At 60.7% G+C, this 111860-nt stretch carries 112 protein-coding genes and 1 pseudogene (2 of these 113 only partly in view); 76 read left to right on the top strand and 37 right to left on the bottom strand.

The annotated features are described in order from the left end of the window. The 14 genes from ndk to coaBC all read left to right on the top strand — a co-directional run. A protein-coding gene (gene ndk, locus GMET_RS13475) for a nucleoside-diphosphate kinase (protein ID WP_004511774.1) crosses the window boundary here: on the top strand, window positions 1-185 show its final stretch. Its footprint begins 229 nt before the window's first position; the window shows 185 of its 414 coding nt (coding positions 230-414); its start codon lies beyond the left edge, outside the window; its stop codon occupies window positions 183-185. Between the two features lie 63 nt (window positions 186-248). Further along, on the top strand, window positions 249-1289 hold the full coding sequence (gene rlmN, locus GMET_RS13470; protein ID WP_004511775.1) for a 23S rRNA (adenine(2503)-C(2))-methyltransferase RlmN: 1041 nt from the start codon (window positions 249-251) through the stop codon (window positions 1287-1289). Window positions 1290-1315: 26 nt separating this feature from the next. Beyond that, entirely contained in the window at window positions 1316-2179 is an 864-nt protein-coding gene (mtnP, locus tag GMET_RS13465; RefSeq protein ID WP_004511776.1) for an S-methyl-5'-thioadenosine phosphorylase, read from the top strand. A 30-nt stretch (window positions 2180-2209) separates the two neighbouring features. Then, on the top strand, window positions 2210-3127 hold the full coding sequence (locus GMET_RS13460) for a carbohydrate kinase family protein (protein ID WP_011366082.1): 918 nt from the start codon (window positions 2210-2212) through the stop codon (window positions 3125-3127). Window positions 3128-3259: 132 nt separating this feature from the next. Beyond that, a complete protein-coding gene (locus GMET_RS13455; protein WP_004511778.1) occupies window positions 3260-4003 on the top strand; it encodes a tetratricopeptide repeat protein in 744 nt (247 codons plus the stop codon). Window positions 4004-4012: 9 nt separating this feature from the next. Beyond that, a complete protein-coding gene (locus tag GMET_RS13450) occupies window positions 4013-4855 on the top strand; it encodes a helix-turn-helix domain-containing protein (protein WP_004511779.1) in 843 nt (280 codons plus the stop codon). Between the two features lie 87 nt (window positions 4856-4942). Continuing rightward, the gene (locus GMET_RS13445) at window positions 4943-5644 is read left to right on the top strand and encodes a GAF domain-containing protein (RefSeq protein ID WP_238378933.1); all 702 of its coding nucleotides are present in this window, start codon (window positions 4943-4945) and stop codon (window positions 5642-5644) included. A 63-nt stretch (window positions 5645-5707) separates the two neighbouring features. After that, on the top strand, window positions 5708-6097 hold the full coding sequence (locus GMET_RS13440) for a response regulator (RefSeq protein ID WP_011366081.1): 390 nt from the start codon (window positions 5708-5710) through the stop codon (window positions 6095-6097). Between the two features lie 40 nt (window positions 6098-6137). Next, window positions 6138-6587, top strand: a complete 450-nt coding sequence (locus GMET_RS13435) for a universal stress protein (RefSeq protein WP_004511783.1) — start codon at window positions 6138-6140, stop codon at window positions 6585-6587. Between the two features lie 89 nt (window positions 6588-6676). Then, window positions 6677-7864, top strand: coding sequence for a hybrid sensor histidine kinase/response regulator (locus GMET_RS13430; protein WP_004511784.1), 1188 nt, complete (start codon window positions 6677-6679; stop codon window positions 7862-7864). Window positions 7865-7948: 84 nt separating this feature from the next. Beyond that, window positions 7949-9550, top strand: coding sequence for an NAD(P)/FAD-dependent oxidoreductase (locus tag GMET_RS13425; protein WP_004511785.1), 1602 nt, complete (start codon window positions 7949-7951; stop codon window positions 9548-9550). After that, window positions 9547-10701 carry a 3'-5' exoribonuclease YhaM family protein gene (locus GMET_RS13420; RefSeq protein ID WP_004511786.1) on the top strand — a complete coding sequence of 385 codons (1155 nt, stop codon included), beginning with the start codon at window positions 9547-9549 and terminating at the stop codon, window positions 10699-10701. The genes GMET_RS13425 and GMET_RS13420 overlap by 4 nt, the downstream gene beginning before the upstream one ends. Before the next feature lie 192 nt (window positions 10702-10893). Continuing rightward, window positions 10894-11523 (top strand): MBL fold metallo-hydrolase, encoded by a 630-nt coding sequence (locus GMET_RS13415; protein WP_004511787.1) that lies wholly within the window; start codon window positions 10894-10896, stop codon window positions 11521-11523. A 10-nt stretch (window positions 11524-11533) separates the two neighbouring features. Beyond that, window positions 11534-12745 (top strand): bifunctional phosphopantothenoylcysteine decarboxylase/phosphopantothenate--cysteine ligase CoaBC, encoded by a 1212-nt coding sequence (gene coaBC, locus GMET_RS13410; protein ID WP_004511788.1) that lies wholly within the window; start codon window positions 11534-11536, stop codon window positions 12743-12745. Window positions 12746-12865: 120 nt separating this feature from the next. On the opposite strand, the gene GMET_RS13405 is transcribed toward coaBC, so the two are convergent. Beyond that, complete coding sequence (locus tag GMET_RS13405; protein ID WP_004511789.1) at window positions 12866-13783, bottom strand: zinc dependent phospholipase C family protein; 918 nt, start codon at window positions 13781-13783, stop codon at window positions 12866-12868. Window positions 13784-13823: 40 nt separating this feature from the next. On the opposite strand from GMET_RS13405, the gene GMET_RS13400 reads away from it, so the two are divergent. From GMET_RS13400 to GMET_RS13390, 3 genes are read left to right on the top strand one after another with little or no spacing between them, the layout of a single operon-like run. Continuing rightward, the gene (locus GMET_RS13400) at window positions 13824-14585 is read left to right on the top strand and encodes a uracil-DNA glycosylase (protein ID WP_004511790.1); all 762 of its coding nucleotides are present in this window, start codon (window positions 13824-13826) and stop codon (window positions 14583-14585) included. Between the two features lie 11 nt (window positions 14586-14596). Then, complete coding sequence (locus GMET_RS13395; RefSeq protein ID WP_004511791.1) at window positions 14597-14974, top strand: hypothetical protein; 378 nt, start codon at window positions 14597-14599, stop codon at window positions 14972-14974. Window positions 14975-14999: 25 nt separating this feature from the next. Continuing rightward, on the top strand, window positions 15000-15443 hold the full coding sequence (locus tag GMET_RS13390; protein WP_004511792.1) for a PaaI family thioesterase: 444 nt from the start codon (window positions 15000-15002) through the stop codon (window positions 15441-15443). Between the two features lie 58 nt (window positions 15444-15501). On the opposite strand, the gene GMET_RS13385 is transcribed toward GMET_RS13390, so the two are convergent. Beyond that, the gene (locus GMET_RS13385) at window positions 15502-15717 is read right to left on the bottom strand and encodes a hypothetical protein (protein ID WP_004511793.1); all 216 of its coding nucleotides are present in this window, start codon (window positions 15715-15717) and stop codon (window positions 15502-15504) included. 41 nt (window positions 15718-15758) lie between these two features. Continuing rightward, a complete protein-coding gene (locus GMET_RS13380; RefSeq protein ID WP_004511794.1) occupies window positions 15759-17195 on the bottom strand; it encodes an ATP-binding protein in 1437 nt (478 codons plus the stop codon). Window positions 17196-17365: 170 nt separating this feature from the next. Between GMET_RS13380 and GMET_RS13375 the strand changes: the two genes are divergently transcribed. From GMET_RS13375 to GMET_RS13295, 17 genes are all read left to right on the top strand, one after another. Continuing rightward, the gene (locus tag GMET_RS13375; protein WP_004511795.1) at window positions 17366-17662 is read left to right on the top strand and encodes a hypothetical protein; all 297 of its coding nucleotides are present in this window, start codon (window positions 17366-17368) and stop codon (window positions 17660-17662) included. Window positions 17663-17792: 130 nt separating this feature from the next. Further along, entirely contained in the window at window positions 17793-18260 is a 468-nt protein-coding gene (locus tag GMET_RS13370; RefSeq protein WP_011366080.1) for a BPTI/Kunitz domain-containing protein, read from the top strand. Window positions 18261-18272: 12 nt separating this feature from the next. Then, window positions 18273-19424 (top strand): radical SAM/SPASM domain-containing protein, encoded by a 1152-nt coding sequence (locus tag GMET_RS13365; protein WP_004511797.1) that lies wholly within the window; start codon window positions 18273-18275, stop codon window positions 19422-19424. A gap of 3 nt (window positions 19425-19427) precedes the next feature. Further along, the gene (locus GMET_RS13360) at window positions 19428-20669 is read left to right on the top strand and encodes a class I SAM-dependent methyltransferase (RefSeq protein ID WP_004511798.1); all 1242 of its coding nucleotides are present in this window, start codon (window positions 19428-19430) and stop codon (window positions 20667-20669) included. Further along, window positions 20666-22936: an ankyrin repeat domain-containing protein gene (locus GMET_RS13355; protein ID WP_004511799.1), complete on the top strand. Its 2271-nt coding sequence runs from the start codon at window positions 20666-20668 to the stop codon at window positions 22934-22936. The genes GMET_RS13360 and GMET_RS13355 overlap by 4 nt, the downstream gene beginning before the upstream one ends. A 36-nt stretch (window positions 22937-22972) precedes the next feature. Further along, window positions 22973-23836 carry an ankyrin repeat domain-containing protein gene (locus GMET_RS13350; RefSeq protein WP_004511800.1) on the top strand — a complete coding sequence of 288 codons (864 nt, stop codon included), beginning with the start codon at window positions 22973-22975 and terminating at the stop codon, window positions 23834-23836. Beyond that, window positions 23833-24642, top strand: coding sequence for a hypothetical protein (locus GMET_RS13345; protein ID WP_004511801.1), 810 nt, complete (start codon window positions 23833-23835; stop codon window positions 24640-24642). The genes GMET_RS13350 and GMET_RS13345 overlap by 4 nt, the downstream gene beginning before the upstream one ends. Then, window positions 24617-26002 carry a hypothetical protein gene (locus tag GMET_RS13340; protein ID WP_004511802.1) on the top strand — a complete coding sequence of 462 codons (1386 nt, stop codon included), beginning with the start codon at window positions 24617-24619 and terminating at the stop codon, window positions 26000-26002. The genes GMET_RS13345 and GMET_RS13340 overlap by 26 nt, the downstream gene beginning before the upstream one ends. Then, window positions 25999-28992, top strand: a complete 2994-nt coding sequence (locus GMET_RS13335) for an ankyrin repeat domain-containing protein (RefSeq protein ID WP_004511803.1) — start codon at window positions 25999-26001, stop codon at window positions 28990-28992. The genes GMET_RS13340 and GMET_RS13335 overlap by 4 nt, the downstream gene beginning before the upstream one ends. Window positions 28993-29043: 51 nt before the next feature. Further along, window positions 29044-29388 (top strand): hypothetical protein, encoded by a 345-nt coding sequence (locus GMET_RS13330; protein WP_004511804.1) that lies wholly within the window; start codon window positions 29044-29046, stop codon window positions 29386-29388. Window positions 29389-29407: 19 nt separating this feature from the next. After that, complete coding sequence (locus GMET_RS13325; RefSeq protein WP_004511805.1) at window positions 29408-29674, top strand: hypothetical protein; 267 nt, start codon at window positions 29408-29410, stop codon at window positions 29672-29674. Window positions 29675-29685: 11 nt separating this feature from the next. Then, complete coding sequence (locus GMET_RS13320; RefSeq protein WP_004511806.1) at window positions 29686-30747, top strand: hypothetical protein; 1062 nt, start codon at window positions 29686-29688, stop codon at window positions 30745-30747. Then, window positions 30744-31856 (top strand): thioredoxin domain-containing protein, encoded by a 1113-nt coding sequence (locus GMET_RS13315; protein ID WP_004511807.1) that lies wholly within the window; start codon window positions 30744-30746, stop codon window positions 31854-31856. The genes GMET_RS13320 and GMET_RS13315 overlap by 4 nt, the downstream gene beginning before the upstream one ends. 12 nt (window positions 31857-31868) lie before the next feature. Further along, on the top strand, window positions 31869-32996 hold the full coding sequence (locus tag GMET_RS13310) for a hypothetical protein (protein ID WP_004511808.1): 1128 nt from the start codon (window positions 31869-31871) through the stop codon (window positions 32994-32996). A gap of 43 nt (window positions 32997-33039) precedes the next feature. Beyond that, window positions 33040-34080 carry a thioredoxin domain-containing protein gene (locus tag GMET_RS13305; protein ID WP_004511809.1) on the top strand — a complete coding sequence of 347 codons (1041 nt, stop codon included), beginning with the start codon at window positions 33040-33042 and terminating at the stop codon, window positions 34078-34080. Between the two features lie 20 nt (window positions 34081-34100). After that, complete coding sequence (locus GMET_RS13300) at window positions 34101-34313, top strand: hypothetical protein (RefSeq protein ID WP_004511810.1); 213 nt, start codon at window positions 34101-34103, stop codon at window positions 34311-34313. 26 nt (window positions 34314-34339) lie between these two features. Further along, entirely contained in the window at window positions 34340-35212 is an 873-nt protein-coding gene (locus GMET_RS13295) for a metallophosphoesterase (protein WP_004511811.1), read from the top strand. Between the two features lie 206 nt (window positions 35213-35418). Here the strand turns inward: GMET_RS13295 and GMET_RS13290 are convergent, their stop codons facing one another. From GMET_RS13290 to GMET_RS13265, 6 genes are all read right to left on the bottom strand, one after another. After that, window positions 35419-35790, bottom strand: a complete 372-nt coding sequence (locus GMET_RS13290) for a pyridoxamine 5'-phosphate oxidase family protein (protein ID WP_004511812.1) — start codon at window positions 35788-35790, stop codon at window positions 35419-35421. Window positions 35791-35816: 26 nt separating this feature from the next. Next, on the bottom strand, window positions 35817-36197 hold the full coding sequence (locus tag GMET_RS13285) for a VOC family protein (RefSeq protein WP_004511813.1): 381 nt from the start codon (window positions 36195-36197) through the stop codon (window positions 35817-35819). A 58-nt stretch (window positions 36198-36255) separates the two neighbouring features. After that, window positions 36256-36516 (bottom strand): cupin domain-containing protein, encoded by a 261-nt coding sequence (locus tag GMET_RS13280; RefSeq protein WP_004511814.1) that lies wholly within the window; start codon window positions 36514-36516, stop codon window positions 36256-36258. Between the two features lie 215 nt (window positions 36517-36731). Then, window positions 36732-37361, bottom strand: coding sequence for a flavodoxin family protein (locus tag GMET_RS13275; protein WP_004511815.1), 630 nt, complete (start codon window positions 37359-37361; stop codon window positions 36732-36734). A gap of 112 nt (window positions 37362-37473) precedes the next feature. Continuing rightward, window positions 37474-38004, bottom strand: coding sequence for a carboxymuconolactone decarboxylase family protein (locus GMET_RS13270; protein WP_004511816.1), 531 nt, complete (start codon window positions 38002-38004; stop codon window positions 37474-37476). An 85-nt stretch (window positions 38005-38089) separates the two neighbouring features. Then, complete coding sequence (locus tag GMET_RS13265; protein ID WP_004511817.1) at window positions 38090-38674, bottom strand: TetR/AcrR family transcriptional regulator; 585 nt, start codon at window positions 38672-38674, stop codon at window positions 38090-38092. 644 nt (window positions 38675-39318) lie between these two features. Between GMET_RS13265 and GMET_RS13260 the strand changes: the two genes are divergently transcribed. The 5 genes from GMET_RS13260 to GMET_RS13240 all read left to right on the top strand — a co-directional run bounded on the left by GMET_RS13260 (window position 39319) and on the right by GMET_RS13240 (window position 46747). Then, the gene (locus GMET_RS13260) at window positions 39319-40227 is read left to right on the top strand and encodes a putative 2-dehydropantoate 2-reductase (protein ID WP_004511818.1); all 909 of its coding nucleotides are present in this window, start codon (window positions 39319-39321) and stop codon (window positions 40225-40227) included. A 174-nt stretch (window positions 40228-40401) separates the two neighbouring features. Further along, window positions 40402-44052 carry a response regulator gene (locus GMET_RS13255; RefSeq protein WP_004511819.1) on the top strand — a complete coding sequence of 1217 codons (3651 nt, stop codon included), beginning with the start codon at window positions 40402-40404 and terminating at the stop codon, window positions 44050-44052. Window positions 44053-44054: 2 nt separating this feature from the next. After that, the gene (locus GMET_RS13250; protein WP_004511820.1) at window positions 44055-44897 is read left to right on the top strand and encodes a CheR family methyltransferase; all 843 of its coding nucleotides are present in this window, start codon (window positions 44055-44057) and stop codon (window positions 44895-44897) included. Continuing rightward, complete coding sequence (locus GMET_RS13245) at window positions 44875-45459, top strand: chemotaxis protein CheB (RefSeq protein WP_004511821.1); 585 nt, start codon at window positions 44875-44877, stop codon at window positions 45457-45459. The genes GMET_RS13250 and GMET_RS13245 overlap by 23 nt, the downstream gene beginning before the upstream one ends. Before the next feature lie 97 nt (window positions 45460-45556). Then, on the top strand, window positions 45557-46747 hold the full coding sequence (locus tag GMET_RS13240; protein WP_004511822.1) for a response regulator: 1191 nt from the start codon (window positions 45557-45559) through the stop codon (window positions 46745-46747). Window positions 46748-46831: 84 nt separating this feature from the next. Here the strand turns inward: GMET_RS13240 and GMET_RS13235 are convergent, their stop codons facing one another. The 4 genes from GMET_RS13235 to GMET_RS13220 all read right to left on the bottom strand — a co-directional run bounded on the left by GMET_RS13235 (window position 46832) and on the right by GMET_RS13220 (window position 50294). Continuing rightward, complete coding sequence (locus GMET_RS13235) at window positions 46832-48685, bottom strand: phosphoenolpyruvate carboxykinase (GTP) (protein WP_004511823.1); 1854 nt, start codon at window positions 48683-48685, stop codon at window positions 46832-46834. Between the two features lie 134 nt (window positions 48686-48819). Next, window positions 48820-49299, bottom strand: a complete 480-nt coding sequence (locus GMET_RS13230) for a DUF2127 domain-containing protein (RefSeq protein WP_004511824.1) — start codon at window positions 49297-49299, stop codon at window positions 48820-48822. 7 nt (window positions 49300-49306) lie between these two features. Further along, entirely contained in the window at window positions 49307-49744 is a 438-nt protein-coding gene (locus GMET_RS13225; RefSeq protein ID WP_004511825.1) for a DMT family transporter, read from the bottom strand. A gap of 130 nt (window positions 49745-49874) precedes the next feature. Further along, complete coding sequence (locus tag GMET_RS13220) at window positions 49875-50294, bottom strand: Hsp20/alpha crystallin family protein (protein ID WP_238378931.1); 420 nt, start codon at window positions 50292-50294, stop codon at window positions 49875-49877. Between the two features lie 299 nt (window positions 50295-50593). Between GMET_RS13220 and cydD the strand changes: the two genes are divergently transcribed. The 3 genes from cydD to GMET_RS13205 are packed head-to-tail and all read left to right on the top strand — an operon-like array spanning window position 50594 to window position 54404. Continuing rightward, window positions 50594-52312, top strand: a complete 1719-nt coding sequence (cydD, locus tag GMET_RS13215) for a thiol reductant ABC exporter subunit CydD (RefSeq protein WP_004511827.1) — start codon at window positions 50594-50596, stop codon at window positions 52310-52312. Next, window positions 52309-53952 (top strand): thiol reductant ABC exporter subunit CydC, encoded by a 1644-nt coding sequence (gene cydC / locus GMET_RS13210; protein WP_004511828.1) that lies wholly within the window; start codon window positions 52309-52311, stop codon window positions 53950-53952. Before cydD ends, cydC begins: the two co-directional genes overlap by 4 nt. A gap of 23 nt (window positions 53953-53975) precedes the next feature. Then, window positions 53976-54404, top strand: a complete 429-nt coding sequence (locus GMET_RS13205) for a DUF2141 domain-containing protein (protein ID WP_004511829.1) — start codon at window positions 53976-53978, stop codon at window positions 54402-54404. Between the two features lie 36 nt (window positions 54405-54440). Here the strand turns inward: GMET_RS13205 and GMET_RS13200 are convergent, their stop codons facing one another. Continuing rightward, window positions 54441-54845 carry an RNA recognition motif domain-containing protein gene (locus tag GMET_RS13200; RefSeq protein ID WP_004511830.1) on the bottom strand — a complete coding sequence of 135 codons (405 nt, stop codon included), beginning with the start codon at window positions 54843-54845 and terminating at the stop codon, window positions 54441-54443. 192 nt (window positions 54846-55037) lie between these two features. On the opposite strand from GMET_RS13200, the gene GMET_RS13195 reads away from it, so the two are divergent. Continuing rightward, complete coding sequence (locus GMET_RS13195; RefSeq protein WP_011366077.1) at window positions 55038-56675, top strand: ABC-F family ATP-binding cassette domain-containing protein; 1638 nt, start codon at window positions 55038-55040, stop codon at window positions 56673-56675. Between the two features lie 271 nt (window positions 56676-56946). Further along, window positions 56947-59412, top strand: coding sequence for a putative bifunctional diguanylate cyclase/phosphodiesterase (locus tag GMET_RS13190; RefSeq protein WP_004511832.1), 2466 nt, complete (start codon window positions 56947-56949; stop codon window positions 59410-59412). 44 nt (window positions 59413-59456) lie between these two features. Here GMET_RS13190 and GMET_RS13185 read toward each other — a convergent pair whose 3' ends face one another. From GMET_RS13185 to GMET_RS13175, 3 genes are read right to left on the bottom strand one after another with little or no spacing between them, the layout of a single operon-like run. Beyond that, a complete protein-coding gene (locus GMET_RS13185) occupies window positions 59457-61727 on the bottom strand; it encodes a phospholipase D-like domain-containing protein (RefSeq protein ID WP_004511833.1) in 2271 nt (756 codons plus the stop codon). 25 nt (window positions 61728-61752) lie between these two features. Further along, on the bottom strand, window positions 61753-63045 hold the full coding sequence (locus GMET_RS13180) for a hypothetical protein (RefSeq protein WP_004511834.1): 1293 nt from the start codon (window positions 63043-63045) through the stop codon (window positions 61753-61755). Between the two features lie 51 nt (window positions 63046-63096). After that, complete coding sequence (locus GMET_RS13175; protein ID WP_004511835.1) at window positions 63097-63588, bottom strand: cytochrome P460 family protein; 492 nt, start codon at window positions 63586-63588, stop codon at window positions 63097-63099. Between the two features lie 582 nt (window positions 63589-64170). Here GMET_RS13175 and GMET_RS13170 point away from each other — a divergent pair. Next, the gene (locus GMET_RS13170) at window positions 64171-65469 is read left to right on the top strand and encodes a hypothetical protein (protein WP_238378930.1); all 1299 of its coding nucleotides are present in this window, start codon (window positions 64171-64173) and stop codon (window positions 65467-65469) included. Between the two features lie 84 nt (window positions 65470-65553). On the opposite strand, the gene GMET_RS13165 is transcribed toward GMET_RS13170, so the two are convergent. Continuing rightward, window positions 65554-66006 (bottom strand): VOC family protein, encoded by a 453-nt coding sequence (locus tag GMET_RS13165; protein WP_238378929.1) that lies wholly within the window; start codon window positions 66004-66006, stop codon window positions 65554-65556. A 540-nt stretch (window positions 66007-66546) separates the two neighbouring features. On the opposite strand from GMET_RS13165, the gene GMET_RS13160 reads away from it, so the two are divergent. Genes GMET_RS13160 through pgl form a run of 5 tightly spaced genes read left to right on the top strand, consistent with a single transcriptional unit; the run spans window position 66547 to window position 70927 of the window. Further along, a complete protein-coding gene (locus GMET_RS13160; RefSeq protein ID WP_011366075.1) occupies window positions 66547-67119 on the top strand; it encodes a thioredoxin fold domain-containing protein in 573 nt (190 codons plus the stop codon). A 49-nt stretch (window positions 67120-67168) separates the two neighbouring features. Next, a complete protein-coding gene (locus GMET_RS13155) occupies window positions 67169-67621 on the top strand; it encodes an RpiB/LacA/LacB family sugar-phosphate isomerase (protein ID WP_004511840.1) in 453 nt (150 codons plus the stop codon). A gap of 3 nt (window positions 67622-67624) precedes the next feature. Then, the gene (gene gnd, locus GMET_RS13150) at window positions 67625-68635 is read left to right on the top strand and encodes a phosphogluconate dehydrogenase (NAD(+)-dependent, decarboxylating) (RefSeq protein WP_004511841.1); all 1011 of its coding nucleotides are present in this window, start codon (window positions 67625-67627) and stop codon (window positions 68633-68635) included. 55 nt (window positions 68636-68690) lie between these two features. Beyond that, window positions 68691-70205 carry a glucose-6-phosphate dehydrogenase gene (gene zwf / locus GMET_RS13145; protein ID WP_238378928.1) on the top strand — a complete coding sequence of 505 codons (1515 nt, stop codon included), beginning with the start codon at window positions 68691-68693 and terminating at the stop codon, window positions 70203-70205. After that, a complete protein-coding gene (gene pgl / locus GMET_RS13140) occupies window positions 70202-70927 on the top strand; it encodes a 6-phosphogluconolactonase (protein ID WP_004511843.1) in 726 nt (241 codons plus the stop codon). The genes zwf and pgl overlap by 4 nt, the downstream gene beginning before the upstream one ends. A gap of 10 nt (window positions 70928-70937) precedes the next feature. Here pgl and GMET_RS13135 read toward each other — a convergent pair whose 3' ends face one another. Together GMET_RS13135 and GMET_RS13130 are read right to left on the bottom strand one after the other, a co-directional pair. Next, window positions 70938-71225: a barstar family protein gene (locus GMET_RS13135; protein ID WP_004511844.1), complete on the bottom strand. Its 288-nt coding sequence runs from the start codon at window positions 71223-71225 to the stop codon at window positions 70938-70940. After that, window positions 71216-71746: a ribonuclease domain-containing protein gene (locus GMET_RS13130; protein WP_004511845.1), complete on the bottom strand. Its 531-nt coding sequence runs from the start codon at window positions 71744-71746 to the stop codon at window positions 71216-71218. The genes GMET_RS13135 and GMET_RS13130 overlap by 10 nt, the downstream gene beginning before the upstream one ends. 303 nt (window positions 71747-72049) lie before the next feature. Between GMET_RS13130 and GMET_RS13125 the strand changes: the two genes are divergently transcribed. Beyond that, the gene (locus GMET_RS13125) at window positions 72050-72328 is read left to right on the top strand and encodes a hypothetical protein (protein WP_004511846.1); all 279 of its coding nucleotides are present in this window, start codon (window positions 72050-72052) and stop codon (window positions 72326-72328) included. 9 nt (window positions 72329-72337) lie between these two features. Here GMET_RS13125 and GMET_RS13120 read toward each other — a convergent pair whose 3' ends face one another. Continuing rightward, the gene (locus tag GMET_RS13120) at window positions 72338-73129 is read right to left on the bottom strand and encodes a GAF domain-containing protein (protein WP_004511847.1); all 792 of its coding nucleotides are present in this window, start codon (window positions 73127-73129) and stop codon (window positions 72338-72340) included. Window positions 73130-73181: 52 nt separating this feature from the next. Continuing rightward, entirely contained in the window at window positions 73182-73667 is a 486-nt protein-coding gene (locus tag GMET_RS13115) for a class II SORL domain-containing protein (RefSeq protein WP_004511848.1), read from the bottom strand. Window positions 73668-73802: 135 nt separating this feature from the next. Between GMET_RS13115 and GMET_RS13110 the strand changes: the two genes are divergently transcribed. Genes GMET_RS13110 through GMET_RS13100 form a run of 3 tightly spaced genes read left to right on the top strand, consistent with a single transcriptional unit; the run spans window position 73803 to window position 75218 of the window. Then, entirely contained in the window at window positions 73803-74363 is a 561-nt protein-coding gene (locus tag GMET_RS13110; RefSeq protein ID WP_004511849.1) for an RNA polymerase sigma factor, read from the top strand. Beyond that, entirely contained in the window at window positions 74360-74719 is a 360-nt protein-coding gene (locus GMET_RS13105) for a hypothetical protein (protein ID WP_004511850.1), read from the top strand. The genes GMET_RS13110 and GMET_RS13105 overlap by 4 nt, the downstream gene beginning before the upstream one ends. A gap of 10 nt (window positions 74720-74729) precedes the next feature. Continuing rightward, window positions 74730-75218, top strand: a complete 489-nt coding sequence (locus tag GMET_RS13100; RefSeq protein ID WP_004511851.1) for a DUF3106 domain-containing protein — start codon at window positions 74730-74732, stop codon at window positions 75216-75218. A 50-nt stretch (window positions 75219-75268) separates the two neighbouring features. Here GMET_RS13100 and GMET_RS13095 read toward each other — a convergent pair whose 3' ends face one another. Beyond that, window positions 75269-75976: a YkgJ family cysteine cluster protein gene (locus GMET_RS13095; protein ID WP_004511852.1), complete on the bottom strand. Its 708-nt coding sequence runs from the start codon at window positions 75974-75976 to the stop codon at window positions 75269-75271. Between the two features lie 259 nt (window positions 75977-76235). On the opposite strand from GMET_RS13095, the gene GMET_RS13090 reads away from it, so the two are divergent. Next, on the top strand, window positions 76236-76952 hold the full coding sequence (locus GMET_RS13090) for a DNRLRE domain-containing protein (RefSeq protein WP_004511853.1): 717 nt from the start codon (window positions 76236-76238) through the stop codon (window positions 76950-76952). A 200-nt stretch (window positions 76953-77152) separates the two neighbouring features. Then, window positions 77153-77980, top strand: coding sequence for a UDP-3-O-acyl-N-acetylglucosamine deacetylase (gene lpxC, locus GMET_RS13085; protein WP_004511854.1), 828 nt, complete (start codon window positions 77153-77155; stop codon window positions 77978-77980). A gap of 71 nt (window positions 77981-78051) precedes the next feature. Here the strand turns inward: lpxC and rnk are convergent, their stop codons facing one another. Beyond that, complete coding sequence (rnk, locus tag GMET_RS13080; protein ID WP_004511855.1) at window positions 78052-78480, bottom strand: nucleoside diphosphate kinase regulator; 429 nt, start codon at window positions 78478-78480, stop codon at window positions 78052-78054. A 375-nt stretch (window positions 78481-78855) separates the two neighbouring features. Here rnk and GMET_RS13075 point away from each other — a divergent pair, with 375 nt between their 5' ends. Further along, on the top strand, window positions 78856-79125 hold the full coding sequence (locus GMET_RS13075) for a hypothetical protein (protein WP_004511856.1): 270 nt from the start codon (window positions 78856-78858) through the stop codon (window positions 79123-79125). Between the two features lie 102 nt (window positions 79126-79227). On the opposite strand, the gene GMET_RS13070 is transcribed toward GMET_RS13075, so the two are convergent. Genes GMET_RS13070 through GMET_RS13060 form a run of 3 tightly spaced genes read right to left on the bottom strand, consistent with a single transcriptional unit; the run spans window position 79228 to window position 80514 of the window. Beyond that, complete coding sequence (locus tag GMET_RS13070; protein ID WP_004511857.1) at window positions 79228-79914, bottom strand: PTS sugar transporter subunit IIA; 687 nt, start codon at window positions 79912-79914, stop codon at window positions 79228-79230. 5 nt (window positions 79915-79919) lie between these two features. Continuing rightward, window positions 79920-80285: a type II toxin-antitoxin system PemK/MazF family toxin gene (locus GMET_RS13065; RefSeq protein WP_004511858.1), complete on the bottom strand. Its 366-nt coding sequence runs from the start codon at window positions 80283-80285 to the stop codon at window positions 79920-79922. Further along, the gene (locus GMET_RS13060; protein WP_004511859.1) at window positions 80278-80514 is read right to left on the bottom strand and encodes a hypothetical protein; all 237 of its coding nucleotides are present in this window, start codon (window positions 80512-80514) and stop codon (window positions 80278-80280) included. Before GMET_RS13060 ends, GMET_RS13065 begins: the two co-directional genes overlap by 8 nt. Before the next feature lie 269 nt (window positions 80515-80783). Here GMET_RS13060 and GMET_RS13055 point away from each other — a divergent pair, with 269 nt between their 5' ends. Genes GMET_RS13055 through nuoB form a run of 6 tightly spaced genes read left to right on the top strand, consistent with a single transcriptional unit; the run spans window position 80784 to window position 87999 of the window. Continuing rightward, window positions 80784-82691, top strand: a complete 1908-nt coding sequence (locus GMET_RS13055) for a proton-conducting transporter membrane subunit (protein WP_238378927.1) — start codon at window positions 80784-80786, stop codon at window positions 82689-82691. 43 nt (window positions 82692-82734) lie between these two features. Continuing rightward, window positions 82735-83643 carry a respiratory chain complex I subunit 1 family protein gene (locus GMET_RS13050; RefSeq protein ID WP_004511861.1) on the top strand — a complete coding sequence of 303 codons (909 nt, stop codon included), beginning with the start codon at window positions 82735-82737 and terminating at the stop codon, window positions 83641-83643. A 4-nt stretch (window positions 83644-83647) separates the two neighbouring features. Next, window positions 83648-84289 (top strand): hypothetical protein, encoded by a 642-nt coding sequence (locus GMET_RS13045; RefSeq protein ID WP_004511862.1) that lies wholly within the window; start codon window positions 83648-83650, stop codon window positions 84287-84289. 6 nt (window positions 84290-84295) lie between these two features. Continuing rightward, the gene (locus GMET_RS13040) at window positions 84296-85732 is read left to right on the top strand and encodes a proton-conducting transporter membrane subunit (protein ID WP_004511863.1); all 1437 of its coding nucleotides are present in this window, start codon (window positions 84296-84298) and stop codon (window positions 85730-85732) included. Then, a complete protein-coding gene (locus GMET_RS13035; protein WP_004511864.1) occupies window positions 85729-87249 on the top strand; it encodes an NADH-quinone oxidoreductase subunit C in 1521 nt (506 codons plus the stop codon). The genes GMET_RS13040 and GMET_RS13035 overlap by 4 nt, the downstream gene beginning before the upstream one ends. A gap of 15 nt (window positions 87250-87264) precedes the next feature. Next, window positions 87265-87999: an NADH-quinone oxidoreductase subunit NuoB gene (gene nuoB, locus GMET_RS13030; protein WP_004511865.1), complete on the top strand. Its 735-nt coding sequence runs from the start codon at window positions 87265-87267 to the stop codon at window positions 87997-87999. On the opposite strand, the gene GMET_RS13025 is transcribed toward nuoB, so the two are convergent. After that, complete coding sequence (locus tag GMET_RS13025) at window positions 88000-88512, bottom strand: hypothetical protein (protein ID WP_011366073.1); 513 nt, start codon at window positions 88510-88512, stop codon at window positions 88000-88002. A 196-nt stretch (window positions 88513-88708) separates the two neighbouring features. Continuing rightward, on the bottom strand, window positions 88709-89671 hold the full coding sequence (locus GMET_RS13020) for an SGNH/GDSL hydrolase family protein (RefSeq protein ID WP_004511867.1): 963 nt from the start codon (window positions 89669-89671) through the stop codon (window positions 88709-88711). Window positions 89672-89819: 148 nt separating this feature from the next. On the opposite strand from GMET_RS13020, the gene GMET_RS13015 reads away from it, so the two are divergent. The 3 genes from GMET_RS13015 (at window position 89820) to GMET_RS13005 (ending at window position 91816) form a co-directional block, all read left to right on the top strand. After that, window positions 89820-90989 carry an IS481-like element ISGme9 family transposase gene (locus GMET_RS13015; RefSeq protein ID WP_011365616.1) on the top strand — a complete coding sequence of 390 codons (1170 nt, stop codon included), beginning with the start codon at window positions 89820-89822 and terminating at the stop codon, window positions 90987-90989. Window positions 90990-91226: 237 nt separating this feature from the next. Then, window positions 91227-91481 carry a type II toxin-antitoxin system HicA family toxin gene (locus GMET_RS13010; protein ID WP_081431817.1) on the top strand — a complete coding sequence of 85 codons (255 nt, stop codon included), beginning with the start codon at window positions 91227-91229 and terminating at the stop codon, window positions 91479-91481. Then, a complete protein-coding gene (locus GMET_RS13005) occupies window positions 91478-91816 on the top strand; it encodes a type II toxin-antitoxin system HicB family antitoxin (RefSeq protein WP_004514790.1) in 339 nt (112 codons plus the stop codon). Before GMET_RS13010 ends, GMET_RS13005 begins: the two co-directional genes overlap by 4 nt. Window positions 91817-91962: 146 nt before the next feature. On the opposite strand, the gene GMET_RS18440 is transcribed toward GMET_RS13005, so the two are convergent. From GMET_RS18440 to GMET_RS12980, 6 genes are all read right to left on the bottom strand, one after another. Beyond that, a complete protein-coding gene (locus tag GMET_RS18440; protein WP_004514791.1) occupies window positions 91963-92487 on the bottom strand; it encodes a DUF4410 domain-containing protein in 525 nt (174 codons plus the stop codon). A gap of 99 nt (window positions 92488-92586) precedes the next feature. Next, window positions 92587-93135, bottom strand: coding sequence for an STM3941 family protein (locus GMET_RS13000; RefSeq protein WP_004514792.1), 549 nt, complete (start codon window positions 93133-93135; stop codon window positions 92587-92589). Window positions 93136-93431: 296 nt separating this feature from the next. Continuing rightward, window positions 93432-93920: a pentapeptide repeat-containing protein gene (locus tag GMET_RS12995; protein WP_049756810.1), complete on the bottom strand. Its 489-nt coding sequence runs from the start codon at window positions 93918-93920 to the stop codon at window positions 93432-93434. A gap of 44 nt (window positions 93921-93964) precedes the next feature. After that, window positions 93965-94759: an IS21-like element ISGme4 family helper ATPase IstB gene (istB, locus tag GMET_RS12990; protein WP_004514800.1), complete on the bottom strand. Its 795-nt coding sequence runs from the start codon at window positions 94757-94759 to the stop codon at window positions 93965-93967. Continuing rightward, the gene (gene istA / locus GMET_RS12985) at window positions 94756-95781 is read right to left on the bottom strand and encodes an IS21-like element ISGme4 family transposase (protein ID WP_004514801.1); all 1026 of its coding nucleotides are present in this window, start codon (window positions 95779-95781) and stop codon (window positions 94756-94758) included. The genes istB and istA overlap by 4 nt, the downstream gene beginning before the upstream one ends. A 70-nt stretch (window positions 95782-95851) precedes the next feature. Next, window positions 95852-96124, bottom strand: a complete 273-nt coding sequence (locus GMET_RS12980; protein WP_049756809.1) for a pentapeptide repeat-containing protein — start codon at window positions 96122-96124, stop codon at window positions 95852-95854. A gap of 493 nt (window positions 96125-96617) precedes the next feature. Between GMET_RS12980 and GMET_RS12975 the strand changes: the two genes are divergently transcribed. The 8 genes and pseudogenes from GMET_RS12975 (at window position 96618) to GMET_RS12940 (ending at window position 108877) form a co-directional block, all read left to right on the top strand. After that, window positions 96618-97535, top strand: a complete 918-nt coding sequence (locus GMET_RS12975; RefSeq protein ID WP_004513450.1) for a PEP-CTERM sorting domain-containing protein — start codon at window positions 96618-96620, stop codon at window positions 97533-97535. Between the two features lie 51 nt (window positions 97536-97586). Next, on the top strand, window positions 97587-99791 hold the full coding sequence (locus tag GMET_RS12970) for a multicopper oxidase family protein (RefSeq protein ID WP_004513451.1): 2205 nt from the start codon (window positions 97587-97589) through the stop codon (window positions 99789-99791). 45 nt (window positions 99792-99836) lie between these two features. Further along, window positions 99837-100082 (top strand): annotated as a pseudogene (locus GMET_RS12965) (hypothetical protein); the annotation flags it as partial. A gap of 156 nt (window positions 100083-100238) precedes the next feature. After that, window positions 100239-101135, top strand: coding sequence for a mechanosensitive ion channel family protein (locus tag GMET_RS12960; protein ID WP_004513452.1), 897 nt, complete (start codon window positions 100239-100241; stop codon window positions 101133-101135). An 81-nt stretch (window positions 101136-101216) separates the two neighbouring features. Continuing rightward, the gene (uvrA, locus tag GMET_RS19250) at window positions 101217-106895 is read left to right on the top strand and encodes an excinuclease ABC subunit UvrA (RefSeq protein ID WP_011366071.1); all 5679 of its coding nucleotides are present in this window, start codon (window positions 101217-101219) and stop codon (window positions 106893-106895) included. Between the two features lie 74 nt (window positions 106896-106969). Next, window positions 106970-107344 carry a hypothetical protein gene (locus tag GMET_RS12950; protein ID WP_004513455.1) on the top strand — a complete coding sequence of 125 codons (375 nt, stop codon included), beginning with the start codon at window positions 106970-106972 and terminating at the stop codon, window positions 107342-107344. Window positions 107345-107366: 22 nt separating this feature from the next. After that, window positions 107367-107726, top strand: a complete 360-nt coding sequence (locus tag GMET_RS12945) for a DUF2784 domain-containing protein (protein WP_004513456.1) — start codon at window positions 107367-107369, stop codon at window positions 107724-107726. Window positions 107727-107809: 83 nt separating this feature from the next. Continuing rightward, a complete protein-coding gene (locus GMET_RS12940; RefSeq protein ID WP_004513457.1) occupies window positions 107810-108877 on the top strand; it encodes an NADH:flavin oxidoreductase/NADH oxidase in 1068 nt (355 codons plus the stop codon). A gap of 9 nt (window positions 108878-108886) precedes the next feature. Here the strand turns inward: GMET_RS12940 and GMET_RS12935 are convergent, their stop codons facing one another. After that, on the bottom strand, window positions 108887-109375 hold the full coding sequence (locus tag GMET_RS12935) for an FmdB family zinc ribbon protein (RefSeq protein ID WP_004513458.1): 489 nt from the start codon (window positions 109373-109375) through the stop codon (window positions 108887-108889). A gap of 135 nt (window positions 109376-109510) precedes the next feature. On the opposite strand from GMET_RS12935, the gene GMET_RS12930 reads away from it, so the two are divergent. Continuing rightward, entirely contained in the window at window positions 109511-109693 is a 183-nt protein-coding gene (locus GMET_RS12930; protein WP_004513459.1) for a helix-turn-helix domain-containing protein, read from the top strand. Between the two features lie 55 nt (window positions 109694-109748). Here the strand turns inward: GMET_RS12930 and GMET_RS12925 are convergent, their stop codons facing one another. Further along, window positions 109749-110489 (bottom strand): hypothetical protein, encoded by a 741-nt coding sequence (locus GMET_RS12925; protein ID WP_004513460.1) that lies wholly within the window; start codon window positions 110487-110489, stop codon window positions 109749-109751. A 233-nt stretch (window positions 110490-110722) separates the two neighbouring features. On the opposite strand from GMET_RS12925, the gene GMET_RS12920 reads away from it, so the two are divergent. Continuing rightward, on the top strand, window positions 110723-111860 hold the 5' portion of the coding sequence (locus tag GMET_RS12920; protein ID WP_004513461.1) for a DEAD/DEAH box helicase. 218 nt of this gene lie beyond the right edge of the window; only the first 1138 of its 1356 coding nucleotides appear in the window; its start codon is at window positions 110723-110725; its stop codon lies off the right edge, out of view.

Genomic DNA, 111860 nt, shown 5'->3' with positions numbered 1-111860 from the left:
GTGAGAACGCCATTGCCAAGTGGCGTGAAGTTATGGGCGCCACCAATCCGGCCAACGCCGATGCCGGCACGATTCGCAAGGAATTCGGTCTCAGCATCGAGGAGAACACGGTTCACGGTTCCGATTCACCCGAGTCGGCTGCCTTCGAGATCCCTTACTTTTTCAGCCAGCTTGAACTCCTCTAGGTCATCCCAAGATTGCGAGGAAAAAGCCCTTCCCTTGAAGGGCTTTTTTATATTCAATAAACCATGATGAACGGCAAAATTGATATTAAGAACCTGACCCTTGACGATCTCATTGCATTTCTTGCCGGTAAGGGGAAGGAGCGCTATCGGGCGCGGCAGATATTTAAGTGGCTCTATCAGAAGGACGCCCGGAGTTTTGCCGAGATGACCGATCTGGCCAAGGATCTTCGGCGGGATCTGGAGGAAACAGCGGTCATCAGCGATCTTGAGCCCGAGGCGATGGAAGTATCCCGGGATGGTACGCGGAAGTATCTGTTTCGCCTCGAGGACGGTAACACCGTCGAGTCAGTCCTCATCCCCGAAGAAGACCGCACTACCCTCTGTATTTCGAGCCAGGTCGGTTGTGCCATGGCCTGCGAATTCTGTCTCACCGGCACGTTCCGGCTCACCCGGAACCTGACCGCAGGCGAGATCGTTAACCAGATATGTGCGGTGCGAAGGGACGTACCGGTTCGCAATATCGTCTTCATGGGGATGGGAGAGCCGCTGGCCAACCTTGATAATGTCGTGAAGGCACTCAAGATCATTCTTCACGATGACGGGCTCCAGTTCTCGACCCGACGGGTCACGGTTTCCACATCGGGGCTTGTTCCGGAGATGGAGCGTTTGGGGCGCGAGGTAACGGTCAATCTGGCTGTCTCCCTGAACGCTACCACCGACGAGGTGCGGGACCGGATCATGCCCGTGAACCGGCGTTATCCTCTCCGGTTGCTCCTGGACGCCTGTCGAAGCTATCCCCTGCCGGGGCGCCGGAAGATTACCATCGAGTACGTGATGATCAAGGGGCTCAACGATTCTCTGGAGGATGCCAAGCGGCTGGTGAAGCTCTTGAGCGACATCTCCTCCAAGATAAATCTCATTCCCTTCAACGAGCACGACGGTTGCTCCTTCAAGTCTCCCGATCAGGGAGCAATCGATGTGTTTCACAGCTATCTCTTGAGCAAGCATTTTACGGTCATCACCCGATCAAGCCGCGGCTCCGATATTTCCGCGGCGTGCGGCCAGCTCAAGGGTAAGCTGGACAAGAACGTTTCGGGCATCTAATTTCTGCAGCCTGGGAGGACTATGGCATGAGTGAGCAGGTTATCGGCGTCATTGGAGGAAGCGGTCTCTACGAGATGGAAGGGCTGAGCGATGTCCGGAGCGTGGTTGTGGAAACCCCCTTCGGGGCCCCGTCGGACGAGTTCATGACCGGTGTTCTTGACGGGGTGCAGATGGTGTTCCTTCCCCGCCACGGTAAGGGACACCGCCTCCTGCCGTCGGAGGTGAACTACCGGGCTAACATCTACGGGATGAAGAAGCTTGGTGTAACGCGGATCATCTCCGTCTCTGCCGTCGGGAGCATGAAGGAGGAGATCGCGCCGGGGCACATCGTTATCCCCGACCAGTTCATCGACCGCACCAACGCAACCCGGGCCAACACGTTCTTCGGCAACGGCGTGGTGGCCCACGTGCAGTTCGCCGACCCGGTCTGCGCCGATCTCTCCGGCTGGCTGTACGAGGCGGCCTTGGCCGCCGGAGCAACCGTTCACCGGGGAGGGACCTATATCTGCATGGAGGGGCCGGCATTCTCAACCCGGGCCGAGTCGAACCTCTACCGCTCCTTCGGCGTCTCGGTCATCGGCATGACGAACATCCCCGAGGCGAAACTGGCCCGGGAGGCCGAGATCTGCTACGGGGTCATCGCCCTCTCCACCGATTACGACTGCTGGCACGAGTCCCACGACGATGTCTCGGTGGATGCTATCCTGGCAATCATTCGGCAGAACGTCGCCATGTCAAAGTCCATCATCGGCCACGCCGTGAAGCGGATCTCCGCCGAGCGGGCGTGCCCCTGCGCCTCGGCCCTCACCTACGCCATCATCACCGACCGCAGCGCCATTCCCGCCGAGGCCAGGGAGCGGCTCGACCTGATCATCGGCAAGTACCTCTAACAAGAGACTCTAGAGAGCAAGGAGATTCCCGTGGGCATACTCGTCGTCGGTTCCGTGGCATTTGATTCAGTGGAGACCCCCTTTGGCAGAGTGGAGAACGTTCTTGGCGGCTCGGCCACCTATTTCTCGACGTCGGCGAGCTTTTTCACCGATGTGAGCCTTGTGGCGGTGGTGGGAGAGGACTTCCCCCAGGAGCACGTGGAGTTCCTCAATTCCCGCAATATCGATCTGCGCGGTCTTGCCCGGGAAGGGGGAAAGACCTTCCACTGGAAGGGGAAGTACGGCTACGACCTGAATGAGGCCCAGACCCTGGAAACCCACCTGAACGTGTTCGAGAGCTTCAGACCGCAGATTCCGGCCGCGTACCGTGATGCCGAATTCCTCTTCCTAGCCAACATCGATCCGGAACTCCAGATGGAGGTTCTCAGCCAGGTGGAGAAGCCGCGGGTCATCGCCTGCGACACCATGAACTTCTGGATCTCCTCCAAGCCCGAGGCCCTCAAGGCGGTCATCGCCAAGGTGGATATCTTCATCATTAACGAAGGTGAGGCCCGGCAGTTTACCCAGGAAGCCAACCTCACCAAGGCGGCCCGGAAGATTCTCGCCATGGGGGTAAAAACCCTGGTCATCAAGCGGGGCGAGTACGGCGTCCTCATGTTCACCGATCATTCGGTCTTTGCCGCTCCGGCCTTTCCCCTTGAGGACGTGTTTGATCCGACCGGGGCCGGCGACACCTTTGCCGGCGGTTTTATGGGGTATCTGGCCAATACGGGTGACACCTCCGAGACGGGAATCCGTCAGGCCATCATCTTCGGGAGTGTCATGGCGTCGTTCAATGTGGAGGATTTCAGCCTCAATCGCCTGAAGCGGCTCGAGTATCGGGAGATCGAGGACCGCTACCGCAGTTTCAAGGCCCTGACCCACTTCGAAGGGCTTGCTGGAGGGTAGGGAGCGCGGCGCCCTGCGTTGACAACACAAGGCAAATCTGTTACGGTTCACGGGGCGTGAACAGGCTTTCTGAGCCGGTTTTCGCTCCTCACAGACAGCTCTGCTTTCAATTTCCCGGCTTGAGGTGATAACGTGAAACGTCTACTTGTGCTGATCGTCATGGCGCTCTTTTCCCTCACAGCCTGTGCCGTAACCGACGCCTCCCGGAAGCAAGCATCCTATCACTTTCAAATGGGTCTTTCCTATCTAGGGGAAAACGATGCGACCCGTGCCCTTATCGAACTCGCTGAAGCGGAGAAGCTAACCCCCGATGATCCCGCCCTCCTGAACAGCCTCGGCCTCGCCTATTTCTACAAAAAACGGTACGATCTCGCCGAACTCAAGTATCGTAGGGCTATCGAGCTGAAGCCCGATTATTCCGAGGCCAGGAACAACCTGGGGGTGAACTACCTGGAGATGCAGCGGTGGGATGATGCCGTGGCCCAGTTCACGTTGGTTCTGGCCGATCTGTTCTTCATCAACCATGAGGACGCCCGGATTAACCTCGGTCTCGCCTATCTGGGCAAGGGCGATTATCCGAAGTCACTCGACATTCTGCGTCAGGCGGTTGCAACCTCTCCCCAGAACATTGTCGCCCGGGTTGGCCTCGGCCGGGTATACTTTGCCATGGACCGCAACGATCTGGCGATTCAGGAATTCACCAAGGCCGTTGAGCTTAACAAGAATTATCAGAACGGATACTACTATCTTGCCCTTGCCCATCTGAAGGGTAAAGACTATGTGTCTGCAGCCGATGCGTTCCGCGAGGCGATCCGGATAGCACCCGATTCGGAGAAGGGGCGTCTTTCCCGGGAATATCTGGAATCAATGCGCTGAGAGGTTCACTTGTCTGACGCGCTCACCCCCGGGAAAGGGGGAACATCCATTGGTATCCTGCTGCGAGAGACCCGCGAGTCCCGTGGGGAGTCGCGGGAGGACGCCGCCCGCGTCACCCGCATCGGCAAGAATTATCTTGCCGCCCTCGAAGAGGAATCCTTTGACAAGCTTCCGAGTCCCGCCTATGTAAAGGGGTTTCTGCGGGTGTACGGAAAGCACCTGGGACTCTCTCCGGATGACTTGGTCGCCAGGTACGAGGAGCAACTGGTTCCTGCACCTGCCACGGAGCAGGAGGAGGACGAGGGAGGGGCGCCGCCTGTTGCCCGCGTAGCGATCCCCCCAATCCGCAACCGCTGGATGATTCCCCTGGTTCTCCTTGCCCTGGTGCTCGTCACCGCTACGATTATTCCTCAGAGAGAGCCCGCACCGGTGCGGCCTGTGCCCGAGCCGGTTCCCGCCAGGGTGCTTCTTGCCCCGCCACCTGTTCAGTCACCCTTATCCTCGGTTGCAGCGGCTCCGCTGTCAAAGCTGCAGGAGGCACCGGCGGAATCCGCTGAGGCAGCTTCCCCGGAAGCGGCCGCTCCTTCAACCAAGCCGGGTGGGATGGTTCTCAAGCTCAAGGTGAACCAGGATTGCTGGCTGGATATAACCATCGACGGCGCCGTCTCCCAGCAGTACGACCTGAAGGCCGGCGATCTGATCGAATGGAAAGGAGAGCGGGTTTTTTCGCTCGATCTCGGCAATGCCGGCGGGGTGGAGGCCGAATTCAACGGCAAGGTGCTTCCATCGTTCGGAGAGGCAGGCAAAACCGCCCATGTGACACTTCCGGCAGAATATACTGCGGAGCAGTAGTCTCGGCAAAACTACGGCACACTGGAGATTATTTCAAGGAGAGGGTTTTTCATGCATATGGTACGCTGCAGAAAGTGCGGAAGAGTAATGAAGAGTGAACGGATCGATCCCTACAGGGTGAAGCTGTCCTGTGTCTGCGGCTTTTCCGATTTCCGGGCCGTTCCCGACAAGGCCAAAACGGTGAATCCCTTCTACCAGAAGGCGAGTTTGACCCCCTTTGTCGAGAGTGAAAAGGGGAAGATGGTTCTGACCATGCAGCGGGCCAACCGGGAACATCTGGAGATTATCTCCCTGGAAGAGATCAGCATGCTGGTCTCCTCCGACTTCAACCTGCCGGAAGTTCTCCAACACGTGACGAAAAAGGTGGCCGGGCAGCTTAAGGTGAGCGTCTGCAGCATCTACCTCCGGGAGGGGGACGACCTCGTACTGGCCGCTACCCATGGCTTCGACCCCGCCTTCATTGGCAAGATCCGGCTCAGGATCGGCGAGGGGATCACCGGCACCGTCGCGAAGGAGGGGAGCCATATATCCCTTACCCATGCCTCTCGCGATTCACGTTACAAGCATTTCTCCGAGCTCCAGGAAGAAAAATACAACTCCATGCTCTCCTTTCCCATCAGCGACAAGAAGGAGGTGTATGGAGTCATCAATCTCAATACCACCTCCATCAAGTCGTTCCAGGAGGATGAGATCTACTTTGTCTCCATTATTGCCAACCTGATCCTCACAGCCATTAAGCTTCGGCAGCAGGTGGCCACGGGCAAAAAAGCGCTGCAACCGTCTGCTTGACAGGGGGGGACACCATGCTAGACTCAGATTCATCGTACCACGCGCCAGAAGCGGAGTTTATCATTGGCAGAGCAGGCAAAAAAACGGATACTGGTTGTTGACGACGAAGAGAATGCCCGGATAGGTCTGTCGAAACTTCTCGAACGGGAGGGATTCGAAGTCGAAAGCGTTTCGAATGGCTATGAAGCCCTTAACTATCTGAACCAGCGGCAGGTGAACGTTATTGTCACCGATATCAATATGCCGGAGATGAACGGCATCACCTTCCTCAAGGAACTCAACAAGAATTTCCCCGCGAGCAACGTCATCATGATTACTGCCTATGGCGGTGTTGAGTCGTATATCGAGGCCATGAACCTGGGGGCCTTTGAGTATATCAACAAGCCCATCAAGATCGACGAGCTGAAGTCGATCCTGAAGAAGATTTTCAAGGAGAAGGAACACCGCCACTGATCTTGTCCACTCAAGCCAGATTCCTCCAGGGGGTAGAGCAATGAAAACCTTTTCCACCATTGTCTTTCCGACCGACTTTTCCGAAAACTCGGAGTACGCCTTTGACCATGCCCTGACCCTCGCCCGGCAATTCAACGCGCGGCTTGTCGTCGTGCATGTCATCAACGAACCAGTGGATCTGCGTGGTTTCTACGTCCCCCATGTCTCCTTTGAGAAGCTCGAAGAAGAGATCGTTGCGGCGGCCGAGAAGATGATGGAAAAGTTCTGCAGGACCAAGCTCAAGGACTACGCCAACTTCACCAGCAGCATCGTGTCGGGCATCCCCTACGACGAGATTCTCAAGAAGGCTGATGAGGAGAATGCCTCCCTTGTCGTGATGGGAACCCACGGCCGCCGGGGGATTGACCACTTCCTTTTCGGGAGCACGGCAGAACGGGTGGTAAGAAACGCCAAGTGTCCGGTGATGACGGTCCGCCCCCCCGAAGAGTAGTAATGTGGGCTCTGTTTCATGCAGGGCGGACAAAGGGCAGCTTTGGCTGCCCTTTGTTTTTATTCTGACAGGAAGAGATTTGCCACTCCATGACTACGGTAACTAACGCCTCTAAGGGTACCATTCTCATCATCGACGATGAGAAGGTAATCCTTGACCTCACCTCCATAGTCCTCAGTAACCGTGGTTACACGGTCTACACCGCTCCGGACGCCATGGTCGGCCTGGAAGAGTTGGAGGAGCATCATCCAAGCCTGGTGCTCCTCGACTACATGATGCCGGTCATGGACGGTTTTACGGCCCTCAAGCAGATCCGGCAGAGATTCCCCGATACCTATGTCATCATGTTCACCGGCAAGGGAAACGAGGAGATCGCCGTTGAACTCATGAAGGCCGGCGCCTCCGATTACATCCTCAAGCCCTTCAATAACCAGGATCTGGTGGAACGGATCGAGAGCGTCCTGCGGATCAGGGCGGTGGAGCTCAGGAACCGCGAGCTGATGGCGGAGCGGGATAAGCTTCTGGCCGAGATTGCAGAGTGGAACCGGGAGTTGGAGGAACGGGTGCGGGAGAAGACCGAGGCTCTCCAGAAAGCCCAGGCGGAAATCGTCCAGTCGGAGAAGCTCGCTTCGCTGGGGTATCTTTCGGCCGGCATGGCCCATGAGATCAGAAATCCCCTCAACTCCATCAATCTCTTTGCCCAGCTCCTGAAAAGCGGCTGCGAAGAACCGGAGAAGCTTGACTATATCGATAAGATCCTCAAGGAGGTGGACCGGATCGACGACATCATGCGCAAGCTCCTCGATGCGTCCAAGCGCCCCCGCTTCCAGTTGAGCGAGGTGCGGCTCGACCGGGTCATCGATGCCACCCTGGAGGTGTTCAGACCCCAGACCACCCTCTACGGCATCGAGGTGGTGAGGGCCTTCCGTCGTGTCCCTCCCCCCTTTCAGGCAGACCCCTCCGAGATCGAGCAGATCTTCACCAACCTTTTCCTGAACGCCATCCACGAGATGCAGGAAGGCGGGACCCTTGCCGTCCTGCTCGACCATGACGACCGGGAGGTCATCATCCGGATCTCCGACACCGGCAGGGGAATGCCGCCGGATAATGTGAAGAAAATCTTTGATCCCTTCTTCACCACCAAGACCAGCGGTAGCGGCCTCGGCCTTGCGGTGGTGCTCCGCATCGTCAAGACCTATCAGGGGAAGATCACCGTGGAGAAGAGCGACGAAACCGGCACCACCTTTGCCATCAGGCTCCCCCTTCTCCCTTCCTGACCCTGCCCCCTTTCTCCTTTTCTTTTCCACCCCGATTTTGTATGATGGCGCCCTGTTTTTCAGGGCTTTTGACGAATTAATACGATGCCGATTCTGATACGAAACATTGTCCTCGCCCCCGGAGAGGGGGACGACGTTCTGGGTACGCGGGTTGCCGAGCGCTTCGGGGTGCCGGAGCGGGATATCCAGTCGTTGCATCTGGTCCGCAAGAGCATCGACGCCCGACGCAAACCCCGCGTAATCATCGTCTGCACCGTCCAGTGCCGGCTGCTCGATGAGGCGGGGTTCCTCGTGCGGCATGGCCATGATCCTGACGTGAAGGCCGTGAAAGAGGAGCCGCAGCCGGTCTTCCCGCGGCTTGCCGGGGGAGGGCGGATCGTCATCGTCGGCATGGGGCCGGCGGGGCTTTTTGCGGCCCTTCGGCTCGCCGAGTACGGCCTTGCCCCCACCATCCTGGAACGGGGACGGCCGGTGGAGGAGCGGACCCGGGACGTGCAGGCCTTCTGGAGCCTGGGCCAGCTGGACACGGAGAGCAACGTCCAGTTCGGCGAGGGGGGGGCCGGCACCTTCTCCGACGGGAAGCTTACCACCCGGGTGAACGACTCCCGGATCGGCTACGTCCTCCAAAAGTTCGTAGACTTCGGCGCGTCGCCGGAGATCCTGCATCTGGCCAAGCCCCACGTGGGGACCGATCAGCTGCGACGGGTGGTGGCGGGCATCAGGCAGGGGCTCCTGGCCGCCGGGTGTGACATCCGTTTCCGGAGCAGGGTGACCGACATCGTCTCCCGGGAAGGGCGGGTCGGCACGGTGATCGTGAACGGCACCGACGAGATTGCCGCCGATGCTCTCGTTCTCGCGCCTGGCCACAGTGCCCGCGATACTTACGAAATGCTTGCCCGCCGGGGAGTTCACCTCCAGGCGAAGCCCTTTGCCATGGGGGTGCGGGTGGAGCATCCCCAGGAGCTCATCAACGGGATCCAGTACGGCAAGGGGCATCACCCGGCCCTGCCCCCGGCGGACTATGCCCTGGCCCATAACGACCGGCGCACCGGCCGCTCGGCCTACTCATTCTGCATGTGCCCCGGCGGCGTGGTGGTGGCGGGAAGCTCCGAAGAGGGGGGCGTCGTCACCAACGGCATGAGCGCCCACCTGCGCAACACCCCCTTTGCCAACAGCGCTCTGGTGGTCACCGTGGGGCCCGACGACTTCGGCTCCTCCTCTCCCCTGGCAGGGGTGGAGTTCCAGCGGCACTGGGAGCGGAGGGCCTTTGAGGCCGGCGGCGGAGGATACCGGGCCCCGGCCCAGAATCTCCTCTCATTCCTTGGCATGAAGGGGGGGAAGGGGGTATCCTCCTCGTACCGCCCCCGGGTAACGGAAACCGACCTCTCCCGCGTCCTTCCCGCTGCCGTGACCGGGACCCTGCGGGAGGCACTGCCAACCTTCGACCGGAGGATGCGGGGCTTCGTCACCGCCGAGGCGACCCTTACCGGCGTTGAGACCCGGACCTCGGCGCCGGTGCGGATCGTGCGGGGAGAGGACTGCCAGTCGGTGAGCCTGCAAGGGCTCTATCCCACGGGTGAAGGAGCCGGCTACGCCGGGGGAATCATGAGCGCCGCCCTGGACGGTATCCGGGTGGCCGACATCATTGCAGGGAAGATGACCGCCGAGACAAGGAGCGCGATTTGAACAAAGTGTATGTGAGCAGCATCAAGGATCGGGACCAGCTGGAGTCGGTCTTTCTCGTAAAAGACAAGATCATGGCCATGGCCAAGAACGGCAAGCCGTACATGACGCTGAAGCTCATGGACAAGACCGGCGAGATCGAGGGGCGGGTCTGGGACAACGTGGACGAGCTCTCCGCCATCTTTGACCGGGACGACTTCGTTGCCATCCGTTGCAAGGCCAGCGTCTACCTGGGGAAGATGCAGCTCATCATCTCCGAACTGGTGCGGGTGCCGGACGATCGGGTGCAGCTGGCCGACTTTCTTCCCGAATCGGACCGCCCCGTGGGCGAGATGGAGCAGGAGCTTGCCGTGTTGCTGGCGAGCTTCACCGATCCGCACCTGAAGTCCCTCATGGATGCCTTTTTCGGTGATGCCGAGCTCATGGCCCTCTACCGGATCGCGCCGGCGGCCAAGGGGATGCACCACGTCTACCTGGGGGGGCTCCTGGAGCATTCCCTGGCGGTGGCACGCCTCGTGGACACCATCATCCCTCTCTACGGGGGGCTCAACCGCGACCTCCTCGTGGCCGGGGCGCTCCTCCACGACGTGGGGAAGGTGCGGGAGATGACCTACCAGCGCTCCTTCGACTACACCGACGAGGGGAAGCTCCTGGGGCACATCACCATCGGCGTAGAGATGGTGCAGGAGCGGATCGCCGCCATCCCCGGTTTCCCCACGGAGCTGGCCATGCTCCTCAAACACATGCTCCTCTCCCACCACGGCCAGTACGAGTACGGCTCACCCAAGCGCCCCAAGACCGTGGAGGCCACGATCCTCAACTACCTTGACGACCTGGACTCCAAGATCAACGGCATCCGGACCCACATCCGGAAGGAAGCCGAGAGCCAGAGCCGCTGGAGCTCCTACCACCGCCTCTACGACCGCTACTTCTACAAGGAGAATTACAGCTGCGGAGAAGAGTACGACGAGGCAGCCGAGGCTGAAGCCGAAGGAGCCGCCCCCGAGCCTCCGGCCCAACAACCGGCAACGGCGCCTGAGTCGCCGGCGGCACCGGCACCGCACCCCCGGGGGGAGGAGCAGAAGAAAAAAGGGTTCCACAACAACCCCTTCGAGCAGCTCCAGGGGAAGAATCTCGATCTATTCAACCAATAAACCTTGAAAAAGCATTTTGATAACACGGAGAGACGGAGAACACAGAGAAATCAAAAAGTTGAGTTGTTATTAATAACAACCGAACAGGCGATATCAGTCCGATAGTTCCTGTTCGACAATTACCTGATTTTACTCCGTGCTCTCCGTTTCTCCGTGTTATTCGGACTGTATTCTGTCTCGGGAGATACCGCTATGATCTTCGAAATCGTTGTTGTCGGCCCCATGGGGGTCAACTGCTTCATCCTCGGCTGTGAGGAAACCAAAGAGGGAGTGGTGGTGGACCCCGGCGCCGATGCGGGGCGCATCCTCGACCGGGTCCGGGCTCTTGGCCTCACCATCCGCACGGTCATCAACACCCACGGCCACTTCGACCATATAGGGGGGAACAAGGCGGTCCTGGAGGCAACCGGCGGCCGGCTCATGATCCATCGGGATGACGTCCACTTCCTGTCCCGGGCCGCGGACGTGGCGGCCAACTACGGCCTTTCCACCGCGAACTCCCCCCCGCCGGACGAGCTTCTTGAGGACGGGATGACGGTTACCTTCGGCAAATGCGCCATGAAGGTCTTCCACACGCCGGGTCACACGCCGGGGGGATGCTGTCTCTACCTGGAAGGGGAGGGTAAGGTCATCACCGGGGACACCCTCTTTGCCGAGTCGGTGGGACGGACCGATTTCCCCGGCTCCTCCCACGAGGCCCTTATAACCTCCATCCGCACGAAGCTCCTCCCCCTCCCCGACGAGACCCAGGTCTTCCCGGGACACGGCGAGGCGAGCTCCATCGGGCGGGAGAAGCTGTACAATCCGTACCTGAACGGGTAGGAGACCATCCATGCTCAACGGCAAGCAGATCGTCCTCGGCGTCACCGGCGGCATAGCCGTCTACAAGGCGGTGGAGCTCGTGCGGCTCCTGACCAAGGCGGGGGCCGACGTCCACGTCATCATGACCCGCTCGGCCACGGAATTCGTGGGGCCCCTCACCTTTCAGACCCTCACCGCGAATCCGGTCCACACGGAGATTTTCAACCTGATCGCCGAGCGGGAGATCGGCCACATTGCCCTGGCCGACCGGGCCGATCTCTTCATCATTGCCCCGGCCACGGCCAACGTCATCGGCAAGATCGCGGGCGGCATCGCCGATGACATGCTCACCACCACCGTCATGGCCACCAGGGCGTCGGTCCTCATTGCCCCGGCCATGAATGTGAACATGTGCACCAATCCCATCTACCGTGAAAACGAGGAGAAGCTCCGCCGCCACGGCTATCGCTTCGTGGCTCCGGTCAAGGGGATGCTCGCCTGCGGTTGGGAGGGGGAGGGGAAGCTCCAGGACCCGGCCATTATCATGGAGGAGGCGGTCTGCGCCCTCACGCGGCAGGACCTGGTTGGTGAGCGGGTTCTCGTGACCGCTGGCCCGACCCTGGAGGAGATCGACCCGGTCCGCTTCATCAGCAACCACTCGTCGGGAAAGATGGGATACTCCATTGCCCGGGCCGCCCGGCGCCGCGGGGCCGAGGTGGTTCTCGTGGCCGGACCCACCTGCCTCGACGACCCCTGGGGGATCGAGACGGTCCATGTCTGCTCCGCCGCCGAGATGCGCGACGCGGTCATGGAGCGGGTCGCGGCGAGCACCGTCATCGTCAAGGCGGCGGCCGTGGCCGACTACTGCCCAAAGAGTCGGGCTGCGGGGAAGATCAAGAAGTCAGCCGATGCCATGGTGCTGGAGCTGGAGAAAAACCCCGACATCCTGGCGGAAGTGGGGCGGGTGAAGGGGGATCGGGTTCTGGTGGGATTTGCCGCCGAAACCAGCGATTTGGTGGAGAATGCCCGGAAGAAGCTGACCGGCAAGAACCTGGACCTGGTGGTGGCCAACGACATCGGCCAGCCAGGGGCCGGTTTCAACGTGGATACCAACATCGCCAAGCTCCTCCACCGGGATGGGCGTGTCGAGGAACTCCCCCTCATGGGGAAGGATGAGATGGCGACGATTATCCTCGACCGGGCGGCCGGGCTGCGGAAGCAGGGAATGAGAGGAGAAGAGTAGGGGGTTCGGGAGTCAGGAGTCAGAATGCAGAAGTCGGAATGAAATTCGCGCAACAGCATTCTGAACTTGTGTTCGAGTGGACTTTCTCCTGAATTCTGACTCCTGAATTCTGTATTCTGATTATCCTTTTGACAGTATCTGGAGGAGCTTTTCCGGCTCCCAGATGGCCTCCCGGAGCCGGGCTCGCATGGCGTCCACCTGGGCGACGGCATCTTCCTTGGTGATCTTGCCGGCGTTGTAGAGGAGCCGGAGGTTTTTCCTGACCGCCTCGGCGGTGGCAAGTGCCCGCTCTCCCGTGGGGTCGGCCTGGAAGTAGCGGGATTCCTCCAGCCGGTTCAGGAAGTCGAACACCGCCTCCTCTGCCAGGTCCAGGTACTCGCTCCGGTCGTCCTCCTCCAGGGTGTACCGGGAGGTGTCGGAGAGGGTCTTGAGCACCTGCTGCCACTTCTCCAGGCGGCTCACCAGGAGGATCGAATTGAAGATCCGCTTGTTGGTGCCGAAGGAGAAGAGGGTGTCCGAGAGGACGTTCCGCAAAAGCGCGTCGTTGGCCTTGTAGTTTTCCGTGGCGACCTTCTTCCCCGTCTCCCATATCTCCTGGTCCACATAGGTCTCCAGACGCATCTCCCAGTAGGCGTGTTTGAGAGTGAGAGTGGAGAAACTCTCCATGGTCTTGGCGGGGACGTAGTAGTTGTGGGCCACGGTATCGGCGGCCAGGTGCGCGAGGTAGCCGTAGGCGCAGGCCTTCTGGGGCGGGTTCCAGGCGTACTCCAGGACCTTCATCCCGATCCGCCAGCGGTGGCAGTGCTGGAGGTAGTGGGTGAACTTCTTGCCCAGGGTGATGTCCGCCGCGATGCAGCCGTAGAGGAAATCGTGGGGGAAGGCGCCGACGACGGCCGCTACGGCGGGGCTCACGGCCTGGAGGTTGTTGATGACGGCAGTGCCGAGCTGGAGGTGGATGCCGGCACCCCAGGCAAAGGCATTGGCGGGTACGAAGAGGATGATGAGCAGAAATATCGGCAGGATAGGCATGGGAATCATGGTATGAAACCGTCGGAAAAATGTAAAGGAATTTGCCACCATGGGCGTTGACGGGGAGACGATCGCTTCCCTCAGGCGCTACCTGGAGGAGCTGAAGGAGACCGGCGTGGACGAGATTCCCCGGGCCGCGGCGTCGCGGGAAGAGCAACCGGTTCCGCCGCCGGAGGCTGTCGCTCCCGCTTCAGTTCCTGCTTCGTCAGCGCCCGTTGCCGAGCCGCAAGCGGCGACCGCCGGCGAGACCCTGGACGATATCCGCCGCGATCTCGGGGAGTGCGTCCGCTGCCAGTTGGGAAAACAGCGCACGAACCTCGTCTTCGGGGTCGGCAATCCCCGGGCCCGTCTCGTCTTCATCGGCGAGGCCCCGGGCAGGGACGAGGACCTCAAGGGGGAGCCCTTCGTGGGGGAGGCGGGGCAGCTCCTCACGAAGATCATCCAGGCAATGGGGTTTGCGCGGGACGAGGTCTACATCTGCAACGTGCTCAAGTGCCGCCCGCCGGGGAACCGTAACCCCCACCACGACGAGATCGTCCAGTGCGCCCCCTTCATGCTCCGGCAGGTGCGGGCCATCGGTCCCGAGGCCGTGGTGGCGCTGGGTACCTTTGCGGCCCAGACCCTCCTGGCCACCAAGGAGCCGATCTCCGCCCTCCGGGGGCGGTTCCACGACTACCACGGCATTCCCCTCATGCCCACGTTCCATCCGGCGTTCCTCGTGCGCTACCCCGAACGCAAGCGGGAGGTGTGGGATGACATGAAGCAGGTCATGGCGCTCTTGGGGAAGAAAATGCCGACCAAGAAGGGATAGGAACAGGAACGATGGCAAAAGGGTATCAGGCCAACAGGGAGCGGCAGGAGCAGATAGGCGCGCTGGGGAAGGCCCTGGCCAAGCGGGCAGGGTTTGCCTGCGAGTGGTGCGAGGGGAAGGAAGACCTTCGCCCCTGGGACTACCGCCCGGATGAAGAGCCGTCAGAGGAGACCCTGGCCCTTCTCTGCGGCCGCTGCCGCGAGATGGCCGACGGGCGCCGGGGAGACCTCCATGAGCTGCGTGAGATTCGCAATGCTCTCTGGAGTCCGGTCCCGGCCGTGGCCGAGGGGGTTGCCCGGGTGCTGGCAAAGAGCAAGGAAGCCTGGGTCCGGGAGGCCATCGAGGAGAGCTTCATCGACGAGGCCGTGAAGGTCCAACTGCTCAAGTAAGGCCCTAACGGAGAGAGGAAAGACCATGTACGAGCATCTCTACGACGAACCCATGGGAGAGGATGTGGCGCTCCCCTTCGAGCTTCCCGAGTGGATCGCCTGTGCCCCCTTCGAGGAATACCTGGGGATGACTATCGAGGAGGCCGAGGGGGGGAAGGCGCGCCTCACCATGCCGTTCCAGGTGAAACACGCCCAGGGAAAGGGGCTCATGCACGGCGGCGCCGTCACCGCCCTGGCCGATACGGCGGTGGCCATGGCCATCAAGAGCATGCTCCCCGAAGGGAGCCACTTCGTGACCACCGAACTCAATCTGAAATTCCATGCCCCCATCCACGGGGGAACGGTCACGGCCAGGGCCGAGGCCATCCGGGAAGACGAGCGGACCATCAGGGGGGTGGCGGAGGTCTTTGACGAAAAAGGGGTGAAGACCGCCACCTTTACCTCGGTTTTTCGGATCAGGCGGCGGTGAAGGGGTCATAATATGGGGAGTGTTTCTGATTGGTTTCCAGTCAGTTCGCCGACCGGCGTCAATTCCCGCCCGAAAGCGCAGCCAGTTCCGTCCGCCAGTGCTCCTGAAACACCAAGGCGCAGGCGACGGATGTTTTTGCATCATACTCCAGCTCCAGTTCTCCCACAGTCTTGACGTTTTCCCACCGAAACATTTCCGTACAGAGATCGAGGAGCTTCTCCTTGTAGTCGGTATCGTCGTTTTTCAGGTGGTATCCCTTGGTCTCGACGACCATCAGCCGCTGGCGGTCTTACGCACCCCTGTGTGGTTTCAATCTTATGGCACCGATAGCAGCTGGCGAAGCCTTACGACGCCGACCCCTTCGGCGGCAAGGGCCTGTTCCGCGTCGCTCTCAAGGTCGTCCATACAGAAAAGGACAAAATGCTCCCGCCGGTCGCCGGTGCGCCATGGGACAGCCTTGGCCTTTTCCTTTAGCCGCCGGGCATCGGCCACGCTGAACCTGCTGCCGCTCAACTTGCATTCGCCGAAGAAGATCGCTCCATCCTCCTCGTTGAGCGCCACGATGTCAATCTCCACATCCCCCCGCTTGGTCCAGAATCCGCCGATCCGGGTGAAGCCGAACGGAACCACCGTGCCGTCATTGCGCTTCAGGAGCATGGCGCGGATCAACTCCTCGAACGACCACCCCATGAAGGTCGAGAGATCTGCCTGGATCTTGCCCAGAAGCCCCTCTTCGTCGCCGATCTCGATCAGGCTCTGGTTGCGGTAGATGTACCGGAACCAGAAACGGAGCAACGGATCCTTCAGGTAGTAGCGGCCGGTTTTCTGCTCCTGCCGGGTCGCCGTCACCGGCAGCCGTCGCTCGATGACCTGGTAGTAGGAGGTCAGTTCGTCGAGGTATTTGCTGATGCTGTTGACGTTGATCCCCGACTTGTCGGCGATGCGGGCCATCTGGTTCTCGCCGCCGGCGATAACCTGAAGGATGGAGAAGTAGAGATGATAGTTCTTGCCGAACTCCTCCACCAGGAGGTCTTTCCCCTCGTTCTGTAAGAGGGCGTCGGTCTCGCAGAAGAATTTTCGGATGATCTCCGCCGGAGTTTTGCCGAAGAGCCGGTAGCGGTCGAGCAGGAAATAGTATTTGGGGATGCCGCCGAAGAGGGTGAAGAAGAAGGGGAGGTGCCTGACCGCATCAACCTGGTGGTCGGCAAGGATTGTGGCAACCACGTCGGGGATCAGGGGCTCCACGTAGAGCCGGGCGGTCACTCGACCGAAGAGCGGTTCCTTGGCGCCCTCGAAGATCTCGCGCATGAGGGTCTGCACCGACCCGATGCAGACGATGGTCCCCTTGATGGTGCCCTTGTTCCGGTCCCACAGATCCTGGAGCGTCGAAAAGACCGCCGGGTCCACCTGCTGGAAGTTCTGGAACTCGTCGAAGACGATAAACAGCGGGCGCTCTTTCGTGATTTCGAAAAGAGCGCGGAAGAAATCGTCAAAGCTCCCGAAGGATGCCGAGGCCAGCAGCGGCACCCGTGCGGCCAGGAGATCCCGGAATTCATCGAGCAGAACGCGAGGTTTTTTCTTCGACACGAAGAAATAGAGAAAGTCGTCCCGTCCTTCGGCGAACTTTCGGATCAGTTCGGTCTTGCCGACCCGGCGCCTGCCGGTGATGACCGCCAGGTGGGCCGACTCTTCCGAGAGGGTGGCTATTTCCATTAGGCGGGCAAGTTCTTTTTCCCTGTTATAAAAACGCATGGCAAATGTTTATCATACAAAATCGTATCATACAAGTATGTGCGCTTTTTGGGGGTGGAAGTGATCTGTATCCACTTGGTTGCCACGGCGGGATGATTTGACAAAGGTACCGTTTTTGCAAAGTCTTTGAAAATCCGATCAATCCATGGTTATCCGCAACGGGGGTGGATATGGTGAAGAAAGTTTTCAAGCTGGTATTGGCCGTTATCATATTGATGTTTCTGGTCGGTGTGGCAGACGGCTACCGGACCAAGAAAAAACTGGTCGGCTACTGCCGCGAAACGGCTGCCGGCACTTTGCTGGCTGTTGCGAAAGAGAAGGCGCTGCAAAGCGGTTTCCGGTTTTTTGACAGCACTTCCCCCACTAAGGCCCTGGTCACGGCCAGCGGCGTCATGGGGCGCTATGTGTGCGAAATCGAGCATGACGGGAAACAGGTCGTGAAAGCAACATTACTCTTCAAGGATTAGCGGCGTAAGCACTGACAGAGCGATAAAATCCGTATAATTCGGTCAAGAAAAGAATGCGCGAACCGATAGGGAATACAGGACCATATAACCTTGGCCGGCGAAAATTATGACAGAATCCGGGGGTGTGGAGATGAACAGGAAAATTGCTCGAATCGGGAAAAAGGCGGGTCTTGGAGAAGGCGAGATCAGGAGCTTCGTCAGGATCGGCATGTCGGGGCTTATGGCATTGATCATTTCCGCCTTTACTGGTTCGGCCCAGGCTGATGCCACGGTTCCTCTTCAAGATCACGTAAAACCCCAGGCCAAGGAGCCGCTGCCGGAGAAGTGCCGCCTCAAGCCGGACGGCGGTCCCTGCAAGGCCCTGTTCTGGAAATACTATTTTGACCCGAAGACCAATGAGTGCAAGGAGTTCGTCTACGGGGGCTGCGAAGGCGTGGTTCCCTTCGAAACCAGGGAGGAGTGCGCACAGGAGTGCCTCGCCCAGCAGGCGGAGCCGGTGATTCCCGATGACGACTGTGGCGGTCCCTTCCCCGGTTATCCCTGCGGCACCAAGTACTACACCGTGAGCGTCCGGGATTTCCGGCACCTCTCCCGCTGAGCGGGGTAGGTCGTGAACGGCGCCTATACCCTCGAATGCGCGGTTTGGGAGTTTACCCTGGCCTGCAACCTGAACTGCATCCACTGCGGGTCGAGCGCGGGGAGCAGGAGAACCGACGAGCTGACGACCGACGAGGCCGTGGCCCTGTGTCATGACCTGAAAGAGGCCGGCTGCCTCGGCGTTGCCCTCATGGGGGGCGAGCCGCTCCTGAGGAAGGATTTCTGGCAGATCGCCGGCCTCATCAGGAAGCTCGGCATGGAGCTCTCCGTCATCACCAACGGGACGATTCATGACCCCGAGATCTTCGCGCGGCTCAGGGAACTGGACCCCCGCGCCGTTGCCGTGAGCCTCGATGCCGCAACCCCCGCCATCCACGACCATATCCGGGGGCGGAGCGGCGCCTTCCGGGAAACCTGGGATTTCATCCGGGCGGCAGGGGAGGCGGGACTGCCGGTGAGCGTCATCACCACGGTCCACAGGATGAACCTGACGGAACTTACGGCTCTGCGGGAGCAGTTGCTGAGGAAAAACGTTGCGTGGCAGATCCAGGTGGCCGGGGCCGAGGGAAGGAGATTCCCCCGGGAGTTGCTCCTGGACGAGGAAGAGTTCTATTCCGTGGGGCTCTTCATCGCCTCCACCCGAAAAGCGTACCCGATTCACGCGATGCCGGTCATCGGCGCCCATGACATGGGCTACCACTCCCTGATGCTGGACAACATCTCGTTGACCGGTGAGTGGACGGGGTGCCAGGCCGGGGTGTCGGTCATCGGCATCCAGAGCAACGGCAACATCAAGGGGTGCCTCTCCATGGACGACAGCACCATTGCCGGCAATGTGCGGGAGACGTCGGTCCGCGATCTCTGGCGGAGCGCCGGGGCTTTCCCCTATTCGCGGGGCTTTACCGCCGACGACGCCGGGGAGAACTGCCGCGTATGCCCGCACTTGGCCACGTGCAAGGGGGGATGCAACGAGATGTCCCTCATGAAGACCGGGGAATTCCACAACGATCCCTACTGCTTCCACCGGATCGAGCAGCACATTTTCGAGAGAGAGCTGCGAAACCCCTGGTACCGGCTCCTGTTGAAGGCGCGCAGGAGGCTCGCGACCCTCGGCGCCCGGGGGAATGAAAAAAGGCTGAGGGACTCGTTTCTCGGCCACCGGTAGACCATGAAACTGAACATCGGCTGCGGCCATACCTACCTGAAAGGGCACCTGAACATCGACGTCAGCGGCGATTCTGTCGCCGACGCCATTATGGAGGCCCATGACCTGTGCCTGGACACAGCCTCCGTTGACGAGATCGTGGCGTCGCAGCTTATGGAACACCTCGGGTTTTTCAAGGGGAAGTACTTTCTGGCCGAGTGTTTCCGGGTGCTGCGGCCGAGTGGGACGCTCCGCCTTGAAACGCCACATCTGGAGCGCTCCTTCGAGATTTTCCTGGCCGGAGACCGGACAGCCCGGGAGGACGCCCTGACATGGCTCTACGGCGCCGAAACTGCCGGCATGCAGCACCGGTTCTGCTTCCCCCTGGAACTGCTGCGGGAGCTGGTTGCCGAGGCCGGGTTCGCCCTCATGCACCATGAATCCTTCCTCTATCAGGATAACCGGCCCTCCCTGCGGCTGATCCTGCGAAAGCCGGCCGACCGGAAACAGCACGAGTTCATGGCCGAACTGAGGAAGCGGCTCGTGATGCAGGAAATTCCCGCCTTCGAAGATGAACTCGTCATGGCCGGGCAGGAGGAGCTGCTGAAGCGCCTTGCCGATGCCCTGCAGCGGGACGCCGCCGAGACCATGGGGCTTGCCGTGTACAGCGCGGAAATCGTCCGTGAGTTTTTCACCCTCAAGGGGAAGAGTGATGCCAATGCCGGAAAATGCCGCGCCGTTGCCGCCCGTCTGGCAGAGAGCCGGTTCCAGGGGGCTCTCCTGGCCATGCTGAAGGCCCGGCCCGAGGGGGCCGGCCGGCAGGGGGACGCCTATCGGGAAATCCTCCGGGACGGCATTGCCATCATCTCGGCCGTGCTTGCCGGTAAAACCGTTGAGTTGCCGAGGGACGAGGGGAGGCCGGTGACGGTGTTCTCCGAACCGCTCCTGAAGTCCCTGGCGGACAAGGTGTTCGCCAGGGGGCTCAAGCAGTTCCATCTGGGGGAGTACCGGGAGGCCCTTGACAGCTTCGGGGAATCCTCCCGCATCTTCCGGGACAACCCCTTTGTCTACTGGAACAGTGCGCGGATCCACGGCCTGCACCGTAACGCCGATGCGGCGCGGCTCAATTACGAAATGGCTCTGGCGGCCCTCGACGCCTCCCCCAGCGAGGTGAAGCACGCGCACCGGCCGGCGCTGATGGCTGAAATGAACGGCATCCCTCCATGGGAACCTGTCTCTGTCATAGAAAAGGAAGGATCAGCATGACTATACGGATGAATGGCCCCCTTCTGCTCGCAACGCTGCTCTTGGCGGCCCCGGCCTTTGCCCTGACCATGCTGCCGCCGCCGGACATGGACCACACCCCCCTCCACGCGGCTGCCAAGGAATGCGATCTGGCAACGGCGCGCACATGGGCCGCCAATCCCGCGTATCGCGACCGGAAAGACCGCAACGACAGCACTCCCCTGTCGCTGGCCGCCGAAAACGGTTGTCTGGAGGTGGTCCGGCTGCTGGTGGAAAGCGGCGCGAAGGTTGACGCGAAAGGGGCGTTTGAGCAAACCCCCCTGCTCCATGCCGCCGAGCAGGGACACGCGAAGGTCGTCGCCTATCTCCTGGGAAAGGGGGCCGATGTCAACGCCTGGACGAAAAAGGGGGATACCCCCCTGATTCTTGCCATGAGGGGAGCGTTTTTCCACAGGGGGCCGGAAGGGGACCCGCGGGAAACCCTCGAAGCCCTTCTGAAGCACGGCGCCGAGGTGAATGCCGCGGGCGAATATGGCCGTACCGCGCTCATCTGGGCCGTGCGGCACGCGGATGCCAGGCTGGTCTGGCCGCTCCTCCGGAAGGGGGCCGATCCCTCCGCAAAGGATAAGGATGGCGACACCGCGATTACCCTGGCCCAGGAGTTGAAGCTCGACTACCTGTCGCAGCTTCTCAAGGATCCGAAGCGGCCCGACCTGGCCATTCTCGGGCCGAATACCCCCCTCTCCGACGCCGTCAAGAGAGGTAACGCGGCTGACGTAGTCGCGGTCCTCGACAAGGGTGCCGACGTCAACGGGCGCTTCGGCAACGGGAGCACGGCCCTCATGCAGGCCGCAAGCATGGGGCGGGCTGACATGGTTGAGCTTCTCCTGAAGAGGGGAGCGCAGATTGACGCCAAAAACGGCACCGATTTCACTCCCCTCATGTTTGCGGCCAGCACTGGCCACGACGAGGTCGTCAAGACCCTCCTGGCCAAGGGGGCCGACGTGAACGCCTCCAGTCTGGGACGGCCGGCCCTGGTTTTCGCGGCCATGAACAAGCATCTGGAGTCTGTTCGGCTCCTGCTGGAGAGGGGGGCCGACCCTGACATCATCATCGGCGGCACCCCGCTGCTGACCATGGCCATCAAGGACGGGCCGGCGGAGATCGCCGGGCTCCTCATTGCCAGAGGGGCACCGGTCAATGTCGTCGACGAAGGGGGGAAGACTCCCCTGATGCATGCCTGCGAGAAGGGGGATATGGCAACGGTCAAGGCCCTCCTTGCCAGGGGGGGCGATGTCAACATCCTGGGGAAGGATTCCGAGGGGGCGCTGACTATCGCCATTGCCGGAGGGCATGACGGGATCGTTCGCCTGCTCTTGGAGCGGGGCGCTACCGTGCGTACCGACGATTTGCAGGCGGCCATCAAGGCCCGTAACGTTTCCCTCGCCTCCCGGCTCATCGACAAGGGGGCCGATGTGAAGGATGCGCTCCTCACGGCCCTTCCCAAGGCCGATCTGGAGATGGTTAAGCTTCTGGTGAAGAAGGGGGCCGACCCGAACGCCCGGGATTACTACCAGAAGACCCCCCTTATCCTGGAGGCGGGGAACTGGTCCGACGCCAACCCCGAGGTGGTGCGCCATCTCCTGGAGCACGGTGCCGACATCAACGCCCAGGACGACAAGGGGATGAGCGCCCTGCTGATGGCGGCGGGGCAGGGAAACGCGGCCGTGGCCCAGGTCCTGCTGGCCAAGGGGGCCGACATCACCCTCACGAACAGGGACGGAAAAACCGCCTGGCTCCTGGCTGCGGAGCGGGGCGATCGGAAGATGCTGGAGCTTCTGGAAAAAGCGGGCGCGGGGCGGGACTATGCCGGCATGTCCTGGACAGGGTACGACGCCGCCATGAAGGAGCCGTTCATCACGGTGGTGGACGACCGCACCCAGTGGGAGGATCTCTGGAAGCGGGCCTTTGACAAGCCGGCGCCCATCGTCGATTTCGATAACTTCGCCGTGGCCTGCGTCTTTTTGGGGGCCGAGGCGGAGTGGCTCTACTCCATCCACTTCGATGAGCCCTCTGTGAAGGATGGGGTGATGCAGATCACCTATCGGCTGTTTATGAACAGGATTGCCATGGAAGCGGAGCGCGGTTTCGGCCGCCCCTCCTTCGGTGGCCAGTACCGCATGGAGGTCTACGCAAAGCAGAAGGGTGTCACCATGCGGATCGTGAAGGGGAAGGGGGAAGGCGATTATGAACCGCTGCCGCTTACGCCTCCTCCTTGGCGGGAGTGAGTTCCAGAGCGTAAGACCGAAAAGGAGGTGCTGGACATGACCATTGCAGCCACGATGCTCCGTGCAATCACAGTATTGATGGCTCTGCTGCTTCTGGTGGCGGCGGGTCCGGCGGCTGCCGCCGATGAAGGGGGCGACCTTCTGGAGCAGTTCCTCGGCAGGAAGTACGAGCCGGTCCTGAAGCCCCTGGAAATACCGGAGGGGACCCCCCCCTCGGAAGCGCTCTTCCTCTACCTCAACCAGGGATACGGCGATGCCGGTGTCATCGGGGATTTCCTTGCCAAGGGGGCCGATGCCAACTACGCGGACAAGGAGTACCGCATCACCCTCCTCCACAACGTGGCCCATTACGGCCATGCCGAGGCGACGCGGATTCTGCTCGCTGCCGGGGCCCGGGTGAATGCCGTCAATGGCGAGGGGAACACCCCCCTCTTTGCCGCCGTTCACGAGGGGCATGACGATGTTGCTCGGATTCTTCTCGACGCCGGAGCCGATGTGACCATCGCCAACAGCTACTGGTATACCCCCCTGCGGGAGGCCTGTCGGAGAGGCAACACCGGGATGGTCCGCCTGCTGCTGGAAAAGGGGGCCGATGTGAACATCACGGACAACAAGGGATTCACACCGCTCCATGCCGCCGTTTCCGCAGAGGCGCTGGAGGCCGCGACTCTCATCCTCGACAGCGGCGCGGACATCAATATCGCCGGCCGGTACGGCGACACGCCACTCCATTACGCCGTCGGCCTTGGCTATGAAGAATTCGTCAGACTGTTCCTTGCCCGGGGGGCCGACCCGACCATCAGGAACGACAGAGGGCTAACCCCCCGGCAACTGGCGGAGGAGCGCGGCTTCGCATCGATCGTGGAACTGTTCAGGAACTGGGGGAAAAACACGATATGAAGGCATCGACAGTTGTGACGAAAAGGTGCAATCCCCGGGCCCTGCTGCCGTGCTTGGTTTTGCTGGCGGCGCTGGCAGTGTGGGATGGGCCGGCACAGGCCGGCACTTCCCTTCCCTCTTCGGCATTGCCGCTAACGCATTCGGTTCCCCACGAGCTGATCCCGGGAATTCCCGACCCCGACGGGTTTGTGACCGTGGAGGTGGGAGACTACTTCTCCTGCGATATCCCGCCGGAGTGGTCACGGGTCGACAACTACGGATCCGGCCTCGGCTTGAGCAATGAGGAGAAAAAGACCTACGGTTTTCACCTGAAAGCCCCGGAGCCGGGCGAACCCTCCGTCGCTATCTCCATCTTCTACTACGCGGAAGGGAACCTGATGTACAAATCCGTGGACCACTACCTCAGGGTTTTCGCGCAGCCGGCTTTGGGGGTGTCCCTTGATGGGAGCAGTTACGGGGATGTCACGGCCGTGAAGGTTGCCGGCAGGGATGGAATGGTGTTCGAGCGTGTCAAGAAGGAGTACGCGCCGAGGGAAAGCGGGACGGGCGGACCCGTAAAGCCTGGTGTGTATATCCGGCCGGGCTTGAACGCCACAAGGATACCCATCAGGGAGCGGTTCGTGGTGCTCCCCGCGAAGCAGGGGTTTTTCGCCCTGCGCTACACCGCCCCAGAGGAAAAATTCCGGGAGTTCCTCCCTGTTTTCGAGAAGGTTACGCAGAGGTTCTTCCCGGGCGGCAGGTACACCTATGAATCGAGAGACACGGAGAGGGGGCCCTCCCATGACTATGGGCACGAGGTTTATTAAAGTTAAGACCCTCAGGGGGCGGGGGCTTCTGTTCCTGGCGGCCTGCCAGTTCTGCGCCGCTGCCGCGTTCACTGCGGAGGCGTCAGCCGGCGCCTTCGATCAGCTCCGGTCCATGACCGGCGGAGGGTCAGTGTATATCCCGCCGGTTAGCGGCCCGGAGTGTGTCAGCGGGTGCGGAGGCTCCGGCGGCGATGACGGCGGAAACAGCGGTTACGAACGCGGCCCGAGCCTGTTTGAGCGGATCAACCAGTGGCAGGAGGAGCGGGAGCAGGCACGGCAGCAGGAGGAGCGGCAGCGGAAGCAGGAAGCCTTCAACCTCAATGAGCAGGGGAACCGGGCCTATGAGAAGAGTGATTGGGCAAAGGCGGTGGAGCTTTATAAGAATGCCGTGGGCAAGTCCCCCAACGACAAGGTGATCCAGGAAAACCTGCGCCGCGCCGAGCAGGAGCTGAAACGACAGGAAGAGTTGCGGAAGGAGCGCTCAGAGTACCGCCAGCGGATGGGAAAGCTGGTTGCGCTCATGCCCGCTGCGAAACCCCTGAGCAAGACGGTCCAGGCCCCGCGGCCGGTGGTCCCACTCCCCGGCTTTTCCCCGCAGCAATGGCAGGAATATCTGGCGGCACAGGAAACGGTAGCCGTGCTCTACGCCAGGCTCAATAAGGATGGGGTGCTCTCCGACGCCGATGCGGAGGCCTTCTATGCGGCACTGCGCCGGCGCAACGAGCTGTGGGCCATGGCCGCCGGGCAGCCCCGTTCCGACGAAGAGCGGGACAGCCTCCGCCTGCCGCTTCCCCGGGTGGTGAGCAAGACCCTCCTGAACTCCGTCATGGGGATGTTCCAGCAGGACAGTTCGGCTGCCAATGCGGCGCGGACCATCAAATCTCCGGACCGCCGGCTCGCCTCTGCCGCGGATTCGAAGTCCCAGCCCGATGATCCCATCACTACGGCGTTTGCGGCTGATTTTTTCACCGACAAGATCACGAAGATTATCGAGTCGGAGACCGGCGACGCCATCGAAGAGGCCCGGGGCGAGAAATTCAAGGGGTACTACGAAAAGATGCTCGCTGTGGGGCGCATCGCGGTCAAAGCCGGGGAGGGGGGCGCTCCCGCGGCCGGCGCCGAGACGGCGGATCTGATTATTTCCAAGATACCCGAGCCGGTGGGGCCCCATGCGGAGTTTGCCGTGGAGGGGGGGCGGATGTATTCGAAGGTCGCCTACCAAGCCCTCAACCGGTTCATGGTGGATGCGACGGCCGCGACCGGCACCAGTTTCGATGCCGAGGGGTTCTGGAAGCGTTTCAACGATGAGCTGTCCGCATCACGGAAGGGGGTGAAGGCGTGGATCCAGTTCGGCGAATGATCAGGCGGAAAGCCGCGTTGCTGGCAACAGCGGTACAGATTTTAGCTCTGCTCCTGGGCATGCCGGGGCTGGCTGCCTCCAGGCCGCCCAAGCAGCAGGTGTCCAAACCGTCGCAGCAGGCACCCAAGCCGCCGACGCCTCAGGCACCCAAGCCGTCGGTGGAGCGGCAGCCCGCGCCCAGCCTCTTCACGGAGGCCACCTTCCTGTTCCTCAGGGGGGCTAAGGTTGCCCCCCGATGGGTGCTCCCCCCCACGGAAAAGACCAGAACCGACGCCATCTTCAGCGTCAGTGCCGCAGGTGCCCCCGTTGTGGCGTTCAGCGGTGATTCTGATACATACCACCTGCTCTACCCCGACAGAAACTTCATGGTGGCCGTGAAAGCCGCGATCTCAGGGATGACCCACCTCTCCAACGGCGTGTTCCTCCTGTCGGCCGGCAATGATCTGCTGCTCCTCGCCGAGCCCAGGGAGAAAACCCTGGACAAGAAGGGGGTACCCTATGCGGCGCTGCAGCCCGTGACGAAAGTACCCCTGCGCAAAATCGATGTCCTGACCAGCGTCGGCACAACCGTCTACTGTGCCGGCATCGACGCGCGAAGTGGTCGCCATGCTCTCTACCTGCTCCGCTCCCTCAAGGGGGGCGGCATCCTCGACATGGAGCTGGCCTATGAGTCGGGCGAGCCCATCACCGCCGTTACGGGCGATGCTGAAGCCCTCTACGTGGCCAAGGGGCGAACGGTCGCCCGCTATTCCGTGAAGGACGGCGCTGAGAGCACCTACTACACCCACCCCTCGGCATCCGTGACGGGGCTGGCCATGACGCCGGCCGGCCTTGTGGTCAGCACCGGCAGGGAGATCGTCCTCGCCGGCCAGGGCGGAGCCCTGGAGATCATGCGCTCGGCGGGGTATGGGCACCGGATGGCCATGGCTGGCGATACCCTCTACGTGCTGTTCAATACCTCCCTGGGGGTGCTGGCCCTCGACAACCTGGCGGACCTCAGGCGCTTCAACCTGGCGGTGAGGCCCGTGGCCCCTGGCGAGGCGGCGCCTCCCTGTGCCATTGCCGGCGTCAGCTTCTATGAGAGCGATACTCTCGACAATACCCGGGGATTCGCCGAAAGCTTCGACCGCAAGGATGTGCGGCGCATCGTGGCCCGGATCGAATTCGATCAGGCCTCTCTTTCCCGAAGCCGTGGGGGGCATTCGGTTACGGTCTCCTGGCATGAGCCGACCGGCGGCATGCTGAAAAGCGCCAACTACCAGGTGACACAGGGTTCCGATGACCCGCTCTTTGCCGCCATCGGCGGAAAAACAGAGAATGGTTACTCTCCTCCCCACTGGAAGATCGGCGGGGTGCACTACAGGTTTACCGATGAACTCGGGAACCGCTATCCCGGCCGCTATCGAATGCGGGTAGAGGTGGATGGCATCCCCGCCGGGGAGTGGTCCTTCACGCTTGCCGGACAGCCGGACCCCTGGCAAGCCATTAGCTACGATGACATGGCTACCCTTACTGCCCTGCTGGATCAGGGGCTCAATCCCAACACCACCTCCGAGAGCGGCGAACCGCTCCTTTCCACAGCCGTGCAGTTCGGTTCCGCCCGGGCGGTGCAATTGCTTCTGGAGCGGGGTGCCAATCCCAACGCAGTCGACAGGGAGGGGAAATCGCCGCTGACCATGGTCGAATACGTTGGCGACTGGCGGACCAAGGCCGAACTGCTGGTGCGTCGCGGCGCCAACGTCAACGTCCGGCGGTTCCCTGGCGGCCCGCCGCTGGTGTCCAGCTATTCAGCCGACTTTGCCGCGTTTCTGCTGAAGAACGGGGCCGACTTCCGGTATGAAATGAGTTATGGCAAGCAGAGCCTCCTCAGTGAAATGAGCGACAGCATCTGCACAGATGAAATCCTGTCGCTTCTCCTCCAGCGAGGGGCAGACCTGAACGAGACTGATTCGATTGGACAGTACACCCCTCTTGGCAGCGCCATCTTCTCCGGTCGGGAAAAATGCATGCAGCTCCTCCTGGAGAAGGGGGCTTCGACCGCCGTGGCCCAGAGGCAGCCGAACCGCCCGACACGCTCCGCGATCTATGTGGCCTTGAACACCCTCAACGAACGTTCGGACCCCAAGGCCAAGATTGCGCAGCGGCGCATGGTGCGCCTGCTGCTGCAGAAGGGGGCCGCCCTCAGGCCGGGGAAGAAGCTGACGACGTCGGCATACTTCGATATCCCGAAGGATGACTACATAAAGCAGATGGATGAAACCGCCTCAATCGGCGCGGGAGAGGGTCGGCTCATGTTCCTTGGCGAGGGGCCGTCGTTCTTCGGGACGGTGGACATGATCAGGACCCTTGAGCAGGACGATGCGGCCCTGGAGGCGGCCACCGATTCAAAGGACCCGGCGATACGGGAGCTGGCCCTCGGCACCCATCTGGGGAGGGTCCGGGAGCTGGTGGCCAGGGCAAGGAATCAATACGACATGGGATATGAAGTCCATAAGCACTGTGTGCAGGCATTCAAGCTGTCCGAGGCCGGCTACCGCCCCGCCCAGGTGGATATCGTGCCCGAAATGTCGCCACCCCAGGCAGGGGGGCAGGGGAAGCCGCAGATGGGGCTGAAGCTGCTGAAAAGGGCCGAGGGGGGCGCCTACGTCCAGGCGGTTGCGCCGGGAAGCCCCGCCGAGCGTGCCGGGGTGAAGGCCGGCGATATCATCCTGGCGTTTGACACCCAGAGAATGAAGGATGTGGACGAGGTTTTAACTGCCGTTGCCCGGCTGACTCCGGGGATGCCGGTGCGGGTGACCTTCCTGCGCGACGAGCCGATGCGGCTGCCGGACCTGCAGCTTACCTGTGGTCTGGTGGAGTATGAATACAAGGATCATTGGGGATACGCGGAGATGAACCTGTCCCGCTGGCTGGCCGCGCACCCCGATGAGGCCGTTTCCGATGAGGTGCGGACGAGGCTCAAGGACATTGCGGCGGGCGGAGGGAAGTAGTTTCAGCCGGGATGAACCTGATACGCACAGCTGAATGGCTGGAGGAGAACCATGGGAGAGATAACGCGTCAGGCCAGGGCGGAACTGAGGCAGCTGCCGCTAATGCTCGGCAAGTTGGCTGGGGGGATCGCGGCGGTCATCGGGTTCACGGCGGCGGTAGTGATCGTTACCCGAAGGCCGGGGGCGCTGGATGGCCTCCTTCCGGCGCTCCTGGCGGGATGCGCGGGAGTGGCCGTATTTGTGCTGTCGGCCTGGGCGCTGCGCGGACGCCTGGCGGGTGATGCGGCTGGAGAGCCGCTTCCCGCCAGGCGCGCTCGGACGAGCCTCCTGGCATGGGGGTTGCTCCTGTTCTTTGCGGGGGTTTTTCTGGCATGGGCCTGGTTTATGACCCGATGACCCGGCAGGGAGAACGGCCATGAAACGCGAAAAATGTCCCAAATGCGGCTCCGGCAAGATCATGCACGATGTCCGGGTCATCGACCGCGACGGTGAGTATGCGAACGGCACCCTTTCTGTGCAGATCGAGAGGAAACCGGGGGCGCTCATCTTCAAGAAGGCTGAAACCATGGAGTTGCATGCCCATATCTGCGGTGACTGCGGCTATGCGGAACTCTATGCGGCGGACCCGAGCCGGCTCTGGGAGGCATACGCCACAAGCCGGCAGCCCGGCTCCATCTCGTAAGGAGGTCAATCATGTTACGGTTGGGATCATTGCTGCGACTTACCCCTGTCGTCCTGCTGTTGCTGTCTGCCGCGGCAGGGCCGCAAACCGCCCTTGCCGGTTTCGAGGTGGACTGCAAGGCCTCGGCCAGGGCTTATGCGGACCAGGGGATCCCTTGTTACTGCCGGGGAGGGCGCATTGAGTGCGATCAGCCCTCCGGCGGCGGCTCCTACGGGTCGTCGCCGAAGAGCGGGCTTTCCTTCAAGAACCAGATGAAACTGCAGATCATGCAGTCCATAACCGACATGGCCGCCAACGCGTTCATCAACTGGCTCAATGGCCCTTCTCCGTCGCAGCAGTCCGGCCCGACCCCCCAGCAGATCGCCGAACAGAAAGCGGCCCAGGAACGGGCCGCGGCCGAATGGCGCGCCAAGGTGGAGCAGCAGATCAGGGAGATGGAGAGCCAGTACGAACAGCAGAAGAAACAGGAGTTCACCGACAAAAAGAAGAAGCTCCTGGCCGGGATACGGGGGCTGGACGCAAGCTCTCCCGGCCGTGATTCTCATGCCTTCCGGCAGTTGCGGTGCAGCGCCTACTGGGGAGGCCAGGTGGCCAGGGCCCTGGCGGCCGGCGACGAAAAACGGGCGGAGGAATACCGGAAGTTTTCTGAGAAACCCACCGGGGAGTCCATGGCCAGGTGCGACAAGGAGTTCCCGGAGCCTCCCATGCCGGATGGTGCGGTTGAAGTCCGCATGGGCCTCTATCAGACCATGATCGAGGAGGTGCATCTGCGCCTCCCCATGATCGAGCAGGCAAAGGAAAAACAGCGGAACGCCACCGAGCAGGTGGCCGAAAAACAGAAAAAGGTCGAAGAACTGAAGAGCCAGGCAACGACTCTCCCCCCAGCGGAAAAGGAGGTTGCCGACGATCTCCTGGCGCAGGCCCTGAAGGAGCTGGATACGGCCACCACCCTCAAGAACGAGGCCGATGCCGGAGTCAAGAAACTGGAACTTGAGATCGACGCCCTGAACGAAGTGGGCAAGCTGGCCACGGCGCCGAAAGCCGGCCAGACCACGAAAGGATCACAGCCATGAAAAAAGCCATACGCCAACTCGTCATCACGTCACTGTTCGCCCTGCTGACCGTTTCGCCTCTCCTGGCCCAGGAGGAAATTCCCGAGGCGGCTCGGGAGCGCTTCAAGGCCGGCTTCGCCATCATCGAAAAGGCGGACAGCCCTGCCGGTTTCCGTGCCGCCATGGACGAGTTCGAGGCGGCCGCCGCCCTTGCTCCCCGCTGGCCCGACATCCACTACAACCTGGCAAAGGTGGCGGCGGAAACGGACAAACCGGCCAAGGCCATCAATGAGTACCGTGCCTACCTGGCGCTGGCCCCCGAGGCGGCGGACCGGGCCGCGGTGGAAGGGGATATTGCGCGGATGAAGGAGATGATCGCCCGGAAACGGAAGCTCGGCCTGCCCGGTGTCGTCTTTGCCGCCATGCCGGACGGCATCTGGGTCATGGAGCTTGCTCCCGGGTCAAGGGTGGGGAAAACCCTCTTGAGGAAAGGGTACAAGATCCTTGCCGTCGAGGGTGAATCGGTTGTGGGAGCAAAGCTGGACGGGTTTTTCCGGGCCATTGAGACCCAGTCCGCCAAGGTAGCCGCGGCCAAGAGCGAGGAAAAGAAACAGCCGGGGCAGATACCGGCCGGATTCAGGTCGGAGATGGGCTTCATCCGCTCCCAGAAGTTCATGCGGACGACCCAGCCAAACGCCGCCGGCAACGCGGTGGAGGAAACGGGGCCGGCCATCGCGTTTACCGTCATCTCTCCCGGTTCCACTGACACCGGCAAGCTGTTCTTTAAGCAGAGCATGTTCCGCTCCAGCGTGATCGAGATCGAAGAGGACGAGTTCGAGGATGAAGTCATCAAGGAGCGACTGCCAGTGGTGGTGACCTTCTGGGGGAGCGACTGCGGCCCCTGCCAGGATTTCGTCCCGGCCGTGGAGGCGCAAAGCGCCAGGTATGCCGGCAAGGTCAAGTTCGTCAATGTCAACGTGAATGAGAACCGGAAGCTCGCCGGCCAGCTGGCTATCAAAGGGGTTCCGGCCATGATGGTCTACAAGGGGGGAAGTCCCGTTTCCACCACGACCGGCAGGATCGACAATGCGAAGCTCGCGGAGCTTTTGCAGGGCGTAGCCGCCAATTAAGGGGAAAACCCGATGGGACGATTCTTTGTCAGTTCAGCCATGGTAGTTGTTTTGTTTGTCTCTGTTTCCGTCTCCCACGCCCGGATGACCGACGCGGACCGCAACGCACTGCTCGGCGAGATCTTCAAGCTTGAAACCGCGAAGGAAAAGATCGTCGCAGAAATCAGGAAATTCGATGACGCGATCAAGAAGAGCGCCGCCTCGATCAGCAAATCGGAGACCATTATCGGACTCGCCCGACAGAAGGGGAACGCCCAGGCCGAAGCGGTTGCCGGCAAGGCATTGGCTGAGGCAAAGGCGTCGCAGTCCCGCAGCCTGAAGAACAAGAGTGATGCCGAACTGGTGCTGCGGCGCCTGGAACGGACCCTGTCCCTGGCGAAAAGCGGCGACAAGAATATCGAGGCGATACGGGAGCAGGTGGAGTTCGAGACACAATACGCCACATGGGAGAAGAAACAGCAGCAGCTTATCCAGCAGAGGCTCCAGGAGCCCAACAAAACCGCCGGCGCAATCCAGCGCTCCCTCATGGCGAACGTGCCGCCGTTGCCGGGAAAAACCTTCAGCCAGCTCCAGTCGGGCGACGTGCTCCTTATCGAGCCGGAGGATGGTCGCCTGAAGGGGGTGAACCCCATCACCCTGGGGGACAACGCCGCCACCGGGGGGAACAAATCATTCGCCTCCCATACGGTCATCTATCTGAAGGAGGTCAACGGCACCAAGCTCTTCCTGGACAACCAGCCGGGCGAGGGGCCGCGCATTATCACGGAAATTGATTTCCAAAACAGGTACGGGCACCGCGGCATGGACGTGGCAACGCTGGGGAAGCTGGCTGAACCGCTGCGGAACGATGAAGGGGAAGGCCTTTTCCGGGCGGCGATGGAGATGCACAAGAAAAACGCCGATAAAACAGCAAACAGCTGGTGGGGGGATACGAACTACGGCGTGGTGGGCAAGGATGAGGTGGTCTGTTCGGAGGCCGACTGGGCGTTGCTTAAAAATGCCGGGAAGTTCCTTCCGAAATCCTCTGACCGGGCCAAGGTCGAGCACGGCATCGATTTAAGTCCGGCCGATTATTACAACTCCCCGTACTTTGTCGTTACCCCGCTGCAGATGCACAAAAATGACGGTAACAGCGATTGAAACCGGAGATGTCCCGCCCACTGGGCCGCGAAAGGATCAAACCATGAAAAAAACCCTGCCACAGCTCGTCATTATGTCGGTTCTCTGCCTGCTGGCCGCTTTGCCGGCCTTGGCCCAGGAGGAGATTCCCGCCGCGGCCAAGGAGCGCTTTAAAGCGGGGCTGGCCCTGATCGAGAAGGCGGACAAATCGGCTGATTTCCTGGCCGCCCTGGCCGAGTTCGAGGCGGCCGCCGCCCTGGCCCCCACGTGGCCCGACAGCCACTACAACCTGGCGCAGCTGGCCGCCGAGTCGGACAAACCGGCCAAGGCCATCAAGGAGTATCGCGCCTATCTGGCCCTGAAACCGGACGCGGCCGACCGGGGCGCGGTCGAGGCGGAAATGGCGCGGATGAAGGAGCTGATCGCCCTGAAGCGGAAGGTGGGGCTGCCGGGGGTCACCTTTGCCGCCATGGCCGACGGCATCTGGGTGCTCCAGGTCCTGCCGGGGGCCGGCATCGAAAAAACCGGACTGAGGAAGGGACACCAAATAGTTGGCGTTGGCGGCAAGCCGCTTGCGGGCAACAAACTGGAAGATCTTTTCAAGGCCATCGAAGCCAACAACATTACCGACACAATGTCCAGAGGGTCCTCTGAGCGCATGTACAGCCGGATGACCCGCGACACCAAGACGCAGGGGCCGGTAGTCGTGCTCAATGTGAAGCAGTCCCGACAGCAGGAGAAGCCTTTTCTGATCCTCTGCAAGAAAGAGATGTTCCGCTCTAAAATCATCGAGATCGAAGAGGACGAGTTCGAGGATGAAGTGCTCAAGGCGCCCCTGCCGGTGGCGGTCACCTTCTGGGGCGATTCGTGCGAGCCGTGCAAGGAATTCGTCCCCGTTCTGGAGGCGGAAAGCGCCAAGTACGCCGGCAAGGTGAAATTCGTGAACATCAACGTGGACGGGAACAGGAAGCTGGCTGACCAACTGGCGGTCAAGGAAGTCCCGGCCCTGATGGTGTACAAGGGGGGGAGTGCTGTAGCGACCGCGACCGGCAAGCTTCCAAGGGAGAAGGTTGCTGAGATGCTGCAGGACGCTGCCGGCAGGTAGTTGAGAGAGAAAGAGAAGCGATGAACCCCGAATGGCTGGTGCCGTATCTGCTGGTCGCCCTGCTGGTTTTCCTGATGCCAAAAATATTCGGGATGCTGGGGAAGGGGAAGTCCACTGCCAGTGGGAAGCCGGCCTTTGTTCCCCATTATATCTACGTCCTTACTGGCATCATCGTGGCGGGCATTTTGCTTTACACTGCCGCGAAGGTTATCATTACGGTCGTCTGCGGTTAGCAGGGTTTTTTCGTAGGAAACCTGATGTGAACAGACGAGACTTTTTACAATTCGGCCTTAGGGGCATCGTTGTCGCCGGTCTTGGCAAGGGTTTCTACAACACGACAAGTGAACAGGTGGAGATCGTTCGGACATCGGTGAAGATCAGGAACCTGCCGGCTGCGCTGCAAGGGCTCAAGATCGGCCTGCTGACGGATCTCCACGCTTCCTTCGTTGTCTCCAGCGAGACAATCCGTTCCGCCGGCCGGCTGCTCATGGCGGAGAAGCCGGATCTGATCGTCATGACCGGGGACTATATCTCAGGATCCACCAGGTTTTTGTCAGGGAGCGTCGGACAGTTTAAGAAAGAGTACTTGTCGAAGTGCATCGATGCCCTTTCAGGCCTGAAGGCGCCTCTGGGAATCTATGGCGTTCTGGGGAATCACGATTTCTGGAGTGGGCCGGAGTCGGTCAAGGCGATTTGCGAGGCGTTCACACGGCAGATGGGAATGGTCTGGCTCAGAAACAGCAGCGTCGAAATCCGTAGGGGGAGAGGTTCGTTGCACCTGCTCGGTGTTGACGACTACTGGGAGCCGAGCTGCTCGCTCGCGGCAGCCTGCAAGGGCGTGGATACGGACGGAATCAAGATCCTCCTCAGTCACAATCCCGACATCAATGATGAAATTTTTCTTTTGCGCGAACGGATCGATCTTGTATTGTCGGGTCATACCCACGGCGGACAGGTTGTTGTGCCGTTCCTCGGCCAGCCGGTCATGCCTTCGAAGTTCGGCCAGAAATACCGCGCCGGGCTGGTCCGCGACGGAGACCGGCAAACGTACATATCACGCGGTGTTGGCTGCCTGCTCGCGCCAATCAGGCTGAACTGCCCGCCTGAGGCAACGGTGTTGACGCTGACCTGAGTAACCATTCGGGAGGGTGTGGCTGTATATGCGGCGGGTACGGAACCGTACGCACGGTGGTGTGGGAGGACGGCGGGAGTGATCCCGCCTCCTACCCCATTGTGCGTCCGAGACGATTCGAACCTCCGACCCCATGGCTCAAGAAAAAGGATGTGCTTTTTTAGAATATTAAACCTACAGACCGGCACCCCATTCTTCGCAAGAAGTTACAGCGTCTGCGTGGCAGAGGTGATGGTAACTTCCAATGCCGCCCTTGCCCAGGGAAACTTCCCCTTGACCACATCGAACAGCGGGCCTGACGTTACAAATACCGCAGTGCCTTCAACGAGAAAGCCTGTCCCTGGGCCGTGGGCACCTTCCACCTCGCGGCTTCCCACGGTGATGAGACATCTGCTGTCCTTGGCCAGATTTGCTTCTGTCGTATTCATGTAGCCGGCGGGAATCAACAGTTTCCCATCCTGGGTAATCTGGATGTAACTGTTCCAGGTGTTAACCAGATGGGGACCACCGTCACCCTGTGTGGCTATGGCCACAACCCCCTCGTGTTTCAGTACTTGCAGCATTTTCTCTGGAATCATTATCGTGCCTCCGTTTTCTTGTGTTTTCACCACTGCCTCAATTCGATGGAGAATCCATCGGCGTCCTGTATCTCGGCCCTCTTGGATGTCCCCAAGGTCACCGGTCCCCAGGTGATCGCCACCCCTTTGCCGGCAAGATAGGCCACAGCCCGGTCCATATCTTCCACCTCCAGGGCCATCATCCGATAGCCGGTCTGCCATGGATTTACCACTGCCGGTGTGGCATCCCTGACCTGCATCAGCTCAATGACCGTGTCGCCAAGCTCAAGATAGGCGATTCCTTCGAGGGGAGGGGCTTCCACCTTCAGCCGTTGCCTGACCTTGAATCCCAATACCTCCGTGTAGAAGCCGATAGCTCTTTCGAAATCGCGGGGGATGATTTCCACATGGTCAATCCGTTTGAACATGGTTAACTCCTGATATCTCTAGTTTACCCGCGCAAATGGTTATGTTCCGCCATCCTATTCACTTAACAACCGGCACCAGGAATGAAGCGACATAAATCTCGTCCGAAGATCTTACCGTGTGCATGACCCCGGCCGGGACAATGAACACCTTCCCCACGGAAAGCTCTATTTCACCCCTTTCAAGAACCCCGACACCTTCTCCTTTTATACAGTAGAAGATCTCGTCGTGGTCCGGGTGCTTGTGGAGCGCCCCTTTCTTGTCGGCTGTGAGATGGTACACGTTTGAAACCAGTCCTTGCTTGATTTGTTCTAACTCCATAGCGTCTCCCTTGTGGCTGTCAGCTCATGGCAGCACAGAATGTTTTGAACGAAAATCGTTTAACTTTAAATTACTTGATATTTTCCTTTTTTTCAATTTTATTTTGCAACCTAACTTGTTAAAGGGAACTTGCCTGCTTCACTCAGTGCGCTTCTTTGCGCAGCTGCCGCTCGCGCAGGTCATCCTTCCAGGTTTTCCTTCATTGTCGCATATCCCTATCCCTGCTTCAGCCGCTGGGTGAGCTTTTCTCCCAGCGTCCTGGCTGCGGTAAGGCTATCCGGCTGTTTGGAAAGATTAGGGGTCAAGTCGGCAGTAATCTTCGTTCCCGGACCAAAGACCCTGTGGATGGCTCCTTCCCGGCACTCCTCGCCGTGGCCGCAGTTGAAACAACTGGCGGGACCTATTGCGGTTACGTTCCCGACCGGTTCAATGCGGCTGAAGCTGAAGAACTTTTCTATGTCACGTACCGCTGAATCCGGCATGGCGCTGCCTACCCCGACCGCAACCCCCAACTTGCCGTGCAGTGCTCCCCCTTCCTGGTGACGAAACTGATACAAGCGCTCCAAAAAGCAGTGTGCAAGCCCGTTGAGCATGCCGAAATAATTGGGCGCCCCAATTACCAAGGCATCCGCCTCGACAATAAGGGGACGTAACTCGCCCATGTCGTCCCGGACCTTGCAGACGTTGTCCGCCACACAGCCGAGACAGCCCAGGCAGGGACCTATGCGACGACCGCTCAGGGACACGAATTCGGTTGGAGCTTCGATATTATTCAGAACTTCTTGAACGAGACGGTCGGTGGTTTGCCCTGGACGAGGGCTGCAAGATATGCCAAGTACCTTCATGGGAGGCTCCTTCCATGTTGTAGTGCCGATTATTCAGGCTAATGCCGGTAAACGGCCGAAGGCGCTTCGAGCACCTTCAGCCGCACGAATCCACCCATCTTCCTCCGGCTGTTTAAAAATCGATCTCCACCTGCAGGGAGTCAAGGAACTTGTTAAAGGCAGTAAAGAGTTCCATCACCCCCAGCGCCTCCACTATCTCGGCGTCCGATACCCCTGCCTGACGCAGGGCGTCAAACTCGGCATCCTCTATTCTGGTGGGATTTGTATTCGCTTTCCTGGCAAAACCGATGAGCGCCTTTTCCTTCGCGCTGAAGTCGGCCTGTTCGATACTCTGCATAATAATACCGATTTCCTCATCGGAGATTCCAATCGCCTTAAGCGCCCCGGTGTGAGCTGCCACGCAGTAGGTGCAGCCATTGTCCCTGGAAACCAGCACCGCTATGGTCTGCTTTACCTTCTGGCTCAGGGTCCCTTCCATCATTACTGCCTTGACCTTGTTCCAGTTGGCCTTCAGCAGGGGCGGGTGATGGGCGTAGCTCTTGAAAAGATTTGGCACCATGCCGAATGCACCCTCGATCTCCTTGAATATAGCCGCCGTCTCCCCTGAAACCGCACTTACTTCCACCGTTGTCAAACGCGCCATCTGCCTCTCCTTTTCAGCTGTTTGTATTTGCCCCTGAGGGCCAACAAACCGACCATTTGGTTTGTTTTTATTGAAAAAAATTTTGCTACTTCACTCGCATCATTGTCCGTAAGGCGCCGAGGGCATCGCACAGGGGCTTCTCATCCTTTTCCAGACGGGACAGCATTATACCCCCCTCGATGGCGGCCAGCATCTGGCAGGCCAGGATGTCTGCTGGGATGTCGTTGCGTACCTCACCACTGTTCTGGGCGGCGGCGATAACCGTCTTCAATTTGCCCAGCCATGTTTTAAAGACCTGCCTGATTATAGCCACTAAACGATTGTCCGTGTCCCCCATTTCCAGGGCGGTATTTCCAAAAATGCACCCCCCGACGAATCCCCTCCCCTTGTGTACATCTGCGACCGTGGCGAAAAAATTATCAAGACACTCCCCCGGTGTGGTGCCGGCCAGGGAGGTCTCCAAAACATCGAGGAAATCATCCCGCATCTTCTCCAGCACGGCCAGCCCCAAGGCATCCTTTCCAGGAAAATGGAAGTAAAGACAGCCTTTCTTGATATTGGTTGCCTCAAGCAAGTCATTGATGCTCGTGGCCCCGAAGCCCTTGCGGTGGATGAGATCCGTCGCCGTATCAAGTATTCTGCTTCTTGTTTCTTCGCCTTTGGATTTCATTATGCATTTCCTCAAAAACCAACCGTTTGGTCTAATTTAACGGATAAAGAAATGTTGTCAAGGTGGAATATATGCACTGGAAGCATAAAAGGGTCACAGCAAAAGCCGCCATGTTCAGGACATCAAAATGTAGTCCAGGGCCTGATACGCCGTCATCGCTCAGAGGTGTTACCTCGATATTGGTGGCGTCAAATGGCTGTTTACGGCAAACGGCGAAAGTTTCCTTTGCACCCTCCTTTCGGAATCAGGTATGGTGATCCGGTGCTCTATCGCTTTTGTAAAAGAGAGCGTTTCACGGCAAAGACTCTGTCAGATCAAAGGCATACGACATCCCCGTCCAGCAGCCATCGGGAACACATCCGTCTCAGCTCCCAGGACGGTGCCGCCTTCCTTGAGGTGATGCCGCTCCAATGCCGCGCCTGCGGTTTCGTCTTTGCATAGAGGGACCGCTTTACCCCACCCGGTAGATACCCTGTCTGCTGTAACGAAGGGATCTTCGCACCACTTTTCTCTGTCCGAACGGCAAGGCCATAGAACCGCAGCAAGGCCCGAAATCCCTCCGCACGGAGCGAAGGCCTCAGTCCCTAAACCGTCGTCAGGCCCTACCTTTTGAGGGGGGACGACACTAGCGCAAGGAGACATTCATGCGAATAGCAATTGTGGGCGCCGGAGCCCTGGGGCTTTACTACGGCGCTTTGCTGCAGCGGAGCGGAGAGGACGTCCATTTCCTCCTTCGCCGCGATTATGAGGCGATCGCCGGGAACGGCCTGAAGGTCTTTTCCATCAACGGCGATTTTACACTGCCTCACGTGAAGGGATACCGCGCTCCCGAGGAAATCGGGCCGATGGACCTGGTGCTGGTTGGGCTGAAGACTTTTGCCAACAGCCGGTATGAGGAGCTGATCCGTCCGCTGGTGGAGGAGGGGACGCAGATTCTGACCCTCCAGAACGGACTGGGGAACGAGGAGGCGCTGGCCACCCTTTTCGGGGCCGAGCGGATCATCGGCGGCGTGGCCTTTCTCTGCTCCAACAGGGGGGAGCCCGGCGAGGTGCATCACCTGGGGGCGGGGCGGATCATCCTGGGAGAATTCCTGCCCCGCGACACGGGGCGGATCGAGGAGCTGGCCGCCATGTTCCGCCAGGCCGGGGTGGATTGCCGGACAACCGATGACCTGAAGCGTGCCCGGTGGGAGAAGCTGGTCTGGAACATCCCGTTCAACGGCCTGTGCGCCCTCCTGCAGCAACCGGTGAACCTGATTCTGGCGCGCGATGTGAGCCGCAAACTGGTGCGGGGAATTATGCTTGAAGTCATCGCCGGCGCCAATGCCCAGGGGCTTGCCACCTTCATTGCCGATGGCTACGTCGACGACATGCTGGAATTCACCGACGCCATGGGAGAGTACAAGCCATCCATGGAGATCGACCGCGAAGAGGGGCGCCCCCTGGAGATTGCCGCCATCTTCAGGACACCCCTTGCCTACGGTGCGCGGGAGGGGATCGCCATGCCGCGGGTTGAGATGCTGGCGACGCTGCTGGAACAGGCCACAGGATGAACGGGGATATGTTGACAGGGGCCCGTCAGACTAATCTGACGGGCTTTTCTGCGCGTGGGCACATATTGTGTAGTAATGCGATGTATATTGTGTGACTTGTTCATTAAGTAATATGTGCTAAGGTTAACAATTGTTGTTCCATGGACAGAACGTGAGTGAGCGGGGGAGAGATTTATGGGGTGGTATGCAGATCTGAAGATCAGGAACAAGCTGCTTCTCGGCTACGGAACGGTCATCGCCTTCAGTTCCCTGATCGGTTATTTCGGTGTCACCGGTTTGACAGAAATGAAGTCACATCTGGATGCCATGCATGACCACCTGATTCCGGGCATAGAGACGGCGGCAATGATCGACCGCCATCACCAGCAGCATCGCCGAACGTTTTTGAACTACCTGGAGGAGAATCGCCTGCACCGCAAAGAGCTGGAGTTGAAACTCCACCATGAAGCGATAGACATACAGGAGTCCTTGAAACGTTACGCCAAGCTTTCGATTTATCCTGCGGAGAGACGACTTCTGGATGATGTCATCACTGCCTCGAAGGAATACATGGATGAGACGGCAAGACTCAAGTCAGCGGCCGATTCAGGCGCTGACTACGAAACGCTGACTGTCGACAATGCGCACCTGAGGACTCTTTTCGGCGATGTTGAAAACCGAGCGAAGCTGCTCACACAGTACAGCCTGAAAGAAGGGGACGAGCATCTCGACCAGAGCACCGCCGGCTACTTCAATATCCGCTCGTGGCTGATATCGCTCCTTCTCGGCGCTATCGCCATTGCACTGGCCATGGCGTTCTTCATCACGCGGAGCGTGGCCGACCCCATCCGAGTGGTCCTCGATGCCGTGCGCCGGATGGAAGAGTCGGGGACGGAAAAGGCCCGGCTGGCGGAGGCCATTGCAGCCGGCGACCTGACCCAGGACGTGGCCGTGTCGGAGCGGCTCCGGATTGATCCTGAAACCGTTGCCAGGGACGAGGGCGGAATGATGCTCCGGGCGGTGGCCGGCATGAGCGGCATCCAGGCATCCCTCGACGCTGCATTTTCACGGATGACGGACTCGCTGCGCCGGAACCGGCAGGAGGAGCAGGCACGGGACTGGCTGAAAAGTGGCGCCAATGAACTCGGCGCCATTCTTCGGGGGGACCGGCGGCTGGAGGAAATGGTTGAAAAGAGCCTCTCTTTCCTCTGCGAATACCTGGGGGCCGGCGTCGGTGTCCTCTATCTGTACAACGACAGGACCCGTGATCTGGAGATTGCCGCCACCTACGCCCTTGCCCGCCGGGAGGATATGAAGAAGCGGTTTGCCCTCGGGGAGGGCTTGGTGGGGGAGGCGGCCAAGGAGAGGAGGATTATCCGCCTCGCCGATGTCCCTCCCGGCTATCTCCCCATAAGTTCGGCCATTGGCGAGGCGAAGCCCCTCAACATCGCCGCGGTGCCGCTGCTCCATGACAATCTTCTCGTGGGGGTTGTGGAAATAGGCTCCTTCAGGGAATTCACGGCGCGGGAACTGGAGTTCCTCAGCCGGGCCCAGGAGGGGCTATCCATCGGGATCAACGTCAACCGTTCGCGGAAGCTCGTGGACGAGCTGCTTGAACAGACCCAGGCCCAGACCGAGGAGCTGCGGGTCCAGCAGGAAGAGCTCCAGCAGACCAACGAGGAGCTTGAGGAGCGGGCCCAGATGCTGGAGCAGCAGCGGGAGCAGATCCGCGCCAAGAACCGCGAGGTGGAGGAGACGAGCCGGGCGCTGAAGCTGAAGGCCGACGAACTGGAGCGGATCAGCACCTACAAGTCCGAATTCCTGGCCAACATGTCCCACGAACTGAGGACCCCCCTCAATAGCCTGCTGATCCTCTCCTCTCTGCTGAAGGAAAACCGGGAGCACAACCTGACCGACAAACAGGTGGAGTACGCAGCCACCATCAACAGCTCCGGCAACGACCTCCTTACCCTCATCAACGATATCCTCGATCTCTCGAAGATCGAGTCGGGAAGGCTGGAGTTCAATTACGAGCAGATTCCGCTCCGCGCCCTCTTCGACCAGCTCCGCACGATGTTCTCCCCCCTCGCGGAGCAGAAGGGGCTGGACTTTGATGCGATCATCGAGGAGGGGGTCCCGGAAGAGATAACCACCGACGGCCAGCGGACCCAGCAGATCCTGAAGAACCTCGTTTCCAACGCCTGCAAGTTCACCCGGGAGGGGAGGGTGGCCGTCAGGGCGCATCTGCCCAATTCAGAGGAAAATCCCCTGCCGGCCCCGGCCATTGCCATTCAGGTTTCCGACACGGGAATCGGGATTTCTCCCGACAAGCATGACCTTGTGTTCCAGGCGTTCCAGCAGGCGGACGGCACGACGAGCCGGAAGTTCGGCGGCACCGGGCTGGGGCTTTCCATTTCGCGGCAACTGGCGCGGGGGCTCCATGGCGACGTCCTTCTCGAAAGCGAAGAGGGGAAAGGGAGCTCCTTCACCCTCTATCTCCCGCTGGACCACGCTGCCCATGGGGAGGAGAGTCAAACGGCCGTGCCGCCGCCGGCGCCCCGGCTGCCTCCCGTCACGGTGCCGCGGGGGAAGGAAGTCTCCGGAAGGGAGGCGGATGTTCAGCTCCCGACGCCGGTTCTGGCGGACGACCGCGAGAAGCTTCGTCCCGGCGAGAGGAGCATCCTGATCATCGAGGACGATCTCTCCTTCGCCGCCATCCTGATGGATATGGTCCGTGATCGTGGCTTCCCGGCAATGGTTGCCGGGGACGGTGAAAGCGGCATTGCCCTTGCCGACCATTACCTGCCGAGCGCCATTGTGCTGGACGTGATGCTCCCCCATATCGACGGCTGGGGGGTCATGAAGTGCCTCAAGGACAGCCTGAGGACCCGGCATATCCCGGTGCACTTCCTCACCTGCCTGGAAGACCGCCAGAAGGCACTGACCATGGGCGCCATAGGATTTGTGACCAAGCCCGTGAACAGTGCTCAGCTTGACGAGGTGTTCAGTACCATCGAGCACTCCCTGGCCAAAAGCGTCAGGAAGCTCCTGATCGTCGAAGACGACAGGAACGAGGCAAAGAGCATGGAGGCGCTGCTCGGAGTGCGCGATGTGGCCATCACGGTCACCGCGACCGGAAGCGAGGCCATGGGGCTTTTGGCCGTCGAACCCTTCGACTGCATCGTGCTTGACCTGGGCCTTTCCGACATGTCCGGCTTCGAGGTGCTGGAGAAGATCCAGTCCCTTGACGAAAGCCGGCGGATTCCGGTGATAATCCATTCGGGCCGGGACCTTTCCCGGGAGGACGAGCAGCGGCTCCGCAACTATGCCGAGAGCATCATCATCAAGGGGGCCAAGAGCCCCGAGCGGCTTCTGAACGAGGTCTCGCTCTTTCTGCACCTGGTGGAGAGCGGCATGGGACCCGAGAAGAAGAGGATGATCCGCGCGGCTCTCGACGACGAGGCGCTGCTCGAGGGGAAAAAGGTTCTGATCGTGGATGACGACATGCGCAACATCTTCTCCCTCTCCAGCGTTCTCGCGGAGAAAAAGATGATCGTGCTTGAGGCGGAAAACGGCAGGGAGGCCCTGGAGCGTCTCAATGGAGAGCCCGGCATCGATGTGGTGCTCATGGATATCATGATGCCCGAGATGGACGGTTTTGCGGCTACCCGCGCCATCAGGAAAGACCCGCGATTCGCCCGGCTCCCCATCATCGCCCTCACGGCCAAGGCCATGAAGGGTGACCGGGACGAGTGCCTCAAGGCAGGGGCCAGCGATTACATCCAGAAGCCGGTGGATGCGGACAAGCTCCTTTCGCTGCTGCGGGTATGGCTGTACGGTAGCTGACCATGGAACCGGATGAACTCTTCGACATCGAGATGCGTCTGCTCCTCCACGGTGTCCGTCAGGTGTACGGCCATGACTTCACCGACTACTCCGAGGCATCCATAAAGCGGAGGATTACCCAGTGGTTCGCCACCTCAGGCTATGGGACCCTCTCCGAAGCCCAGGCCGCCATTTTGCGCAATCGCGAGGCCTTTGACTCGCTGCTCCGCGGTATCACGGTCAACGTGTCGGAGATGTTCAGGGACCCGGCATTTTTCCGGGCGCTGCGGGAAGAGATCGTACCCCACCTGAAGACCTATCCCTTCGTCAAGATATGGCATGCGGGGTGCTCATCCGGCGAAGAGGCGTACTCCCTTGCCATACTCCTCGAAGAGGAGGGGATGAAGGGACGTTTCAGGATGTATGCGACCGATATCAATAACGAGGTGCTTCAGAATGCCCGGGAGGGTATATTCCCCCTGAAGGAGATGCAGAAATACACCAGGAACTATCAGGCCGCCGGCGGGAAGGGGGCGTTTTCCGACTACTACTTGGCACGCTATGAGCATGCCATAATGATACAATCCTTGCGGGACCAGATCGTGTTCGCCTCCCACAACCTGGCGGTCGACGCTGATTTCGGGGAGATGCATCTGATTCTCTGCAGGAATGTGCTCATCTATTTCAAGCCGACCCTCAAGGAGCGGGTACTACGGCTTTTTGACACTTGTCTCATTCCCGGCGGCTTTCTTTGTCTTGGCCTCAAGGAGTCCCTCGACGGAAGGCGGATCGCTTCGCGCTATGCCGAAACGGTGGAGAGGATGAGGATTTACCGGAAAAGCTATGGACAGGAACAGTCAGCATAGATTCCGCGCTGTGGTTGTCGGCGTATCGTCCGGAGGGGTCGATGCGCTGAAACAGGTGATCGGCTCCCTGCCGGCGGGTTTCCCCCTGCCGGTCCTGGTCGTTGCCCACATATCCCCTGAAGCGGACAACGGCCTCGCGCTCCTGCTGGACGAGCTGAGCGCCATCAGGGTCAAGGAGGCCGATGAGCTGGAGAAGGCTGCGGCAGGGACCGTGTACCTGGCCCCTCCCAACTACCATCTGCTGGTTGAGAAGGACGCCACCCTTTCCCTGTCGGTGGACCCTCCGGTCAGGTTCGCTCGGCCGTCGGTGGATGTGCTGTTCGGGTCCGCGGCGGACGCCTTCGGGCCTGCGCTCATCGGCGTCGTGATGACCGGGGCGGGATGCGACGGGAGCTGGGGGCTCGGGCGGATAAAGGATGCCGGCGGAGTGACGGTGGTGCAGGATCCTGCCGACGCCGTTGCCGATTCGATGCCCAGGAGCGCCGTCGAGGCGGTCGGACCGGACCACATCGTGCCCCTTGAGCGGATTGCGCCACTTCTGGTCCGGCTGGCAACGTCGTGACGGAGCCTCAGGAATGAATTCGGGCATGGAGGCCGGCTGACGCGGGCCGTCAGCGTAATCCAAGGGGCGAGCCTGTCTCGCGGGTAATGGAGGGGAGATGGACGGACAGTTCATTTCAATGAAACCGCAGATTCTGCTTGTGGATGACCGGCCGGGAAACCTTTCGGCCCTTGAAGGGCTTCTGGACGAGCTGGACCTGGTGTTCGTCAGAGCACTGTCGGGCAACGAAGCGCTCAGGCTGACGCTGAAGCAGGATTTCGCGCTGGTCCTCATGGATGTGCAGATGCCCGAGATGGACGGGTTCGAGACTGCCGAGCTGATGCGCTCCAACCCCAAGACCAGACATCTGCCGATCATCTTCGTGACGGCGGGGATGAAGGATCTGAAGTTCCAGTTCAAGGGGTATGACGCCGGCGCGGTCGATTACCTGGCCAAGCCCATCGAGCCGGCCATCCTCCGGAGCAAGGTACGGGTCTTCCGGGATCTCTACCTGCAGCGCATGGAGCTGGAATTGCATCGCAGGAACCTGCAGGAGCTCGTGGACCAGAGAACCATCCAGCTCCGTCTTGCCGCCCAGGAGCTTGAGCAGCGGGTCATCGAGCGGACCGAGGAGCTCCAGCAGGTGAACCGCCAGTTGGAATCATTCGCCTATTCGGTCTCCCACGACCTCCGGGCGCCCCTCCGGCATATCGACGCTTTCAGCCATATCCTCATGGACGACTATTCCCAGGCCCTTGACGAGGAGGCCCGCAATTTGCTCCACCGCATCGTGGCGGGGTGCGACAACATGGGAAAGCTCATCGATGCCATCCTCGCCCTCTCGCGGACCGTGCGCCAGCCCCTCAACAAAATGCCCGTGTCGATGGAACGGCTGGCGCGGGAAACGTTTGCACAGTATCGGGAGCAGTATGAAGGGAAAGAGATTTCGTTTACGGTTGCCGAGCTTCCCGAATCCCAGGCCGACCCAGTTCTGCTGCGGCAGGTCTATGCGAACCTGATCGGCAATGCCCTGAAATACAGCAGCAGGCGTGAGGTGCCCAGGATCGAGGTGGGGGCGTTTCCGGACAACGGGGAGACGGTCTACTTTGTCCGGGACAACGGCGTAGGCTTTGACATGCGGTATGCCGACAAGCTCTTTGCGGTCTTCCAGCGACTGCACAACGGAAGCGAGTATGAAGGGACAGGGGTCGGCCTTGCCATCGCCCAGAACATCATCCAGCGCCACGGCGGAAAGATCTGGGCGGAAGCCGAACCGGACAAGGGGGCGACGTTCTTTTTTACCCTCTGACAGTCACAGCGCTCGTTCATGCAGAAAACCAAAGGCCCGCCGGAAAATTCCGACGGGCCTTTGTGTGTAACAGGAGACTGGGCGTTACTCGTTCCACCCTTCGGGATGGACGTCGCCGATCTGCTCCCAGTGCTCCGGCGAGCGCCAGAGGCCGGAAACGATCATCTGGCGCATATGGAGGAACTCCTTGGGGAGGCGGTCATAGAGCTTGAGGAAAAGCTCCTCGTGGGAGACGAGCTCGTTATGCCAGACCTCCCGGTCCACGGAGGTCAGCTCGTTGAACTTCTCGCGGGTCATGTCGAGCCCTTCCCAGTCCATGTCCTCGTAACGCGGCATCCACCCCAGGGGGGATTCGACGGCCGCGGCCTTTCCCTGGACCCTTTCGACGATCCACTTGAGAACCCGCATGTTGTCGCCGTAGCCGGGCCAGATAAACTTGCCGTTGGCGTCCTTGCGGAACCAGTTGACGCTGAAGATGCGGGGCGGTTTGGCGATGGAGCGGCCGAACTGGAGCCAGTGGCTGAAGTAATCGGCCATGTGGTAGCCGCAGAAGGGGAGCATGGCGAAGGGGTCGCGGCGCACGTTGCCGGTGGCTCCCACTGCGGCGGCGGTGGTTTCGGATCCGAGGGTGGAGGCGAGGTAAACGCCGAAGCTCCAGTTGAAGGCCTGGTAGACCAGCGGCACGGTGTCCTTGCGGCGGCCACCGAAGATGAAGGCGCTCATGGGGACGCCCTTGGGGTTTTCCCAGTCGGGGTCGATGGAGGGGCACTGGGAGGCCGGCGCGGTGAAACGAGAGTTGGGATGGGCGGCAAGACGGCCGCACCCCGGGGTCCACTCGTTCCCCTGCCAGTCGGTGAGCTTTGCGGGGGGCTCGTCGGTCATCCCTTCCCACCAGACGTCGCCGTCTTCGGTAAGGGCCACGTTGGTGAAGATGGTATTGGCGGAGCAGGAGGCCATGGCGTTGGGGTTTGTCTTGACGTTGGTGCCGGGGGCGACGCCGAAGTAGCCGTACTCGGGGTTGATGGCATAGACCTGACCGTCGGGGCCGGGCTTGATCCAGGCGATGTCGTCGCCCAGGGTGGTCACCTTCCATCCCTTGTCCTGCAACGGCTTCGGGGGAATCAGCATGGCGAAGTTGGTCTTGCCGCAGGCGCTCGGGAAAGCGGCGCCCACGTAGGTCTTCTCGCCGGTGGGGGACTGGACGCCGAGGATCAGCATGTGCTCGGCCAGCCACCCCTCGTCCTTCCCCTGCTTGGAGGCGATGCGCAGGGCCAGGCACTTCTTGCCGAGAAGGGCGTTGCCGCCGTAGCCGGAACCGAAAGACCAGATGGCGCGCTCCTCGGGGAAGTGGACGATGTATTTCTCCTTGTTGCAGGGCCAGATCACGTCCTTCTGTCCAGGCTGAAGGGGGGCGCCCACCGAGTGGAGGCAGGGGACGAACTCGCCGCCGCCGAGGACATCGAGAACGGCTTTGCCCATGCGGGTCATGATCCGCATATTGGCGGCAACGTAGGGTGAATCCGATATTTCAACGCCGATCTTGGCAATGGGGGAGCCGAGGGGACCCATGCTGAAGGGGATGACATACATGGTGCGCCCCTTCATGCATCCCTTGAACAGGCCGTGGAGTTTTTCCTTCATCTCTTTGGGGGCCATCCAGTTGTTGGTGGGCCCTGCATCCTGCTTGGAGATGCTGCAGATGAAGGTGCGGTCCTCGACCCGCGCCACGTCGATGGGATCGGAGCAGGCCAGATAGCTGTTGGGGCGCTTTTCCTGGTTCAGCTTCTTGAAGGTGCCATTCTCCACCAGCAGTTTACACAGCTCGTCGTACTCCTCCTGGGAGCCGTCACACCAGTGAATCCGGGACGGTTCACAGAGTGCCCTGACTTCGTCCACCCACTTCAAAAGCTGTTCGTTTGCTGGTAACTCGTAGCTCATGCCGACTGCCTCCTTATGCCATGTTAATGAGTTAGCCCCTTCGCGATTCCGCGAAGGGATTCGGCCATGATAAGCTTTAACGGTATTTCATTCAATGCGAAAAATTCACTTTCGGCAAATTTTTTTAGTGAGGGTCAAGGTTTGCGCGTTGAACGACAGGCAATGAGCCTCTCTCTGGCGAGCACCGCTACGACGGCAACGTTGACGAGAAAAGTGCCGAGCTTGACGGGGGTGACGGAAATGAAGAGTTCGTAGACTTCGAGGGGAAGATAGATGCCGCCGGAGACAATTCCCAGCCACTCGGCCCAGGGGCGGCCACGCCAGAGGCCCCATGCTTCGGCGAAGCGAACCGATGCATAACCGAAAGCGCCGAGGGCCAGAAGTTGCAGCCGCCCGCCATCGGCCTTGCCGGCAGCTTCAAGGAAGATGCGGGGGATGCGGCTTGCGGGGTTCAGGTGGAGATGTCGCACGATTTCCTCTGCCAATGCCTGCACATCCCGGTGGATGAGGGCAAGGAGCCCGAGCCCGGCAGCGATGACAAGGGCCCCTTTGGTTGCCTCGAACAGGGCGACGGTGTGAAGTGCGGCTTTTGGGTGCCGCTTGGGGGAGGTCATGGCGTCGTTAGCGGCGGAACACCAGCGCGGCGCCGGCCATGAGGAGGAGCGTCCCTGCAATCCGCTTGCCGTCCAGGGGGGCTCCCCGGAAGCCGAAGAGGGCGAAGTGATCCATGAGAAGCCCGGTGGTGAGCTGGGCCGCGATGATGGCGGCCATGGCCGCTGCGGTGCCGATGCGCGGTACGACCACGATGGTGAGGGTGACAAAGGCGGCTCCCAGGAGGCCGCCGGTCAGCTCCCACCATGAGGCAGTCGAGAGTGCCCGCAGGCTGCCGCGCCCCCAGAAGGATACCGCCACGGCGAGGACCAGGGCTCCAACGGTAAAGGAGACGAACGAGCTTTCGATGACTCCGATTTTCTGGGCGAGGCGGGCGTTGATGGATGGCTGGAGCGCCACTGCGGTGCCGCCGCACATCATGAGGAGAAACAGGGCGAGGTTGGACATGGGGACTCCTTGCATGCACTGGGAGTATATGTCGGCAGATTGTACGTCCCCGCGGTCCGCAGCGCAATCCCCGGATGCAAAAAAGGGGAAGCATTTCGCTTCCCCTTCTCCTTTCCACCTCCTGCCCTCATTACTCAACGGTGATCTCGCGAACCGTGCTGCTTTCGGTCCTCGGAATCCGTACCTCAAGCACGCCGTCCTTGAAGCCGGCCTTAATGTGCTCGGTATCGAGGCCATCGGGAAGGCTCAGGGTCCGGCTGAAGGAGCCGTGGGACCGTTCGAGCCGCAGGTAGTTGCCCCGTTCGATCTTCTCTTCGCTGCTTCTCTCACCGGAGAGGATCAGGTTGTTGTCGACAATCCGGAGATTGAGGTTTTCTTTGGTGATGCCGGGGAGTTCGGCTTTAACCACCAGATGTCCACCTTCCTCGAACATGTCAACCGCAGGCATCAACTCGGTCCGTTCACCCACTTCCGAGAACATCTGTCTGAACGGCATCCAGTGCATGCCGAAGAAGGGACGGCTCAGAGACTCTTCAAACCACCGTTCCATCTCCCTGATCGGGGAAAGTACGCTAACCTCACGGCTGCTCCCCTCTGTTTCGCTCTTCGTTATTCCCTTCGTTTCATGACTTGTCCCGGATCCCGTTGTCCGTCTGGGTTCCACCGATTCGCCAGTGTCTTTGTGGGACATTGTCCTGAGTTCCGTATGCCGTCTCATGTATCAACACCCCTTTCTTTTTTGAAGTATTCCTGATTCCAGTATACTTAATTGAAAACGGATGTCAATATCCTGTGGCGGCGTCGTTGACAGGTGCCAGTGGTACGTGTAGATAAACCTAAGGAGGCTCCATGAGCAGAGACCACACAGCACGCCCTGAAAGATGGCTCCTCGACACAGCCCGTGGGGTGAGGGGGAAGCTTGCCCGCGCCGTGGGGTGGGCCTTCGTCGCCGGGTTTCTGACCGTCCCCCAGGCGCGGCTCCTGGCGCTGGCCTGCCATCGGGTGGTGATCGAGAACGCCACCCTGGACGCCGTGCTTCCCCTGGCCGGCGCTGTCGCCGCCCTGGCTGCTGCCCGGGGGCTCCTGGTCTTCTTCTCCGAGCGGCGGGCAGCGGCCGCCGCGGCCCGGGTCAAGGAGCAGGTGCGGAGCCACCTCTACCGCAAGCTCCAGGCACTGGGGCCGGCGGGGCGTGCCGGCGAGGAGACCGGTCCCCTCGTGGAGGCGGTGACCGCAGGGGTCGAGGGGCTGGAGCTCTACGTGGCCCGCTTCCTTCCCCACCTGGCCCTGGCGGCGGTGCTGCCACCAACGGCCCTCTTCTTCGTCTTTCCGGCAGAGTGGCGGGCGGGTCTCGTCCTCCTCTTTTCCGCCCCCTTCATCCCGCTTCTCATGGTCCTCATCGGCAGCGGCTCCGAGATCCTCAACCGCCGTCAGTGGGGGCGCCTCTCCCGCATGGCAGGGCACCTCCTCGACCTCGTCCAGGGGCTTCCCGACCTGAAGATCTTCGGCGCGGCCCGGCGCGAGGCCGAGGCTGTGGCCCGGGTCTCCGAGGCGTATCGCCAGGGAACCATGGCGGTGCTCCGGGTGGCGTTCCTCTCGGCCTTTACCCTGGAGTTTTTCGCCACCGTCGGTACGGCGGTGGTGGCGGTGGTGGTCGGCTTCCGCCTCCTGGGAGGGGGACTAAGCCTCGCCGATGGGCTTTTCGTGTTGCTGCTGGCCCCCGAATTCTACCTGCCGCTGAGAACCCTCGGGCTCTCTTACCACGCCCGGATGCAGGGAACAGCCGCCGCCGAGCGGCTTGTGCCGCTTTTGTCTCTTCCCGGGCCCGAGGGGTACGGAGGCACCCTGCCGGTTCAAGCGGGGCCGCCGGCCATCCGGTTCGAGGGAGTTACCTTCCGCTACGGCGGCGAGCGGGGAGGCGTGAGCGGCATCGATCTGGAATTGCCGGCCGGGAGCCTCACGGCCCTGGAGGGGGAGAGCGGCACCGGCAAGAGCACCCTGGTGCGCCTCCTTGTGGGGCTGGCCCGTCCCGAGGCGGGGCGGATCACGGTGAACGGCGCCGATCTTGCCGATCTGGACCCGGCTGCCTGGCGGAAGCGCCTCGCGTGGGTTCCCCAGAGCCCTTTTTTCTTCAAGGGGACGATCCGGGAGAACCTCTGCCTCGGCCGTCCCACCGCCGACGGGGCGGAGATCTGCGCCGCCCTGGAGGCTGCGGCAGCCGACGCCTTTGTGAATCGCCTGCCGCTGGGGCTCGACACGGAACTGGGGGACCGGGGCGCCGGGCTCTCTGGGGGGGAGCTCCGGCGCCTGGCCCTGGCTCGGGCGTTCCTGCGCGATGCTTCGCTGGTGGTTCTTGACGAGCCCACCGCTGGCCTTGATCCGGAGAACGAGCGGCTGGTGGGGGAGGCCCTGGAGCGGCTGGCCGCTGGGCGGACGGTGCTCGTCATCAGCCACCGGGAAAAAACCGTCCGGAGGGTGGCGCGGGTCGCCGTCATGGCTGGGGGGCGTCTTGAGCGGGTGGTGGCGCCGGCGGAGTTCCTGGCCGCCATGGCGGGAGAGGTGGCGGCATGAGGGAGCTCTTCCGGATCCTGGCCGTCTCCCGGCGCCAGTGGCCCTGGATGGTGACCGGGATACTCCTCGGCGTCGCCGTCATAGCCGCCAACACGGCCCTCATGGCCCTTTCCGGCTGGTTCATCGCCTCTATGGCCGTGACCGGGGCAACTGCCGTTCCCTTCAACTACTTCTTCCCGGCGGCCGCCATCCGGGCCTTGGCCATCCTCCGGACCGTGGGGCGTTATGCCGAGCGGCTGGTGACCCACGAGGCAGCGTTCCGTATTCTGGCCGACCTTCGGGTCTGGCTCTTCCGACGGCTGGAGCCCCTGGCTCCGGCCGGGCTTGAGCGCTACGCGGGGGGCGATGTGGCAGGCCGGCTCCGGGCCGACGTGGACGCCCTGGAGAGCCTCTACCTCCGGATCGTGGCGCCGCTTGTTACCGGCGCGGCCGCCATCGTCCTGGCGGTCCTCGTTGCCGCCCGATGGAGCGTGCCGGCGGCCCTGGCGCTCCTCGCATTCCTCCTGGTTGCCGGGGTGGCGCTTCCCCTCGCGGCCCGGCGCCTGGCGCAGGAGCCGGGGCGGCGCTCGGCGGAGCTTTCCGGGGCGCTCCGCACAGCAGTGACCGAAGGGCTCCTGGGGGCCGAGGAGCTGATTCTCCTGGGCGCGGCGGAGCGTCAGGCGGAGCGGGTCGATCACCTCTCGTCCCGTCTCGTGGCCGAGCAGGAGCGCCTCGCCGCCATCGGCGGCCTTACCCTGGCCGGCGGGGTTGCCTGCGGCGGCCTCGGCGTGGCAGCGGTCCTTGCGGCCGGGAGCGTCTCGGTGGCCGCGGGGCTTGTCTCCGGACCGGCCCTCGTGATGCTTGTCCTTTTCACGGCGGCGGCCTTCGAGGCGGCCGCCGGCATGCCGGCGGCCCTGCAGCTGGTTCCTTCAGCCCGGGAGGCGGTGCGACGGATCCGGGAGCTTGCCGACGCGCCGGTGCCGGTCCCCGATCCCCCTGCTCCGGAGCCGCTACCTGTCGGAACTGGCATCGCCTTCCACAACGTCTCCAGCGCCTACGATCCGGCCCTGCCGGTCCTTCACGGGTTCAGCCTCGAAGTCCCGGCCGGGGAGAAGGTGGCCCTTGCCGGCCCCAGCGGCGTGGGCAAGAGCACCGTGGCCGAGGTCCTGCTCCGTTTCAGGGGCTATGCCGGCAGCGTCACCGTCGGCGGCATGGAGATCAGCCACCTGGCGGCCGACGAGCTGCGGGGCCTGATCGCCGCGGTTCCCCAGCGCCCCCATCTTTTCAATGCCACCATCCGGGAGAACATCATGGTGGGGAATCCTGCGGCGGGAGATGCGGAACTGCGCCGTGCCCTCAAGGATGCCGGTCTTGCGGCGTGGGTGGACACTCTTCCCCTGGGGCTCGACACCCCGGTGGGGGAGGGAGGGAGCGCCGTTTCCGGGGGGGAGGCCCGGCGAATCGCCCTGGCCCGGGCCCTGGTGAAGGATGCGCCGATCCTCGTTCTGGACGAGCCCACCGAGGGGCTCGATGCCGCCGCCGAGCGGGAGGTGGTGGCGCGCCTGGCCGCCCGGACCGAGGGGAAGACAGTGCTCGTTATCACCCACCGGCCTGCCTGCTTTGCCCTGGCCAACCGGGTGGTGCGGATGGGAAAAAATTGAAGAGAAGACAGAAGGGATACACAATGGTGCGTTTTGCTGCATTGCTCGTGGCATGCCTGCTGATCCTGCAACTGAAGCCCGCTGTCGCCGAAACCCTCCTGGTGACGGTCACGGGGTTTCGGGGCGTCAGGGGGACCCTTTACGTGACGGTCTGGGGCGACGAGGCCCATTTTCTTACCGATCTCCGTCGAGCCGCGGCGCGGAGGGTGCTGCCGGTTTCCGGGCCGGAGATGACGGTGGCGGTGGAGGGACTTTCCCGCGGGGTCTATGCGGTGACGGCGTTTCAGGATGAGAACGGCAACGGTGAACTGGACAGGAACTTCATCGGGGTGCCGAAGGAACCGGCAGGCGTGTCGAACGATGCGAGGGGGATGATGGGGCCGCCGAAATTCAAGGCTGCGGCGATAGTGCTGGATAGGGCTTCTCGGAGCGTGCCGCTCAGGCTCAGATAGATCAGTCTATCCTCCGAGCCCGAGCGGCGGCGGGACTTATTTCTTGCCTCTTGCGGGTCTGGTGCCCGGACCGCTCTTCCCGCGGGGACCACCGCTGCCGGCGGCGGGGCCGCCTTTCCCGCGGCTGCCGCCGGTTCGTGGGCCAGGTCCCCCTTTGCCGCCCCTGCCGCCGGGGCGGGTGGTCTGCTTCTGGGGGCGCGCCAGGGTCACGGTGATGGCCCGGTTTCTCAGCAAAGCACCGTCCAGGGTCTCGACGGCTTCTTTTGCCTCTTCGATCGTGGCCATCCGCACGTAGCCGCACCCCTTGAATTCGCCGGTATCGCGGTCGGTGATCAGGTGGACCGACGTGACGGTGCCGGCCACCGTAAAGAGTCGCCGGAGGTCGTCTTCAGTGGCTTCGTAGGACATGTGTCCCACATAGAGTTCCTTGTTTGCGCTCATGATGTCTCCTTTTGGCCGATGGTACCAGATCGGGGGCGGAAAGGGAAAGGGGCTTTTCCGGAAAACCCGCGGTGGAAAAAGGAATTGCCCCCCTGGCGGCGGAAATGGTATAACCAGTCAGCACGTGAACCACAGGGTCACATCCCTGTGGTTTTTTATTTTACCCGAACAAAAGAAGGAGTCACCCAGAGCATGATCAGCGCATCGAACGTTACCCTCTCCTATGGAAAGAGGGTTCTCTTCAAGGACGTTAACATCAAGTTTACCCCCGGCAACTGCTACGGCCTCATCGGCGCCAACGGCGCCGGGAAATCCACCTTCCTCAAGATCCTCGCCGGCGAGGTGGAGGCGGACAAGGGGGAGATCTCCGTGGGCTCAGGCGAGCGGATCGCGGTGCTGCGCCAGGACCAGTTCGCCTTTGACGAGGAGGTGGTCTTCAATACCGTCATCATGGGGCACGAGCGGCTCTACAAGGTGATGGCTGAGCGGGAGGAGATCTACTCCAAGGGTGATTTCACCGAGGAGGACGGCATCCGCTCGGCGGAGTTGGAGGGGGAGTTCGCCGAGATGAACGGCTACGAGGCCGAGAGCGAGGCGGCGGTGCTCCTGAACGGCCTCGGCATCCCCGAGGAATTGCGCCATAAAAAGATGAAGGAGCTGGAACCGGGAGAGAAGGTGCGGGTGCTCCTGGCCCAGGCCCTCTTCGGCAATCCCGACGTGCTCCTTCTGGACGAGCCCACCAACAACCTGGACCTGAAATCCATCACCTGGCTGGAGGATTTCCTCTCCCGCTTCCAGAACACGGTCATCGTGGTCTCCCACGACCGGCATTTCCTGAACCAGATCTGCACCCACGTGGCCGACATCGACTTCGGCATGATCAAGGTCTACGTGGGGAACTACGACTTCTGGTACCAGGCGAGCCAGCTGACCCTGCGGCAGAAGCAGGAGGAGAACCGCAAGTCCACCGAGAAGGCCAACGAGCTGAAGGAGTTCATCCAGCGCTTCAGCTCCAACGCCTCCAAGGCCAAGCAGGCCACCTCCCGGAAGAAGCTCCTGGAGAAGCTGACCCTGGAGGAGATGCCGGTTTCCTCCCGCAAGTACCCCTACGTGGTCTTCAAGCCCGAGCGGGCCTGCGGCGACATCATCCTGGAGATCCAGGGGCTCTCGAAGTCTGTGGATGGTGTGCAGGTGCTTAACAACCTGGACCTCATCGTCCGCAAGGGGGACAAGATCGCCTTCGTGGGGGCTAACAGCCAGGCCAAGACCACCCTTTTCCAGATTCTGACCGGGGAACTGGAGCCGGATGCGGGAACCTTCCGCTGGGGGGTGACCATCACCCATTCCTATTTCCCCAAGGAGAACAGCGCCTTTTTCGAGGGGGACCTGAACCTCATCGAGTGGCTTGGCCAATACTCACCTCCCACTGAAGGGGAGAGCTTCGCACGGGGGTTCCTGGGGCGGATGCTCTTCTCCGGGGACGAGGCCACCAAGAAGACCAGTGTGCTCTCCGGGGGGGAGCGGGTCCGCTGCATGCTCTCCCGGATGATGCTCACGGGCGCCAACGTCCTCATGCTGGACGAGCCCACCAACCACCTGGACCTGGAGTCCATCACCGCCCTCAACAACGGGCTCATCGCCTACCCGGAGGTGATCCTCTTCGCCTCCCACGACCACGAGTTCGTCTCCACCGTGTCGAACCGGATCGTGGAGCTCACCCCTGGCGGGGTCATCGACCGGGTCATGAGTTTCGACGACTTCCTGGAGGATGAGGGGGTTGCCCGGGAGCGGGACGAGTTGTATCACGGCCACGTGGAGGCGAGCCTGTAATCGGAGCGGGAATTGCCCGGTCGAATAATAATAAAATACACCCTTTGGCGTGACAAAATCCCCCTTTTGCAAGGGGGATTTTTTTTGAAATCATAATAAAATACGTCAATTAGTTGCGGAAATAGCGTTGAAGTTGCTGAAATTTAGGATGAAATTATATGTTTTTGCTTTAAGAAATAATATTGGAATCACTTTACTTTATTTTTATTTGTGATATCTAATTCAATTGGTGTGTATGTTTTAATTGTGCAGCTTGCTGAAAGGGTCGCTCATGCAAGAGGCTCTGCTGGGGATTCTTGATTTTGTTGCCCGCTTCACCGGCGGGCACGGCGGCATTGATGACGAAGTGGCAGTGTATTTCGTCCTTGCAGGGGCGATGTGGCTGAACCTTCTCTTTTTCGCGTTATGGAGAAGGCGCAATGAAGCCAATTCCCGGGAGGCACTGCTCGTCCTGGGGTTCAGTGCCGGCCTGGCGCGGGAGCTCTTCATGCTCGCCATGGCCATAGGCCAGAAAGCGCTGATGGTCGATCCCCGTCACCTGCACGCGTTCTTCCCGCCGGTCGAGCATGTGCTTTCGGGGGTGGCGACCGTTATTGTTGCCGCCGCGTTCATGCGTTACCTCACCGGTGATTTCTTCCTTGCCCGCAACTATCTCGGCATAGGCATCACCCTCACCCTTTCCTGCTATATCGCCACATTCTCGTGGTGGGCCGACTACATAACCACCAATCCGGCATCCAAATTCGGCCAGACCTGGTGCGACGTCCTTTTCCACACGATTGCGGCGTTGCTTCTCGTTTTCCCCACCTGGCACCTCTTCCGCCACCGTACCGGCTGGCTTCGAAACATCATCTGCTTCGCCCTCGTCTGTTTTTTTCTCACGGAAACGCTCAAACTGGTCGATATAGCCTACGGAGAGCGGTACGAGTACATCTTTACCCCCATCCGCCGCAGCTTTAACCTCATCGGCATCTATGTGCTGGGCTACGTTTACATCCGCGAACAGGAGTCGAGGCGGAGGCGGGCTACTGCGAAGGTCGTGGAGAGTGAAAAGCGGTACCGGACCCTTGTTGAGAACGTCAACATGGGCATCTCCCTCATTGACGGCAACAACCGCATCGTCATGAACAACGGCTATCTGGAGAAGATGTTCCGGAAGAATGCCGAGAAACTGACCGGACGGTTCTGCTACCAGGAATTCGAGAATCGGGACGAATGTTGCGATAACTGCCTCGGTGTTGAAGCAATGACCACGGGAAGAGCCGTATCGAGGGAAGTTGAGAGAATATTGGATGATGGCGAGCCGTCCGGACTGCGTCTGAGTGCTTTCCCCGTCTTCAATGAACAGGGAAAGGCGACGAAATTCATCAAGGTGGTGGAGGACATAACCGACCGCAAGCGCGCAGAGGAGAAAATCAGGCGCCTTGCCTATTACGATTCCCTGACCGGGCTACCCAACCGGCCCCTCATGATGGACCGCCTGTCCCAGGCGATCAGGCATGCCCGAAGGCACGGAGAGGTGGTGGCGCTCCTCTTTCTCGACCTGGACCGCTTCAAGGACGTCAACGACAGCCAGGGGCACCGGGTAGGCGATCGGCTCCTGCAGGAGGTTGCGGCACGGCTATCGGGCTGTACCCGCGAAAGCGACACCCTGGCGCGTCTCGGCGGTGACGAATTCGTCATCATCGCCCCCGGGGTGCGAGCTGCCACCGATGCCTCGTTGCTGGCGGACAAAATCCTGGCGGCCCTGGCCGAGCCGTTTACGCTGGACCGGCAGACGCTCCACATCGCCACGAGCATCGGCATCGTCCTCTTCCCGTCGGACGGGGGGAATGGCGAAATGCTGCTGCAGCGCGCCGACATGGCGATGTATGCCGCCAAGGATCGGGGCGGGAACTCATACCGGTTCTTCTCGGCGGAGATGAACACCAGGGCAGTTGAGCGCCATGAGCTTGAGGAGGACATGCGGCAGGCGCTGACAAATGGCGAGTTTTTCCTCATGTATCAGCCCCAGGTGAATACCGGCACGTGGAAGGTCGTCGGGGTGGAAGCGCTTGTCCGCTGGAATCACCCCCGCAAGGGGGTCATTCTCCCCTCGCGGTTCATTCCGGTTGCGGAGGAGACGGGATTCATCTCAAAGTTGGGGAGATGGGTTCTTGAGGAGGCATGCCGCCAGGGAGCGCAATGGCAGCATGACGGCCTGCCGCCGCTGCAGATGGGGGTAAACCTCTGCGCGCGGCAATTCACCCATGAGGAGATCGTCGGCACGGTCAGCGACGTGCTCCAAAAGACGGGGCTGCCGTCAGAGCTGCTGGAGATCGAGCTGACGGAAACGATGCTGATGGATTCGGAAACGGCGGTCTCCACGCTTGGGCAGCTCAAGGCGCTGGGAGTACGCCTGGCGATCGACGACTTCGGCACGGGATATTCTTCGTTTAACTACCTGAAGCACTTTCCCCTCGACCGGATCAAAATCGACCAGTCCTTTATCCGCGACATCGGCCAGAGCCGCGGCAACGGGGCCATCATCGAGGCTATCGTTGCCGTGGCGCGCAGCCTCGGCCCTGAAGTGCTGGCTGAAGGGGTCGAAACCGAAGAGCAGCTCCGCTACCTGATGTCGATAACCTGTGCCGACATCCAGGGGTTCTATTTCTCCCGTCCCCTCCTGCCAGACGACGTTTCCCGCCTCATCCGCGAATCACTTCCCGGTTTCGGGACGCACCACTTTACCAACTGAATCGTGCTGATAAATCCATTTGAAGTGCAACTGCCCCGCCGAGATCAGATCGGCTTGAACTCCTCGTTGAATTTGTCCTGGCTCTCCCGCCGCTTCGCCGCGCTGCTTCCGGTGTCGATGGATCCCTTCGTCAGTTCGTAGGCGTCGTTGAGCATCTGGACAAAGCGCGCCTCGACTTCTTTCCGTTGCCCCTCGTCCAGTTTCTTGTCGACGCCGTACTTGGCCAGGATCTGGCGGAAGGTGGCCAGGTCTTCCTGGAGCATCGTGTCGCGGGGGGTGGCGGTGAAATAGTCGTTGAGCTTCTTCGTCCGGGCCGGGTCGTCAAGGAGCCGCTGCATGAAGGCGGTGTACTCCGCGAGGAAGCCGGGGGCGTTGCGGACGAACATGACGTTGTTGCTGTCCATCATGAAGCTGCGGACGTCGGCGTTGGCCGAGCCGATGGTGACGTCGTCACCGAATACTGACACCTTGGTGTGGAGCGAGAGAGGTTCGTCGGTCCGGGGCTGATACTCGTAGTAGTCGAATTTCGCCCGCTTGGCCGGGTCGCCCTGCTGCTGGTAGAACTCGGTGAACGCCTTGAGGGCGTGGCGGGCGGCGAGGTTCACCACGTTGAGGTCGGTGGTCTGGATGGAGTTGGTGAGGACCGTCACGGTGACGTTGGAGCAGTCGTAATCGCCGTTCACCATCCGGCTCAGCTCATGGGTGAGGTTGGCGGCGGGGAAAAAGTAGGCGTTATGGAGGATAAGCCGCTTCGGGGCATCGGGGGTGGCAGACGCGCAGACCGCCGGAATCTCCCTGAGCCAGACGTCGTGGATGTACTTTCCGCTCCTGGCCTCCTCGCCGGCAGGGGCGCCGTAAGTCCGTACCCGCTTCTCCGGGGGGAGCGCCCTGTTGAACGGAATGTTTTCGAGGTAGGCGAGGACGCTGCCGCTATCCACGGTAAAGGTTTGCGTCGGCTGCTGCGGAATCGTGGGGAGATAGGTCTCGTTGTAGGCCCGGGCGTTCTCCTCCATGGTCGTGCGGCAGTCGGCCATCCGTTTGTCCAGGGAGGGAGCGGTTCCCTCCAGTTCCTTCTTGATGCAGGCATCGCGCTCCTCTTTCCCCGTTTCCCCGGCGCAGGCCTTCTCGGCATATTTCATGGCGACGACGAAGTCGTTGGGGGCATGCTGGCGCACCTCGGCCAGGGGGGCCACCATAGCGTCGAAATTCCAGAGGGAGTCGAACGCCGTGGCGACCTCCTCGCCCCCCTGTGGCAGGAGGGCATGGATGTCGGTGTCCATGAAGACGTACTTGCTGGTCAGGGGATTGGGGCGCATGTGGTAGGAGTTCTCCACGTTCCTTCCCCCCATCTGGAGTTCCTTGCGGTCCACCAGGAGGAGCTTGTGGTGGAGGTAGTCGGTCAGGTGGTCCCAGTCCCGCAGTTCATCGTCCGAGAGCTTCCTGTCGACCGGCAGCAGCGAGGTGACGGTCTCCTTGATCGGGTTGAGCTGGCCGCCGTACATGGCGAAGGCGAAGAAGAGCTCCGCATTTGATGCGAGCCGCTGGAACGGTGCGCCGGTCCTCGACTCCCAGTAGGCCTTGCCGAGGCGCTTCAGCTGCTCCTCCTGCTCGGGAGTGGTTGTGGAGGCGCCTCCCTTCAGGCTCTGGACGTCGATCTGCTGTCCGCTCTGGACAGCGAGCGCCATCACGTCGCCCCGCTTCGAGTAGAGGCCGGAGAGGAAGAGCCCCGAGTTGCCGATGTCGAGGTTGGAGATGTTCCGGTCCGCCGCCGGTCTGCCGTTGATCGTTTCGTCGGCGAAGAGCTTGTCGATGGCGGCGAATTTCTCGGCGCTGCATGCCTCGGGTCTGGCCGCAGCAGTTTCGGGAGAGCATCCCATGGTCAGATAGACGGCGTCCTTGATGATGTTGCGGGTCGGCCGGTTGTAGAACCGCACCTGGAGGTTGCCGTTCCCCTCCTTCTCCATGAGGGAGAAGAGGTCGAGGTGCTTGTAGTTGGTGTGGTAATCCACGAGGAGCCTCACGGTAACCCCACGCCGCGCCGCGTCCATGAGGGCTGAGGTCAGCACCGACGAGCTGTGGTCGTCGGCATAGATGTAGTACATCATGTCGATGGAGCGCTGCGCGCCCCGGACCATGCGGAGCTTGGAGAGAAACGCCGCGTCGTTGTCGGTGATGACCTGGGCCTCGGTGATGGAGAGGGGGCCGGCGGATGCCGCCTGGCTGACGGTGTCGAGGGGAAGACCTGCCTGCTTCTGCGTGGCGCAGCCGGTCATGGCGAGGGCAAGGAGCAGGGGGGCGACGAAACGGGTTTTCATGGGGGCCTCCGTTAGTAGATTGCGGTTATTCTTCGACAATGGTCGTGAACAGGATGAACTGCCGCATGAAATCGATGAACCTCTCGTTCCAGATGTCGCCATGGCCGTCGATTATCTGCTTGTCAACCGCCACTACGTACAAGGGGTTGCGGGGGAGCGATTTTCCCAGGTGCGTGAGCCTGGCGTTCCCCAAGTCGAGGCTCCAGCCGTTGCGGGACGAAAGGTCGATCCACTGCTGCCGCAATGACTTGGCCGTGCGTAAATCGGCCACTTTCTTCTCAGGCGTCTCCGTGGCTTGGGGTGGAGCCGCCTCGGCCTCGGGGCGCGGGCGCAACTCGTGGGTGCGGTACGGCTCGAAATGCCCCACGGCGTGCCGGTCTGCCTGTTTCTGCTTGCCGTCGTCGGGACGGTATTTCTCGAAGAGAGTCGAGAGCGTGCGTCCAACGGGGAACGCCGTCTTGGTCGCCTGATCCGTTTCCGAGGTGAAGATCGCCACGAGGGGGAGCTGCCCGTCGGCGTACCACTTCCTCACCCCGGCCAGGTCGTGGAGTGGCGTGAAGCGGGACGCTTCAAAGGCGGGGTTCACGAGGATCACGAGATCGCCGAAGGTCTGCGGTGACTCTGCATCCCCCGAGAAACGGTCGACAAGGATCTGCGAGAGGGCAGAGTAGACCATCTCCCCGCCGAAGCTGTGGCCGACGATGATTAGCTTGGTCTGGGCCAGCCTGCTCTTGGTTTCGTCGTAAACCTTCAGGTGCGAGAACTGTACCTCCTCAAGCTGCACCAGGAGGTCGGTCAGGGCGCCGTGGCCAACCTTGTCGGCCGTGTTCTTGCGGTCCCAGAAGGAGAGGGTCCTGAACGGCTCCACGTTGGCGGAGAGCCCCCGCCACCCGACATAAATCCCCGCCACCTTCCGCTCCGGCCGTCCTTCGCTCTGGCTGGCAAGGTGCTCATAGGAGTAGATCCGTTTGAGCGTCTCCCTGAATGACGCCACGTTGTCGTCGTCGAACGAGGCGTTGTGCCGCCATCCGTGCACATAGACGACCATAAGGAGGCCGGACTCCAGCGCATCCTTCTCCAGGAGGCGGTCGATCAGCACATTGGCCTGTTTCCTGTCCCAGAACCACCCCTGGTCGTCGAACTCCACGAAGCCGAGAAGGTACTCGTCGTTCTGTTCCAGGGACGACTTTCTGCATTCGGCCCCTTGCTGGGCGACGTTGCAGGGCTCGTACGAGGTCCGGTACTGGTCGTTGCCGACACAGCCGGTCAGGAGGGCAGCAAGCGCCAGGCTGATAATTCCCTTGGAAAACCATCTCATAACAGCACCTCCGGGGAACTTGCGAAATAGTTTGCTTTACAATGGCGGTGTTCAGGGGACAGGAGCAAACCCTGTAAACACGTAGTCGTTACCCTTCACCGGCGTGTGGCAGCCGAAGCACTCCTGAACGAAACTGGCATCCCTGCCGTAGGGCTTGAGCCCGTTGCCCACAAATCGGGCAAAGCCCCATCCTCCCGTTGCCTTGTACTTTGCGGCATCCTTCACCATGAATTCCACCTGGGCGAACCCGTCGGGGATGGTGGCCACCGGGAACTTCGGGTGCTTTACGGCGGTCCATGCCACCTTTGCCATTATCGTCCCGTCAGGGAAGGGGCGCGTCCCTTCCTTCATGGCTTTCATGGCGGTGTCGTTGCCAAAGATGACCCGGATGTGCCCCTTGTCATCCCGGTAAGAGGGGGCGATCACCTGCCAGTTGCGGTACCCCTCGATCAGGGAAATGCCGTTGGGCGCCACCGGCCGGTCTTTCCCCAGGGCAATGAGGGGCAGAAGCATGATGATGAGGGCTCCGATCATGGTTTTCATATGGACCTCCAGGGTTGAATTTTGTGGAGGATGGGGTGGCAGAGGCGGTGAATTCAGGGCGGCGGAAGGAGAAGGTCGGGGACGGGGAAAGGTGAGTCAGAGAAAAATCAGGTGCCGTCCCTGGCAAGCCCCTGCCGTTCAGGCATGGAGCCGGCTCGTCCTGAGCGTTTCATTGGTGAAAGTATAGCGCCCGAACTCCCTTGGGCAAGTGCTCAACGGGGTGCTGCGGGAGAAACCGTGTCAGAAGGGGTGGTGGAGGAGTTCCCTGCATTGCCTTGCCTGTGGCTGCATTTTGAAACGCCCATCAACAGAACGCCAACGATGAAGACCAGGACCATTATCTTTCCCATATAGATTCAAATTCCTCCGTAACGTGCGGTTCCAGGGCCGGAAGCGCTTGAGTGAAAGTATGCAAATTAGAACCGGTTAAAGGCGCGTTGTCAAGAGTTAAGAATATCAGCCTTATAGCCGGAATTGCCTTTCTTCGCCCCACCTGAAAAAACGCGGGAATGTGCTACACTCTGGACACCGGGCGACCATCGGCGTCCCCGCTCAATTCCATCAAGGCTGTCACCTGCTCCCATGGATAATAGATCCCCTCTCATCGCCAGGGTGAAGATGTGCGCTGTTGCCGCCTGTTGCGCCCTCCTCTCCGTTCTTGCCCCGGTAACGGTCCTCTGCGCCGAAGAGGCGGAATACCACACCCCCCTGGCCGGTGAGCCCCTCAATGGTGAGTTGTGGGGACACCGGTTCGATATCCCGGCCAGGGACAGGGACTACGTCCGCTCTTTCACCCTCGGCGGGGTCTTTTTCTCCCCGAAGCTGGGAAGCGACTGGGGTGTTCCCTTTGGCGCCTTCTACCGGAGGAAGTACGAGGAGCCGTGGCGCTCCCGGGCGGTCATCGGGGGCTTCGTCAACGAGCTTGACCTGGCGCGCGACTTCGGCCACTTCCAGCTCCTCGGCCACTGGGACAACAATACCGTCCCCTTTCCCACCGACGAGATCATCGACGGGAAGGAGATGAAGTCGACTTCCATCATCTACGGGAGCTTCAACGGCGGGGTCGGGGTGGGGTACCGGCTGCCGGTGGCGCCGTTCCAGTCGGACAACGCCTTCCGGCTGAAGCTGCTCTACAACGCCGGCTACCTTTACACGGGGAGGGTGTCCGATACCGGAGCCGACGTAAAGCTCCCCCCGAGCACCTTTGTCCACGGTTTCAAGCTTTCTGCCGACTACGACTCTATTCGGCGCAACCTCATGGAGCTCCCCCACGAGGGGTGGGCCGGGGGGATCGCGGTTGAGCTGGGCAGGCGGAACCACTGGCGCGATCACACCTTCGGGGGGACCGTCTTCAGGGGGGACAGGACCCGGGACTATCTCAAGGTTTCCGCCTTCTTTACCGGGGCCACGGGCATCCCCGGCCTCTCGGAGCGCCACCGCCTCATCGGCATTCTTCACGGCGGCTTTGCGCCCAAAGACAGCATCGACCGCTTCTCCGCCTTCCGCATCGGCGGCGGGCCATTCCCGAGCGAGACCGACGACCTGTACCGCTACTGGTATCCTGGGGCCATGTTCAACCAGTTCCCGGCTTCGGATTTCGTCATCGGCTCCCTCGAATACCGCTACGAGCTCCTCTTCTTCCTCTACCTCCACCTGCGGGGGACCATCGCCGAGGTGAACCGCCCCTTCCTGCGGCAGGACAGCTTCAATCTCTCCCGCCTCGACTTCACCCACGACTACAGCGGGGCGTTCTCGCTGGGGCTCACGAGCGGCCTACCCTGGGATTCGCAGCTTTACCTGGAATACACCTACGACACCCGCATCCTGCGAAACGGCGTGGGAGGGAGCAGCTTTCTTGCCCAGTGGTCAAAGTCGTTCTAGGGGAACTTTACGCTGCGGAAGATAATGCAAATGCTGTAGTGTGGGGTGCCAATCGAATCAGTTACATGGCGCATTCGATCCCCCTCACGCTCGTTCTGCAGTGCCTCCAGGACGGTTCATTCGGGCGAAGAAGGCCTGGGCCCCCTGCTGGATTTCCTGGGGTGTCAGGTCCTTGGTGTGGGTAGCGAGGGTCCAGCTATAGCCGAAGGGATCCTGCACGGTGCCGGCACGGTCTCCCCAGAACATGTCATCGACCGGCATCGTGGTCTTTGCGCCTGCTGCGAGCGCTCTTCCGAAAGCCTCGTCGACATTCTCCAGGTAGATATAGAAGCTGACGGGAGAGCCTCCCATGGTTTCCGCGCTTTTGCAGGCCTCCTGCGGATGCTCTTCTCCCATCATGACGATCGAGTTGCCGATCCGAAGCTCGGCATGCATCACCCCCTTGCCATCGGGGCCTGGCATGACGTAGCGCTCCTCCGCGCCAAATGCCCGTTTATAGAATTCCATGGCCTTACGGGCGTCCTTGAACATGAACATCGGTGTAACAGTTTGATATCCCTCTGGAATTGCTTTTGTCATGATGATCCTTCCAATTTGGTCCAACGCACCTATGCTGCTGTGGGGCGAGATAGCTCGAAACACCTTGGCCGTGGCAACGGTACTGCCGTAGCAACGAGGAAAAGGATGAATCATGGGGGAGAGGATGCTGACCAGAGAAAAGAAGCATCGAGAGGGGGGAGAAGAGGAAAATGAAATTACATGATGTCATCCCTGACAGGTAGCATCGTGGGTCATGTGCCCGTATCGACTCATCCTGAGCCTAGGTAAAAGTATATTTCGGGGGAACGTCATCGCAAGGATTCGGCGGTATTTTTTCCCTCTAACGTTGAGAATCATCCGGCGAGTGGATCGTGGCTTTCTGATGGGGCTGGCGGGGGCTTACACAATGGATGGTAGCAACTCCAATTTAAAAAGTTGCAGGTGGAGGTATACTTTGACGTGCACCGGATGGGCGGCCCTTTTCCGGGGGCGGCCCGGAAACGACAGATCCACCCATGACTGAAAGGAGTGAACGGTATGGCACAGATCGAATGGATCACCTCCCTTGCAGAGGGACTCTCAATGGCAGGCAGGGAAAACAGGCTCGTACTTCTCGATTTCTTCAACCCTGGCTGAATTGGCTGCAAGCAGATGGACGCGGTCGCGTACCCCGATGCAGCTGTCATGACATTCATCAACGACAATCTCGTACCCGTGCGGATTCCGGCTGACGATCCGGTGCTCGGCCCGCAGTTCAAGGTCAAATGGACGCCGACTATCATCGTTCTCGATGCACAAGGGGACGAGCATTACCGCACTCTCGGCTTTTATCCGCCAGCGGACCTCATCCCGTCACTCCTCCTCGGCATGGGGAAAGCCCGGTTCAACCAGCCCGACCGTCAGGCCGCCTGCCAGTGTTTCCGCAGGATCATCTCCGATTACCCGAAGAACTCCCTGGCACCGGAGGCCATCTACCTGAATGGCGTCGCCCGCTACATCGAGACCCACGACGTGGCAAACCTGATCGGCATCCATGACCGCCTTGCAGCCGAATATCCCGACAGCCCCTGGCTGACAAGGGCAGATCCTTACAAATTGTTGAAGAGATGACCCTGAAACTTACGCCGCTCATTCTGAAAAGTGGCCAGGAGTGACGACCATGCGGATAGGCATCGCCGCCGACCACGGCGGTTTCACCATGAAGGAGCGGATGGCTGCCGCCCTCAGGGAGGCGGGGTACGAGTTGACGGACTTCGGCGCTGAACGGCTGGACCCGGACGATGATTACCCCGATTTCGTCATCCCCTTGGCGCAAGCGGTTGGCGAAGGGAAGCTGGATCGGGGGATCGCCTTCTGCTCGAGCGGCGTGGGGGCATCCATTGCCGCCAACAAGGTCCCCGGAGCACGGGCGGCCCTGATTCACGACGACTACTCCGCCCACCAGGGTGTGGAGCACGACGACATGAACATCATCTGCCTCGGCAGTCTGGTGGTGGGGTACGCTCAATCCTGGGAGCTGGTCAGGGCCTTCCTCGCCGCCACCTTCAGCGGGGCCGAGCGCCACCGTCGCCGCCTGGCCAAGGTGGCGGCCCTGGAACAGTGCGGGAGGTGACCGATGCAAATTGGCATGATTGGCCTTGGACGGATGGGTGCGGATATGGTGCGGCGCCTGCGGAAGGGGGGACATGAGTGCGTCGTGTATGATCTGAATGTCAACGCGGTCCAGGCGCTGGAGCGCGAAGGGATCGCGGGAGCGCGATCAATCGAGGAATTCTGCGCCAAGCTCGTCAAGCCGCGGGTGGTATGGCTGATGGTGCCGGCCGCCGTGGTGGATTCGATGCTCCAGCGCATGACCCCCCTGCTGGCGGCCAACGATATCGTAATCGATGGCGGCAACTCCCATTACCAGGACGACATCCGACGTGCGGACCAGATGCGGGCACAGGGAATCACCTACGTGGATGTCGGGACAAGCGGCGGCATCTTCGGGTTGGAGCGGGGCTATTGCCTGATGATCGGCGGCGAGAAACAGGCGGTGGAGCGGCTCGACCCGGTTTTCAGAACGCTGGCCCCCGGCATCGGCGCGGCACCACGCACTCCCGGCCGCGAGAAACGGGAAGGGACCGCCGAACTGGGCTATCTCCACTGCGGACCGAGCGGCGCCGGGCACTTCGTCAAAATGGTTCATAACGGGATCGAATACGGTCTGATGGCAGCCTATGCGGAAGGGTTGAACATCCTCCACCATGCCAATGCCGGCAAAGAGGGACAGGGTGCCGATGCGGAGACGGCGCCGCTCCGTAACCCCGACTTCTATCGCTATGACCTTGATCTCGCCGATATCACCGAAGTCTGGCGGCGCGGAAGCGTGATTTCCTCCTGGCTCCTCGATCTCAGCGCGACGGCACTGCTCGACAGCCCCGATTTGCAGGAGTTCCAGGGGCGGGTGTCGGACTCGGGGGAAGGGCGCTGGACCGTCGCTGCCGCCATTGACGAGGGGGTCCCGGCCCATGTACTCAGCTCCGCACTCTACGAGCGCTTCAGTTCCCGTGGCGAGGACGACTTTGCCAATCGGCTTCTCTCTGCGATGCGCTACGAATTCGGGGGGCACCGGGAAAAGTCCTGACAGTCTGAGCATGCCCAAGGGGTAGATGGCGATGGATACAACGATGAATTCTCGGATGGAACCGACCGTGATGGTGGTCTTCGGCGCCGCAGGTGATCTCACGTGGCGCAAGCTTGTGCCGGCCCTCTACAACCTCTACCTTGACGGTCGTCTCCCCGAGCGGTTCGCCATCGTCGGGGTCGCCCGGCAAGAGATGGATGATGCGGGATTCCGCCGAAAACTCAGGGAGGGGGTGGACCTCCACTCACGGCGCAGCGTGACGGACGAGTCAACGTGGAGTGGCTTCGCCGACCGGCTGTCGTACCTTGCCGGGGACTTCACCACGGCGGAAACCGGGGCACTCCTCAGCCGGAGACTCGAAGGGCTGGACCGGGAGTGGAACGGCCGTGCGGTTCGGGTCTTCTACTTCGCCATTCCTCCCGGTCTTATGGAAGCGGCGGCCCGCCAGTTGGAGAGCCTCGGCGTTTGCAGGGACTGCTCCCGGGACCGGCTCGTGGTTGAGAAACCCTTTGGCCGCGACCTCGCTTCGGCCCGGCAGTTGAACGGGCTTCTCACCTCCCTGTTCGCCGAGACGCAGATCTATCGGATCGACCACTACCTGGGCAAGGAGACGGTGCAGAACATCCTCGCTTTCCGTTTCGCCAACTCTCTGTTCGAGCCGGTCTGGAACCGGCGCTACATCGACCACGTGCAGATCACCGTCGCCGAAGCGGTGGGGGTGGGGAAGAGGGGAGGCTACTACGATACATCCGGCGCCTTGCGTGACATGGTGCAGAATCACCTCCTCCAGATCCTCTGCCTGATTGCCATGGAGCCGCCGGTGTCGTTTTCCGCCGACGAAGTGCGCAACAAGAAGGTGGATGTCTTGCGGGCCATTCGTCCCATTCGCCCCGAAGAAGTCCACCGGGTGGCGGTCCGCGGCCAGTACGGCAGGGGGATGGTGGCCTGCGAGGGAGTGACGGGATACCGGGAAGAGCAGGGGGTGCCACCTGACTCCGTCACCGAGACCTTTGCCGCCCTCAAGCTGTGGATCGACAATTGGCGCTGGCAAGGGGTGCCGTTCTATCTTCGCACCGGTAAACGCCTGCGCGCCAAGGTCTCCGAGGTGGCCATCCTCTTCCGCCCGGCTCCGCACCAGCTCTTCCCCTCCGCGGCCGTGGAGAGCTGGCAGCCGAACCGGCTCGTCCTTCGCATCCAGCCCGAGGAGGGGATTGCCTCCCGCATCCAGGTCAAACAGCCGGGAACGCGCCTGCTGCTGGGAGCGGTGGACATGGGATTCCGTTACCATGACGCCTTCCACGCCGCCTCTCCGGAAGCCTACGAGACTCTGCTCCTGGACGTCATCTGCGGCGACGCTACCCTCTTCATGCGGGCCGACCAGGTGGAGAGCGCCTGGGGAGTCATTTCACCGATCCTCGATACCTGGGAATCGGTGCCGCCGGCCGATTTCCCCAACTACCAGGCCGGCGGCTGGGGGCCGGAAACTGCTGATCTCCTCATCGCCAAGGAGGGGCACAGCTGGGTCCAACCCGACCTTCCGACGGAAGAGGGAGAGACGGAGGCTCCATGATCAGGGTCTACCTCGACCGGGAAGCCTTGAGCATGGCTGCCGCCGAACTCTTTGCAACCGCGGCGCACTCTGCCATGCGGGACACGGGGAGGTTTGCCGTTGCCCTTGCCGGAGGAGACACACCACGCCGTACCTACGAAATTCTTGCCCATGAGCCATTCCGGAAGCGGGTGCCATGGGAGAAAACCCATGTTTTTTGGGGTGACGAACGCTGCGTGCCTGCCGCTGATCCCCGCAACAATGCCCGAATGGCGAGTCGGGCGCTCCTCGACCATGTCCTGGTCCCGGATGGGCAGGTCCATCCCATGGTCTGCGGCCGGGCCCCGCAAGATGCCGCAAAGGAGTATGAAGCGCTCCTCCGCAGCTGGTTTCCCGGCGAGTTGCCTCGCTTCGACCTGATCCTGCTGGGGCTGGGGGAGAACGGGCACACCGCTTCCCTCTTTCCGGAAACACCTGTCCTGGATGAACGGCGGCGCTGGGTGGCGGATGTCTCCCCGGCCAATGACGGGATGCACCGACTCACCCTGACGGTTCCCGTCATCAACCAGGCATCCCGGGTTGTTTTCCTGGTGTCGGGAGCCAACAAGGCGCCGATCCTGCGGGAGGTGCTGGAAGGCTCCCCGGACCCGCATCGCATTCCTGCCTGTCTGATCAGGCCGGCAGGTCAGTTGGTATGGCTGGTGGACCGTGATGCTGCCCGCCTGCTTCGAAATGCCACGTGACAGGGGCGTTTTACCGGAACACGATCCGGAAATCCTCCCGCTCCTCCGTCAGGTCCTTGAGAAGGGCAACGACCCGTTCGTAGTCCTTTCCCATCGAGCGCTTCGAGTGTTCGCTATCCTCCCAGATGAGCTCCACCGGCCCCTCGATGTCCGTGGAGAGGACGTCCCAGAGGGCATCGAGGTTGCGGCCGAAGTAATCGGGAAGGGGAAGCTGGCGGGCGATCTCGTCGTACAGCTCGTCAAGGGAGTGGACAGCCCGGCCAGAAATGGTGCAGTGCTTCACTCGCTTTACTGGCATGGGGGGACCTCCGTGAAGGTGCGATAATGGTCAACCGTCACCATCCTCAGGCCGTCATTTGAGTAAATCAGGCGCTTCGCCCCCCGGTGCCCCCCCTGGTAGTCCAGGTCAGCCTCATGCCATTTCTTGCCGCCGGCCGGCAGCCGCCCCTCCCTGTTGGCAAACCGGTCGCCCCCAATGCTCTTCCCTTTGAGCCTAGTGGAGGCCCAGAGGTCTCTTCCCGGTCTCCATCCCATCTTTTTCGCCTGGGCCTTGGTCACGAATTTCGGGGGAAGGTTCCTGTTGTTGCTTCCGTTGAGGCTCTGGAGCATGGCGGCCAGTTCCCCTTCGTCGATCGTGGGTCTGAGCTGCCGGTTCACCTGGTGGACGACGTCGGCGCAGCTGTCGGCGTATGCCGGTCTGTCGCCGAAGCCGGCTGCGGGGAGTGCCATGATCATCAGGATTGCGAGGACGGGGATCTTCCGGTGATGCCGTCGGGGTGGGGGCAGTTCCTTTGTTTCGACGGAATGGGGGGTGTTCATGGTCTGTATGCTCTCCTGAAGAGGGGATTGCGCTCAGCCGAATGAGCGGCGGTGGGAAGGTTGAGTACGCCATCCCTGGCGCAATACGCTCATCCTTGAGCATGCTGGTAGTTAAATGTCGAGTGGAATTGCCTGCCGGAGGAAGTATAGCGTCGACAGTTTCGGCCGCAAGCGATCAAGTCAATTAATTCCTGACAGCTTGCGATGTGCTGACAGCTTGGAATTGCATCGCAGGGGGAGGGCGCAGACGCTCTCTTCTGTTATACTGACGAAAAAAGATGGACTCCAAAGGGAGGCTGACCAATGGCCGAATTCGTGAAACCGGCATACCTGGCGTTTCTGCTCGTTATCGTCGTGCCGGGGGTGGCCGGCGGCATCCTTGCCGCCAACCGGGCGAGGAATTTCGTGGGGTGGAGCATCCTCTGCGCCGTCTTTCCCATCTTCCTTCTGGTCATCTACTTCCACAAGCCCCTGCGCGAGGTGGAAGGGAAGTTCTGGAAGTGCCGCTCCTGCGGCGAGTATCTCAAATGGCAGGAGGCTTCGTGCAAGTACTGCAATGCCCCGCGCGCAACGGTTGAGTGATCCGGGGGGCTACACTCCAATGATCTGCTCCTGGGGGGCCGTAGCCTGCGTATCCGTCAAACGCTTCTTGTGCTTCTTCAGGTTGTCGCCCAGCAGCCCCACGATCTCCGTGGCTGCATTGAGGATGTGCTCCGCGCCGAGGCCGGCCCGGGTCATCTCCCGATAGAAAGTCTTGGCCGCGATCCGCGCGAGCCGCGCCGGGTCCTGGTAAAACTCGGTCACCTTGCTTGCCACGAGGCTCTTGGTCTCCCGGGAGATGGCCATCTGGGCGAAGCGCGAACGGAGCACGTTCTGGAGCTGGACCACCTGGATCGATTTTCCCACCAGGAGCGCCACGAAGGTGGTAAGGGCCAGGTCATCGTCGGTGAAGCAGCGGCCATCCCGCGGGTTGGTCAGGTTGATGACACCTACAACCTTGGTGCCGATCAGGACCGGCACCGAAATGAAGCACTTGCTGGTCCCCTCCGGCGTCCGGGCAAGGGGGAGGTAGGGGGAGCGGGTGATGTCCTCCACGAGGAGGGCCTGTCCCGTGGCCGCCACCCGACCGGCGATGCCGTCGTTCACCTTCACCGCCTCGCGGAAGGCATTTTCAGGGAGATGGCCGGTCTTGGCGAAGACCCGCAGGCGGAAGTCCCCCGGCTTGTCCCCCTCCCGGAAGAGCATGATGGAGCAGTTCTCCACGTTGACGATATTCGCGGCCATGGCGGCGAAATCGTTGAGGCTCTCGTCGAGGTTCTCCTGCTGTTCCAGGAACGTGGACATCCCCACAAGTTTCACAAAAAAATTGCCATCGGTCTGCATAGGTCATCTCACTTCCTTGCGGGTTACGCCGGGCGTTGGCGATTGGCTCCAATCAGCCGGTCACGGCCACATCGAGGCTTCCTTCCCAGTAGCCGTGGAGGTTGCAGCGCTGATGGGCCACGAGGGTGATCTTGCCGGCGGGTGCCGCCTCCTTCGGGATAACAACAGTGAAGGTCACCTTCGGATGCAGGAAGCCGCGGGGTTGCATCGCGATCCGTCCGGCGGGCTCGTTTCCCACATTCAACTCGATATACTCGATCCAGTGGGTCGGTCCCATGGGGTGGACCTGCTCACCCACCGTAACCTCCACGGTGAACGGTTCACCTGCTTTCACCGCGTGCGGCGCCTTGATGACCGGTGCGTGCTTCTGCTCCAAGGGAGTTTTCTTTGCCGGGTCCTTGGCACGGTTGATGGTGGCGAAGAGGCTCTGGTCGGCCTTGACGGGAAAGTACTTTTCCGCGGCAGCTGCGGCCTCGCGGGTAATGCCGGCAGCCACGGCCCCAAGGGCCGCCGTCTTCAAGAAAGTTCTCCTGTTCATGATTCCTCCCTGATCCATGTGGGTTGTGAACATTGAAAAGTTTAAATCCTGGCATCTTAAAGTCAATGGACCCCTCTGCGTTTGATGTGATGTCAACTCCTTTAACATTCGTGCGTTTTTGATTAGTATAAGGCGATGAGAATCAAGGAGGAGCGGCTGGACTCCACTGAGATATTAAACCGATTTCTGGCGGGGATTGAGCGACGGGCCTTCCGCATGGCTCGACTTGCCACATCGGACGATGACGAGGCCCTCGACTTGGTGCATGATGCCATGCTTGCCTTCGTGAACCGCTATGCCGGCAAGCCCGAGGGGGAGTGGGCGCCGCTGTTCCACCGGACCCTCCAGAACCGCATCGTTGACTGGCACCGCCGCACGGGGGTCAGGAACCGTTTCCGTGCATGGTTTTTGGGGGGAGAGAGCGAGGAGGAGAGTGATCCCCTGGAAAACGTGGCTGATCTCTCCTCTCCCGATCCTTTGGCGAGCCTCCAGCGGCACGATTTGGGCGAAGCCATCGAGTCGGCGGTCCGCCGGCTTCCTCTCCGGCAGCGGCAGGCCTTCCTTCTGCGGGCCTGGGAAGGGCTTGACACGGCCCAGACGGCCTTTGCCATGGGATGTTCGGAGGGAAGCGTGAAGACCCATTATTCGCGCGCGGTCCATACGTTGCGCGACTATCTTGAGGAGTACGCACCATGAGCCCTGAAGGACGTAACGAGCGGCTGGCGGCAATGGTTAAAGAACATCTTGACGCACGTGCGGACGCCCTGGATGACCGGACGGCCGCCCGTCTCCGGACCATACGGTTGCAGGCCGTCGAGTCGGCAGAACGGAAGATGGGGTGGTTTCGCTTCCCCCGCTGGATCGCGGTGGGAGGGCTTGCCACGGCTGCCGTTGCTGTCCTGGCCGTAAGCCTCTGGATGACCGGCCCCCGGCGGGAAAGTACCGTTGCCACCGCCGACGATATCGAAATTGTTGCCGCCCAGGAGCAGATGCAGTTTTATGAAGATATCGAATTCTACCGCTGGCTGGCGGCCCAGGAGAACGGCGGGTAAGGAGCGGGCGATGAGGAAGAGGATAGGAGTGGTTGCCGCCGCGGGTCTGCTGATGGCGGCCCTTCTGGGAGAGGCCGCGGCCGCCCCCTGGGAGCGGCTCACCCCGGATGAGCGGCAGGTCCTGAAACCTTTTGAGGGGCGATGGGAGTCGCTTCCTCCGGAGCGGCAGGAGAGGCTTCGCCGGGGTGCCGAACGGTGGCGGACCATGACGCCGGAGGAGCGGGAGCAGGCCCGGGAACGGTCCCGAAAGTGGCGTGAGTTGCCACGGGAGGAAAGGGAACGGATCAGAAAACGGTTCGACGAGTTCAGTAAGCTCCCCCCCGCCGAACAGGAGCGGATCCGGCAGAGATACCGCTGGTTCAGGGAGCTGCCTCCCGAGGAGCGGGCGGCACTGCGCGAGAAGTGGCGGGGCCTGAGCCGCGAAGAGCGCCGTGAACTCCGGGACCGCTACCGGGCCATGACCCCGGAACAGAGAAAGGATTATCTGAAACAACCATAGATTTAAGAGATAACCCCGACGGAACACGTCGGGGTTTTTTCATGATGAAACTACGATTCAGGGAATTTGATGCGTTTCCCGGCAAGAAAATCGTCCGCAAGGCGCGGATCCAAGAGGCATCTGGTCACCGACCGGCAGAGTTCGCGGCCGGTGGTGTCGAGGCCGGCCCGTTCCATCGCCCTTGCGAGGGACTGGAAGGTTCCTTCCATCAGAAACTTCTGGAAGATGTTGACCACAATCGTTTCCTCCTCGTCGGAGCAGTGGGCTGCGAGGGCGCGGCGGCACTGTTCCGGATCGGTGGATGAAAGTGCCCGACAGGTGAGGGGACGCACCGGGTATATGGCGCACCATCCACGCCCGTCGAGGAAGGGACAGGCCACGCCGGCCCGAATCCGCTCGTCGTCTTCCATCCAGCGCACCCGGGCGGCCGTGTCGGCGACCCGCATCGTTATGGCGTTGGTCTCATCACCCTTGCCAATCTCTTCAAGGTAAGCCGCAATGGCGATGGCCTCGGGGAGGAGCACCGTCACATTCACCCTGCAGCAGTCGGCGCAGCCCGGTCCGCAGGCAATGAGGTTCTGCTCGTTTGCGGACAGCCGGGAGGCCTGCACCTCCTCTGCCCGTCCGGTCACCCGGGCCATGGCGGTCCGGATACCCTCCGCACCCGCAGCGTCGGCCAAGCCCCGTGTCGCGAGGTCGTCAATTTCCCCGCCATACGACGAAAAATCAAATGGTACCGTGCTGCCGGCTTCGGACATGGCCACTCCTCCTGTAACGTGAAGTGTAGTGCAAATCGGGATGCCGTCAACGGCAGGGTAATCTCTTCAAATAATACATACAGTCGCTTCGGCTCGCGTACTGTAGGAAAAACGAACACTTTGTCGAAAAATTTTACAATGTTTCCGGGCCTTCGGCGCCAGCCAGCGATGACCAGTCATGATATTAGTAGGTTATGCGGAGGCACATTTCATGCAAATGCATGGACAAAATACCCCAATTCTCCGCTGAGGTAACCCTATGAAATCCATTTTATGCCTTCTGGCTGCCGGCCTGTTCACCGCCCTTTCATTTGCGTCCGCCGAGGCAATCTCTATCACTGCTGACAAGGATGCCTACGTTCAGAGCGGAACCTCGGCCAATACTAATTTTGGGAGTGCCCTTGTCGATCAGGTTAAACGTCAGGATAACTCCATTTATACCCGTAAAAGCTACTTCGGGTTTGATCTCAGCGGGCTGGGGCCGTATCCCATTGCATCGGCGACTCTCGATTTCAATTTTGTCGATAGTGGGGCGGGCACTACTCTCGCAGGCACAACGTACCAATTCGAAGTCTTCGGCCTGATCAATGAACTGTTTGACTCCTGGTCGGAATCCACCATAACCTGGAACAATGCCCCCGCGAATCGGACCAACAACGGTCTGAGCAACATGATGGTTGCCTCTCTCGGGACATTCAGCCTCACGGGCAAAGGGCTTGGCCTCCACTCCTTCACGAGCCCGGAGCTGATCGACTTCCTGAACAGCGACACAAACGATATGGCCACGTTCATCATCCGCAGGAATACCAATCAACCGAGTAATTCACAAAATTACGTTCACGCGTTCGCGTCCAGTGAAAACACATCCATAGCAGGCCCGACACTCAATGTCACGCCGGTCCCTGAGCCATCCACGCTTCTGTGCGTTGGTGCTGGCCTCATTGGCCTTGGACTCCTGAAGAGGCGTAGAGGCTAAAGAGTGGCTGTTTGACACTACGTTGCCAGATATCTGGTGCAGTTCGGGCGAGAAGATAGCCCCGCTTCGCACCAGTTGAAGAGAAAGCCCGACCGGATTTCCGGCCGGGCTTTCGTGTATCCGGCACCCGTAACCGATGCCGGTTTTCTGCGGTTTTTTCTTCCCACCATTGTCCCTTTTGTGGTACCCATGGGCAAATCATGATCAAACGACAGACGACCATCAATAGAATCTTCAAGCTGAGCGGCATAGGCCTCCACACGGGGCGGACCGTGACCCTCGAATTTCTTCCCCGGCGGGAGTTCGGGATAGCCTTTGTCTTCGGCGGCAGCCTTATCCCGGCCCGCTACGACATGGTGGCGGACACGCGGCTCTCTACCCAGATTGCCGCCGAGGGGGCGTCGGTGGCCACCATCGAGCACCTGATGGCCGCCTTCTATTACTCGGGCATCACCAACTGTCTCGTCTACATCGACGGTCCCGAGGTGCCGATCATGGACGGCTCGGCCTGGGAGTTCTACCATGAGATGTGGCGGGCCGGGGTCTACGAGTTTCCCGAGGCAGGGGTCTACCTGAAGGTCCTCCGTCCCGTGGAAGCCACCCTCAAGGATGCCTGGGTGCGGGTGAAGCCCCTCAACACCCTCGACATCACCATGACCATCGAGTTCCGCCCCCCGGTGGGGAAGCAGCGCAAGCGGGTCATGGACGTGGAGAATGCCGTTTCCATCATCAATTCCCGCACCTTTGTCCTCCACGAGGAGATCGAGGCGATCCGCAAGGCGGGGCTGGCCAAGGGGGGATCCCTGGACAACGCCGTGGTGATCGGCGGCGAGAGCATCGTCAATCCCCATGGCCTGCGCTACAAGCAGGAGCTCGTGAACCACAAGATCCTGGACCTTATCGGAGACCTCTACACCTGCGGCTACCGGATGCTCGGCAAGGTCGAGGCGCACAAGACCGGCCACCACCTGAACAACCTGCTGTTGCGGGAGATTTTTTCCGACCCCGAGAACTACGCCATCTATTGAGTGACCAGGATTGTTGCATAAGAAAAGCCCGCGTAGAGCGGGCTTTTTTGTGGGCCGATTCCGTCAGATCCCTATAAATGGAAATCCCCCGCCGCTTCCGGCTGGTAGAGGATTTTTTTCACCTTCAGCCGGCGCGTTCCGCCCGGCACCTTCCAGGTAATGGTGTCCCCCACGCGGTAGCCGAGCAACGCCGTCCCCACCGGCGCCAGGATGGAGATGCGGTTATCCTCCAGGCGCGCGTCGCCGGGAAAGACGAGGGTATAGTGCAACTCCTCGCCGCTGTCCAGATCCTTCAGGCACACCCGGGAGTTCATGGTTATTACGTCGGCAGGGATGTCCTGTGGTTCAACGACTTCGGCGCGCAGCAACTCGTCCTCCAGTTCCCTGAGGTGCTTGCTGTCTCGGGAATCTTCCGTGTTGACCTGGTCCAGCAACTCTTCGAGGCGGCTCTGGTCAAATTCAGTGATGTAGATGGCTCGTTCTTCCGCTGATCTTTTCATGGTTCAACTCCCTTTTGCTGATGCTTACCGGAGGGTAGGGCCTGCTGGAAAATAAAGGTTCCATTATATATCCTCCCTTACGCTTATCAACCGTCGCGGCGTAACTGCACGGATCATGGCTGCAATTTGCCAGTTGATCCCCGGAAGAATTCGGGCAGCATCCTGACGTTATTGCGCCATTACCCCTGGATGTGGATGTCTCATTTGCGGTAGCCGGTGGATGGAATGGGGCTTTGCGACGAGGGTGTTGTTGTGGGTTTGATGGACGCAACTGCGTAATATCGATGAGATAGTCGTTGTGGTAGGTGTGGCACGGTTGCTGCTTTTAGAAAATTCAAGAAGTAGTTATCTCGTTCCACTAAGAGGAGCACATCAATGAAAAAAATTCTCTCAAGCATCACCGCAGCTCTCGTAGCTATTGCCTTCGCCGGTATCGCATTCGCCGCCGAGCCCGCGGCTAAAGCCGCTCCCGCGCTGCCGGCCGGCCATCCGCCGGTGAAGGTCGAGGAGAAGAAGGGCGTCGAGAAAAAGGCCAAGAAAGCCACGAAGGCAAAGAAGGCCGTGAAGCAGGAAGAAGCCAAGCCCGGCGCAACTCCGGCGACCCCGGCTACTCCCGCAACCCCGGCTGTACCGCACAAGAAGTAATCAGTACTTTTCCTGGCGCAAAAAAAGCCGCATCTTCGGATGCGGCTTTTTTTGCGCCTGACTTACCGGCCCGGTGCCCGAGAGGGGGCAGGACGTTTTCGGTCATAGGGGAGCGCTTCCGATGTCTTTCTCGATCTCGAGGATTACGTCCATGATCGCCCTGGCGTTGCATTGCTTACCGAGGATGTCGCGCAGGCGTTGGTCCCGCAGGCAATAGGCCAGCCTCGAGAGCAGGTGCAGATGCATCCTGATGGTCGGCGAGATGATGGTGAACAGTATCTGCACCGGCTTGCCGTCCAGGGCGCCGAAATCAACCGGCTGTGCGAGAAAGCTCAGGGAAATCTTCGGGACCGGCAGCTGCACCAGGATGGGGTTGCGCACATGGGGGATGGCGATGCCGTCACCAACCGCCGTGGTGCCCATGGCCTCCCGGGCCAGCAGCACCTGCAGTATGAACTCGGGATCGATCTGGGGCGGCAACTCCAGAGCGGCAACAACGTTGCGCAATACGGTTTCCTTGTCATTGCCCGGGAAGCCGCAATGGATGCCGCCGGCCTGGAGCGCCTGACACAGGGTCGGCAGCGGACGGGTATCCGCATCGTGCATCTTGTAGAGGGCCGGATTGACCTTGATGCCCCGTTCCGTTGCCCATTCCAGCAAGTCCACCGGATTGATCCGGTAATCGCCGTGCATGGATTCAGCGGGCAGGTTGTCCTTCCTGATCCAGCGGACTATGGTTTTTTCATCGACATTCAGGGCCTGGGCGGCTTCGGATGGTTCAAGCAGCATTGACGTTATCCTTTGAGGTGTCCCGGCGGCTCCTCGATGCCGAGCTGTAAACAGAGCGCCTTATTCACCTGACACATGAGGGCTTTGTTGATGAAGCCGAGACGCTCACCAACCACGTTTGCCTTGTCGATGGTGATCAGGATGTGGGAACTGATCTTGGCGTCCTTTTCCAACCCACTCCCGGCCGCCGGCAGGAACGTCTCGAAGTCATAAATCTTTTCCAGGTGGGTAAAACTCAACGGAATGATTGTTACGACTGGAGAGTACTCGTTGCTGATGTTGTTGCTTACCACAAGGCAGGGGCAGGCCTCCGGTTCGCGCCTGTCCCCATGGGGCAGATTGACAGCATAGATCCCGCCGCGCTTAAACATCCCGTTTCTCCGTTACCGCCGATTCGAATTTCTTGAGGACCTCTTTCGTTTCCTCCGCGGTTGATTGATATCCTTCGATCAACCCTTTGTGCGCCTTCTTTTTCAGCTCTTCGAGTTTTTCCCTGGCGGCTTCTTCAAGAAACTGGCTCAACCCGCGCTGGCCGTACAGAGCCTTGATGTCGTCAACTATGGGGGTTGGCAGCGTGATGTTCAATCGTGTGTTCGGCATGACGGCACTCTCCCTTGCACATGTATGTGTTGTGTGTGGTTTGGGTGTCTCATAATTTTATTGACGTATGATATTTTATAACATATATTTTTTTAAAGTGTTATAAAAATGTAGTAACTCATAATGTTTTTGTGTCGCCCAGTAATCAAGTCAGCAGTTGACGTGAGATAGGGGGCAGGTGTGAGGCAGGCGTGATGTTCCTCCTTGATCCAACGTTATTTCTACTGGTTGCGGCGTCCTGTGTTGCTCTCTCGGGTATTCCGGGGCTGTTGGCGCGCCGCTCTGCCTGGGGGCAACGGATCGCGGCCATACTTGTAATCGCTGCGTCGTGCCTTGGCGAGGTGGCTGTCATCTCGCTCCTGTCCGGCATTCCCGCTTCATCATACCAGATTGACTGGCCCCTTCCTTTTGGACCGGCGCTCTTTTCCGCCGATCATCTTTCCACAATATTCCTCTTTCCGCTCTTCCTGGTTACCGGTGCTGTCGCTCTGTATTCCGTGGCCTACTGGCCGGCCAGGGAAAAGGCGAGCGCCGGAAGGCTCACCTTCTTTCTCGGACTCTTTGCCGCCGCGATGATCATCGTGGTCATGGCCCGTAACGGGGTGCTGTTTCTCATGGCCTGGGAGGTCATGGCGCTCTCTGCCTATTTCCTGCTGACCACCGAGCAGCAGAGCTCCGATGTTCAGCGAGTCGGAACGGTCTACCTTCTTGCCACCCACACCGGCACCATGGCGCTGTTTGTCATGTTTTCCCTGCTGCGCGGGACTGTCGGCACGTTCGCGTTTCCAGCCACGCATGCCCTTTCCTTGACCGTGCCTGTTGCGACAACGGTCATCATAACCGCCCTGATCGGGTTTGGCGGCAAGGCGGGCCTCATGCCCCTGCATTTCTGGCTTCCCGGCGCCCATGCCAATGCCCCCAGTCACGTTTCGGCGATGATGTCGGGGTTGATGCTCAAGATGGGTGTGTACGGCATCCTGCGGACCTTGTCGTTTTTCGATCAGCTGCCGGTATGGCTCGGCTGGCTCATACTCCTGCTCGGTGCCTGGTCCGCCATTAACGGGATTGCCCTGGCAGCAGGACAGCGCGACCTGAAACGCCTGCTGGCCTGCAGCAGTATCGAGAATATCGGCATTGTCTTTATCGGCATCGGCCTGGCTCTGGTCGGCCTGAACCAGCACGCGCCATATCTGGTGGTGTGCGGCCTTGCGGGCGCCTTTATCCATATCGTCAACCATGGCCTGTTCAAGTCGCTCCTCTTCTTGGGAAGCGGGGTGCTGATACATGGCACCGGAACCCGGGAGATCGACCGGATGGGGGGGCTTGCCCGGCGCATGCCGGTAACATCGCCGCTCTTTCTGGTCGGGTCGCTCGCCATATGCGGTTTGCCGCCGCTCAATGGATTTGTCGGCGAATTTTTTCTCTATATCGGTGCCATCACCGATGGCATCGTCGCTCCGTTGCCGCTGGCGGCCCTGGTTGCGCCTGTCCTGGCGCTGGTTGGCGGGCTGGCGGTCCTGACCTTCGTCAAGCTTTTCGGGATCGTCTTTCTCGGCTCTCCCCGCTCGGTCGAATCTGCCCATGGCCATGAAGCATCGGCGGTGATGACCGGACCAATGATGTTGCTGGCCGGCGGATGCCTGGTTGCAGGTATGGCACCGGTGCTGCTGGTGCGGCTGGTTACCCCGGTTGTCGGCTTCTATGCCGGGCTCACCCCCCAGGATAGTGCCCAGGTTATGGGGCAGATCCCCCTTGTGGCGCTCACCTGCGCCAACGTGCTCCTTCTTGTGGTCATTCTGGCTGTCGGCGCGGCATACCGCCGGCGGCTGCGTACATCTCCCCGTTCCCAGGGAAGCACGTGGGGGTGCGGCTATCTCGAGCCTACACCCCGGATGCAATATACCGGCACATCGTTCAGCGAGATGGCGGTAAGCCTGCTGGGGAGTATCGTTGCCCCCAACCGTCGCAGGCCCACGCTTGATACGCCCATTCCTCCCGCCGACGCCCGTTTCAGCTATGAGACAACCGAAACCGTGCTGGACCGGATTCTGATTCCCGTCTTCCGGGTCGTCGGCACGGCATTTTCCTATCTCAGGAAAGTGCAGCACGGCCAGCTTCATATTTACGTGTTGTATATATTCGCCACGCTCTGCGTCCTGATGATCTGGAAGCACTGAACGAGGACAGCGGCGTTCCCGTCTCCTTCGAGGATGGCACGTTATGACAGACATTATCATCCACTGCGCAGTGGCGCTCCTGTTGCCGCCACTGTTGCTCGGGGTTATCGGCAAGACCAAGGCGGCCTTTGCCGGAAGGGTTGGAGCGCCCTATCTGCAGCCCTATTTCGACCTGATCAAGCTCTTCCGCAAGGGATCGGTCTTTAGTGAGACCACCACCTGGGTTTTCCGTGCCGGCCCGTTGATAACACTCTCCGCAGCGCTTATCGCAGTGTTGCTGATCCCGCTGGGCCGCCATGTCGCGCCACTTTCTTTCAGTGGCGATCTCATCCTCTTTGCCTACCTTTTCGGATTGTCCCGGTTCTTTACCACCATTGCGGCTCTGGATACCGGTTCTAGTTTCGAAGGGATGGGAGCGGCACGTGAAGTTACGTTTTCCTGCCTTGCCGAACCGACCCTCTTCTTTTCCCTGCTGACTCTGGCCCGCATAAGCAAGTCGCTTTCCCTGTCAACGATACTCACCCATCCCACGCCCGCCATCTGGCTTGCCGCCGGGGCGAGCATGCTGTTGCTGGTGGGGGCGCTGTTCATCACCCTTCTGGCGGAGAACTCCCGCATCCCCTTCGACGATCCCAACACGCACCTCGAATTGACCATGATCCATGAAGTCATGGTCCTTGATCACAGTGGCCCCGCCTTCGGGATCATCCTCTACGGAGCGGCGCTGAAACTGTTCATTCTCGGAGCGGTCTTTGTAAATATCGCCTTCCCTGTCGCCACCGGAAATGCGCTTCTCGACTGGGGCATCTTCATTGTCGCCATGCTTGTGCTGGCGGTGGCAATCGGCGTTGTCGAGTCGGTGATGGCCCGGTTGCGTCTGGTCCGCGTTCCGCAACTGCTGGTCGGAGCCACTATCCTGTCCGCCTTTGCCATGCTGCTGGTATTGAGGTAGCCCCATGAGTTCATTCGCCGATCAACTGCTGGTACTGGTGATGCTGATCAATCTGATCATGCTTGGCACGAGCAGGCTGATGTTTTCCATCCGTGCCGTTGCCGCCCAGGGGGTCATCCTCGGTATCCTCCCCGGCTTGATACACCCGTTCTCCGGACACCTGGCCAGCATCACCGTCGGCATCATCCTGGCCAAGGGAGTGGCGATTCCCTACTTCATCGGAGGCGCCGTCCGCAAGGCCCAGATCAGGCGCGAAGTTGAACCCTTCATCGGGTATGTGCCGACCTTGCTCCTCGGTGCCGTTTTCACCGCCCTCTCGTTTGTCTTTGCCGAACGCCTGCCTCTGGCGCCCGAACATAGGGATCTCCTGTTTGTGCCGGCCTCCATTGCCACGCTGCTGTGCGGTTTTCTGATCCTGACGACCCGCCGCAAGGCCATTTCCCAGGTCATCGGCTATCTGGTGATGGAGAACGGGATATTCGTATTCGGTCTTCTCCTGACCGAGGCGATGCCGGTCATGGTTGAGGCCGGCGCCCTGCTCGACCTTCTCGTGGGGATATTCGTCATGGGTATTGTCATCAACCATATCAGCCGGGAATTCTCGTCGATCGACACCTCCCGCCTGCGGGCCCTGAAGGAGGAGTAGCCTCACATGTTGTATGCCCTTGTTCTGCTCCCCCTGGTGGGGGCGTTATGCGCCTGGATCGTGCCGGACAATCGTCTCAGGCCCATTACCCTGCCGGCTGTTGCGACGGTTCACCTGGCACTGACGGCGCTATTGCTGGTGAACACGCCGCCACCATCCCCCGGAGGCTGGATCTGGCTCGACCCCCTGGGGAAGGTGGTGCTCCTGTGCATCAGCCTCCTCTTCACCGTCTGCGCCTATTATGCCGTCGGCTACCTCTCCTACCGTCAGGAGCGTTCGAACCGGGTCCTCTGCATGGGGCTGCTGGTCTGCCTTTCGGCCATGGGGCTGGTCACCATGACCCAGCATCTGGGACTGCTCTGGGTCGCACTGGAAACAACCACCGTGTCCATGGCCCCCCTCATCTACTTCAATCGCAATGCCCGCTCCATAGAGGCCACCTGGAAGTATCTGCTCCTCTGTTCCGTTGGCATCGGCCTGGCGTTGCTCGGGCTGCTGTTCCTCGCCTATTCCACCTACGTGGCCCACCGGGACGCCACCCTGCTGCTCGGCCCGCTGATGCAGTCCGCCCGTGAGCTGAACCCCGGCTGGCTCCACGCGGCGGCGATTTTTCTCCTGGTGGGGTATGGTTCAAAGATGGGGCTGGCCCCGCTCCATGCCTGGAAGCCCGATGCCTATGGCGAAGCGCCCGGCCTGGTGGGGGCCTTGCTTGCCGGGGGGCTGGTCAACTGCGCATTTCTGTGCATCATGCGGGTTTATCAGATCTGCCTGGCATCCGGTGCCGAACTGGCGTTCTTTCAAGATGCCCTCGTCGGCATGGGGCTCATCTCCATGGCCTTTGCCGCCGTATTCATGGCGCACCAGGCCGACTTCAAGAGGATGCTGGCCTATTCGAGCGTCGAACATGTGGGGATTCTCGCCATCGGTCTCGGGCTTGGCAAGGGGGCGCTGTACGGCGCGCTCTTTCATCTCCTGAACAACGGGCTGACCAAGGGGGTGCTGTTCCTCTCCTCCGGCAACATCCACCGGTCCTACGGAAACAAGACGACCGATGTGGTCAGGGGGGCACTGGCACGGCTCCCCTGGTCGGGGGGGCTCTTTCTGGCCGGTTTCATTGCCATTACCGGTTCACCGCCGTTCTCGCCGTTCATCAGTGAGTATGCGATTGTCAGCAACGCCTTCATCGACGGGCGGCATCTGGTGGGGTGGCTGTTCCTGCTGTTTCTGGTCATTGTGTTCATCGGCATGGCCCTGACGGTGCTGCCGATGGTCATGGGTACCCCACCCGCCGGCCTCGAACCCTCCGATTACGAGGACCGTCTGCTGACCGTGGGGCCGCCGTTTCTCATGATGGCGGTCATCCTGCTGCTGGGGATATGGCCGCCTGCTTTCCTTGTCTCGCTCCTGACAGAGGGCGCTGCGATGCTGGGGGTGCAACCGTGAAGGATTCATTCCGCACCATATACAACGGGGCCTCCGTCCCCCTGGCAGAGATTCCCCCCGTAGATATCAACGAGTTTTTGCAGGGGATTCTCGATTCCGTAGACCGGGGATGGCGGATTGTTTCGTATTTTGGCATTCCGGCGCCATCCTCCACCGCGCTCGTATGCATCCTGGCCAACAAGGCCGAGGGGCGGCTTGCCGCGGCCCGTACGGAAACAAGCGACAGTCACGTCCCCTCCCTTTCCTCGCTCATTACCCAGGTGCAACTGTTTGAACGCGAGATCGCCGAGCAGTGCGGTCTGATATTCGATGGACACCCCTGGTTCAAGCCGGTTCGTTTCCACCATTCGTTCGTGCCGGGACGCGATGCCTGGGACCGCACCGCGGACGAGCCGCTCCGCGTTGGCGTCATGGACTATTACCAGGTGGCGGGCGACGAGGTGCACGAGGTTGCCGTCGGCCCCGTCCATGCCGGCATCATCGAGCCGGGACACTTCCGCTTCCAGTGCCACGGTGAGGAGGTCTTCCACCTGGAAATATCCCTCGGCTACCAGCACCGGGGGATCGAGGCGGGTCTTGCGGGCGGACCTCACCCGCGCACCTTGCAGGTAATGGAAACAGCCGCCGGCGACACGACCATCGGCCATGGCCAGGCCTACTGCATGATCATGGAGTCGTTGGGAGGGATCAAGGCTCCTCCCCGGGCGGAAGTGTTGCGTGGCATTGCCCTCGAACTGGAGCGGCTGGCCAACCATACCGGCGACCTGGGGGCAATCGCCGGCGATGTGGGGTATCTGCCGACCTCATCCTTCTGCGGCCGTATCAGGGGAGATTTCCTCAACATGACCGCTGTCCTCTGCGGCAGCCGTTTCGGTCGGGGGCTTCTCGTCCCGGGCGGAACGATTTTCGATCTGACGCCAGGGTTGCGCGACGATCTTCTGAAACGTCTGGCAGAGGCGCGACGTGACCTGACCAATGCCATTGAGCTGCTCTGGAGCTCCCCGTCGGTGATGGGACGTTTGGAAGGTACCGGCACATTGACCCGTGAACAGGCCCTCGAACTCGGCCTGGTCGGGCCTGCCGCACGGGCCTGCGGGATCAAGCGGGATGTTCGTCTCGATTATCCGTTCGGCATCTATCGCATGACCCACCTTCCGGTTGCGACCGTTTTCCATGGTGACGTGTGCGCACGCACCATGATCAGATGGCTGGAAGCCCAGAAATCAATGGATTTTATCGAAGAACAGCTGCGGCAGCTCCCCGGAGGCGGGCATCGGGTCGCTACGGCCCCCTGCGCCGGCGGGCGTCTGGCCGTTGCCCTGACCGAGGGGTGGCGCGGGGAAATATGTCACGTGGCGGTCACCGACGATGCCGGGCGTTTCAGCCGGTACAAGATCGTCGACCCTTCGTTTCATAACTGGCAAGGGCTCGCCTTGGCGCTTCGGGGACAGCAAATATCCGATTTTCCGCTCTGCAACAAGAGCTTCAACCTGTCCTATTGCGGGTTCGACCTCTAGGGAGGATAACGTTACATGTTCCGAGCAATCGCTTCCCGAATCAAGCAGGGCCATCGCACCACCCCCTATCCCGCTGCGCCGCTGCAGATGCCTGAGCGGTTCCGCGGCTATCCGCTTGTCAGCCCGGCAAACGAGGCTTCCGAGGCCACGTGCCCCTACGGTGCTTACTCAAAGGAGAGCGGCGGGTGTCTCGACATGGGCAAATGTCTTTTCTGTGCCGAATGCCCGGTAGGGACCATCCAGTTTACCACGGACTATCAACTGGCCGTTACGAACCGTGACCATCTGCTGGTTCATCCCGGATCGGAACATCACCACGCCCGGCCGCTCCCTCCCGACCTGCGGCGTCTGTTCGGGCGCTCCCTTAAATTCCGGGAGGTCAGCGCCGGCGGGTGTAACGCCTGCGAAGCCGATACCAATGTCCTTTCGACCATCGGCTGGGATCTCGGCCGGTTCGGGATCCAGTTCGTGGCGTCGCCGCGCCACGCGGATGGCCTGTGGGTAACCGGTCCGGTTACCGAACACATGGCCAAGGCACTTCTGACCACCTATGAGGCGATTCCTGACCCGAAGATCGTTGTCGCCTGCGGCGCCTGCGCCATCAACGGCGGACCTTACATCGACACCCCCCAGGTCTGCAATGGCGTGGACAGCATTGTTCCCGTTGATCTGTACATCCCCGGTTGCCCACCCCATCCGGCTACCATCCTTGATGGCCTGCTGCGCATTCTGAATAAAATAAAGGGATAATCACTGACGGGAGTCGAGGAGGGCGAGCGCTCCTTCGACCGTATCCTGGTGGTGCCGCCACTCCCGGGCCGCGTCGAAACGGGTCCAGGCGGCGGTGCAGGCGAAGTCGGAGGCCGGCTCCAGGGCCTGGCAGGCCCGGGGGCGCTCCGCGAAGGGGAGGGTGCATCCCTCGTCCCCCAGGAGGACGCACTCCCCGGCGCCGGGGACGACCAGAAGGGTCCCCTCCGCCCGCTCCCGGCGGGTGGCTGGCCGGGGGTAGAGAATGATTCGGTCCGGGTCACCCGTCTCCCCTTTCCCGGGATCGTAGGGAACACCGTAATGGCGGTCGAGGACCCAGAGGCCCGAAGCCAGCAGACGCGCCAGCTCCTCGGCGGGATTGGCCGCGGCAAGGAACCGCGCAGGCGCCTCGATCCCCGGCCTTGTCCGGCAGCATTCGCCGCCGCAGGCGCGGCAGAGGGAAAAATCCTCGTTGTTGGTGATAGAAGGGGTGTTCGGCATGGCAGAGTTTCTCATGGAATGGGACGAGGGGAATTCCTGTCAGGATACTTGGAAGGCTTCCCTGTGATCAAGACGAAAGTTGGCGCCTCAGACGTCCCGAACAAGCCGGAGCCCTCGCTGCATAGGCAGAATTGCATCTGAAAAGGGGCGTCGCATGGTGTGCGGCGCCCTTTTTTGTGTGATTGGTTCTCTTGCGTCTGTTCCGGGACGATCAGTTTGCCAGCGCGGATGTCGCCTCTTGCGACATGATGGCATGGACCGCCTGGGTCGGGTGGGTCCCATCCCAGAACAGGAACTGATCAGGGTACTGGCAGGCGAACGGCGGGGTGTCGGGCATTACACAGGCCCTGTCCACCACGCTCAGACCGAATGCAGCGGGAGTGGCAACCAGCTCGTGCAGTTTCTGGAAGAAATCAACCCGCACAATCTCGATGCCGGGAAGCCCTGCCAACGACCCCAGAAGAAGGTTGAGCCCCGAGTTGTAGGTCATCGTCAGAAAGCTGGCGAATTGGCCTGCGCCGGGGGAGAGCTTGTCAAGGGTGAGAACGGCGGGGGTCAGCGAGATGTCGGGCGCGTTGCATACCAGGAACTTCCGCGCACCTGCCGCGTAGAGTGCCCCGAGGTTGTTGCCGACGGAGGCAAGGGCGCCTTCAAGGATGGGTCCACCGGCAGCGCCCGCCGCCAGGGCGTCGCGGATGTCGTTGCTGCCGAACTCCACCACGTAGAGGGCATCGGCCGGGGCAGCGCCGCCGACAGTGTTGAGGAACGCAGTCACCTGGGCCTGGAGGTTGACGTTGATCCCGTCGTCATGGGCCCTGGCGCCACCTACTGCGTAATTGGTGGCCTCGGTATCCGATCCCAGAAAGGCGGGACGGGTGTTCCCGGCGAGCCCCAACGGCCGCGAAAGCTGCTCAATCCAGGTTGCACCGTTACTGAAATGGTGTCCCCCCCTCGCATAGGGCTTGTCAGGAATGAGGAGCTGGTCCAGGGTGTTGTAGGGTGGAGTGTTCGCTCCCCCCTCCAGGGCAAACAGGTTGCCGGGATCGGACAGGCTGTCGCCGAACACCACGATCCGCCCGAACGTGGTTTGCGCCGTGGCCAGGCCCGGTGCCTGCAGCACGAGAGCCAGCAACAGCCCCAAGATTCCCCATCTGTTAATACGCGTCGATTTCATGTTTTGCCCTCCCTGGTTGTTGGTTACTTGTTGAGTGCCACGACATCGTGGACAGAAAAATGTGCCAGCACATCGTAGACAAAGTTCTCTGACAATCGAATAGTCGCCACGGCATTCTGTGAACACCACATCAAACTCGGAGGTGTTCATGGAAGATAAAAACAAGCAGCTTCGGGTGTTGGCCGTTCAACGGTTCAGAAACGGCGAAACCCCGGAATCAATTTGCACATCACTCGGCAAGTCTCGTTCCTGGCTATACAAATGGGTTGCTCGCCAGAATGGAGATGACCCTGTATGGAGTGACGAGCGATCCCGATGCCCACAATCCATGCCGAACCGTACAACGGCAGAGATTGAAGAAATCGTCAAAATGGTTCGCCTCAATCTCTACAACAAGGGCTTGTTCTGTGGTGCACAGGCCATCCTGTGGGAGTTGGAGGACCTGGGTGTCAAGCCGTTGCCTTCTACCAGAACCATCAATCGGATTCTTGCAAGGAATGAACTGACACATCGGCGCACCGGCAAATACGAAGCCAAAGGGACGCTTTACCCAGTTCTGCCGTCAGCGTTGCCGAACCAGACGCACCAAGCTGATCTCGTTGGTCCATGCTATCTGACAGGGCCAATTCGCTTCTACAGCCTGAATGTTGTCGATACAGCAACCGTCAGGTGCGGGTTGCACTCATCTCGGTCCAAAGCTGGTCAGATGGTCATTGACGGTTTGTGGGAAGTCTGGAAACGACTAGGCATCCCAGAACGACTCCAGGTTGACAATGCCATGTCATTCTTCGGCAGCCCGACACATCCCCGCGGCATGGGACCACTGATTCGTCTTTGCCTGCATAACGATGTCGAACCATGGTTCATACCCATGGCTGAACCATGGAGAAACGGCATGATCGAAAAGTTCAACGACCGGTACCAACAACGGTTCCTCGGCAAAGTCATCATGACTTCAGAAGAGGAATTGAAAGTCGGCTCACTGACCTTTGAGCAGCGACACAACAGCAAGTATCGCTACAGCAAGCTAAAGGGGAGTACGCCGCTGAAAGCACTGGCCACCTCGCATGTGCAACTGAGGTTCCCGACTGAGGATGAACCTCCCAGGCATCGCCTGAAGAAGCCAGAAGTCGGAAAATATCATGCTGTCCGCCTTATCCGCAGTGACCTGAAGCTGAACATCTTCGGCGAATGCTTCTCGGTTCCACCGGAGACAGCGCTTGAATACGTGGTGGCGACTATCGATGTCAAAGAACAGAAACTGAAACTCTTCCTGGATAAAAATCAGGTCGAGGAATTCGATTACAAACTGCGGTGATTCAGATGAGTGTCCACGATGTCATGGCACAAAAAGTTGTCCATGATGTCGTGGCACTCAACAGTTACTAGATATATCCATACATCAATTCACCCTCTTTGCAAGGTGGTTGGAGCCCAGCACGGTACGACCAACAGTGCAAAGCTGACCCACGAAGCGAAGCGGAGATTGGTCTAGAGAGACCTGCTTGAGGCGTTCAATCCTTGACTGTGGTACTAATTTATGGTACTAAAACTTATGAAAAGAAAAAATCTCAAAACACTGGAATCGATCTTTGCTCACCCGGTTCCCGGTAACGTTCAGTGGCCGGATATTCTTGCACTTTTCAAAGAGCTTGGGGCTGAGATCACCGAGCGAGAAGGTTCCCGCGTCGGGGTTCGTCTATTTGGTGATCGACGAGTATTCCACCGTCCACATCCTTCGCCGGACACGGACAAAGGAGCAGTCGCTTCCATTCGGAAGTGGCTTGAAGAGAATGGAGTGAAACCATGAACAATATGACCATAAACGACTATGACGCAGTCATTTCATATGACCCGGAAATCAACATGTTCCGGGGAGAGTTTGTTGGAATCAATGGTGGTGCAGACTTCTACGCAAGTACTGTTGACGATCTTCGGAAAGAAGGCGAAATATCCCTCAAGGCTTTTCTCGAAATGTGCGCCGAAGAAGGGGTTGAGCCGCGCAAACACTTCTCCGGAAAGTTCAACTTGCGGGTACCTCCCGCGTTGCATCAGCGACTCGCTGCACAAGCTGCTGCTCACGGCAAGAGTATCAATGCCTGGGTTGTTGAACTCTTGTCAGAGTGTGCAGTTCGCGGCCACTGAGCAGTCTTTATTTTCTCTTTCGTTGAGTTTTTTTCTTAGTATAACGGCCACCGGGGCGTTTCTCAGCCCCGGTGCGGGTCAAGGGTTTGGTTGGGATCGCATTTTCATATCATTCTGCTTTCAAGGGCAGCCCCTTCGGTGTTTCACTATCTCTGTTTTAAAGCTTGTGCAATCTCGGTAGCAAGCTCATTAACAGCATTGTCTGACCCACTTTCAGAAGACATTGGGTGCGTAGCAGAACTTCCATCTGCATTGAACTCAGCTAAAACTTTGCCTGTTTCGTCACGTAACAAAACGTTTGTTTCAATCCCGCTTGCGCCTGCCATTACGCCCAACCATAACCGTGCAGTATTTGAAACCAATCGCACGCCAAGTACGTCCACTTCCAAACTATAGTCCCCTTTATTGGGGTAAATGACTGAAGATTTAAACAAACCTTCAGAGACAAGGCGTGCATACAATTTTTCTTGAAGTGAACTACAAGCCTTCTTTGCGTCTTCTTTTTCACTTTCGGGAACTTTATCGGATTTAACCCAGATAGACACAGTTTTTTGATTGTTAATCGGTTCAATCAACGCTTGCTTCATTGTGAATGTACCTGATGAGCTACATGCAGCTAAAAACATCGCACAAAGGAACACCATGGACGCATTTCTGACTTTTGCAAACATACACACCTCCAAGTTTTTATTTGTTGCAGCAACAAATCTTTGCGGTTCTCCAACGGCTAGAGGCTTACGGGACGCGAAGCATTCCCGTGGAGCCGATTGTTAGGCATTTCCCCCATACTTTGCAAAATATGCACGGCACTCATCGACCAAGTCGTTGAAACTGATTTTCAAAGAGCTCGATGTTAATGTGATTGGACTACCATACATCTTTAAATTCGCGCTGTTGAAGACTCGCTTTACGATGCCTCTATCTTCGATATATTTATTAGGGTTGGTTACCTTAATGATAATTATTTTTTGATATTGAACCTGGATTATGTCTAAGCCTACAATTTCAGACCATGGAATAAATCCCGCTGACCATCCACAGGAATTGTCAACTATCCCTGCTGGACTCAAGATAAGACCGGATTCTTTTCGGAAAAGTTTATTGGCCCAAGACACTCCCACAAAGCCAAAGAATAAGATTCCCATCACCCCAATAGCGTGAACAAATAGTGGACTATTAAAGCGACGAGAAGATTCTATTTCGGCTGAATCCATTTGGAGCAACCAAATCCCTATAGTGACAAATACCCACGCACCTAAAAACAGTAGAAAGATTTTATTCTTGCTTAATTCAATTACTCTTTGATCATCTAGATTCATATGGTTTGTTCTCTGCCTAACTCGTTATTGACCGGCCAGGACTGGTATCTAATATTATATGCAAGCATCTAATACTATATCCCGGCATCTAACTGTAGATACCGGGATGCATATAATAATAGATGCTTATGACAGTCCCTCAGGCATCTAATATTAGACGCTTTCATTCGCCATCATTTTGATTGCTGCATCCAACAATAGATGCTTCTCCAACTCTGTCTCCCCGGAACTTACCCGATTAACGCTTGCAAATTTTGTCCGCATTCTCAATCAGGAAATGTCGCTTATTTCTCCTGTTAATGCCCCTTCACGCACTTCGTCGTCGAATCGATTGTCGCTCCAGCATCTTGAAGTTCAGCGCAAGTGACCGGCGCGAAATCTTCAACCAATCTGCTTGAAGAAGAATCATAAACGGTCGTCACACCGTAGCGGGAACGGGTCAGGTCTGCTCCCCTGAAATCCGCACGGTTGAACGTGGCCCCCGTCAGTGTCGTCCCCTCCAGGTTGGCGCCCCGGAAATTTGCCCCTCCCAGATCCAGGGAACTGAGGTCGGTATAGGACAAGTCTGCGAAGGAGAAATCCGCTCCTTTCAGAACGGCGCCCTTGAATGTCGCGTATCTGAGCTTTGCCCCCGTAAAACTGGCATTTGTCAGGTTGGCGTCGGTGAAGTTCCCTTTTTCAATATTCACCTTCTTCATGTCGGCGCCGGTAAAATTGGCGCCGTTGAACCTGGAATGGTGGATGTAGGCCCCTTCGCTGTCAACGGCAATCGAAAATTGACCCACTTTACCGGTTGATCGGCAATTGAAAAATGACCCACCTTCCTGGGTTAATCATCCATCTGGGGTGTCGGCAGTTGCTGCCCGAGAATGCCAGCTCGGCGCTTCTCTTTCAATCGGTAGCTGTCACCCCTGATCTGAATGACATGGGCGTGGTGCAGCAACCGGTCGAGCATTGCTGATGTGAGTGCCGTGTTGCCGCCGAAAGCCTGTTCCCATTCCCCAAAGCTCAGGTTCGAGGTGAGGATGACGGAACCTGTTTCGTACCTTTTGGCGATCACCTGAAAGAACAGGTTTGCCTGTGTTTCGCTGAACGGAAGGTATCCAATCTCGTCGATGATGAGTAGTCTCGGCCCCAGGACACTGCGCCGCATTACTTCCTTGTACCGCCCCTGGCGCTGGGCGCTTTCGAGTTGCAGCATCAGGTCCGCAGCGGAAATGAAGCGCACCTTCACGCCGCACTGGGTTGCCCGGTAGCCGAGGGCAATGGCGAGGTGAGTCTTGCCGGTACCGCTGGGACCGAGCAGGATTACATTCTCCCGACGCTCCAGAAACGCCATTGCCGATAGGTCCAGGATTCGCTGCTTCGGGGCGCCGGTGGCAAAATCGAAGTCATAATCCTCAAGGGTCTTGATCGCGGGAAAGCCCGCGAGCTTTGCCATGGTGTGGCGCGAGCGCCCCTGCCGGACGTCGTTCTCGGCCTTGAGTACCTGCTCGAGATAGTCGATGTATGACGACTCCTGCTTTGCCGCAGCATCGGCAAGGTCGGCGTACACATCGGTCACCGCCAGAAACTTCAAGTCGTCGCAGAGGGTGACCATACGCTGGTGCTGGATGTCGCTCATAGCCGCCCCTCCTGAAGGATCTGATCATAGAAGGAGGCGGGGCGCTGAAGTGGGATCACCGGCCACGGCATGGGAGTGATGACTTCCGGCTTGCCCTGCTCAACCTTAACCCTTGGCGGCAGCGGCGACATTGCCGCGCGCTCGATCTTGAGACGATCGCAGGGGCGCTCGCTGGTCTCGCCATGGATTCGGCAGTTGGCTACGTCATTAAGCCAGTTACGGACCTCGATGTTGGCGGTCGCGACATCGAGAGTTAATCCTGCCTGCTTAAGGCGCGAGACCAGCGGATAGTAGAAGCTGTACCGCAGGTAGCGGTTGAACCGCTCGACCTTTCCCTTGGTCTTGGCGCGGTACGGCTTGCACAGCCGGGGGATAAACCCGAAATGCTTGGCTGTGTCCCACAGGCCGGAGTGGAAGCGGTGCTTGCCCTCGCCGAAGGCGTTTCGCTCCAGAACCACAGTCTTCATGTTGTCATAGAGCACTTCACGCGGGACGCCGCCGAAGAAGGAAAATGCCATCTCATGGCACTCACGAAGGACATCAAAGGCCTGGCTGGTGGTGAAGACGACGAACGAATCGCGGCTGAAACCAAGGGTTCCAACGAACGCGTACAATGGGTGTTTACCCCTGCGCAATTCGCACCAGTCGGCTTGCATCTGCTTGCCGGGCTCCGTTTCAAACCGGACAACCGGCTCCGGAGTGACACGGGAGTAAAGTGTCGCCAAAAACGTTCTTACGGTGCGCTCGCAGCCATCGTAGCCAAAGCTGGCAATTTCCCGAGCAAGCACCGGAGCAGGAATCCGGTGTGGCAGCGCCGCCTTCACCCGCTCTTCGAGAAAGGCTTTAAATGGATCTAGCTTCCCCGGCCGCTTCGCCCGTTCTTTGTATCTGGGATCGGCCGTTGATCTGAGGAACTTCCTGACCGTGTTTCGGCATAGCCCGGTGATCCGCGAGATCTCCCGGATGCTTTTGCCCTGTTTCTTGAGAATTCTGACTTCCATACACTCTTCCTTTCCGATCATGCCGACCCTCCAGGTCGGCTAGGTTATCAGGAAGAGTGGGTCAATTTTCAATTTCCGAGGTGGGTCATTTTTACATTGCCGCTAACACTTCGCACTTGGCCGCGCTCACGTTGGCTCTGACGAATATCGCCTCGTCCAGGCTTGCCCGTTCCATGAGGGCATTTGTCAGATCGGCGTCGGAGAAGTCGCACTCACCGCAATCTTCAATTTTCGCTCCGCTGAGGTTGGCCCCGGCGAAATTGGAATCGTCCAGTTTCACCCCCTTAAGGTCGACTCCCTCCAGGTCGGCATGGGCAAAGTCGCATTCCTCGCATTCTCCGAGGGCCTTTGCGCGATCGATCACAGCAGGGTCAAACCCATGGGAATCGGGTATTGATCCTGCGAAACTGCAGGCGGATATTGCTGCAAGCATCAACAACCTGTTCCGTAACATGTTTATGCCTCCATCATTAGAGTATGCACATGTCTGCACTATCTCAAGTCACGGAAGTGGTGTCAAGGCTGAAAGCTGATAAGCCGAAGCGCGAACCGAGTGGACTGCCGGTCCGTTAATGCATCATGAGATCGATTGTCAGTTCATCACCTGTAGGAAAATACCACGAGGATAGATGATTGCTTTGAATCTGGCGGCTGAATCATTCTTCATTTATTTAACAGAGAGCAATTATTTGCTGGGAAAAAGCAAAATCTGCAAAGATAAATCTGGAGATCATGGTTTAGTTGTTGTGAAATTATTACCCTTGACATGCCAAGTTACCATTGGAAGTGGGGAATAACAGTACCCAATAAAGACAGGCGGTCGAGTTTCGTCGGTACTTAACAATGGGAGGTTAGTCATGAAAGAACACATGATGCAGGCGGTAACTGGTTTATTTTGCGGGTTGGCGCTGCTGGCGCAGGCGTCGGTGTCGTGGGGTGTCACGCTCATGACCGAAAACAGCATCGACACGATTTCTTTTTCGTTGCCGACCAACGCTCCAAATGCCCCATTGAGCATTACGTATGGGGACTTTGAGAGCAATGTGTCGGGCCGAATTTATGACAACACGGGTGCGTTGGTGGCTTCGGGAGCCGCATCCAACACCGGCAGCTTCAACGGAGCAATTGACGGGTCCATAGGCTCATCGGTTCCCGTTTACTCGACAAGTAACCGCTTTGCACGTGTCAACTCAGCCACGGAGTTGACGCCTTTGATCGGGAATCCCGACCCTCTGGCCGACCCGTTGAATTCGATATTTACCGTTATCGGATCGACCATGGCCGGATCGTTGGGGGGGCACAGTGTGCGCGCCATGGACTCAGCCCAGTATCTCCAGTTCTTGAACGTCAATGGAACCGGAACCGGTGCCTTGACGGCCAGTGCGAATTACATTTACACCTTCACTCTGGGCGTTAGCCCGTTCGGAGAGCCGCCTTTTACCACAAACGGCATGACGCAAGTACATTTTGAGATGGGAACATTTACTGGATCGATACTCAATTACGTGCTCAACCCGCTGGTTACTTTTGATTCCCCTCTCTTTTCCATGTCCCTCCTTGACATGGCAGATCCGCTCAATGGCATGGATATATTGAATCTGTTTACCTCGGATCCCCTTACGGTGAATGGAGGCTCATCTTACTATTTCCTTGCCCGGGCGAACACCGATACCGCAGTGAATTCCGTACCTGAGCCGGGGACCATCATGCTTGTCGGTTCCGGTCTCCTGGGAGTGTTCCTGTTCAGAAAAAGAATAACTGGAATCTCCTTTTAGACCGTTGAATGGACTTGTCTGGGCTTGCAGCTAACAGAAAGGACGGACCATATGAACAAGATCAGCAGAAGGAAATTCCTGCAGATAAGCGGATTTGCGGCAGGCGCTACCATGCTACCGCTGCCGATGAAGTGGCTCGGGCGGCGTGATGTCTTTGCTTTCTACCAGACGCCGGCCAACCAACTCGGACTCTTTAAAACCAAGCTGCGGGGCGTTGGCCCGGCCGGCATCCCGCTGGCGACTCCGGATGGGTCGGCAGGTATAGGGGGGGCTGCCCATTACACTTTCAATATCGGGCAGTTCACCGATCAGTTGCACCCCGCTCTTGGTCCGACGACCCTCTGGGGGTACAATCCACAGAATGCCTTGGGCGTTACGGGGGTTCCGGCCCAGAAGCACCTGGGTGGAATCATTGTGGCAAATAAGGGGGTGCCGATCCAGCTCACGTTCACCAACAATCTTCCGAACAAGCATATCCTGCCTGTGGACAAGAGCGCCAATTTTCCCGATGCGGCGCAACATGTAAATGACGCTTCCGTGCACCTCCATGGCGGATTTGTCCCGTGGATCAGCGATGGCGGACCCATGGCCTATTTTGGCCCCCCGACCATCGCTAACCCCAATGGCGTTTACGGCCCGAGTGTTTCCGACGGAGTGAATCCGAACCTGTTTCAGCAGGTGTTGAACTCTAACCTGGATCCGGGGCAGGCCGAGTATTACTACCCCAACCAGCAGAGCGCCCGGATGATGTGGTATCACGACCACACCCACGACTGCACGCGTCTCAACGCGTACGCAGGACTTGCCTCCGTCTACCTCATTCGGGATACCTTCGAGGGGAACCTGAGGAACCTGGGACTTCCCGATTATATCGAAAACGGGGGATTCGAAATCCCCCTCGTCATTCAGGACAAGATCTTCGTCGGTTCGAATATTGGCCTCTATGACCCGACGTGGCCGGGGCCGAGAACGCCGGGAAGCCTCTGGTACCCCCATATTTACGAGAAGAACCGCTGGCACAAGGTTTACAGCCCCCTGCGGATGCCTGCCCCCTCAGCCGTTCCCGAGATGTTCGGAGATACCATGCTGGTCAACGGTACGGTATTCCCAGAGGCCACAGTGGAGGCGCGTCCCTACCGTCTGCGGATTCTCAACGTCTGCAATGCCCGGTTCATGAACCTGCAGCTCTATGTGGACGACGGCAGCCTGAATGGTGTTACCTTGAATCCCGTTACCGGCAATCCCCCGCCAAGTGCCGCATTTGTGGACGGCACACAGAACCAGCCGGCCGTCCTCCAGCTCGGCACCGAGGGGGGCTTCCTGCCAACTCCGGTGCTCGTCCCGACCAATGTGCCGTTCGGCTTCGATCCGGTGACCGGCGCCCCCACCGGGAGCATCCTCATGGGGCCGGCGGAGCGGGTCGATCTCATCGTCGACTTCAAAAATTACATCGGGAAAAATGTTATCCTTTACTCCGATGCGCCGGCGCCGTTCCCCTTGGGAGATCCGCGCAACGACTACTTCCCGCAGTGGAACACCGCAGGCAACCCGGCCAACGCCCTGACCAAGAACGGTTTCGGCCCCAATACCCGCGTCCTCATGCGATTCAAAGTGAAGGCGGCGACCAGCAGCGTCGCGGCTGTTTCGATCAATACGGCCACCGATCTGTCGGCCGGAAACGATCCCCTTCCGCTCCCCGGAGGAGCTCCGATCATCGGTGGTGCGCTGCAGCTCCCTCCGGGAGTTCCTGTCAGACCGCTCACCCTGAACGAGGTTTTCGACAGCTACGGCCGTCTCCTCCAACTCCTCGGGACGAACGTCCCCACTGCCAACGCCTTTGGCTTGGGCTACATGGACAATGCGACGGAGGTTGTCAATCTTGTGAATGGGGAGAAGGTGGAGATATGGCAGATAGCCAACCTGACCGGCGACACCCATCCGATTCACTTCCACCTGGTGAACGCCCAGCTCCTCGGGCGGCAGCCCTTTGACGTGGTGCACTATAACGGGACTCCCACGTATATCGGCCCGGCCCGCGGTCCCGACCCGAACGAAACGGGATTCAAGGAAACGATCCGGATGAACCCCGGCGAGGTCACGACGGTGATTATGAGGTTTAAATTCCCGACGGTCCCGTTCACCGTCCCGAACAGCCTGAACCCGAACTTGGGGATAAGCGGGAAAGAGTACGTGTGGCATTGCCATATCCTCGATCATGAGGAGCACGACATGATGAGGCCGCTGGTGGTCATCTAGAATGAGCCTCCAGGCGACGACAGCAACCCGGTGCGTTAGCGCCGGGTGAGGAGAAGCCCCGCGACGTTTTGCGGGGCTTCTGTTTGGGATCACGGGAATCTCGATCTCGACCTTCCCCTTGGTGAACTGATCGTCGTCACCGGTGTCTCCGGCTCGGGGAAGTCGTCCCTGGCCTTCGACACGGTCTATGCCGAGGGGCAGCGCCGCTACGTGGAGACCTTCTCTCCCTACGCCCGCCAGTTCCTGGAGCGGATGGCCTGTCCGCACCCCAGTTCAGTTCCCTCAGTGCCGTGCTCCTGAAGTTGCACAATTTCAACCCTCATCTAGAATTGGAGAAAGCCTTTCTAGCTCGACCGGGGTTAGTGTCGCACTTGTCTGGGTGAATCTCCGTGGGCGTTGACAACGTTCTTAATCCCCCGGTTCTGGCCTTTATAGCAAGGAGGCTTGATGGAAACCGTTCGCGACATCCTGATTCAGATCAAGCAATTCCTCGAAGTCCCCCTCGTGAAGCTGGGCAGTGCGCCGGTGACCCTCTGGACCATTATCCAGCTCGTGGTGCTGGTGGGGCTCCTCTTCTACCTCTCGGGAAAACTCCGGGGCTGGATCGTGGATCAGTTCCTCACCCGGACGAGGATGGAGCTGGGGGCTCGCCAGGCCACCGGCTCCATTATCCGTTACACCATCATTGCCATCGGTTTCATCATCATTCTCCAGACCGCCGGCATCGACCTCACCACCCTTAACGTCTTGGCCGGCGCCGTGGGAATCGGTGTCGGTTTCGGCCTCCAGAACATCGTCAACAATCTCGTTTGTGGCATCCTCATCCTCTTTGAGCGCCCCATCAAGGTGGGGGATCGGATCGTGGTGGGCAACGTGGAGGGTGACGTGGTGCATATCGGCGGCAGAAGCACCACGGTGGTGACCAACGACAACATTACGATCATTGTCCCCAACTCGAAGTTCATCACCGAGAATGTGGTGAACTGGAGCCACAACGAGCGGAAGGTCCGATTCCGGATACCGGTCAGCGTCGCCTACGAAAGCGATGTCCAGCAGGTGGAGCGGCTGCTGCTGGATGTTGCGGCTGCAAACCCGGATGTGCTGGAAAAGCCGGCTCCCGGGGTTCGGCTCATGGAGTTCGGCGACAATGGCCTCAACTTCGAGCTCAGGGTCTGGAGCACCACCCTCATTCACCGGCGAGGTCTCCTGACGAGCAACCTCAACTATGCCGTTTACCGCGCCTTTGTCGAACATGGAATCGAGATACCCTTTCCTCGCCGTGATGTCCGTATCCTGCGTGAGGCGCGTCAGGCGGAACCGTTTGACGGCAACGGCAGTTCGTGAGGGCGCCTGCTGTTACGTGAGGACGCTGAGCGTGGCCGATAACGTGGCAGGTGCACGTTTTGCCTGCTATACTCTCTCCCCATGAGCCACGAATCGATTTCCATCCGCAACGCCCGCCAGAACAACCTCAAAAATCTCGATCTCGACCTTCCCCTCGGCGAACTGATCGTCGTCACCGGCGTCTCCGGGTCGGGGAAGTCGTCCCTGGCCTTCGACACGGTCTATGCCGAGGGGCAGCGCCGCTACGTGGAGACCTTCTCCCCCTACGCCCGCCAGTTCCTGGACCGGATGGACCGCCCGGCGGTGGACCGGATCGACGGGATCCCCCCGGCCATCGCCATTGACCAAACCAACCCGGTCCGCACCTCCCGCTCCACCGTGGGGACCATGACGGAGCTGAACGACCACCTGAAGCTCCTCTTCGCCCGGGGGGCGCGGCTCTTCTGCCGCGGCTGCGGCCGGCCGGTGCGGCGCGACACGCCGGAGAGCATTGTTGATGAGCTGCTGGCGCGAAACCCTCACCCGGCCTCCGGCCACCCTCTCCCCAAGGGCGAGGGTAACGATCTCTCCCTCTCCCCCTCTGTCCTCGTCACCTTCCCGGTACCGGTGCCGGCCAACTTCTCCGCCGACGAGGTGAAGGGGTTCCTGGCCGGCCAGGGGTACACCCGCATCCACCGGGAGGAGGACGGCATCCTGGAGGTGATCCAGGATCGGACGCGCCTGGCCCCGGAGAACCGCTCGCGGCTGGTGGAGGGTATGGAGGCGGCGCTGCGGGTCGGCCACGGGAGGGTGCTCGTTTACCCCTTGGGCGGCGACGGTACACCGGGGGAGCCGCGGCGGTTCTCTAGTGATCTCCACTGCCCTGACTGCGACATCTCGTACCACGATCCGGCGCCCCACCTTTTCTCCTTCAACTCGCCGGTGGGGGCCTGCGCCACCTGCCGGGGGTTCGGCCGGGTGATCGGCATCGACCACGGCCTGGTGATCCCTGACGAGTCTAGGACCCTGGCCGGCGGCGCGGTGAAGCCGTGGCAGACCGAGAGCTACCGGGAATGCCAGGACGACATGATGACCTTCGCCGCCAAGCGGGGCGTCCCCGTCAATGTGCCGTGGCGTGAGCTGACGGAGGAACAGCGCCACTGGGTGCTTGAGGGGGAGGGCTCGTGGGATGAGGGGCTCTGGTACGGGGTGCGGCGCTTCTTCGACTGGCTCGAAACCAAGAGCTACAAGATGCATATCCGGGTACTCCTCTCCAAATACCGCGCCTACACCCTCTGTCCCGCCTGCCGGGGGGCGCGGCTGAGCCCCGATGCGCTCCTCTGGCGACTCGGGACCAGAGAGGAGGCCGACAAGGTGCTTTCCCCGGAACTCCGCTTTCGCCCCGAGGGGATGGAGCTGTCCGATGAGATTCTGCGTAATCTGCCCGGCCTCACCATCCACGATGTCATGCTCCTCCCCCTGGACCGCTGCGCGGAGTTCTTCGGCGCCCTGGCGCTGCCGCCCCCCCTGGACGAGGCGGCGGAGCTGCTCCTGCGGGAGATCCGCGCCCGCCTCGGCTACCTGGGGACGGTGGGGCTCGGCTACCTGACCCTGGACCGCCAGTCCCGGACCCTCTCCGGCGGCGAGGTGCAGCGGATCAACCTGACCACGGCCTTGGGGACCTCCCTCGTCAACACCCTCTTCGTGCTGGACGAGCCCTCCATCGGCCTCCACCCCCGGGACATGGGGCGGGTGATCGGAGTCTTGCGGCAGCTGCGGGACGCCGGGAACACGCTGCTGGTGGTGGAGCACGACCCCCAGGTGATGCTCGCCGCCGACCGGCTGTTGGACATGGGCCCGGGGCCGGGGGAGCGGGGAGGGGAGGTGGTCTTCTTCGGGACGCCGGGGGCGATTCTGGGGGAGAAGCGGTCGTTGACGGGGGAGTATCTGGCGGGGCGGCGGCGGATCGCCCCTCACCTGGCCTTCGGCCACCCTCTCCCGGAGGGCGAGGGTTATGGAAACCCCCTCTCCCTCCGGGAGAGGGTTGGGGTGAGGGCAGAGGAGAGGGAGAATGTCGGATACGTGGAAATCCTCGGCGCCGCCGCCCACAACCTCACGGGGATCGACGTCCGCGTCCCCCTCAATCGCCTCGTCTGCATCACCGGCGTTTCCGGCTCGGGCAAGTCGACCCTGGTCCAGGATGTGCTCCACCGGGGGCTCCTGAAGCTGAAAGGAAAGCCGACGGAACTGCCGGGGGCCCACGCCGCCATTAACGGGGCGGAGCTGATCGGCGACGTGGTGCTGGTGGACCAGTCCCCCATCGGCAAGACGACCCGCTCCAACCCGGCCAGCTACGTGGGGGCCTTCGACGCCATCCGCAAGCTCTTCGCCGCCGAGCCCCTGGCCAAGGAGCGAGGGTACACCACCGGCACCTTCAGCTTCAACGCTGGCACCGGGCGTTGCCCCGCCTGCGGCGGCAACGGCTTCGAGCATGTGGAGATGCAGTTCCTCTCCGACGTCTACCTGCGCTGTCCCGACTGCGACGGCCGCCGCTACCGCCCCGAGGTGCTGGAGGTGCGACTCGTGCCGGCCGGGGACGGGCGCCCCGTCTCCATCGCTGATGTGCTGGAGATGACCGTGACCGAGGCGGTGTCTTTCTTTGCCGGTCACCGGGAGGTGCTCCGGGGTCTCGAACCCCTGGAGGCCGTCGGCCTCGGGTATCTCCGCCTCGGCCAGCCGGTGCCGACCCTTTCCGGCGGCGAGGCCCAACGCCTGAAGCTGGCCGGGCACCTGGCCCAAGTGGGAGGTCGGAAGCGGGTGGAGTCAGGGAACCTCTTCCTCTTCGACGAGCCCACCACCGGCCTCCACTTCGAGGACATCGCCCGGTTGCTGGCCGCCTTCCGACGGCTCCTTGAGGCCGGCGACTCCCTGGTGGTGATCGAGCACAACCTGGATGTCATCGCCGCCGCCGACTGGCTCCTGGACCTGGGACCCGAGGGGGGCGACGGCGGCGGGCGGCTGGTCTGCGCCGGCACCCCGGACGAGGTGATGGTGTGCGATGAGAGCCACACCGGTCGGGCCCTGCGGGAGTACGGGGAGGAACTGGCCGCCCTGGTGAGGGAGTCGACCCGGACCGTGGCAGAGGCGCCCCCCGCCGTGGTGCCGGACCGCTCCATCCGTATCGTCCACGCCCGGGAGCACAACCTGAAGAACGTCACCATCGCCGTCCCCCGGGACCGCTTCACGGTCATCACCGGCATCTCGGGGAGCGGCAAGTCCACCGTCGCCTTCGACATCCTCTTCGCCGAGGGGCAGCGGCGCTACCTGGAATCCCTCAACGCCTACGCCCGCCAGTTCGTCCAGCCGGCGGCCCGTCCCGACGTGGACGCGGTCCTCGGCATCCCCCCCACGGTGGCCATCGAGCAGCGGACAAGCCGGGGGGGGCGCAAGAGCACCGTGGCGACCCTGACGGAGATCTACCACTTCCTCCGGCTCCTCTTCGTGAAGCTCGGGGTGCAGCACTGCCCCGACTGCAGCATCCCCATCACCCCCCAGACCCCGGATGCCATCGTGGCCCGGCTCCTGCGTGATTTCCGGGGGAAGCGGGTGGCGCTCCTGGCGCCGCTGGTCACGGCCCGTAAGGGGTACTACACCGACTTGGCCAAGTGGGCCGCCGGGAAAGGGTTTACAAGCCTCCGGGTGGATGGCGTCATGACCCCCGTGGAACCGTGGCCGCGGCTCGACCGCTTCCGGGAACATGACATCGACCTTCCCGTGGGGGAGATCACGGTGGCGGCGAAAGGGGAGGGGGCGCTGCGGGAGCTGCTGGACCGGGCCCTCGCCTTCGGCAAGGGGGTGGTGCGGGTGGCGGTGGCGGGGGGGGAGGAACAGCTCTACTCGACGCTCCGCGCCTGCACCTCCTGCGGCCAGAGTTTTCCTGAGCCCGACCCGCGGCTCTTCTCCTACAACTCCCGCCATGGCTGGTGCCCCCGCTGCTTCGGCACGGGGCTGGAGATCCCCGGCTTCGACGCGGAGCAGTCCGGCGAGGAGATCTGGTGGAACGAGTGGTTCGAGGGTGAGGAGCGGACCTGCTCCGCCTGCCACGGCGCCCGCCTCAACCCCGAGGCCCTGGCGGTCCGCTTCCGGGACCGGAACATCGCCGAGTTGACGGCCCTTACCGTGACCCAGGCGGCTTTCTTTGTGCGCGACCTGGGGCTGGAGGGGCGGGAGGCGGCCATCGCCCGGGATATCGTGGCCGAGATCACGACGCGGCTCGCCTTCCTGGGCGAGGTGGGGCTCGGCTACCTCGCCCTGGACCGGGCGGCACCCACCCTCTCCGGTGGCGAGGCCCAGCGGATCAGGCTCGCAGCCCAGCTGGGCTCGAACCTGCGGGGGGTCTGCTACATCCTCGATGAGCCCACCATCGGCCTTCACCCCCGGGACAACCGGATGCTCCTGGACACCCTGCGGAAGCTGGAGGGGAAGGGGAACACCATCGTGGTGGTGGAGCATGACGAGGAGACCATCCGCCGGGCTGAGCACGTCATCGACCTGGGCCCCGGCGCCGGCGTCAACGGCGGTCTGGTGGTGGCCGAGGGAACCCTGGAACAGGTGATGGCGGCCCCGGACTCCCTCACCGGCCGCTACCTGGCGGAGCCCCTGCGTCATCCCCTCGTGGAGCGGCGTCCCGCACCGACACCGGAGGAGCCGAGTATCCAGGTGTTGGGGGCCATCCTCCACAACCTGCAAGGGGTCGACGTCGCCTTCCCGCTCCGGCGGCTCGTCTGCGTCACCGGCGTCTCGGGGAGCGGCAAGAGCACCCTGGTGCGCAACGTCCTCCACTCCTCCATCCAGGGGCTCCTGGCCCACGGCAAGGGAGCCCATACCGTGGCCGGGTGTCGGGAAATCACAGGGTGGGAGCAGCTCACTCGCGTCCTGGAGGTGGACCAGACCCCCATCGGCAAGACCCCCCGGTCGTGCCCCGCCACCTACGTGGGGTTCTGGGACGCCATCCGGAAACTCTACGCCGGCACCACCGAGGCGCGGCTCCGGGGGTACGGCCCCTCCCGCTTCTCCTTCAACGTGAAGGGGGGGCGGTGCGACGAGTGCGAGGGGCAGGGGGTGAAGACCATTGAGATGAGCTTCCTCCCCGACGTGAAGGTGGCGTGCGAGGTCTGCGGGGGCTTGCGCTTCAACGCCGAGACCCTCATGGTCCGCCACCGGGGGAAATCCATCGGCGACCTCCTGGCCATGAGCGTGGACGAGGCGGTCGGGTTCTTCGCCGCCCACCGGGCCATCCTCCACCCGCTTCAGCTGCTGCAGGACGTGGGACTGGGGTATCTGACCCTGGGGCAGCAGAGCCCCACCCTTTCCGGAGGCGAGGCCCAGCGGATCAAGCTCGTCACCGAGCTGGCCAAGGCGAAGCCGGTGAAGGACGCGCTCCGGGTGCCGCGAAACGCACCCCACTCCCTCTATATCCTGGACGAGCCCACCATCGGCCTCCACATGGCCGACGTGGAGAAACTGGTCCGGGTCCTCCACCGGCTGGTGGCGGCGGGGAATTCGGTGGTCGTCATCGAGCACAACCTGGACGTCATCGCCGAGGCCGACTGGCTCATGGACCTGGGGCCCGAGGGGGGGGACGGCGGCGGGATGGTTGTTGCCCAGGGAACGCCGGAGGAGGTGGCCCGTATGGGCGGCGTTTCCCACACGGGGCGGATACTTGGGGAGTTCCTGCGGGAGCGGGGATCGGAAGGGGAAGTAAAGCGGACACGAGAGTGATTTCTCCCTTGAAGTGAAGGGGAGGGGTGTTGTAGGTTGTTTCGAAATTAGAATTTGATAAAAGGGGGAATGGTATGCCAATCACAAAGGGTAAAGTATTCGGCGGGATAGCCGGAATAGTGGTGCTGGTGCTGGTGGCGATTGCCGGATACACATGGTTTTCTCTCACCTGGACCTATTCCACGGGGGAGCGCGCCGGATACGTGCAGAAGTTCTCGAAAAAGGGATGGGTGTTCAAGACCTGGGAGGGTGAGCTGCAGATGCTTCCAGTGCCCGGCGCAATCCCGGAGAAGTTCGCGTTCAGCGTGAGGGATGACGCCATCGCCCAACAGATCAATGCTGCCGTAGGGAAAAAGGTCGTTCTCCACTACGGGCAGCACAAGTGGGTTCCCTCGACGATCTTCGCGGAAACGGAATACTTCGTGGAAGAGGTGAAGGTGCTGGAGTAGCCGGGAGCGTGCCGGAGGCGTGATGGGGTATTCGCTCCTTGCCGATGCGGTGGTGCTCGTCCACGGCCTGTTCGTGCTCTTCGTGGTGCTGGGCGGGCTTGTGGTGCTCCGGTGGCCGCGGCTGGCATGGCTCCATGTTCCGGCGGCCATATGGGGAGCCATGATCGAGCTGAGCGGCAAGGTCTGCCCCCTGACCTACCTGGAGGTCCGCTTCCGGCGCCTGGCCGGGGAGACGGGCTACACGGAGAGCTTCATCGAGCACTATATAGTCCCGCTCATCTACCCGCCTGGGCTCACGCGGGGGTGGCAGATAGCCGTGGGGCTTCTGGTGGCGGCCCTGAACCTGGCGGTCTACGGAGTGCTCCACCGTCGCCGTCGCTAGCCGTCTGTCCCGTCTTCCATTCCTTTACTCCCCCCTTCCGTCTGATACACTCTTCCTGAACACCACGAACGGAGGAGATCCCCATGAGTGCCCTTTTCACTCCCTTTACCCTGCGGTCGGTCACCTTCCGCAACCGCATCTTCGTCTCCCCCATGTGCCAGTATTCGAGCCTTGACGGGATGCCTACCGACTGGCATCTGGTCCACTTGGGGAGCCGGGCCGTGGGGGGAGCGGGTCTCGTGATGGTGGAGGCGACGGCGGTGAGTCCCGAGGGGCGCATCAGCCCCGACGACAGCGGCATCTGGGACGACCGGCATGGGGAGGGGTTCGCCCCTATCACCCGCTTCATCGCCGAGCAGGGGGCGGTTCCCGGAATCCAACTGGCCCATGCGGGCCGCAAGGCCTCCACCGATCTCCCCTGGCGCGGCGGGCTCCCCTTGGGGCCAGAGGCCCGGGGGTGGCAGCCGGTGGCGCCGAGCCCCCGCCCCTTCGCGGCCGATTATCCCGTTCCCCGGGAGCTGACGGTGGAGGAGATGGACGATGTGGTCAGCCAGTTCCGGGATGGGGCCCAACGGGCGTTGGCCGCCGGTTTCCAGGTGGTGGAAATTCACATGGCCCACGGCTATCTTCTCCACGAGTTCCTCTCCCCCCTCTCGAACCGACGGACGGACGACTTCGGCGGCAGCCTGGAGAACCGGATCCGTCTCCCCCTTCGGGTGACCCGGGCGGTGCGGGAGGTGTGGCCCGCCGATCTCCCCCTCTTTGTCCGGATATCCGCCACCGACTGGGTCGAGGGTGGATGGGACCTGGATCAATCGGTGGTCCTTGCCCGAAAGCTGAGGGAGGCTGGCGTCGACCTCGTCGACTGCTCGGCCGGCTTCCTCACTCCCGACGCGGTCATCCCCTTCGGATCGGGGTACCAGACCCCCTTTGCCACTGCCATCCGGCGCGAGGCCGGAATCCCCACGGGGACCGTCGGTTTCATTACCGACCCGGCCCAGGCGGAGCAGATCGTGGCCACGGGGCTCGCCGACGCGGTACTCCTGGCCCGGGAGATGCTCAGGGATCCCTACTGGCCCCTCCACGCCGCCCGTTCCCTCGGGGTCAACGTTCCGTGGCCTCCCCAGTATGAGCGGGCGAAACTCCCCTGATAGCCGCAATTACATGGTATAAAGCGTATCGTCGTGGGCCGGGGGGGCGAGCCTCTTTTTTATCCCCCGAATCCCCTCTTTGGCAAAGGGATTGTCGGCGTCGAGGAGGTCACCCATCTCCGCCTCGATCTTTTCCGGGTCTTCGCCTGCCTCCAGCCGTCGCATGGCCTCCTCGAATCCCGATCCCAGATTCATCCCCGTGGCATCCTGGAGTTTGCGCATGAAGCGGGCCATCTGCCGGGGGTCGTTCTCGTCCATCCCCTCCATCTCTCCGGCCAGCCCCATCATGGCCCGCTCCAGCTTTTCCTCGTCCAGATCGGGCATCCCTTCCAGCGGTTCTTCTGTTCTCCCCTTGGAGAAGGCGAAGCGGGATACCTGGCGTTGCAGTTCGTGACGGCCGCACCGGGGGCAGTCGGGGCGCTTCTCCGTATCCACCCGGCGGGAGAGGAAGTTGAAGATGGTGTGGCAGTCGGCGCAGTAGAATTCGTAGACCGGCATTGATGGGGCTCCTTTCGATACCGTATGCAGCAAGATAACCACGGAGTTCCTGCCCCGTCAAGTTCGGTGGTCCCGGAGACGGTTGCGGTATGGGGTGGTATACTGGAAGCAGGTTCCCGGGAAGGAGGCAATGTCATGTCCATGGATAAAATCTGGTATACCCTCGATGAGGCGGCAGCGAAATTCGGCGTTCCCTCGGCGCGGATTCTCTCGTGGGTGGAGGATGGCCTTGTGCGAAGCGAGGATGAGGGGGGGAAGATCGTCCGGGTGAACGGCGACGACTTGGAGTTGAAGGTGGAGGAGTTGACCGGCCTCTGACGGGAAATCACGTTAATCCCAGGACGGCGGCGAGATGGCGTAAAAGTCGCAGCCCCTACGGAAGAGAGAGGGTGAAGGTCTCTTCTCCATATTCGGTGGCTGTGTAGTAGGCGGCCATGAAATCTCTGCTGCGCCGGGCAACTGCGTAGTTGAGCCCCGTGGCCGCGGCCGCCTGCTCCAGGAGCTGGTCGTCACCGAGTGAGGGGTTTTTCTTCCGGGCTGCATCGATGGCCTGGGTGATGGCAAGCCCCGCGGCGAAGGTCTCCCTGTCGGGGAGGTAGAGGCGGGGGCGGTCCACCGTTTCACCCTTTTTATCCTTGGTGCCGATGAGGGTGTTGGCCTCCTCCATCTGCTCCAGGGAGGGGATGCCGTAGCGCATATCCACCTTCCCCCGGTCCCAGGTAACCTCGGCCATGGCACAAACGGGGCAGTCCACCGAGGGTTTCAGGGTCAGGACGATTCTCTCCGCTGCCGGGACTTTCTCCTTCAGCTTCTTCAGCATCGCCACCGCCGCTGCCTTCAGGTCCGACCGATCGCTGTCGAAGGTGACGATTCCGATTCCCTCCACGGTTTTCCCCCTGTTGCCGAACCTGACGTTCCGCACCTCGAAGTTGAGATCTTTCCGCACTGTTCCCGTCACAAAGGGGGGCTCCTTGGCGGCGGGGGACGGCACCACCGGCGCCGGGTTTTTCTGCTTCGGTTCGGGCTCCAGCCAGAGGCCGATCCGCCATGCCAGGAAGAGGGCGATGAAAAGAGAGATGATGCCGGTAACGAGCTTGTAGGTTCTGCCGTTCATGGGGATTCACCTGCCAGGGGAGTTGATGGCCGCGGTACTGATTCCAAGGGTACAGTGATTGACTGGAAATGCAAACGTAGAGGGGGATGTGCGGCATAATCCCTTGACAGATTTCGTCCAAAACTGCTACGGTCTTGCCATTACCATCAGCTGTTCCCGGATACCGCGACAATCGTAAGCCCTGGAATTTACCAGGGCTTTTTTGCTTCGAGGAACGCAGAAAGAAGGAATCAATGGAATTCAAGGAGTTCAACCTCCACCCCCAGGTTATGGCCGGTGTCACGGCGGCGGGGTACACGACCCCTACGCCGATCCAGGCCCAGGCGATACCGACTGTCATGGAGGGGCGCGACGTCATGGGGCTCGCCCAGACCGGCACGGGCAAGACCGCAGCCTTTGCGCTGCCGATCCTGCATCGGCTCGCCCAGGGAGAGCGGGGGCGCGTCCGGGCCCTGGTCATTGCCCCCACCCGGGAGCTGGCCGAGCAGATCAATGACAGCTTCGTCACCCTGGGGCGCCAGACCCGGCTGCGGAGTGTCACCGTCTACGGCGGCGTTAACGTCAACCCCCAGATTCAGAAGCTCAAGGCGGGCGCGGAGATCGTCGTGGCTTGCCCGGGGCGGCTCCTGGACCACATGGCCCAGGGGACCATCGACCTCTCGCACCTGGAGGTGCTCGTCCTGGACGAGGCGGACCAGATGTTCGACATGGGCTTTCTCCCTGACCTTCGCCGGATCCTGAAGCAGCTTCCCCCCAAGCGCCAGACCCTCCTCTTCTCGGCCACCATGCCCATCGACATCAGGGTCTTGGCCCAGGAGATCCTGCGGGACCCGGTCACGGTGCAGGTGGGGACCGTGGCCCCGGCGGTCACCGTCACCCATGCCCTCTACCCGGTGGAGCAGCACCTGAAGACGCCGCTCCTGCTGGAGCTGTTGCGTCACACCGACACCGAGTCGGTCCTCATCTTCACCCGCACCAAGCACCGGGCCAAGCGGCTGGGTGAGCAAATGGAGAAGGCCGGCTACAAGGCCGCGTCCCTCCAGGGGAACCTCTCCCAGAACCGGCGCCAGGCGGCACTGGACGGGTTCCGGGACGGCACCTTCCAAATCCTCGTGGCCACCGATATCGCCGCCCGGGGGATTGATGTCTCCCAGGTGTCCCACGTCATCAACTACGACATCCCCGACACCGCCGAGGCGTACATCCACCGCATAGGCCGCACGGGCCGGGCCGCCCGCAGCGGCGACGCCTTCACCATGGTGACGAGCGAAGATACGGCCATGGTCCGCACTATCGAGCGTAAGCTCAACACCTCCCTAGAGCGCCGCACCATGGCCGGCTTCGACTACAGCGTGCCGGCACCGAAAAAGG

The sequence above is a fragment of the Geobacter metallireducens GS-15 genome, assembly GCF_000012925.1.
GTDB classification, from domain to species: Bacteria; Desulfobacterota; Desulfuromonadia; order Geobacterales; family Geobacteraceae; genus Geobacter; species Geobacter metallireducens.
This window is presented reverse-complemented; position numbering and strand designations above follow the sequence as displayed.

What these genes read in the sequence shown, in the direction of transcription:
- GMET_RS13065 (WP_004511858.1), bottom strand. Translation starts at nt 80,285, where the DNA reads ATGTTTAAGCGCGGCGGGATCTATGCTGTCAATCTGCCCCATGGGGAC.
- GMET_RS13315 (WP_004511807.1), top strand. Translation starts at nt 30,744, where the DNA reads ATGAAAAAAGCCATACGCCAACTCGTCATCACGTCACTGTTCGCCCTG.
- GMET_RS13405 (WP_004511789.1), bottom strand. Translation starts at nt 13,783, where the DNA reads ATGATTCCCATGCCTATCCTGCCGATATTTCTGCTCATCATCCTCTTC.
- GMET_RS13415 (WP_004511787.1), top strand. Translation starts at nt 10,894, where the DNA reads ATGATCTTCGAAATCGTTGTTGTCGGCCCCATGGGGGTCAACTGCTTC.
- GMET_RS12960 (WP_004513452.1), top strand. Translation starts at nt 100,239, where the DNA reads ATGGAAACCGTTCGCGACATCCTGATTCAGATCAAGCAATTCCTCGAA.
- GMET_RS13390 (WP_004511792.1), top strand. Translation starts at nt 15,000, where the DNA reads ATGTACGAGCATCTCTACGACGAACCCATGGGAGAGGATGTGGCGCTC.
- istB (WP_004514800.1), bottom strand. Translation starts at nt 94,759, where the DNA reads ATGAGCGACATCCAGCACCAGCGTATGGTCACCCTCTGCGACGACTTG.
- GMET_RS13340 (WP_004511802.1), top strand. Translation starts at nt 24,617, where the DNA reads ATGACTATGGGCACGAGGTTTATTAAAGTTAAGACCCTCAGGGGGCGG.
- cydD (WP_004511827.1), top strand. Translation starts at nt 50,594, where the DNA reads ATGAGCAGAGACCACACAGCACGCCCTGAAAGATGGCTCCTCGACACA.
- GMET_RS13130 (WP_004511845.1), bottom strand. Translation starts at nt 71,746, where the DNA reads ATGAACACCCCCCATTCCGTCGAAACAAAGGAACTGCCCCCACCCCGA.
- uvrA (WP_011366071.1), top strand. Translation starts at nt 101,217, where the DNA reads ATGAGCCACGAATCGATTTCCATCCGCAACGCCCGCCAGAACAACCTC.
- GMET_RS13280 (WP_004511814.1), bottom strand. Translation starts at nt 36,516, where the DNA reads ATGGAGTTAGAACAAATCAAGCAAGGACTGGTTTCAAACGTGTACCAT.
- GMET_RS13010 (WP_081431817.1), top strand. Translation starts at nt 91,227, where the DNA reads ATGAAAAGAAAAAATCTCAAAACACTGGAATCGATCTTTGCTCACCCG.
- GMET_RS13115 (WP_004511848.1), bottom strand. Translation starts at nt 73,667, where the DNA reads ATGAACAGGAGAACTTTCTTGAAGACGGCGGCCCTTGGGGCCGTGGCT.
- GMET_RS13045 (WP_004511862.1), top strand. Translation starts at nt 83,648, where the DNA reads ATGAGTTCATTCGCCGATCAACTGCTGGTACTGGTGATGCTGATCAAT.
- cydC (WP_004511828.1), top strand. Translation starts at nt 52,309, where the DNA reads ATGAGGGAGCTCTTCCGGATCCTGGCCGTCTCCCGGCGCCAGTGGCCC.
- GMET_RS13395 (WP_004511791.1), top strand. Translation starts at nt 14,597, where the DNA reads ATGGCAAAAGGGTATCAGGCCAACAGGGAGCGGCAGGAGCAGATAGGC.
- GMET_RS13135 (WP_004511844.1), bottom strand. Translation starts at nt 71,225, where the DNA reads ATGCCAGTAAAGCGAGTGAAGCACTGCACCATTTCTGGCCGGGCTGTC.
- GMET_RS13290 (WP_004511812.1), bottom strand. Translation starts at nt 35,790, where the DNA reads ATGATTCCAGAGAAAATGCTGCAAGTACTGAAACACGAGGGGGTTGTG.
- GMET_RS12945 (WP_004513456.1), top strand. Translation starts at nt 107,367, where the DNA reads ATGGGGTATTCGCTCCTTGCCGATGCGGTGGTGCTCGTCCACGGCCTG.
- GMET_RS13350 (WP_004511800.1), top strand. Translation starts at nt 22,973, where the DNA reads ATGACCATTGCAGCCACGATGCTCCGTGCAATCACAGTATTGATGGCT.
- GMET_RS13305 (WP_004511809.1), top strand. Translation starts at nt 33,040, where the DNA reads ATGAAAAAAACCCTGCCACAGCTCGTCATTATGTCGGTTCTCTGCCTG.
- rnk (WP_004511855.1), bottom strand. Translation starts at nt 78,480, where the DNA reads ATGAAAAGATCAGCGGAAGAACGAGCCATCTACATCACTGAATTTGAC.
- GMET_RS13120 (WP_004511847.1), bottom strand. Translation starts at nt 73,129, where the DNA reads ATGCAGACCGATGGCAATTTTTTTGTGAAACTTGTGGGGATGTCCACG.
- GMET_RS13235 (WP_004511823.1), bottom strand. Translation starts at nt 48,685, where the DNA reads ATGAGCTACGAGTTACCAGCAAACGAACAGCTTTTGAAGTGGGTGGAC.
- GMET_RS12935 (WP_004513458.1), bottom strand. Translation starts at nt 109,375, where the DNA reads ATGCCGGTCTACGAATTCTACTGCGCCGACTGCCACACCATCTTCAAC.
- GMET_RS13430 (WP_004511784.1), top strand. Translation starts at nt 6,677, where the DNA reads ATGACTACGGTAACTAACGCCTCTAAGGGTACCATTCTCATCATCGAC.
- GMET_RS13255 (WP_004511819.1), top strand. Translation starts at nt 40,402, where the DNA reads ATGGGGTGGTATGCAGATCTGAAGATCAGGAACAAGCTGCTTCTCGGC.
- zwf (WP_238378928.1), top strand. Translation starts at nt 68,691, where the DNA reads ATGGAACCGACCGTGATGGTGGTCTTCGGCGCCGCAGGTGATCTCACG.
- rlmN (WP_004511775.1), top strand. Translation starts at nt 249, where the DNA reads ATGATGAACGGCAAAATTGATATTAAGAACCTGACCCTTGACGATCTC.
- GMET_RS13360 (WP_004511798.1), top strand. Translation starts at nt 19,428, where the DNA reads ATGAAACTGAACATCGGCTGCGGCCATACCTACCTGAAAGGGCACCTG.
- GMET_RS13345 (WP_004511801.1), top strand. Translation starts at nt 23,833, where the DNA reads ATGAAGGCATCGACAGTTGTGACGAAAAGGTGCAATCCCCGGGCCCTG.
- GMET_RS13320 (WP_004511806.1), top strand. Translation starts at nt 29,686, where the DNA reads ATGTTACGGTTGGGATCATTGCTGCGACTTACCCCTGTCGTCCTGCTG.
- GMET_RS13015 (WP_011365616.1), top strand. Translation starts at nt 89,820, where the DNA reads ATGGAAGATAAAAACAAGCAGCTTCGGGTGTTGGCCGTTCAACGGTTC.
- GMET_RS13205 (WP_004511829.1), top strand. Translation starts at nt 53,976, where the DNA reads ATGGTGCGTTTTGCTGCATTGCTCGTGGCATGCCTGCTGATCCTGCAA.
- GMET_RS12925 (WP_004513460.1), bottom strand. Translation starts at nt 110,489, where the DNA reads ATGAACGGCAGAACCTACAAGCTCGTTACCGGCATCATCTCTCTTTTC.
- GMET_RS13245 (WP_004511821.1), top strand. Translation starts at nt 44,875, where the DNA reads ATGGACAGGAACAGTCAGCATAGATTCCGCGCTGTGGTTGTCGGCGTA.
- GMET_RS13325 (WP_004511805.1), top strand. Translation starts at nt 29,408, where the DNA reads ATGAAACGCGAAAAATGTCCCAAATGCGGCTCCGGCAAGATCATGCAC.
- GMET_RS13230 (WP_004511824.1), bottom strand. Translation starts at nt 49,299, where the DNA reads ATGACCTCCCCCAAGCGGCACCCAAAAGCCGCACTTCACACCGTCGCC.
- GMET_RS13110 (WP_004511849.1), top strand. Translation starts at nt 73,803, where the DNA reads ATGAGAATCAAGGAGGAGCGGCTGGACTCCACTGAGATATTAAACCGA.
- GMET_RS13285 (WP_004511813.1), bottom strand. Translation starts at nt 36,197, where the DNA reads ATGTTCAAACGGATTGACCATGTGGAAATCATCCCCCGCGATTTCGAA.
- GMET_RS13445 (WP_238378933.1), top strand. Translation starts at nt 4,943, where the DNA reads ATGAAGAGTGAACGGATCGATCCCTACAGGGTGAAGCTGTCCTGTGTC.
- GMET_RS13040 (WP_004511863.1), top strand. Translation starts at nt 84,296, where the DNA reads ATGTTGTATGCCCTTGTTCTGCTCCCCCTGGTGGGGGCGTTATGCGCC.
- GMET_RS13330 (WP_004511804.1), top strand. Translation starts at nt 29,044, where the DNA reads ATGGGAGAGATAACGCGTCAGGCCAGGGCGGAACTGAGGCAGCTGCCG.
- GMET_RS13060 (WP_004511859.1), bottom strand. Translation starts at nt 80,514, where the DNA reads ATGCCGAACACACGATTGAACATCACGCTGCCAACCCCCATAGTTGAC.
- GMET_RS13335 (WP_004511803.1), top strand. Translation starts at nt 25,999, where the DNA reads ATGATCAGGCGGAAAGCCGCGTTGCTGGCAACAGCGGTACAGATTTTA.
- GMET_RS13185 (WP_004511833.1), bottom strand. Translation starts at nt 61,727, where the DNA reads ATGAAAACCCGTTTCGTCGCCCCCCTGCTCCTTGCCCTCGCCATGACC.
- GMET_RS13400 (WP_004511790.1), top strand. Translation starts at nt 13,824, where the DNA reads ATGGGCGTTGACGGGGAGACGATCGCTTCCCTCAGGCGCTACCTGGAG.
- GMET_RS13435 (WP_004511783.1), top strand. Translation starts at nt 6,138, where the DNA reads ATGAAAACCTTTTCCACCATTGTCTTTCCGACCGACTTTTCCGAAAAC.
- GMET_RS13005 (WP_004514790.1), top strand. Translation starts at nt 91,478, where the DNA reads ATGAACAATATGACCATAAACGACTATGACGCAGTCATTTCATATGAC.
- GMET_RS13195 (WP_011366077.1), top strand. Translation starts at nt 55,038, where the DNA reads ATGATCAGCGCATCGAACGTTACCCTCTCCTATGGAAAGAGGGTTCTC.
- GMET_RS13165 (WP_238378929.1), bottom strand. Translation starts at nt 66,006, where the DNA reads ATGTTCATGTTCAAGGACGCCCGTAAGGCCATGGAATTCTATAAACGG.
- GMET_RS13260 (WP_004511818.1), top strand. Translation starts at nt 39,319, where the DNA reads ATGCGAATAGCAATTGTGGGCGCCGGAGCCCTGGGGCTTTACTACGGC.
- GMET_RS13220 (WP_238378931.1), bottom strand. Translation starts at nt 50,294, where the DNA reads ATGGAACGGTGGTTTGAAGAGTCTCTGAGCCGTCCCTTCTTCGGCATG.
- GMET_RS13270 (WP_004511816.1), bottom strand. Translation starts at nt 38,004, where the DNA reads ATGGCGCGTTTGACAACGGTGGAAGTAAGTGCGGTTTCAGGGGAGACG.
- nuoB (WP_004511865.1), top strand. Translation starts at nt 87,265, where the DNA reads ATGTTCCGAGCAATCGCTTCCCGAATCAAGCAGGGCCATCGCACCACC.
- GMET_RS13355 (WP_004511799.1), top strand. Translation starts at nt 20,666, where the DNA reads ATGACTATACGGATGAATGGCCCCCTTCTGCTCGCAACGCTGCTCTTG.
- GMET_RS13380 (WP_004511794.1), bottom strand. Translation starts at nt 17,195, where the DNA reads ATGCGTTTTTATAACAGGGAAAAAGAACTTGCCCGCCTAATGGAAATA.
- gnd (WP_004511841.1), top strand. Translation starts at nt 67,625, where the DNA reads ATGCAAATTGGCATGATTGGCCTTGGACGGATGGGTGCGGATATGGTG.
- GMET_RS13250 (WP_004511820.1), top strand. Translation starts at nt 44,055, where the DNA reads ATGGAACCGGATGAACTCTTCGACATCGAGATGCGTCTGCTCCTCCAC.
- istA (WP_004514801.1), bottom strand. Translation starts at nt 95,781, where the DNA reads ATGATCGGAAAGGAAGAGTGTATGGAAGTCAGAATTCTCAAGAAACAG.
- GMET_RS13275 (WP_004511815.1), bottom strand. Translation starts at nt 37,361, where the DNA reads ATGAAGGTACTTGGCATATCTTGCAGCCCTCGTCCAGGGCAAACCACC.
- pgl (WP_004511843.1), top strand. Translation starts at nt 70,202, where the DNA reads ATGATCAGGGTCTACCTCGACCGGGAAGCCTTGAGCATGGCTGCCGCC.
- mtnP (WP_004511776.1), top strand. Translation starts at nt 1,316, where the DNA reads ATGAGTGAGCAGGTTATCGGCGTCATTGGAGGAAGCGGTCTCTACGAG.
- GMET_RS18440 (WP_004514791.1), bottom strand. Translation starts at nt 92,487, where the DNA reads ATGTTTGCAAAAGTCAGAAATGCGTCCATGGTGTTCCTTTGTGCGATG.
- GMET_RS13025 (WP_011366073.1), bottom strand. Translation starts at nt 88,512, where the DNA reads ATGAGAAACTCTGCCATGCCGAACACCCCTTCTATCACCAACAACGAG.
- GMET_RS13265 (WP_004511817.1), bottom strand. Translation starts at nt 38,674, where the DNA reads ATGAAATCCAAAGGCGAAGAAACAAGAAGCAGAATACTTGATACGGCG.
- GMET_RS12975 (WP_004513450.1), top strand. Translation starts at nt 96,618, where the DNA reads ATGAAAGAACACATGATGCAGGCGGTAACTGGTTTATTTTGCGGGTTG.
- GMET_RS12940 (WP_004513457.1), top strand. Translation starts at nt 107,810, where the DNA reads ATGAGTGCCCTTTTCACTCCCTTTACCCTGCGGTCGGTCACCTTCCGC.
- GMET_RS13375 (WP_004511795.1), top strand. Translation starts at nt 17,366, where the DNA reads ATGGTGAAGAAAGTTTTCAAGCTGGTATTGGCCGTTATCATATTGATG.
- GMET_RS13155 (WP_004511840.1), top strand. Translation starts at nt 67,169, where the DNA reads ATGCGGATAGGCATCGCCGCCGACCACGGCGGTTTCACCATGAAGGAG.
- GMET_RS12950 (WP_004513455.1), top strand. Translation starts at nt 106,970, where the DNA reads ATGCCAATCACAAAGGGTAAAGTATTCGGCGGGATAGCCGGAATAGTG.
- GMET_RS13310 (WP_004511808.1), top strand. Translation starts at nt 31,869, where the DNA reads ATGGGACGATTCTTTGTCAGTTCAGCCATGGTAGTTGTTTTGTTTGTC.
- GMET_RS13050 (WP_004511861.1), top strand. Translation starts at nt 82,735, where the DNA reads ATGACAGACATTATCATCCACTGCGCAGTGGCGCTCCTGTTGCCGCCA.
- coaBC (WP_004511788.1), top strand. Translation starts at nt 11,534, where the DNA reads ATGCTCAACGGCAAGCAGATCGTCCTCGGCGTCACCGGCGGCATAGCC.
- GMET_RS13020 (WP_004511867.1), bottom strand. Translation starts at nt 89,671, where the DNA reads ATGAAATCGACGCGTATTAACAGATGGGGAATCTTGGGGCTGTTGCTG.
- GMET_RS13075 (WP_004511856.1), top strand. Translation starts at nt 78,856, where the DNA reads ATGAAAAAAATTCTCTCAAGCATCACCGCAGCTCTCGTAGCTATTGCC.
- GMET_RS13090 (WP_004511853.1), top strand. Translation starts at nt 76,236, where the DNA reads ATGAAATCCATTTTATGCCTTCTGGCTGCCGGCCTGTTCACCGCCCTT.
- GMET_RS13200 (WP_004511830.1), bottom strand. Translation starts at nt 54,845, where the DNA reads ATGAGCGCAAACAAGGAACTCTATGTGGGACACATGTCCTACGAAGCC.
- GMET_RS13100 (WP_004511851.1), top strand. Translation starts at nt 74,730, where the DNA reads ATGAGGAAGAGGATAGGAGTGGTTGCCGCCGCGGGTCTGCTGATGGCG.
- GMET_RS13105 (WP_004511850.1), top strand. Translation starts at nt 74,360, where the DNA reads ATGAGCCCTGAAGGACGTAACGAGCGGCTGGCGGCAATGGTTAAAGAA.
- GMET_RS13000 (WP_004514792.1), bottom strand. Translation starts at nt 93,135, where the DNA reads ATGAATCTAGATGATCAAAGAGTAATTGAATTAAGCAAGAATAAAATC.
- GMET_RS13070 (WP_004511857.1), bottom strand. Translation starts at nt 79,914, where the DNA reads ATGCTGCTTGAACCATCCGAAGCCGCCCAGGCCCTGAATGTCGATGAA.
- GMET_RS13170 (WP_238378930.1), top strand. Translation starts at nt 64,171, where the DNA reads ATGGATAATAGATCCCCTCTCATCGCCAGGGTGAAGATGTGCGCTGTT.
- lpxC (WP_004511854.1), top strand. Translation starts at nt 77,153, where the DNA reads ATGATCAAACGACAGACGACCATCAATAGAATCTTCAAGCTGAGCGGC.
- GMET_RS13240 (WP_004511822.1), top strand. Translation starts at nt 45,557, where the DNA reads ATGGACGGACAGTTCATTTCAATGAAACCGCAGATTCTGCTTGTGGAT.
- GMET_RS13180 (WP_004511834.1), bottom strand. Translation starts at nt 63,045, where the DNA reads ATGAGATGGTTTTCCAAGGGAATTATCAGCCTGGCGCTTGCTGCCCTC.
- GMET_RS12970 (WP_004513451.1), top strand. Translation starts at nt 97,587, where the DNA reads ATGAACAAGATCAGCAGAAGGAAATTCCTGCAGATAAGCGGATTTGCG.
- GMET_RS13095 (WP_004511852.1), bottom strand. Translation starts at nt 75,976, where the DNA reads ATGTCCGAAGCCGGCAGCACGGTACCATTTGATTTTTCGTCGTATGGC.
- GMET_RS13300 (WP_004511810.1), top strand. Translation starts at nt 34,101, where the DNA reads ATGAACCCCGAATGGCTGGTGCCGTATCTGCTGGTCGCCCTGCTGGTT.
- GMET_RS13175 (WP_004511835.1), bottom strand. Translation starts at nt 63,588, where the DNA reads ATGAAAACCATGATCGGAGCCCTCATCATCATGCTTCTGCCCCTCATT.
- GMET_RS13125 (WP_004511846.1), top strand. Translation starts at nt 72,050, where the DNA reads ATGGCCGAATTCGTGAAACCGGCATACCTGGCGTTTCTGCTCGTTATC.
- GMET_RS13425 (WP_004511785.1), top strand. Translation starts at nt 7,949, where the DNA reads ATGCCGATTCTGATACGAAACATTGTCCTCGCCCCCGGAGAGGGGGAC.
- GMET_RS13190 (WP_004511832.1), top strand. Translation starts at nt 56,947, where the DNA reads ATGCAAGAGGCTCTGCTGGGGATTCTTGATTTTGTTGCCCGCTTCACC.
- GMET_RS12930 (WP_004513459.1), top strand. Translation starts at nt 109,511, where the DNA reads ATGTCCATGGATAAAATCTGGTATACCCTCGATGAGGCGGCAGCGAAA.
- GMET_RS13370 (WP_011366080.1), top strand. Translation starts at nt 17,793, where the DNA reads ATGAACAGGAAAATTGCTCGAATCGGGAAAAAGGCGGGTCTTGGAGAA.
- GMET_RS13225 (WP_004511825.1), bottom strand. Translation starts at nt 49,744, where the DNA reads ATGTCCAACCTCGCCCTGTTTCTCCTCATGATGTGCGGCGGCACCGCA.
- GMET_RS13385 (WP_004511793.1), bottom strand. Translation starts at nt 15,717, where the DNA reads ATGGTCGTCGAGACCAAGGGATACCACCTGAAAAACGACGATACCGAC.